This window comes from Staphylococcus pseudintermedius, assembly GCF_034042775.1.
Classification (GTDB): domain Bacteria; phylum Bacillota; class Bacilli; order Staphylococcales; family Staphylococcaceae; genus Staphylococcus; species Staphylococcus pseudintermedius.
The window spans coordinates 1092992-1208334 of sequence record NZ_CP120150.1; the positions used below are offsets into that span (position 1 = coordinate 1092992).

Annotated in this window: 109 protein-coding genes, 1 other RNA gene, 1 riboswitch and 3 other annotated features (2 of these 114 running past the window's edge); of the genes, 95 read left to right on the forward strand and 15 right to left on the reverse strand. The window is 37.3% G+C overall.

Translation table 11 applies throughout. The features are described 5' to 3' along the window. From serA to P3U61_RS05180, 3 genes are all read right to left on the reverse strand, one after another. On the reverse strand, nt 1-224 hold the 5' portion of the coding sequence (gene serA, locus P3U61_RS05170) for a phosphoglycerate dehydrogenase (RefSeq protein WP_014613642.1). Its footprint begins 1372 nt before the window's first position; only the first 224 of its 1596 coding nucleotides appear in the window; it begins with the start codon at nt 222-224; the stop codon falls past the left edge of the window. Continuing rightward, the gene (locus P3U61_RS05175; protein WP_096533591.1) at nt 214-1374 is read right to left on the reverse strand and encodes a pyridoxal-phosphate-dependent aminotransferase family protein; all 1161 of its coding nucleotides are present in this window, start codon (nt 1372-1374) and stop codon (nt 214-216) included. The genes serA and P3U61_RS05175 overlap by 11 nt, the downstream gene beginning before the upstream one ends. Before the next feature lie 160 nt (nt 1375-1534). Then, nucleotides 1535-1993 (reverse strand): SACOL1771 family peroxiredoxin, encoded by a 459-nt coding sequence (locus P3U61_RS05180; protein WP_015729320.1) that lies wholly within the window; start codon nt 1991-1993, stop codon nt 1535-1537. A 74-nt stretch (nt 1994-2067) separates the two neighbouring features. Between P3U61_RS05180 and P3U61_RS05185 the strand changes: the two genes are divergently transcribed. Next, nucleotides 2068-2814 carry a glycerophosphodiester phosphodiesterase gene (locus P3U61_RS05185; RefSeq protein ID WP_014613645.1) on the forward strand — a complete coding sequence of 249 codons (747 nt, stop codon included), beginning with the start codon at nt 2068-2070 and terminating at the stop codon, nt 2812-2814. A gap of 48 nt (nt 2815-2862) precedes the next feature. Here the strand turns inward: P3U61_RS05185 and P3U61_RS05190 are convergent, their stop codons facing one another. Together P3U61_RS05190 and P3U61_RS05195 are read right to left on the reverse strand one after the other, a co-directional pair. Next, complete coding sequence (locus P3U61_RS05190) at nt 2863-3816, reverse strand: ornithine cyclodeaminase family protein (RefSeq protein WP_063284428.1); 954 nt, start codon at nt 3814-3816, stop codon at nt 2863-2865. A gap of 507 nt (nt 3817-4323) precedes the next feature. Next, on the reverse strand, nt 4324-4398 hold the full coding sequence (locus tag P3U61_RS05195; protein ID WP_228064258.1) for a hypothetical protein: 75 nt from the start codon (nt 4396-4398) through the stop codon (nt 4324-4326). A gap of 251 nt (nt 4399-4649) precedes the next feature. Between P3U61_RS05195 and P3U61_RS05200 the strand changes: the two genes are divergently transcribed. From P3U61_RS05200 to P3U61_RS05230, 7 genes are all read left to right on the forward strand, one after another. Continuing rightward, on the forward strand, nt 4650-4853 hold the full coding sequence (locus P3U61_RS05200; RefSeq protein WP_063284427.1) for a hypothetical protein: 204 nt from the start codon (nt 4650-4652) through the stop codon (nt 4851-4853). Nucleotides 4854-5189: 336 nt separating this feature from the next. Beyond that, complete coding sequence (locus P3U61_RS05205) at nt 5190-5933, forward strand: MAP domain-containing protein (protein WP_015729316.1); 744 nt, start codon at nt 5190-5192, stop codon at nt 5931-5933. A gap of 345 nt (nt 5934-6278) precedes the next feature. Continuing rightward, nucleotides 6279-6866 carry a phage portal protein gene (locus tag P3U61_RS05210; RefSeq protein ID WP_199274411.1) on the forward strand — a complete coding sequence of 196 codons (588 nt, stop codon included), beginning with the start codon at nt 6279-6281 and terminating at the stop codon, nt 6864-6866. After that, nucleotides 6850-8205, forward strand: a complete 1356-nt coding sequence (locus tag P3U61_RS05215) for a polymorphic toxin type 50 domain-containing protein (RefSeq protein ID WP_063284425.1) — start codon at nt 6850-6852, stop codon at nt 8203-8205. Before P3U61_RS05210 ends, P3U61_RS05215 begins: the two co-directional genes overlap by 17 nt. Then, nucleotides 8202-8396 carry a hypothetical protein gene (locus P3U61_RS05220; RefSeq protein ID WP_063284424.1) on the forward strand — a complete coding sequence of 65 codons (195 nt, stop codon included), beginning with the start codon at nt 8202-8204 and terminating at the stop codon, nt 8394-8396. The genes P3U61_RS05215 and P3U61_RS05220 overlap by 4 nt, the downstream gene beginning before the upstream one ends. A 183-nt stretch (nt 8397-8579) precedes the next feature. Continuing rightward, the gene (locus P3U61_RS05225; RefSeq protein WP_063284423.1) at nt 8580-9164 is read left to right on the forward strand and encodes a DUF4355 domain-containing protein; all 585 of its coding nucleotides are present in this window, start codon (nt 8580-8582) and stop codon (nt 9162-9164) included. Nucleotides 9165-9181: 17 nt separating this feature from the next. Then, nucleotides 9182-9430 (forward strand): hypothetical protein, encoded by a 249-nt coding sequence (locus P3U61_RS05230; RefSeq protein WP_226957565.1) that lies wholly within the window; start codon nt 9182-9184, stop codon nt 9428-9430. Between the two features lie 52 nt (nt 9431-9482). Here P3U61_RS05230 and rpsD read toward each other — a convergent pair whose 3' ends face one another. Beyond that, nucleotides 9483-10085, reverse strand: coding sequence for a 30S ribosomal protein S4 (gene rpsD / locus P3U61_RS05235; RefSeq protein ID WP_014613654.1), 603 nt, complete (start codon nt 10083-10085; stop codon nt 9483-9485). Between the two features lie 234 nt (nt 10086-10319). Beyond that, entirely contained in the window at nt 10320-10775 is a 456-nt protein-coding gene (locus P3U61_RS05240) for a GAF domain-containing protein (RefSeq protein WP_063278930.1), read from the reverse strand. 182 nt (nt 10776-10957) lie between these two features. Here P3U61_RS05240 and ezrA point away from each other — a divergent pair, with 182 nt between their 5' ends. The 9 genes from ezrA to P3U61_RS05285 all read left to right on the forward strand — a co-directional run bounded on the left by ezrA (nt 10958) and on the right by P3U61_RS05285 (nt 20762). Further along, nucleotides 10958-12658, forward strand: coding sequence for a septation ring formation regulator EzrA (gene ezrA, locus P3U61_RS05245; RefSeq protein ID WP_014613656.1), 1701 nt, complete (start codon nt 10958-10960; stop codon nt 12656-12658). Between the two features lie 224 nt (nt 12659-12882). Further along, entirely contained in the window at nt 12883-14019 is a 1137-nt protein-coding gene (locus tag P3U61_RS05250; protein ID WP_014613657.1) for a cysteine desulfurase family protein, read from the forward strand. Further along, entirely contained in the window at nt 14016-15236 is a 1221-nt protein-coding gene (gene thiI / locus P3U61_RS05255) for a tRNA uracil 4-sulfurtransferase ThiI (RefSeq protein WP_065354172.1), read from the forward strand. Before P3U61_RS05250 ends, thiI begins: the two co-directional genes overlap by 4 nt. A 15-nt stretch (nt 15237-15251) precedes the next feature. After that, nucleotides 15252-16025: a TSUP family transporter gene (locus tag P3U61_RS05260; RefSeq protein WP_037542816.1), complete on the forward strand. Its 774-nt coding sequence runs from the start codon at nt 15252-15254 to the stop codon at nt 16023-16025. Between the two features lie 156 nt (nt 16026-16181). Further along, nucleotides 16182-17174 carry a signal peptide peptidase SppA gene (gene sppA, locus P3U61_RS05265; protein WP_100006547.1) on the forward strand — a complete coding sequence of 331 codons (993 nt, stop codon included), beginning with the start codon at nt 16182-16184 and terminating at the stop codon, nt 17172-17174. A gap of 9 nt (nt 17175-17183) precedes the next feature. Next, nucleotides 17184-17768: an RDD family protein gene (locus tag P3U61_RS05270; RefSeq protein WP_015729305.1), complete on the forward strand. Its 585-nt coding sequence runs from the start codon at nt 17184-17186 to the stop codon at nt 17766-17768. 63 nt (nt 17769-17831) lie between these two features. Next, nucleotides 17832-18326, forward strand: coding sequence for a thiol peroxidase (tpx, locus tag P3U61_RS05275; protein WP_014613662.1), 495 nt, complete (start codon nt 17832-17834; stop codon nt 18324-18326). Between the two features lie 207 nt (nt 18327-18533). Beyond that, entirely contained in the window at nt 18534-19481 is a 948-nt protein-coding gene (locus tag P3U61_RS05280; RefSeq protein WP_037542823.1) for a class I SAM-dependent methyltransferase, read from the forward strand. A 78-nt stretch (nt 19482-19559) separates the two neighbouring features. Further along, the gene (locus P3U61_RS05285; RefSeq protein ID WP_015729302.1) at nt 19560-20762 is read left to right on the forward strand and encodes an acetate kinase; all 1203 of its coding nucleotides are present in this window, start codon (nt 19560-19562) and stop codon (nt 20760-20762) included. A 259-nt stretch (nt 20763-21021) separates the two neighbouring features. Here the strand turns inward: P3U61_RS05285 and P3U61_RS05290 are convergent, their stop codons facing one another. Further along, nucleotides 21022-21525 (reverse strand): universal stress protein, encoded by a 504-nt coding sequence (locus tag P3U61_RS05290; protein WP_014613665.1) that lies wholly within the window; start codon nt 21523-21525, stop codon nt 21022-21024. Nucleotides 21526-21672: 147 nt separating this feature from the next. Between P3U61_RS05290 and ald the strand changes: the two genes are divergently transcribed. Next, the gene (gene ald / locus P3U61_RS05295; RefSeq protein ID WP_014613666.1) at nt 21673-22794 is read left to right on the forward strand and encodes an alanine dehydrogenase; all 1122 of its coding nucleotides are present in this window, start codon (nt 21673-21675) and stop codon (nt 22792-22794) included. Between the two features lie 92 nt (nt 22795-22886). Here ald and P3U61_RS05300 read toward each other — a convergent pair whose 3' ends face one another. Continuing rightward, entirely contained in the window at nt 22887-23522 is a 636-nt protein-coding gene (locus P3U61_RS05300) for a copper homeostasis protein CutC (RefSeq protein WP_015729300.1), read from the reverse strand. Continuing rightward, on the reverse strand, nt 23519-24574 hold the full coding sequence (locus tag P3U61_RS05305; RefSeq protein WP_323695721.1) for a M24 family metallopeptidase: 1056 nt from the start codon (nt 24572-24574) through the stop codon (nt 23519-23521). The genes P3U61_RS05300 and P3U61_RS05305 overlap by 4 nt, the downstream gene beginning before the upstream one ends. 256 nt (nt 24575-24830) lie before the next feature. Here P3U61_RS05305 and P3U61_RS05310 point away from each other — a divergent pair, with 256 nt between their 5' ends. Next, nucleotides 24831-25520, forward strand: a complete 690-nt coding sequence (locus P3U61_RS05310) for a metal-dependent hydrolase (RefSeq protein WP_014613669.1) — start codon at nt 24831-24833, stop codon at nt 25518-25520. 613 nt (nt 25521-26133) lie between these two features. Here the strand turns inward: P3U61_RS05310 and P3U61_RS05315 are convergent. Next, entirely contained in the window at nt 26134-26547 is a 414-nt protein-coding gene (locus tag P3U61_RS05315; protein WP_015729298.1) for a universal stress protein, read from the reverse strand. 320 nt (nt 26548-26867) lie between these two features. Between P3U61_RS05315 and P3U61_RS05320 the strand changes: the two genes are divergently transcribed. The 36 genes from P3U61_RS05320 to P3U61_RS05495 all read left to right on the forward strand — a co-directional run bounded on the left by P3U61_RS05320 (nt 26868) and on the right by P3U61_RS05495 (nt 72355). Continuing rightward, a complete protein-coding gene (locus P3U61_RS05320) occupies nt 26868-28163 on the forward strand; it encodes a DRTGG domain-containing protein (RefSeq protein WP_101457799.1) in 1296 nt (431 codons plus the stop codon). Nucleotides 28164-28175: 12 nt separating this feature from the next. Beyond that, the gene (locus tag P3U61_RS05325) at nt 28176-29108 is read left to right on the forward strand and encodes a DHH family phosphoesterase (RefSeq protein ID WP_015729297.1); all 933 of its coding nucleotides are present in this window, start codon (nt 28176-28178) and stop codon (nt 29106-29108) included. A 24-nt stretch (nt 29109-29132) separates the two neighbouring features. Beyond that, nucleotides 29133-32324 carry a DNA polymerase III subunit alpha gene (locus P3U61_RS05330; protein ID WP_015729296.1) on the forward strand — a complete coding sequence of 1064 codons (3192 nt, stop codon included), beginning with the start codon at nt 29133-29135 and terminating at the stop codon, nt 32322-32324. Between the two features lie 142 nt (nt 32325-32466). Beyond that, nucleotides 32467-33699 carry an NADP-dependent malic enzyme gene (locus tag P3U61_RS05335; RefSeq protein WP_014613674.1) on the forward strand — a complete coding sequence of 411 codons (1233 nt, stop codon included), beginning with the start codon at nt 32467-32469 and terminating at the stop codon, nt 33697-33699. Nucleotides 33700-33743: 44 nt separating this feature from the next. Further along, a complete protein-coding gene (gene accD, locus P3U61_RS05340) occupies nt 33744-34604 on the forward strand; it encodes an acetyl-CoA carboxylase, carboxyltransferase subunit beta (protein ID WP_014613675.1) in 861 nt (286 codons plus the stop codon). Then, nucleotides 34604-35548 (forward strand): acetyl-CoA carboxylase carboxyltransferase subunit alpha, encoded by a 945-nt coding sequence (locus tag P3U61_RS05345; RefSeq protein ID WP_015729295.1) that lies wholly within the window; start codon nt 34604-34606, stop codon nt 35546-35548. Before accD ends, P3U61_RS05345 begins: the two co-directional genes overlap by 1 nt. Nucleotides 35549-36111: 563 nt before the next feature. Then, nucleotides 36112-37080, forward strand: coding sequence for a 6-phosphofructokinase (pfkA, locus tag P3U61_RS05350; protein ID WP_014613677.1), 969 nt, complete (start codon nt 36112-36114; stop codon nt 37078-37080). An 18-nt stretch (nt 37081-37098) separates the two neighbouring features. Further along, entirely contained in the window at nt 37099-38859 is a 1761-nt protein-coding gene (gene pyk, locus P3U61_RS05355) for a pyruvate kinase (RefSeq protein WP_014613678.1), read from the forward strand. 423 nt (nt 38860-39282) lie between these two features. Further along, entirely contained in the window at nt 39283-40401 is a 1119-nt protein-coding gene (locus P3U61_RS05360; protein WP_014613679.1) for a citrate synthase, read from the forward strand. A gap of 45 nt (nt 40402-40446) precedes the next feature. Next, nucleotides 40447-41709 (forward strand): NADP-dependent isocitrate dehydrogenase, encoded by a 1263-nt coding sequence (gene icd, locus P3U61_RS05365; protein ID WP_014613680.1) that lies wholly within the window; start codon nt 40447-40449, stop codon nt 41707-41709. Between the two features lie 318 nt (nt 41710-42027). Further along, nucleotides 42028-42732 (forward strand): response regulator transcription factor, encoded by a 705-nt coding sequence (locus P3U61_RS05370; protein ID WP_070407811.1) that lies wholly within the window; start codon nt 42028-42030, stop codon nt 42730-42732. Next, entirely contained in the window at nt 42733-44433 is a 1701-nt protein-coding gene (gene pnpS, locus P3U61_RS05375) for a two-component system histidine kinase PnpS (RefSeq protein ID WP_100006546.1), read from the forward strand. Between the two features lie 732 nt (nt 44434-45165). After that, on the forward strand, nt 45166-47793 hold the full coding sequence (polA, locus tag P3U61_RS05380; RefSeq protein ID WP_096636515.1) for a DNA polymerase I: 2628 nt from the start codon (nt 45166-45168) through the stop codon (nt 47791-47793). Nucleotides 47794-47812: 19 nt separating this feature from the next. After that, nucleotides 47813-48685, forward strand: coding sequence for a bifunctional DNA-formamidopyrimidine glycosylase/DNA-(apurinic or apyrimidinic site) lyase (mutM, locus tag P3U61_RS05385; RefSeq protein ID WP_063284416.1), 873 nt, complete (start codon nt 47813-47815; stop codon nt 48683-48685). Between the two features lie 13 nt (nt 48686-48698). Continuing rightward, nucleotides 48699-49322, forward strand: coding sequence for a dephospho-CoA kinase (gene coaE, locus P3U61_RS05390; RefSeq protein ID WP_014613685.1), 624 nt, complete (start codon nt 48699-48701; stop codon nt 49320-49322). A 206-nt stretch (nt 49323-49528) separates the two neighbouring features. Further along, complete coding sequence (locus tag P3U61_RS05395; protein WP_037542830.1) at nt 49529-50545, forward strand: glyceraldehyde-3-phosphate dehydrogenase; 1017 nt, start codon at nt 49529-49531, stop codon at nt 50543-50545. Nucleotides 50546-50741: 196 nt separating this feature from the next. Then, the gene (nrdR, locus tag P3U61_RS05400; RefSeq protein ID WP_014613687.1) at nt 50742-51209 is read left to right on the forward strand and encodes a transcriptional regulator NrdR; all 468 of its coding nucleotides are present in this window, start codon (nt 50742-50744) and stop codon (nt 51207-51209) included. A gap of 3 nt (nt 51210-51212) precedes the next feature. Further along, a complete protein-coding gene (locus P3U61_RS05405) occupies nt 51213-52586 on the forward strand; it encodes a replicative helicase loading/DNA remodeling protein DnaB (RefSeq protein ID WP_015729291.1) in 1374 nt (457 codons plus the stop codon). Further along, nucleotides 52586-53509 carry a primosomal protein DnaI gene (gene dnaI / locus P3U61_RS05410; protein WP_014613689.1) on the forward strand — a complete coding sequence of 308 codons (924 nt, stop codon included), beginning with the start codon at nt 52586-52588 and terminating at the stop codon, nt 53507-53509. Before P3U61_RS05405 ends, dnaI begins: the two co-directional genes overlap by 1 nt. A 317-nt stretch (nt 53510-53826) precedes the next feature. Beyond that, on the forward strand, nt 53827-55764 hold the full coding sequence (gene thrS / locus P3U61_RS05415; RefSeq protein WP_014613690.1) for a threonine--tRNA ligase: 1938 nt from the start codon (nt 53827-53829) through the stop codon (nt 55762-55764). A 60-nt stretch (nt 55765-55824) separates the two neighbouring features. Next, nucleotides 55825-55996, forward strand: a riboswitch (Lysine riboswitch). Between the two features lie 135 nt (nt 55997-56131). After that, the gene (locus P3U61_RS05420; protein ID WP_014613691.1) at nt 56132-57640 is read left to right on the forward strand and encodes an amino acid permease; all 1509 of its coding nucleotides are present in this window, start codon (nt 56132-56134) and stop codon (nt 57638-57640) included. A gap of 41 nt (nt 57641-57681) precedes the next feature. Further along, nucleotides 57682-57818: a sequence feature (ribosomal protein L20 leader region), on the forward strand. A gap of 24 nt (nt 57819-57842) precedes the next feature. Beyond that, the gene (infC, locus tag P3U61_RS05425) at nt 57843-58370 is read left to right on the forward strand and encodes a translation initiation factor IF-3 (RefSeq protein WP_014613693.1); all 528 of its coding nucleotides are present in this window, start codon (nt 57843-57845) and stop codon (nt 58368-58370) included. A gap of 25 nt (nt 58371-58395) precedes the next feature. Beyond that, complete coding sequence (gene rpmI / locus P3U61_RS05430) at nt 58396-58596, forward strand: 50S ribosomal protein L35 (protein ID WP_014613694.1); 201 nt, start codon at nt 58396-58398, stop codon at nt 58594-58596. Between the two features lie 74 nt (nt 58597-58670). Beyond that, entirely contained in the window at nt 58671-59027 is a 357-nt protein-coding gene (gene rplT / locus P3U61_RS05435; protein WP_014613695.1) for a 50S ribosomal protein L20, read from the forward strand. Between the two features lie 109 nt (nt 59028-59136). After that, nucleotides 59137-59748 (forward strand): NUDIX domain-containing protein, encoded by a 612-nt coding sequence (locus tag P3U61_RS05440; RefSeq protein WP_014613696.1) that lies wholly within the window; start codon nt 59137-59139, stop codon nt 59746-59748. A gap of 9 nt (nt 59749-59757) precedes the next feature. After that, nucleotides 59758-60681 (forward strand): hypothetical protein, encoded by a 924-nt coding sequence (locus tag P3U61_RS05445; RefSeq protein ID WP_063284415.1) that lies wholly within the window; start codon nt 59758-59760, stop codon nt 60679-60681. A gap of 87 nt (nt 60682-60768) precedes the next feature. Beyond that, nucleotides 60769-62085 carry a trigger factor gene (gene tig / locus P3U61_RS05450; protein WP_014613698.1) on the forward strand — a complete coding sequence of 439 codons (1317 nt, stop codon included), beginning with the start codon at nt 60769-60771 and terminating at the stop codon, nt 62083-62085. A 572-nt stretch (nt 62086-62657) separates the two neighbouring features. After that, nucleotides 62658-63920, forward strand: a complete 1263-nt coding sequence (gene clpX / locus P3U61_RS05455) for an ATP-dependent protease ATP-binding subunit ClpX (protein ID WP_065520469.1) — start codon at nt 62658-62660, stop codon at nt 63918-63920. 236 nt (nt 63921-64156) lie between these two features. Continuing rightward, nucleotides 64157-64753: a ribosome biogenesis GTP-binding protein YihA/YsxC gene (gene yihA, locus P3U61_RS05460; RefSeq protein ID WP_014613700.1), complete on the forward strand. Its 597-nt coding sequence runs from the start codon at nt 64157-64159 to the stop codon at nt 64751-64753. Nucleotides 64754-64907: 154 nt separating this feature from the next. Continuing rightward, complete coding sequence (gene hemA, locus P3U61_RS05465) at nt 64908-66248, forward strand: glutamyl-tRNA reductase (RefSeq protein WP_065520470.1); 1341 nt, start codon at nt 64908-64910, stop codon at nt 66246-66248. Nucleotides 66249-66502: 254 nt separating this feature from the next. Further along, nucleotides 66503-67099: a cytochrome c biogenesis protein CcsA gene (gene ccsA, locus P3U61_RS05470; protein ID WP_230314538.1), complete on the forward strand. Its 597-nt coding sequence runs from the start codon at nt 66503-66505 to the stop codon at nt 67097-67099. A gap of 25 nt (nt 67100-67124) precedes the next feature. Beyond that, a complete protein-coding gene (gene hemC, locus P3U61_RS05475; protein ID WP_037542832.1) occupies nt 67125-68054 on the forward strand; it encodes a hydroxymethylbilane synthase in 930 nt (309 codons plus the stop codon). Between the two features lie 3 nt (nt 68055-68057). Next, entirely contained in the window at nt 68058-68735 is a 678-nt protein-coding gene (locus P3U61_RS05480; RefSeq protein ID WP_101457794.1) for a uroporphyrinogen-III synthase, read from the forward strand. Then, nucleotides 68735-69712, forward strand: a complete 978-nt coding sequence (gene hemB / locus P3U61_RS05485) for a porphobilinogen synthase (RefSeq protein ID WP_014613705.1) — start codon at nt 68735-68737, stop codon at nt 69710-69712. The genes P3U61_RS05480 and hemB overlap by 1 nt, the downstream gene beginning before the upstream one ends. 63 nt (nt 69713-69775) lie before the next feature. Next, nucleotides 69776-71014 carry a glutamate-1-semialdehyde 2,1-aminomutase gene (gene hemL, locus P3U61_RS05490; protein WP_404953330.1) on the forward strand — a complete coding sequence of 413 codons (1239 nt, stop codon included), beginning with the start codon at nt 69776-69778 and terminating at the stop codon, nt 71012-71014. 258 nt (nt 71015-71272) lie between these two features. Beyond that, on the forward strand, nt 71273-72355 hold the full coding sequence (locus tag P3U61_RS05495; protein ID WP_015729279.1) for an AbrB family transcriptional regulator: 1083 nt from the start codon (nt 71273-71275) through the stop codon (nt 72353-72355). A gap of 84 nt (nt 72356-72439) precedes the next feature. On the opposite strand, the gene P3U61_RS05500 is transcribed toward P3U61_RS05495, so the two are convergent. Further along, a complete protein-coding gene (locus P3U61_RS05500) occupies nt 72440-72988 on the reverse strand; it encodes a DNA-3-methyladenine glycosylase I (RefSeq protein ID WP_015729278.1) in 549 nt (182 codons plus the stop codon). A gap of 58 nt (nt 72989-73046) precedes the next feature. Beyond that, nucleotides 73047-73269, forward strand: a binding site (T-box leader). Between the two features lie 38 nt (nt 73270-73307). Here P3U61_RS05500 and P3U61_RS05505 point away from each other — a divergent pair. The 9 genes from P3U61_RS05505 to P3U61_RS05545 all read left to right on the forward strand — a co-directional run bounded on the left by P3U61_RS05505 (nt 73308) and on the right by P3U61_RS05545 (nt 83691). Then, nucleotides 73308-75938 (forward strand): valine--tRNA ligase, encoded by a 2631-nt coding sequence (locus P3U61_RS05505; protein ID WP_014613709.1) that lies wholly within the window; start codon nt 73308-73310, stop codon nt 75936-75938. Between the two features lie 11 nt (nt 75939-75949). Then, complete coding sequence (locus P3U61_RS05510) at nt 75950-77218, forward strand: bifunctional folylpolyglutamate synthase/dihydrofolate synthase (protein ID WP_101457793.1); 1269 nt, start codon at nt 75950-75952, stop codon at nt 77216-77218. Between the two features lie 274 nt (nt 77219-77492). Further along, nucleotides 77493-78131: a prepilin peptidase gene (locus P3U61_RS05515; RefSeq protein WP_230314539.1), complete on the forward strand. Its 639-nt coding sequence runs from the start codon at nt 77493-77495 to the stop codon at nt 78129-78131. Next, nucleotides 78128-78688 (forward strand): RadC family protein, encoded by a 561-nt coding sequence (gene radC, locus P3U61_RS05520; protein ID WP_242463085.1) that lies wholly within the window; start codon nt 78128-78130, stop codon nt 78686-78688. The genes P3U61_RS05515 and radC overlap by 4 nt, the downstream gene beginning before the upstream one ends. Nucleotides 78689-78806: 118 nt before the next feature. After that, on the forward strand, nt 78807-79892 hold the full coding sequence (locus P3U61_RS05525; protein ID WP_175286933.1) for a phage lytic cycle repressor MrpR family protein: 1086 nt from the start codon (nt 78807-78809) through the stop codon (nt 79890-79892). Continuing rightward, complete coding sequence (locus P3U61_RS05530) at nt 79889-81781, forward strand: site-specific integrase (protein WP_323695722.1); 1893 nt, start codon at nt 79889-79891, stop codon at nt 81779-81781. The genes P3U61_RS05525 and P3U61_RS05530 overlap by 4 nt, the downstream gene beginning before the upstream one ends. Before the next feature lie 6 nt (nt 81782-81787). Beyond that, nucleotides 81788-82165 carry a DUF6262 family protein gene (locus P3U61_RS05535; RefSeq protein ID WP_020977319.1) on the forward strand — a complete coding sequence of 126 codons (378 nt, stop codon included), beginning with the start codon at nt 81788-81790 and terminating at the stop codon, nt 82163-82165. A 386-nt stretch (nt 82166-82551) separates the two neighbouring features. Next, nucleotides 82552-83355 carry a lincosamide nucleotidyltransferase Lnu(G) gene (lnu(G), locus tag P3U61_RS05540; RefSeq protein ID WP_175286936.1) on the forward strand — a complete coding sequence of 268 codons (804 nt, stop codon included), beginning with the start codon at nt 82552-82554 and terminating at the stop codon, nt 83353-83355. A 234-nt stretch (nt 83356-83589) separates the two neighbouring features. Further along, nucleotides 83590-83691 carry a JAB domain-containing protein gene (locus P3U61_RS05545; RefSeq protein ID WP_341473545.1) on the forward strand — a complete coding sequence of 34 codons (102 nt, stop codon included), beginning with the start codon at nt 83590-83592 and terminating at the stop codon, nt 83689-83691. 238 nt (nt 83692-83929) lie between these two features. Here P3U61_RS05545 and P3U61_RS05550 read toward each other — a convergent pair whose 3' ends face one another. Beyond that, nucleotides 83930-84085 carry a hypothetical protein gene (locus tag P3U61_RS05550; protein WP_015729275.1) on the reverse strand — a complete coding sequence of 52 codons (156 nt, stop codon included), beginning with the start codon at nt 84083-84085 and terminating at the stop codon, nt 83930-83932. 169 nt (nt 84086-84254) lie between these two features. On the opposite strand from P3U61_RS05550, the gene P3U61_RS05555 reads away from it, so the two are divergent. The 24 genes from P3U61_RS05555 (at nt 84255) to P3U61_RS05670 (ending at nt 107311) form a co-directional block, all read left to right on the forward strand. After that, nucleotides 84255-84731: a DUF4930 family protein gene (locus tag P3U61_RS05555; RefSeq protein ID WP_020219739.1), complete on the forward strand. Its 477-nt coding sequence runs from the start codon at nt 84255-84257 to the stop codon at nt 84729-84731. Between the two features lie 85 nt (nt 84732-84816). Beyond that, complete coding sequence (locus tag P3U61_RS05560) at nt 84817-84957, forward strand: hypothetical protein (protein ID WP_015729273.1); 141 nt, start codon at nt 84817-84819, stop codon at nt 84955-84957. Between the two features lie 210 nt (nt 84958-85167). After that, nucleotides 85168-86004 (forward strand): rod shape-determining protein MreC, encoded by an 837-nt coding sequence (gene mreC, locus P3U61_RS05565; RefSeq protein WP_100006543.1) that lies wholly within the window; start codon nt 85168-85170, stop codon nt 86002-86004. Then, complete coding sequence (gene mreD / locus P3U61_RS05570) at nt 86004-86519, forward strand: rod shape-determining protein MreD (RefSeq protein WP_015729271.1); 516 nt, start codon at nt 86004-86006, stop codon at nt 86517-86519. The genes mreC and mreD overlap by 1 nt, the downstream gene beginning before the upstream one ends. A gap of 35 nt (nt 86520-86554) precedes the next feature. Further along, nucleotides 86555-86628, forward strand: a sequence feature (ribosomal protein L21 leader region). An 11-nt stretch (nt 86629-86639) separates the two neighbouring features. Next, nucleotides 86640-86948 carry a 50S ribosomal protein L21 gene (gene rplU, locus P3U61_RS05575; protein WP_014613714.1) on the forward strand — a complete coding sequence of 103 codons (309 nt, stop codon included), beginning with the start codon at nt 86640-86642 and terminating at the stop codon, nt 86946-86948. A gap of 2 nt (nt 86949-86950) precedes the next feature. Continuing rightward, on the forward strand, nt 86951-87271 hold the full coding sequence (locus P3U61_RS05580) for a ribosomal-processing cysteine protease Prp (protein ID WP_014613715.1): 321 nt from the start codon (nt 86951-86953) through the stop codon (nt 87269-87271). 10 nt (nt 87272-87281) lie between these two features. Then, nucleotides 87282-87566: a 50S ribosomal protein L27 gene (gene rpmA / locus P3U61_RS05585; protein ID WP_014613716.1), complete on the forward strand. Its 285-nt coding sequence runs from the start codon at nt 87282-87284 to the stop codon at nt 87564-87566. 128 nt (nt 87567-87694) lie between these two features. After that, nucleotides 87695-88987 (forward strand): GTPase ObgE, encoded by a 1293-nt coding sequence (obgE, locus tag P3U61_RS05590; protein ID WP_310464137.1) that lies wholly within the window; start codon nt 87695-87697, stop codon nt 88985-88987. 27 nt (nt 88988-89014) lie between these two features. Then, nucleotides 89015-89458, forward strand: coding sequence for an ACT domain-containing protein (locus P3U61_RS05595; RefSeq protein ID WP_014613718.1), 444 nt, complete (start codon nt 89015-89017; stop codon nt 89456-89458). Between the two features lie 13 nt (nt 89459-89471). After that, a complete protein-coding gene (ruvA, locus tag P3U61_RS05600) occupies nt 89472-90071 on the forward strand; it encodes a Holliday junction branch migration protein RuvA (protein WP_065354185.1) in 600 nt (199 codons plus the stop codon). A gap of 13 nt (nt 90072-90084) precedes the next feature. Continuing rightward, a complete protein-coding gene (ruvB, locus tag P3U61_RS05605; RefSeq protein WP_020219741.1) occupies nt 90085-91083 on the forward strand; it encodes a Holliday junction branch migration DNA helicase RuvB in 999 nt (332 codons plus the stop codon). A gap of 17 nt (nt 91084-91100) precedes the next feature. Next, nucleotides 91101-92126 (forward strand): tRNA preQ1(34) S-adenosylmethionine ribosyltransferase-isomerase QueA, encoded by a 1026-nt coding sequence (gene queA, locus P3U61_RS05610; RefSeq protein WP_037542836.1) that lies wholly within the window; start codon nt 91101-91103, stop codon nt 92124-92126. Nucleotides 92127-92143: 17 nt separating this feature from the next. Next, a complete protein-coding gene (tgt, locus tag P3U61_RS05615) occupies nt 92144-93283 on the forward strand; it encodes a tRNA guanosine(34) transglycosylase Tgt (protein WP_014613722.1) in 1140 nt (379 codons plus the stop codon). Nucleotides 93284-93299: 16 nt separating this feature from the next. Next, complete coding sequence (yajC, locus tag P3U61_RS05620) at nt 93300-93563, forward strand: preprotein translocase subunit YajC (RefSeq protein ID WP_014613723.1); 264 nt, start codon at nt 93300-93302, stop codon at nt 93561-93563. Nucleotides 93564-93704: 141 nt separating this feature from the next. Beyond that, complete coding sequence (gene secDF / locus P3U61_RS05625; protein ID WP_014613724.1) at nt 93705-95984, forward strand: protein translocase subunit SecDF; 2280 nt, start codon at nt 93705-93707, stop codon at nt 95982-95984. A 116-nt stretch (nt 95985-96100) separates the two neighbouring features. Further along, nucleotides 96101-98386, forward strand: coding sequence for a single-stranded-DNA-specific exonuclease RecJ (gene recJ, locus P3U61_RS05630; protein ID WP_037544195.1), 2286 nt, complete (start codon nt 96101-96103; stop codon nt 98384-98386). An 11-nt stretch (nt 98387-98397) separates the two neighbouring features. Continuing rightward, a complete protein-coding gene (locus tag P3U61_RS05635) occupies nt 98398-98916 on the forward strand; it encodes an adenine phosphoribosyltransferase (RefSeq protein ID WP_014613726.1) in 519 nt (172 codons plus the stop codon). Nucleotides 98917-99272: 356 nt separating this feature from the next. Then, on the forward strand, nt 99273-101462 hold the full coding sequence (locus tag P3U61_RS05640; protein WP_014613727.1) for a RelA/SpoT family protein: 2190 nt from the start codon (nt 99273-99275) through the stop codon (nt 101460-101462). Nucleotides 101463-101474: 12 nt separating this feature from the next. Beyond that, the gene (dtd, locus tag P3U61_RS05645; protein WP_014613728.1) at nt 101475-101927 is read left to right on the forward strand and encodes a D-aminoacyl-tRNA deacylase; all 453 of its coding nucleotides are present in this window, start codon (nt 101475-101477) and stop codon (nt 101925-101927) included. Then, complete coding sequence (locus P3U61_RS05650) at nt 101924-102799, forward strand: N-acetylmuramoyl-L-alanine amidase family protein (protein WP_014613729.1); 876 nt, start codon at nt 101924-101926, stop codon at nt 102797-102799. The genes dtd and P3U61_RS05650 overlap by 4 nt, the downstream gene beginning before the upstream one ends. Before the next feature lie 361 nt (nt 102800-103160). Continuing rightward, nucleotides 103161-104432, forward strand: a complete 1272-nt coding sequence (hisS, locus tag P3U61_RS05655; protein ID WP_014613730.1) for a histidine--tRNA ligase — start codon at nt 103161-103163, stop codon at nt 104430-104432. Next, nucleotides 104432-106198 carry an aspartate--tRNA ligase gene (gene aspS / locus P3U61_RS05660; protein WP_063284411.1) on the forward strand — a complete coding sequence of 589 codons (1767 nt, stop codon included), beginning with the start codon at nt 104432-104434 and terminating at the stop codon, nt 106196-106198. The genes hisS and aspS overlap by 1 nt, the downstream gene beginning before the upstream one ends. Before the next feature lie 70 nt (nt 106199-106268). Further along, nucleotides 106269-106461: non-coding RNA, 6S RNA (gene ssrS, locus P3U61_RS05665), on the forward strand. A gap of 82 nt (nt 106462-106543) precedes the next feature. Further along, nucleotides 106544-107311, forward strand: a complete 768-nt coding sequence (locus tag P3U61_RS05670) for a tRNA threonylcarbamoyladenosine dehydratase (protein ID WP_014613732.1) — start codon at nt 106544-106546, stop codon at nt 107309-107311. Nucleotides 107312-107378: 67 nt separating this feature from the next. Here the strand turns inward: P3U61_RS05670 and P3U61_RS05675 are convergent, their stop codons facing one another. Continuing rightward, a complete protein-coding gene (locus P3U61_RS05675) occupies nt 107379-108650 on the reverse strand; it encodes a replication-associated recombination protein A (RefSeq protein ID WP_014613733.1) in 1272 nt (423 codons plus the stop codon). Between the two features lie 109 nt (nt 108651-108759). On the opposite strand from P3U61_RS05675, the gene cymR reads away from it, so the two are divergent. The 3 genes from cymR to P3U61_RS05690 all read left to right on the forward strand — a co-directional run bounded on the left by cymR (nt 108760) and on the right by P3U61_RS05690 (nt 110303). Further along, nucleotides 108760-109179, forward strand: a complete 420-nt coding sequence (cymR, locus tag P3U61_RS05680) for a cysteine metabolism transcriptional regulator CymR (RefSeq protein ID WP_014613734.1) — start codon at nt 108760-108762, stop codon at nt 109177-109179. A gap of 40 nt (nt 109180-109219) precedes the next feature. Beyond that, a complete protein-coding gene (locus P3U61_RS05685) occupies nt 109220-110050 on the forward strand; it encodes an aldo/keto reductase (protein ID WP_020219746.1) in 831 nt (276 codons plus the stop codon). 67 nt (nt 110051-110117) lie between these two features. Beyond that, nucleotides 110118-110303 carry a CsbD family protein gene (locus tag P3U61_RS05690; RefSeq protein ID WP_014613736.1) on the forward strand — a complete coding sequence of 62 codons (186 nt, stop codon included), beginning with the start codon at nt 110118-110120 and terminating at the stop codon, nt 110301-110303. 464 nt (nt 110304-110767) lie between these two features. Here the strand turns inward: P3U61_RS05690 and P3U61_RS05695 are convergent, their stop codons facing one another. Then, the gene (locus tag P3U61_RS05695) at nt 110768-111784 is read right to left on the reverse strand and encodes an LLM class flavin-dependent oxidoreductase (RefSeq protein ID WP_310464138.1); all 1017 of its coding nucleotides are present in this window, start codon (nt 111782-111784) and stop codon (nt 110768-110770) included. A gap of 208 nt (nt 111785-111992) precedes the next feature. Here P3U61_RS05695 and P3U61_RS05700 point away from each other — a divergent pair, with 208 nt between their 5' ends. The 4 genes in view from P3U61_RS05700 to recD2 are tightly spaced (at most 32 nt apart) and all read left to right on the forward strand, a layout consistent with a single transcriptional unit that may run on beyond the window. Next, nucleotides 111993-113138 (forward strand): cysteine desulfurase family protein, encoded by a 1146-nt coding sequence (locus P3U61_RS05700; protein WP_014613738.1) that lies wholly within the window; start codon nt 111993-111995, stop codon nt 113136-113138. Between the two features lie 32 nt (nt 113139-113170). Then, the gene (gene mnmA / locus P3U61_RS05705) at nt 113171-114250 is read left to right on the forward strand and encodes a tRNA 2-thiouridine(34) synthase MnmA (protein WP_155259758.1); all 1080 of its coding nucleotides are present in this window, start codon (nt 113171-113173) and stop codon (nt 114248-114250) included. Nucleotides 114251-114265: 15 nt separating this feature from the next. Continuing rightward, complete coding sequence (locus P3U61_RS05710) at nt 114266-114940, forward strand: tetratricopeptide repeat protein (protein ID WP_020219749.1); 675 nt, start codon at nt 114266-114268, stop codon at nt 114938-114940. A gap of 2 nt (nt 114941-114942) precedes the next feature. After that, a protein-coding gene (gene recD2 / locus P3U61_RS05715) for an SF1B family DNA helicase RecD2 (RefSeq protein ID WP_100006541.1) crosses the window boundary here: on the forward strand, nt 114943-115343 show its start. Its footprint extends 1999 nt past the window's final position; only the first 401 of its 2400 coding nucleotides appear in the window; it begins with the start codon at nt 114943-114945; its stop codon lies off the right edge, out of view.

Consider the following 115343-nt stretch of genomic DNA (forward strand, 5'->3'; position numbering starts at 1 on the left):
ACACCCGCGCGAGCAACAACTTTTAATTTTTGGCCTGCTTTCAAAATGTCCGCAGTCACTGTCGTTTGGCTTCGAACAATTAGAGCATCATAGTCTTGAATAGTATCGATTAATTCTGCTTCAGATAAACCTGTTTGGTGGATGACTTCAAAATCGGCATCGTCATTTAAACTTTTTAACCCTTCTACTGAAATAGGGTCCGCGACTAAAACTTTATAACTCATGATGAATAACCTCCAAAAATACTTTTGTTGCAGTACCAATATACGAATGCTGGCGATACTGAGTTAAAATAACTTCGAGTGCTGAGATAAAAGATAATAAATCAAATGGCGAAATAAAGCCCATATGACCGACACGTAAAATGTGGCCTTTTAATTTACCTTGTCCCCCTGCAATCGTAATGTTGAATTGTGACTTTAATTCATTTTTAATCTGTTTTAATTCTGCTTCATCTTTCGGTATAAAGGCTGTGACAGTAGGGGATGCGTCATCATCAGCAACAAGTAAATCCAATTCCAATTGTCGCAATGCCGCGCGCACAGCATCTCTAATCAAATAGTGGCGTTGAATCACGTGTTCAAATCCTTCTTCTTCAACCATCTGTCCATATTCAACGACCCCTCTAAAAGTCGACACGTTAGGGGTAAATGGTGTCGAATGCGCCTCTAATGAAGCGTGATGTTTCGCTAAGTCTAAATAAAAACGTGGGGTCGTTACTGATTTGAAACGTGCCAATGCGCGATCATTATATGCTACAAAAGCGACACCGGGAGGCAACATTAACGCCTTTTGACTGCCAGAAACGAGCACATCGATTTGATCACGTTCAAGGTCAACATCTACTGCACCGATACAACTCACACCATCCACGACGAAATAAATGTGCTCATTGTGAGCTTTCAATGCATGTCCGAGTTCAGCTACAGGGTGAAGGACAGCTGTCGACGTTTCACAATACTGAGTGAATACTGCAGTAATGGGGACATCAAGATGTTGAATCGTTGTGATCACTTCGTTGACATCGAGCGCTTGACCCCATTCAACTTGAAGGACGTGGACGTGTTCGTAATACGTTTCTGCAATTTGTTTGAAACGATTACCGAATGCGCCTGACACAATGACGAGAATGTGATCATCAGGATTGACGATATTCAACATACTTGCTTCTAATGCACTCGTACCACTCGACGTTAAGATCATGACATCATGTTGACTGCCGAAAATCGGTTTTAATGAACGAAATGCAGTCTCAGCAATGTGTTCAAAGTCAGGTGAACGATGCCCCACCATGGGTAAATTCATTGCGGCTTGGATACGTTGGGGGATAGGGGTAGGACCAGGTGTTAAAAGTAATGAATGATGAGTATACATAGAAAACCTCCTCCAGTAATATTTTTACATTTTACCAAATTTTCTGACATATTAATAGATAGAAGATGTGAAAATTCTGTAAATCATCACGGCATTTGAAGAAAAAATTTTTAAAGAGACCATACCGAGCTTGCGAAAGATGACTCAGTATGGTTTAAAATTAATGTTCAGCGGCTACAATGACAGTAGGATGCGCTTCAATTTCGACATTACCTCTGATGCTATTGGAAATCATACAATTTTTATCCGCAATCGCAAGCAGCTTCAATAAACGCTTTTCTAGTTGTGCTTGTCGGGTGTCATCTTGTACATAAATTTTAGGTTCATGCACAATACGGTTCATTTTAAAGCGTTGCCCATCAAATTGTACTTCGCCGTAACTATTCATCTCAATTTTAGTAGCGGTGAGGTGTGCACGTTCTAACGTAGCTGCTAAAGAAATCGTCATACAACTTGCGGCAGCACCCACGAGAAGTTCGTCAGGATTTGTACCTGTTCCAATGCCACCGAGTGAAGCGGGAATTGAGACGCGATGTTGAATAACGTCACCTTGCATTTGGCCGACTTCATTGCGACCACCTTGCCATGTGACTTGTACTGGAAATTGATGTTCAATCAAAACACTTCACTCCTTTATCATTTATGTTAAGTTAAGTGTAGTAGAAAGAAGATAGAATTGAAAGGAAGACTCTTATGACCAAATTGTTTAAACCAACGAAAGACTTTCAAGTGATTGCGCATCGTGGTCTTTCAAACATTTATCCTGAAAATACGCGTTCAGCCTATCAAGCCGCGTTAGGGAAGCATATTGACATGTTAGAAATAGATTTACATATGACCAAAGATCAAGTCCTCGTAGCAATTCATGATGATACCATTGACCGCACTTCTACTCATTCAGGTGCGATTAAAGATTTAACGTTGGATGAATTGCGGACGTATGACTTTGGAAGTTGGAAAGAGGGCTGTCAACCTGAAGCAATCATGACATTTGATGAGGTGCTGACGTTAACGAAAAACTATTCTAAAACATTGCTCATCGAAATTAAAAAACCCAAGCAATATCCAGGTATTGAAGAAGCGGTTATTGCGACGATTAAACAACATCACTTTCCGTTTAATCGGGTTATTTTACAGTCATTCGACCAACAAAGTGTCCAAAAATTACATCAATTGGCTCCGTACATTCGATTAGGTGTGTTACTCAGTTTACGTCAATATCGTTTTAAACAACCGCCATTAGAGGAGATTGCGACATATGCTGAATATGCGAATCCTAACTTCAAATTGATTAATAAAAAATTGATGAAGCGGGCACATCAGCATGGATTAAAAGTAATGCCTTATACCGTGAATCGGGTGGAAAATGCGAAACGACTCATTACATTAGGGGTAGATGGACTGATTTCCGATGCCCCGCATATATTATTTAAGTTGTAATAGAACAAGGGCGTCACATCCAATTAAAAGATGCGTGCCCTTGAATCATTACTGTTGAATTAAACGTTCATATGCACCTAAAGCGACAGCAAGATCGAAATGTGCTGCACCGACGCATTTGAACACTGTGATACTCTCGTCATTTGTGCGTTGAAGTGTGCCATTCAGTGACAATGCTTTTAAATCACCGTCGACATCTTCAAATTTAAAAATACCTTTTTCATTCGCTTCAATGATTTCACCAGCTTCTTCTTTGACGCCTTCAATATCATCAAAAAAGACTTTATCTGCTCTCGGTAAGATACGATTATCAATTTCTTTCATATCAGGACGATACGAACCAATGCCATTAATGTGCGTTCCTAGTTGAATCGTATCCGCATCAAAAACGGGTTCAGCAGATTGGGTTTGGCAGTTAATAATGTCTGCTTGTTCGACAAGTTGCTTAACATCATCAACCACTTCAACAGTTAAATTTGGAAATGCCTCTAGCACTCGTGATTTAAAATTTTCTGCTTTAGAAATGGTACGGTTATAGAGAATAACGCGATCAATGTCTCGCACTTCAATATTTGCAAGTAGTTGCTCGAATGCCATACCACCTGTGCCAATCATACCTAATATTGTCGCGTTTTCACGGCTTAAATATTTCGTCGCAATACCACTGAGCGCGCCTGTACGTAAACGCGTTAAATAACTCCCATCCAAGCTTGCGACATGTTCACCCGTTTCAAGGTCAGTCACAATGATAGTACCTTGTGTTGTTGGTCGACCATTTTGCGGGTTTTCTGGCGTAATCGACGTGATTTTCACAATACCCAGTTGGCGTCCGGTATGAACACAAGGCATGTAAAGCATCGATTTTGCGCCATCACCTGTTGGAATCACAGTTCGTTGAGCGAGATGAATGCCATCCATATCTGTAAATAATTGTTCAATGTCTTGAATCGCATCAGACATTTTGTAAGTATTTTTCACTATTGCTTCATTAAAAACTTTCATCAGTTCTGCACGCCTCCTTTGTTAAGTTCATTATCAGTATAGTGGAAATACGACATGATGTAAAAAGAGCAAGTTTCGCTTGAAGGTTATCATTTGTGGGTTGAGATATGAGATATTTGTGTTTAAACAATTTGAGGTTTGAACATTAATGTCTCACATTTACAAGTCGCACTACAAAAGAGCGTCAATGAGACAACCTTTATTCATAAAGATAATATGATGTAATTATAAAAGAATATGATAAAACATCGTTAAATATATAGCAATATGATGGAGCTCCAAATAAAAAGTGTTTCTTTTATATGGTGACATTAATAGAAAAGATGATGTAAAGTCATTTGGACAATTAAAATTAGGCTATGTGAGATGATAATCAACCCTAAACAGAAGTCAAAACAGCGCTGCTAATATTGTAATTGAAATAAATTAGTTAAGAGCGCATGCTGTTGCGAATGCAGCACCACAAATCACTTCACACCCTGCGCCTGCTATTGGGCTTACAATTGCTCACATTCCGCAATAATGAGCACATGCATAAAACCTTCCCATACTACATGTATATGCTTTACCATTCCATCTCACCCCTACTGCTTGAGGTTCATTTTGTTTTTCTTTTCTAATTGAATAATGTCATTGTTTTTGATATTAATCTTTCAAGATCTTCTTTTTCAATCATTTTTGTTATTTCAACATTCTCATTTTTGAGCTTTTCTTTTTGAGTCTCTAGAAGTATTGGTTATCATTTTGCGTATAGGGTGTTTGAATTTAAGGCGATAAATAATAGTAGTAATCCAATAATGATATTATTTATATTTTTATAAAGGTGATATTTTATGAAGGATGCAAAAGAGAATGTAAACAAGTATGTTAGAAGTTTAACTGTATTAGGTTTAATTATTAGTATTATTTTGATTGTTTTATTTTTCTTCATTTGGAAAGTTGAAGGTAATTTTGTTGTAATTTTTATATATTGCTTATTACCTGTTATTGTGAATACATCTGTTTATGGAGCGTACTTAGTTGTTAGAAGTAAGTAGTTTTTTAATAATTAAAACTTTTTTCTTTAACAACTTTACTGACCACACCCTCAACGGTGTTGTATTCAATCCATTTATTATGGATACTAAGATAAGAAGTATTGATGTTGTACAATCATTGTTTAGCTTTACAGATGATATGCTTACTATTGAAATCAACTTACAAAGCACCTTGTATAGTGTTTATTTCATAGTTGTTTTAACTTAAAATAAATGATTATTAATTGTTTTTAAGCTTTATTTTCAAAAGAGTTAATAGCATTTTAATTGTATGTTTTAATAATTAGTGTATAGTTGGTATTGTAAGAAATGATTTAAAAAAAGGAGTTATTCATTATGAAAGCAAAAAAATTATTAGCTACAGGTTTAGCATTAGGAATTTTAACATCTACAGCATCTTTATACACTGATCATGAAGCACAGGCAGCGAGCAAACAACATCATCAAGTTAAGACAAGTAGTATTCCGTATTCAACAACAATTGACGGCGCAACACCTTTTGTCCAATCATATCTTAAATTATCAAATGAAAACGTTAGCAACTTTAAGCAATTAAATCAAAAAGTTAAATCAACTTTAAAGCAAGATTACAAAATTTCAGCTACTCAAATAGAAAAATCTAAAACAGCACAATATACTGTTACATGGAAAAACGGCAAAAAGCAGACAATAAGTTTGAAAAATGATGCAGCACTATCAGCGCAAAAGCTTAATGTCAAAGATATTCAGCAAATTGATATCGTAGTTAAAAACCAAACTGCAAAACAAGATGTAAAAAGTGTTCCGTATACTGTCACAATAGATGGTCAAACAGCATATGTTCAATCATTTTTAAATATCTCTAATAAGAACGTAACTAACTTTTATCAATTAAATCAAAAAGTTAAATCAGCGTTAAATAATGAATATCAATTGTCTAACAAAGATATTAATCGCGCTAAAACAGCAAAATATACAGTGACTTGGAATAATGGTAAGAAACAAACAATTAATTTAAAATCACATGCACAATTACCTGGTAATCAAATTAGTGGTAAAGACATTAAGAATATTGATATTGAAGTGGTAAGTGCGAAATAATTATAATTCAATTATAGTCCCATAATGCTATGAAAAAGCTAAAGGAATTTGACATTTAAATTGTCATTTTTCTTTAGCTTTTTGTTTATCCTGCTCCATTTCATAGTATATAGCTATAAATAAGAGCAAGTGTAGTTCACACCATGCAATGACATAAAACTTGCAAGAGTAGATTTAAATGAGGTGCGAAATATGAAAGAACAATGGTTAAAGTTAAGCTTACAATTTTTTAATGATGCAGGAACTGAGGAAAATACGGAAACAGATAACACTGGAGAAAATAATAATTAGACTGAAAAAATAAAGACAGGGCATTTGGACTTAGATGTTGAAGAAGTGAAAAAGATGCGTAAGTCCCGTATCATCCTCGCTAAGACAAAAGCGGATGCATCAGGGCGTATGGGTAATGCGAATGTGGATTTTATTTACAAGCAATATGATGTTGCGGGTGTTGAAGCGTATAAGAAGCGTATTCAAAAAGACATCCACAAGTTTACGAATACGCCTGATTTATCAGATGAGAACTTTGGCGGTGTGCAGTCAGGTGAGGCGATGAAATATAAGTTATTCGGGCTTGAACAGTTACGCTCAACAATTGAAAGGCAGTTGACGAAAGGTTTTAAACGTCGATTTGCGATTATTCAGAGTGTGAGAAATCAACTGAACGACCCGATTGATTTGACGCATATGCGTATCGAATATAAGCCGAACATCCCGCAATCGCTATCAGAATACGCGGACATCTTTATTAAACTTGGTGGCCGTGTCAGTCAAGAGACGTTGTTATCGTGGTTACCGAATATTGAGAACCCGAAAGAAGAACTTGAAAAAGTGAAAGCGGAGGAACAAGAGGCCTCAGAAAATCACGACTACCACGACGCCATGCCATTGCAGCAAGAGAAAGCGGATATGAACGATGTCGAACTTGAGTGATTACTGGTTAGAGCGTGCTCAACAAGCGATTCAATCTGAGACTTTGGAAGATGCTGCGAAAGTGGCTGAAATTGAGCGTATCGTTGCGATGATGATTGCGGACATCTACAAAAACTTGTTGGCCTATTATGGGAAATTGGCGACAGCTGAGGGGATTGATTGGCGAGAAGCAAAGCAAATCGCGGATAAGTTTGATGTTGAAGCGTTCCAAATGCAAGCTAAGGCCTATGTAGAGAATAAAGATTTTAGTGATGAGGCGAATAAAGAGCTTAAACGCTACAATACAGCGATGTATGTAAACCGTGATCAGTTATTAAAGCATGAGCTCGGTTTGATTGTCACAAAAGGCTATGCAGAACAAGAGAACGTGATTAACAAACATCTCCATGATAGTGTGACACGTACATTGAGACATCAAGCGGGCATATTAGGTGCTGATGTGCATGTAAAGCAGACAGATGTTGAAGCAATTGTGTATTCTAACTTTGGCAAGCTGAATTGGTCTGAGCGACTTTGGAACAATCAAGATGAACTCAGAAAAGATGTTGAGCGGATGGCAAGCCATGTGATGTTGCGGGGACGTCATCCATATGAGTTTGTGCCAGAGATACGCAAGAAGCAACAACAGACAGTGGCTAATACGAAACGATTATTGATTACCGAAGCTGCACGCGTTCAAACAGAAGCGCAGAAATTGCACTATTTAGAGACGATAGGAAAAGATGCTGAATATGAGTTTGTGGCCAAACGTGATGAAAAGACGTCTAAAATCTGTCGTCATTATGATAAAAAAGTGTTTAAAGTGAAAGACATGGTGCCTGGTGTCAATGCCCCGCCGATGCATCCCCATTGTCGAAGTACGACAGTGCCACATGTAGGTAACTGGCGTGACAAGTTCTTCAAAGACAGACAAGGGAAATATCGATTAAGGGGTGACGAGGAAACGAAGCAACTTTTAGCTAAAAAGGAAATGACGGATGCCATTGATAGTGGTAAAATAAAAGTTGAATTGAACGTTGAAAAGCAGAATCGACACCAATTAGGTCATCAATTGTATGAAGATTATAAGAAAAAAAATATACAAAAAGGGCTTCCAATACCGAGTTATACAATATTGGACAATAGTGAATTGAATTCACTTGTACTACAAAAAGCTAGTAAAGGTCATTTGACAACTGATACTAATGGGAATTGGGATAACAAAGAAATTATTAACTTCGATAAAATTATCGGTAAAGCATACATTGATGGTAAATTTATCGCAACGAGATGGGGAAAGGTGCACTACTCAAAAACCGGAACCCATATTGTACCAAGATTGAAGGAGGATAAACAATGAAACTATGGACATATGTGGGGAAAAATGTATTGATAGAATTGAAGAATGGTCAACAATTTGTTGGTAAAGCTGATGATTATGACGATGAAATAGCTAATAATAGGGGAGAAGAATCTATATATTTAGATGACGGAATACAAATATACGACATATATAAAAGTCAAATTAAATCGATTGAAGTTTTAGATTAAGCACCGGATGAAGTGGTAAATCATTCATCTCGGTGCTCTTTTTATACCCAATTTTAAGCTACTGTATTGCAGTGGCTTTTTTTATTGCCCAAACCGTGCTTATGGCGTTAAAAGATGCAAGTGTAGTCCAAACCATGCAATGACATAAAACTTGCAAGAGTAGATTTAAATGAGGTGCGAAATATGAAAGAACAATGGTTAAAGTTAAGCTTACAATTTTTTAATGATGCAGGTACTGAGGAAAATACGGAAACGGATAATACTGTAGAAAATAGTGATTCGACTGAGGAAACGAATGATACGGAACAGTTAACTGAAGCGCAACTTAAGTTAGTGAATGAGCGTGTGAATGAAGAAATGGCACGTCGTACGAAAGAGATGCGTCAACAGATTCAAGATGAATTGAATGAAAAGCAAAAAGAAGCTGATAAATTACGTAAGATGAATGCCGAACAAAAGCATCAATACGAGCTTGAAAAGGCTGAAAAAGAACGTGATGACTATAAACAACAACTGGAGTCATACAAGATGCGTCAAGAGGCAATGACGATGTTCAGTGAGGCAGGCATGCAAGCCCCTGAATCTTTATTAAATATGGTCGTTCAGGATACAGCAGAAGCAACAAAAGAAGCTGTAGATAGCTTTGTTTCGATGGTCAATCAGGAAGTGCAGCGTCAATTAGAAAGTAAAGCGACACAAAACCACGTTGCAGGGAATCATGTTGAAGCGCCTAAAACAGATGAAGCTTGGAAAACATTTTTAAATTAAGAAAGGTTGATTTGATGATGAAATTTAATTTGAAATTCAATTTACAATTTTTTGCTGATGACACGGCTAGTGGTGGCGGTACGTCCTCACCTACAGAAGCTGCAAAAACGAAAGTGGCACTGGGTGAAACGAAATTAAAGGACAAACACACTGGTATTGTTAAAACTGTGACAGATGCGAAGTCGTATGTGACGCCTGCATTGATTACTGATGATGCAATTTATATGGAAGGTCGTTTTGTTAGCCATCTTATGATACATTTTTAAACGCAAAAAACACCAAGCATACGTATATACTTGGTGTCCGAAAAATAACAGATTAACGTGAGTAGTACTCAACGATTAATTGTTCATTGATTTCAGCTGGCAACTCGCTACGTTCTGGAAGACGAACGAAAGTACCTGTTAAGTTATCAGCATCGAAGTCTAAGTAATCAGGAACGAAATTGTTGATTTCAACTGATTCTTCGATGATTGCTAATTTACGTGATTTTTCACGAACAGTAACAACTTGACCTGGTTTTAATGTGTATGATGGAATGTCAACACGTTTACCGTCAACTTCTACGTGACCGTGACCAACTAATTGACGTGCTTGACGACGTGTACGCGCTAAACCTAAAGCGTAAACAATAGCGTCTAAACGGCTAGCAAGTAAGATCATGAAGTTTTCACCATGAACACCGCCTTGTTTACCAGCAGTTTGGAATGTGTTACGGAATTGACGTTCAGTCATACCATATAAGTAACGTAATTTTTGTTTTTCACGTAATTGTAATCCATACTCAGATAATTTTTTACGTTGAGTTGGACCGTGTTGTCCTGGTGCGTAAGGACGTTTGTCTAATTCTTTACCAGTACCTGATAATGAGATACCTAAACGACGAGATTTTTTCCAGCTTGAACCTCTGAATCGAGCCATAATGTGACTCCTCCTTTTTCTTTTTTGTTGTTATGAAAAAACAAAAAAGAGTGTTGAATGCTCAATAGGATATAATGTTTTATGTATCCTCACCTCATAGCTCCGGTTACACGACACGTCCGCTTTGGGAACATCATAGCGCCTATTAATATTCAACTGCTATTTTCGTTTATTCACACAAAGGATATTGTATCATTTTATACGTAAAAGTCAAACATAATTTGAATAAATGGTTTAGAGGTGTGTTTCTAGTACTTTTACGACGTCTTCTAAACCTGCTTCGTCTGCTTCAGAAAAACGTGCAGGGATAGGGGCATCGATATCTAATACACCAATCACTTCGCCGCCTTTATGAATTGGAATAACGATTTCAGATTGGCTGTTCGCATCACAGGCAATATGGCCAGGGAAGGCATGCACATCAGCGACACGTTGCGTTTGATTTTTTGCAACAGCTGTACCACATACACCTTTGCCGACTTCGATATGAACACATGCCGGTTTACCTTGGAACGGTCCTAAAATTAATGCCTCATCTTTCATTAAGTAAAAACCGACCCAGTTAATTTGAGATAAATTTTCATTTAATAACGCAGAAGCATTACTTAAATTTGCGATTAAATCTGTTTCTCCATCTAACATCGCATCAAGTTGACGAGATAAGAGATGATAGTCTGTTGTTTCTGTCATTCAATTCACTCACTTTCTTATCAATTTATCCCATATTATAAGCTATCTCTTGAATACGACGCAATTTTCTGAGATATTTTGATAGAACTGCAAAAAACTGCAATTAATTTTAAGATTTTATTTTAATGCATCCTTAAATTACGTTATAATAGTTTTATGTATTTAGGAGGAGACGAGTGGACATGGCATTATATATTATACTAGCGATTATCATTGTTATTTTGATTGCAATCGGTGTTTTATTTTACATGCGATCAAACAAAAGGTCGATTATTCAATCTGCTGAAGAGAGAAGAGAAAAGTTAAATGCATTGTCGTATGATGAAAGTTTGGAGAAATTGAAAACGTTACACTTATCTGGTGAAACAAAAAATCAGTACGATACATTGAACCAATCATGGACGGACACAACAAATAACTATTTGGCACCTGTAGATGAAAAAATCCATGAAGCAGAAATGAATCTAGATAAATTCAAGTTTTCATTAGCTCAAACGGACATTGATGATGCACATGCTTTAATGGACCAGTACGAAGCGAAACATCAAGAGTTGATTAGTCAAGCGGATGAAGTATACGACATGCATCAACAGAGCGATGAAATTTATGAAAGAAGTAAAAATGAATACCGTAAATTGAAGCGCGATGTCCTTGCAAATCGTCATCAATATGGTGAATCAGCAAGTTTATTAGAAAAGGAAATTGAAGGTTTTGAACCAGAATTTGAAGTGTATGAGACGTTAAAAGCTGAAGGTAACTACCAAGAAGCACACACGCATATTCAAGGGTTAGATCAAGATATTGCTTATTTAAAAGAAGATATGAGTGAAATTCCTGATTTAATGCGTGAAGCACAAAAAGAACTGCCTGGTCAATTTCAAGATATTAAATATGGCGTACGTGATTTGAAAGTAGAAGGTTATGATTTAGATCATGTGAAAGTCGACAGTACATTACAAGACTTAAAGACAGAGCTTAGCTTTGTTGAACCGATGATCAGTCGTCTTGAGCTAGATGAAGCGAATGACAAATTGGCTCAAATTAATGACCGCCTTGATGATATGTATGACTTAATCGAGCATGAAGTTAAATCGAAAAATGCTGTAGAAGAATCTAAAGAACGTATTACAAATGATTTGTTCCATGCCAAAGATATGAATTACACGTTACAAACTGAAATTGAATACGTGCGTGAGAATTATTATATCAATGAAAGTGATGTACAAAGTGTGCGTCAATTTGAAAATGAGATTCAAAATTTAATTTCAGTGTATGACGAAATTTTATCTGAAATGGCGAAATCATCTGTACGTTATAGCGAAGTCCAAGATAACTTGAAATATATTGAAGACCATGTTGAAGTAATTAATACGAAACAAGAAAAGCTACAAAATCATCTCGTGTCACTAAGAGAAGATGAAGCAGAGGCAGAAGAACATATTTTACGTGTCCAAAGTAAAAAAGAAGAAATTTATCGTCGTTTACTTGCTTCAAACTTAACAAGCGTGCCAGAACGTTTCATTATTTTGAAAAATGAAATTGATTATGAAGTGCGTGACGTCAATAAACGTTTTAGTGAGCGACCAATTAATGTGCAACAATTGAAGGATAAAGTTAATAAAGTCGTGCTTCAAATGAACAAATTTGAAGATGAAGCGAACGATGTGCTCATTAATGCGGTGTACGCAGAACGTCTCATTCAATACGGCAACCGTTATCGTAAAGACAATCATGATTTAGATAAGAGCTTGAACGAGGCAGAACGTTTATTTAAAAACAACCGCTACAAGCGTTCAAGTGAAATTTCAGAACAAGCGCTCGAACAACTTGAGCCTGGTATCGCACAACATATTGAACGAGAAGTGTTAGAACAACAATCTTAATATATGAATGCAACAGCGAAGTAACACGTGCATCTATCGTAGTGTCATTAACTATGATAGGTGCACTTTTTTATGGGGTTCATTTGAAAATGGTATAGTGAAGCCATTCAATCCGAAAAGTTTACCGGAATGATAAAAATTTAGAAAATATCGAATGGATATGACATCAGACCCAAGACTTGTAGTACAATGTAAAATGAAATTTAAAGAGAGGAAGTCTGCACATGTTATATTTTGATAACGCAGCGACGACGAAACCCGATCCATCCGTGTTATCGAGTTTTATGAAAGTGAACGAGAAGTTTTTCTATAATCCGAATAGCCCACATCAAAAAGGGCAAGAAGTTGAGCGTTTATTACAAAATGCGAGAGACCAAATTAAATCGACGCTGAAGTTAAACGATGAAACACTTATATTTACAAGCGGGGCAACAGAGTCGAACAATATGGCTTTAAAAGGGGCAGCACATCAGAAAAAGCATTTTGGACGTACCATCATCACGTCGTTACTTGAACATCCATCTGTATTAGAAGTTATGCGAGAACTTGAGCGAGAAGGTTTTATATTAAAGTACGTCAATGTGACAACTGAGGGGCGCATTGACATTGATGATTTAAAGTCACTGTTAACCAATGATGTGATTTTAGTGACGTGCATGCAAGTGAATAATATTATGGGACAAATGCAACCTATTGAAGAGATTGTTGAAAGCTTAAAGCCTTATCCGAAAGTACATTTTCATGTTGATGCGGTACAAGCACTTGGTAAATGGCCGATTCAAATGACAGGGATTGACAGTTTATCGTTGAGTGGTCACAAGTTTAATGGTTTAAAAGGTCAAGGTTTACTCATTTTAAAAAACTTACATCAAATTTATCCAATTATTCAAGGTGGCGGTCAAGAATTTGGTTTGCGTAGTGGGACGGTCAATGTCGCAAGTGATGTGGCATTAGCGAAAGCCATTCGACTGGCGGAAGATCAACGTGAGTCCTTAATACAAACATTGTCGACATTTACCACTGCATTGCGTGAGATGATTCAAGATTATCCTGGTGTCGTCATTAATTCACCGGTTGATGCATCACCGCATATTTTAAATTTGGCATTTCCAGGTGTACGAGGAGAAGTATTAGTCAATGCCTTTTCGAAGCAAGGGATTATGATTTCGACGACAAGTGCATGTTCGTCCAAACATTCGAATGTCAATGAAGTATTAAAAGCGATGAACATTTCAGTGTCGCGTATTTTAGGAAGTATCCGTTTGTCATTTGATCGACATACGACAATGCAAGATATTGAAACGTTTAAAGTGGCGTTTCACCAAGTATATAGAGAAGTTGAGGAGTTGTTAGAAAAATGATTTATGACCATATATTAGTTCGTTATGGAGAATTAACATTAAAGGGGGGGAATCGTAAAACATTTGTCAGTCAGTTGCGTTCCAATGTAAAACGTGCACTCATGCCATTAAAAGGGTATGAAGTGAAAGCGAATCGTGATCGCATGTATATTCAATTAGAACCAGAAGCTGACATTGAAGAAATGATGACACGTATATCGAAAGTGTTCGGTGTACATTCAATCAGCCCAGTTTTAAAGTTGGAAAAGTCGATGGATGCGGTGTATGAACACGCACGATTATTCGCTCAAAATTATGAAGCGGGAGATAGTTTCAAAATTGAAGTGAAACGCTCTGACAAAAAATTTGAATATGAAACATTTGCAATCCAACGTATGGTCGGTGGTGAAGTGCTTAAAAGTAATACATCACTCCATGTGGATGTTCGCCAACCTGACCATGAAATCAAAGTGGAAGTCCGTCTAGATGCGATTTATATGTATGACCGCATTATTCCAGCGATTGGTGGTTTGCCAGTCGGAACAGGAGGAAAGACGCTGTTAATGTTATCAGGCGGTATTGATTCACCGGTTGCAGGGATGGAAGTGATGCGCCGTGGTGTGACGATTGAAGCGATTCATTTCCACAGTCCGCCATTTACAAGTGAAAAAGCGAAAGAAAAAGTGATTGAACTGACGCGAATTATGGCGGAGAGAGTCGGTTCAATTCGTTTACACATTGTGCCTTTTACAGAAGTCCAAAAACAAATTCATAAAGTCGTTCATGAACGTTACACGATGACATCAACACGCCGCATGATGTTAAGAATCGCCGATAAAGTCGTGTATCAAATTGGAGCTGACGCGATTGTAAATGGTGAAAACTTAGGACAAGTCGCTAGCCAAACATTGAAAAGTATGTATGCAATTAATGCGGTCACGAACACGCCAATTTTACGTCCGTTATTGTCATTAGATAAAGAAGAAATCGTGCTAAAGGCAAAGGATATTGGCACATTTGAAACGTCTATTCAACCTTATGAAGATTGTTGTACGATTTTCACACCGAAAAATCCAGTGACAGAGCCGCAATTTGAAAAAGTATTACAATATGAATCTGGTTTTGATTTTGAAGAAATGATTGATAGAGCGGTAGGTAATATTGAAACCATTGTGATCGATAAAAACTACCAAACCCATCAAGATGAGCAAAACACATGGGATGATGACTTGTTCTAAAAAGGGGGATAAACAATGATTTTAGAATGGGATGGGACACTGATTTTAATAATCATTAGTTTAGGCTTTTTAGCTGCATTTATCGATGCTGTAGTCGGTGGAGGCGGTTTAATATCGATCCCCGCATTACTTGCCATTGGTATGCCACCCGCTGTTGCATTAGGGACGAATAAATTAGCGAGTGCATTCGGATCATTGACGAGTGCGATTCGTTTTATTCGCTCGGGTAAAGTGGATCTCGCTATTGTTGCTAAACTGTTCCCTTTATCCTTTATCACCTCGATTTTAGGTGCAATCGTAGCAGTTTATTTACCTGCTGAACTTTTAAAGCCAATTGTGATTGCCATTTTGTCAATGGTTCTCGTTTATACGTTATTGAAAAAAGATTGGGGCAGTATCCGTACATATACTACGCTCCCTTTATATAAAATGATTTTGTTTACGTGCCTCATTGTGGTCATCGGCTTTTATGATGGCTTTCTTGGTGGCGGGACAGGATCATTTTTACTCTTCGTCTTTTTATTATTAGGCTTTGATTTTTTAAGTGCTGCGGGTAATGCGAAAGTGTTGAATTTTGCCTCAAACTTAGGTGCGTTACTGTTGTTTATTTATTTAGGCCGTGTCGATTATGTTTATGGGTTAAGCATGGGTGTCAGTATGATTGCGGGGTCTTATGTTGGCGCGATATTTGCACTGAAAAAAGGAGTCAGTTATGTCAGAATCTTATTTGTTATCGTCACTGTCGTCCTTATTTTAAAAAATGTCTGGGATTACATCTCAACGCATTAACAAGGAAGAGATTGTGCATGATTAAGATGCATGTCCTTCAAAAACTATTGATTTACGTTCAATTTTAAATTTCAAATGATTTCTTACAGTTATTTGACCTAAAGACTATATTTTTTGTTATGATAAATTTGAAAAACATTTGAAAGGAAGTTGATTATGTCAAAAAGGATCATAGCGATTATATTAGCAAGTGTCATCGTACTGGGCGGTATTTTAATGAGTGCCATGACAACAGTTGTATCCTCTCTTATGAGTGGGGATTTTAACATTAATAAGGAAGCGACAAGTACTGTACTTGAAGAAGGCGATAGTAATAAGAAAATTGCAGAAATTGTCGTTGAAGGTGAAATTATCGATACAGGTGCGAGCGGTGGGCTGTTCGGTGGTGGCACAGGTTATAATCATCAAGCGGCTTTAAAACAACTCGAAACGATTAAAAATGATGATTCTATCAAAGGTGTGTTACTCAGCGTTAATAGTCCGGGTGGCGGTACATATGAAAGTGATGAATTTTATCAAAAAATAAAAGAAGTGAAAGATTCAGGTAAAAAGATTTTTGTCCAAATGGAAAATTTAGCGGCATCTGGAGGCTACTACATTTCAGCACCAGCCGATAAAATTTATGCGGGTCCTCAATCTTTAACAGGTTCAATTGGTGTCATTTCTGAGTCAAAAGATTATTCAGAGCTTTTGGACAACTTAGGCATTAAAACAAACACAATCAAATCAGGTGCACATAAAGATATTTTAAGTAGTTCTCGTAAAATGACAGATGAAGAAAGAGAGATTTTACAGTCTATTAATAAAGATAGTTTTGATCAATTTGTCAATGTGGTTAAAGAGGGACGTCAAATGTCCGAATCAAAAGTGCGTGAATTGGCAGATGGACGTATTTATAGTGCACAACAAGCGAAAAGTAATGGTTTGATTGACGCTATCGGTTATAAAGATAAGACTTTAAAAGACTTGAAGAAAGCGATTAAAGTTGAGAACCCAGAAATTATTACGTTCGACCCTGAAGAAAGTAATTTAACGAGCTTTTTAGGCATGAAATCATTCATAAATGGATTGCGTGCAGAGTTGAAAGATGTGAAATCCATTATTAATAATGAATCACAAACACGACCAATGTACAAATATGAAGGGTAGGTGATTGAGATGCAACATTCAAATGAGTTTAACTATAATCCGTCTCAACCCCGCCCTGAGATGTCACGTCCAATGAATAGTCATCAAGCAGAGGGACTTGCGACAAAAACGATTGAAAAACATCGATATGAACTGGATGCATTTTTCTATGCAGGTTTTGGCAGACGGTTTTTAAGTTATATCATTGACCTTGCAATCCTATGGGGTGTGACACAAATTGTTTTAAACCCTATTTATGGACTGACAGGTATCGATAGTTGGAAATTGTGGATTGATAAATTCAGCTTAGGTCATATGCTTGATGTACTTATTTATTTTGGTTACTTTGTATTGATGACGAAATACTTTCAACAAACAGTTGGTAAAATGATTGTCGGCATTAAAGTGTATCACCGGAAATTAACGCGATTGAACTGGTCAGATGTCTTAATGAGAGAATGGATTGGCCGTATCATTTCAAATGTTTTTTTCGGCTTGCCATACTTAGCTGTACTGTTCACGCCTAAACATATCGGTGTGCATGATTACTTTGCGGATACAGTCGTCGTTAAAAATAAATACCTTCATTATATTAAAGAAACTGAAGGTATATGACGTGATAACGACTGATTAACACGATATAATAGGGAAGTAATCTAGTTAATGGAGGTACTATTGATGGCACAAATTACATTTAAACAAAACCCTGTTGAATTATTAGGTCAAGAGGTTAACATTGGGGACCAAGCTCCAGACTTCACAGTAGTAGACAATAATTTACAGCCTGTGACACTGGCAACATATGAAGGCAAGAAAAAATTAGTCAACGTTGTTCCTTCTCTTGACACAGGGGTATGTGATCAACAAACACGTAAGTTCAATGAAGAAGCAAGTACTGAAGATGGGTACGTATTAACGATTTCTATGGACTTACCATTTGCGCAACAAAGATGGTGTGCGTCAAGTGGATTAGACAACGTGATTACATTAAGTGATTATCAAAGTCGTTCATTTGGTCAAAACTACGGTGTGATGATGGACGGTTTACAATTATTAGCACGTTCAGTATTTGTATTAGACGAAAATAATAAAGTCGTATATAAAGAGATTGTAGCAGAGGGTACGGATTTCCCTAACTTTGAAGCAGCACTTGAAGCTTATCGCAACATTTAATTGAGGGTGAATGACCAAGTTGAGTGGAGATTCGCTGTATCAGCATCAACCTACTTTAAGTATGGTTTTTCTGACATACCCTATCTCTGTTGACATGTCGTTCAATCAATGAATGCTGATGAAATGAACAAAGGGAGATTCAGAAGCCACATTTTTTAGTGTGTGCTTCTGAAATGCTCCCTTATTTTTATGAAAGGATGATGAATGATGACAGAAAGCACCTCTATTATGGAGACATTGTTCCATCAACTCGATGAAAGAACACAAAATTTAAATGAAGAAAATGGTCAAAGCTTTATTGAAAACTTAGGCTTGGCAATGGAACAACTTTATACCTCTGAACGTGATATGTTAGAACAAGCTACACTTCAAGATAGAAGAAAAGCATTTCAATTTGCGTATTTGAATCAACTGCAAAAAGAGGAAGTTCAAGCTAATCATCAAATTACTCCCGATTCTATTGGACTTATTTTAGGGTTTTTAGTGTCGCAATTTAAAGAAGGCACCAAAGAACTGCATATTGCCGATTTAGGCAGCGGTACAGGCCATTTAAGCGCTACCGTTCATGAAGTGATGTCAGACTTCACTATCATGCACCATTTAGTTGAGGTTGACCCAGTCCTTTCTAGAGTGAGTGTACACCTTGCGAATTTTTTAGAAATTCCGTTTGATGTGTATCCTCAAGATGCTATTATGCCGTTACCCTTTGATGGTGCGGATGTTGTCATTGGTGATTTGCCGATTGGGTATTACCCGAATGACGCGCGTAGCGAACAACTACAGTTAGGTTTTGATGAGGGGCACAGTTTTGCACACCACTTATTTATCGAACAAGCAATTGAAGCGGTGAAGCCATCAGGGTACGCTTTCCTCGTTGTACCAAGTCAACTGTTCGAGGGCGACTATGTAAAACAGTTGGAAAATTTTATTGCTACAGAAACAGAAATGCAAGCTTTCCTAAACTTGCCGAAAACATTATTTAAAAGTGAACGTGCACAAAAATCGATTCTCATTTTGCAACGTAAAGAACATAATGTGACGAAGCCTGTAGAAGTTTTGCTCGCTAATATTCCAGATTTTAAAAACCCACAAAACTTCCAACAATTTTTATCTGAACTTAAAACTTGGTTGTCACAAAATCAACCTAAAAATTAGTCTGTTACACCCTTGAAATCAAACTGTATTAATGGTTAAATAGATGTGAATAAAATATATATATTGGAGGCCGTTGACATGTCAAAATTAATTTTGGCGATTAACGCTGGTAGTTCATCATTGAAATTTCAATTAATCGAAATGCCAGAAGAAAAATTAATCACTAAAGGGTTAGTTGAGCGTATTGGATTAAAGGATTCGATTTTCACAATTGAAGTGAATGGTGAAAAAATCAAAGAAGTACAAGATATTAAAGATCACGAACAAGCGGTAAACATGATGTTAGAAAGTTTACAAAAACACGGCGTGATTAATGACATTAACGAAATCGATGGTACGGGTCATCGTGTTGTACATGGTGGCGAATTATTCCCTGAGTCTGCTTTAGTGACAGATGATGTGATTAAAGACATTGAAAAATTAACAGACTTAGCACCACTTCACAACCCAGCAAACTTAATGGGAATTCAAGCATTTAGAAAATTGCTTCCTGAAATTCCTCATGTGGCTATATTTGATACATCATTCCACCAAACAATGCCTGAATCAGCATATTTATATAGCTTACCTTATGACTACTATAAAAAATATGGTATTCGTAAATATGGTTTCCACGGTACAAGCCATAAATATGTATCACAACGTGCAGCTGAAATGTTAGGTAAACCTATTGAGGAATTACGTATTATTTCATGTCATATTGGTAACGGTGCTTCAATTGCTGCAATCGATGGCGGTAAATCAATCGACACGTCAATGGGCTTTACACCATTAGCGGGTGTGACAATGGGTACACGTTCAGGTAATATTGACCCTGCATTAATTCCATTCTTGATGGAGAAAACAGGTAAAACGGCTGATGAAGTACTTAATATTTTAAACAAAGAATCAGGTTTATTAGGTATCACTGGAACGTCTTCAGATTTACGTGATATCGAAGACGATGCGAAAAATGGAGAAGAACGTGCAGAGTTAGCGTTAGAAGTATTTGCATCACGCATCCATAAATACATGGGTTCATATGCAACACGTATGCATGGCGTCGATGTGATCATCTTTACTGCCGGTGTAGGTGAAAACTCAGATGCAGTGCGTGCGCGTGTATTAGAAGGTTTAGAATTTATGGGCGTTTATTGGGATCCACGTAAAAATGAAGGATTACGTGGTAAAGAAGCTGAGCTCAACTACCCACATTCACCTGTAAAAGTATTAGTCATCCCTACAAATGAAGAAGTGATGATTGCACGCGACGTGATGACTTTCGGTGAGTTAGAAGGTTAATTTTGAAATAGCGTATGATAATAACAGTATGAGTTGTGATATTTTCACGGCTTGTACTGTTTTATTTTTTGTAAAGAAAGGGGAAAGGCATTAAAAAAGAGACGAGGAAAACGAATTTCCAAGCCTCTTTATTAGCCATGAAGTAAGATGTTACATGATATGTTTTAGCGTCTAACTACTTCATGCCTTGATGATTGTTGTGAATAGGAGACTAAAATTGATGTCCCATATCCATTCAAATGTTTGATATAGGGTTTAATTAAATGCTGAAATCTTTTAATAGTTCGTCTGTTGCTACTTTTGGTTCGAAGTTTTCTGGAATTTGCTCAGTACGTACAACTAATACATCACATGCTGAATGACGTACAATGGCTTCAGATACCGAACCTACGATGAAACGTTCTACCGCGTTAAGGCCTGAAGTACCACACATCACAAGGTCAACATCTGAATTTTCATCACTTGCTAATTTTGGAAGAACTGATTTAGGTGATCCAAATTCTAAGCGCGTTTCCACATTTTGAATGCCTTCATCTTGTGCCACTTGACGGTAGCCATCCAATAATTTTTCTGCAAATGATTTAGACTTTTCAGTGAAGTGTGAATCATAAACTTCAAAAGATGTGTAAGTTCTTGAATCGATGACATTCACGATAATCAGTTTGGCATTATTACGTTTTGCAACTGCAACCGCTTTGTTAAATGCCCATTCCGCTTCATGAGAACCATCAACAGCAATTAAAATATTTTTGTACATATACATGGCTAAAACCCCTTTCTTATTTCGCCTTTATTATAACATATCATTTCTAAATTTAAGTGAAATTTATATGAACTAAAAAATCAAAAATTGTTATGATTGCGCTTACATGTTGTATGCGTTATGATTGGTTTTGGAGGTGCAAGGAGTATGAGAATTGGAATTCCGAAAGAGATTAAAAATAATGAAAATCGTGTCGGTTTATCCCCAAGTGGTGTACATGCACTTGTAGAAGCTGGACATGAAGTGTTAGTTGAAACAGCAGCAGGTGAGGGCTCTTATTTCGAAGACATGGATTATGTTCAAGCGGGGGCAAACATCGTCAATAGCCAAGATGATGTTTGGAATGTCGACATGGTGATTAAAGTGAAAGAACCATTAAAAGAAGAATATGAATACTTTAGAGAGGGACTCATTTTATTCACATATCTTCACTTGGCAAATGAACCTGAATTAACAAAAGCGCTCATCGATAAAAAAGTTGTGGCTATCGCATATGAAACGGTACAACTTGGTGATCGTTCGTTACCTTTACTCACACCAATGAGCGAAGTGGCTGGACGTATGTCTACACAAATTGGGGCGCAATTTTTACAACGCTTCAATGGGGGCATGGGTATTTTACTTGGAGGAATTCCAGGTGTACCAAAAGGTAAAGTGACTATTATCGGTGGCGGTCAAGCAGGAACAAATGCAGCGCGTATTGCATTAGGACTTGGTGCAGATGTAACGATCCTTGACGTGAATCCGAAACGTTTGCAAGAACTTGAAGACCTTTTTGATGGTCGTGTGCACACAATTATGTCTAATCCTTTAAACATTGAATCGCATGTCGTAGAAAGTGACCTTGTCATTGGGGCAGTATTGATTCCGGGAGCAAAAGCACCGAAATTAGTTACTGAGGACATGATAAAGAAAATGAAATCTGGTTCTGTCGTCGTTGATATCGCGATTGACCAAGGTGGTATTTTTGAAACGACAGATAAAATTTCAACACATGATGACCCAACTTATATTAAACACGGTGTCGTTCATTATGCCGTTGCAAACATGCCAGGTGCAGTGCCACGTACTTCTACAATTGGCTTAAATAATGCAACGTTACCATATGCGTTACAAATTGCAAGTAAAGGCTATCAACGTGCATTAACAGAAAACGTACCACTTTCACATGGGTTAAACGTGTTTAATGGACACGTGACAAATAAAGCGGTTGCTGAAGCGTTCAATTATGATTATACGCCAGTGGCACAAGTATTAACGGAAGCATAATTAAATTGTTCTAAAATATAAAAAAGTCAGGGATATGTTGCATTTCCCTGACTCGTCTTTTTGAATGAATATGAGCAAGTTCAATATTGAATTTAAGTTTTTACAATATGTGTCCCATGCACTTCTTGAAAAGGAAATAATTCCAATAGCGCATCTAAATTCTCATAATTCAAACCACCACCTGGCATGATTTCAATTTGTCCTTTAGATTGACGAACCCATTTGGCGAGTTGGGGTAAGTTATCAAATAGGTTTGATTGAGTAGGGCCACCATGCGTCAGTAATCGTGTGACACCTAAATTGATCAATTGTTGTAATGCTTTTGATTGGCCGGCAGGGTAGATATGATCAAATGCCATATGACACACAACACGTATCGGTGCGGCAAGGTGAATCAATGTTTGCATTTGAAACTGATGTAACGTGCTCTCAGTCGTTAAACAACCGAACACGAAATAATCGATGGGCAACGTTTTGAGTTGTTGAATGTCAGCTTGCATCGATTCGAACTCGTACCAATTGTAAACAAACGCCCCACCTCGAGGACGAATCATCACAGCCAGTTCTGCATCATACATTTGGCACATATCACTGGCGATTTTAACCATGCCATAACTCGGTGTTGTGCCACTTTCATGCATATTTTCACAAAGTTCAATTCGATTGGCGCCCGCTTTTAATTTAGCTTCAACTTCTACTAATGAGGATGCAACAGCTTCTTTAATCATTTCTTATAACCTGATAGTGATTCATAGCCATCTTCTGTGACTAAAATATCATCTTCTATACGGACGCCCGCAACATTCGGTACATAAATACCAGGCTCAATTGTCAGTACCATACCGGCTTCAAGAGAATTTTGATTCGTACTTGAAATATCTTGGTATTCATGTGCTTCCAGACCTAAGCCATGTCCTAGACGGTGAGGGAAGTATTCGCCATATCCCGCTTCAGTAATGATACCTCGTGCAATATCATCAAGTTCACTAATCGTGACACCAGGTTTAATATGTTGGATTGCTGTTTGCTCTGCTTTTAATACGATGTCGTAAATGGCTTGTGCTTTATCATCAGGTTGGCCAAAAGCGACAGTACGTGTAATATCGCTGCAGTAATGATTGTAAATGACGCCTAAGTCAAACAGCACATATTCGTTATTTTTAAGCTGACGGTCTCCAGGTGTACCGTGTGGTGCCGCTGCATGATCGCCAAATAAGATCATTGTGTCAAAACTCATTTCATTGACTCCGTATTTTTTTATTTCATTTTCAATATGATTTACAACTTCTCGTTCTGTGACACCTTCTTTTAAAAATGCCACACCGATTTCCATACATTTATCCGCTAATTTTGCAGCTTGTCTTAAAGTGTCGATTTCGTCTGCTGTTTTAACGTTACGTAACGCGCGAATGATAGGGTCAGCAGCTTCAAAAGTATGCACAGAAAAGGCATTTTTAAGGGCGTGATAGCGTTGTACCGTTAAATGATTTTCTTCAATCAATAATGTTCCATACGTTTCACGATGCTTATCGAAAGGATTTTCAGTGTCTAAGTAGCCGATGATGTCACCAGTAAATGGAGAGGTTTTCACTTCCTCTACTTCGAGTTGAGGGCAGAATAAAATTTGTTGGCCATCTGCTCGAACAAGTAATGCGAATAATCGTTCATGTGGTTCAGATTTATAGCCAGTCAAATAGAAGATGTTAATCGGGTTGGACACCCACATCGCATCTGCTTGTTGCTCCTTTAATGTTTGAACGAGTTGTTCTATTTTTGACATAAAAACGCCTCCTTTATTTCTTCATATTCATTTTAAGTCAGTTGATTTGAGAATGCAAAGTGCGCACGCTTTGATGTTTAAATCATATTGGTGAAGTGAATAAAAATAGCAGAAGTTATTTTGTTTTTTAGAAATAAGTATTATAAAAAGCACTTTAAATATGGGGGTGCTAGTTGTAAATTTTAGATTTATGTTGAAGCCCCTGTTAATATAAAGTTAGGAATCTGCATTACACATGATGAAGGAGGATGCGAACATGAAATTATCTTTTCATGGTCAATCGACTGTATATTTTGAAGCAAATGGGAAATCAGGTATTATTGATCCGTTTATTACAGGAAATGGACAAACAGATTTAAATGTTGAGGATTTAAAAGTAGACTACGTGATTTTAACACACGGTCACGAAGATCATTTTGGAGATACGATTGAAATTGCTAAGCGTAATAACGCAACAGTCATTGGCTCAGCTGAAATGGCGAATTATTTATCTACAAACCAAGGCGTTGAAAATGTACACCCTATGAATATTGGAGGGAAATGGACATTTGATTTTGGTGTCGTTAAATTTGTTCAAGCGTTTCACAGTTCAAGTTTAACAGATGACAATGGTATTCCGATGTACTTAGGTATGCCGATGGGTGTCATTTTAGAATTAGAAGGTAAAACGATTTATCATACAGGTGATACAGGCTTATTCAGCGACATGAAATTAATTGCTGATCGTCATCCTGTTGATGTATGCTTTGTACCAATTGGTGATAATTTTACTATGGGTATTGAAGATGCAAGTTATGCGATTAATGAATTCATCCAACCTAAGTTGACTGTGCCGATTCATTATAATACCTTCCCATTGATTGAACAAGATCCAGAAGCGTTTAAAAAGCTTGTGAATGTCGGGGAAGTGCAAATTGTCAAACCTGGTGGCGTTGTTGAACTATAGAGGTTGTTTTTATACAGCTTATATAACAATTTGAGCTCATTACAAAGCGTGTTAAACGAAAGACTGTAGAACTATTCTTCATTAATGAAAGTTTTGACTGATGGTGTAGCTTATTTGGGCTATCTTTCCTAGGCGCTGGTCTGGCCCCCGCAAGGCTGACTAGACTTCTCAAAAGGGTATGCATTGAAAAGTCAGGTAGCTACTGCGTTAAACGGTAGTCACTTTTAAAGTTAAATGCTGTTAACTCATTTCTCAGGAGTGTCACCCAAGCGCCTAACCTTTAGTCAAACATCTGAGTGGAATTGAAGAATAGTGCTCACAATCTTTTTTATTTTTGGGTCATAAACTTTGCGTATTTTAGGAAATGTCGGTTACATAACAATTCATATATGCGTGATTCGAATCTGTTTTTGCAATTAAAGAACTTTAATGTAAATATTGTTTTTTGATGTTAAAACACATTTGCTACACTAGTTAATTGATACATAATAAAAAGGGGGCTGGACGTTGATTTGTCCGAACCCCTTGATTGATTGTGATTTAATAATGTGGCGCATAAGAATCATTCAGTTTTTATAGGTTGAATGGATTACGTTAGTTTGCTGTGTTGATTTTACTTTACGATTAACACTGGTATTTTGGCGCGTTTTGCGACTTTATGGCTCACGCTACCTAATACGAACTTCTTCGCTGCTTCTGCTTTACGATTACTGAGCACGACGATATCGTATTGACCGCTGTTCGCATAGTTTACGATTTTTTCTTTTGGATTGCCACGTTCGATAATTTCTTCATATTGCAAACCATTTTGTTCTAATGTGTCACGTGTCGGTTTCATTTGTTCGTGACGCATTTGTTTAAGTTCTTCATAATGTGTCCCCATTTTAACAGAAGCTTGGACGTCTTGTTCTCCGATGATATTGAGCAATGTCACAACGGAGTTGTCGCCTGAAATTTTAACAACTTCTTGGAGCGCTTTCGCATTTTTTAAATCTGTATCCACTGCAAGTAAAATATTTTGATGCATCTCTATCATCCTCCTTAAAACTAGTGTAACAAAAATATCGGTAAAAGTGATTCAATACATATGAAGCAATGCGCTTTAACATCGAACATCTTAAACCGTCACTATTTTAACCGGTTTAAAAAGGAGTTAAACATTTATTGGTTATCACTTCGCATTACGATTTGAAAAACGTTATAATAAAAGAAATAAAATTGATGACATGGGAATTTAGAAGTAGCTCACAAATCAATCAAGGGGTATCTACTTAAAGATGAATCACTATCTTTTATTCAGAGACATCACATCGTTTAGTGATATGACATAACAATAGAGGGAGATACATGACAAAGCACGAACAAATTATTAAACACATTGAATCATTATCTGTAGGCCAAAAAATTTCAGTCCGTAAAATAGCGAAAGATTTGGACGTTTCAGAAGGGACGGCATATCGTGCGATTAAAGATGCGGGGCAACGTGGGTTAGTGGCTTCGATTGATCGTGTTGGTACAGTCCGTATTGAAAAGAAAGCGCGTGCCAAAGTCGATCATCTAACATTTGGAGAAATAGCGAAAATTGTTGATGGCCATTTAATTGGTGGTAAAGGCGGTCAGTTCAATTCACTGACTAAATTTGCGATAGGAGCGATGGAGCTAGACAATGTCGTTAACTATGTCTCTAAAAATACGTTGCTGATTGTCGGAAATCGTCTTGATGTTCAAAAAGCTGCGTTAGAACGGGGCAGTGCCGTCTTGATTACAGGTGGTTTTGATACGACGGACGAAATTAAGAAAATGGCAGATGAACAAAATCTACCTATCATTTCTTCCAATTATGATACATTTATGGTTGCGAATATTATTAATAGAGCGATGTACAATCAGATGATTAAAAAAGAGATTTTAGTCGTTGAAGATATCGTGATTCCAATCGAACAGACTTCTTTTTTATACGATGAAATGACTGTTGGTGATGTAGGTAAAAAATCTCGAGAAACGTCACATTCTCGTTTTCCGATTGTGGACCGTCAGAACAAATTAGCGGGTTTAATTACTAGTAAAGACATTATCGGCAAAGATTTGGACGAAAAACTTTATCGTGTCATGACGAAACCCGCGATTAGTGTCCAGCTGAGTACGACGGTGGCGAGTTGTGCGCATTTGATGATCTGGGAGGGTATTGAATTACTGCCAGTTACAGGAAATCAAAAACAACTTGTCGGCGTTATTTCACGTGAAGATGTTCTGAAAGCGATGCAAATTGTCGGGCGACAGCCACAAGTAGGCGAAACGATTAATGATCAAGTGGCGAAACATATTGAGATTCGCAATCAACAAATCATTGTCGAAATTACACCGCAACTGACAAATCAATTCGGCACATTGAGTAAATCTGTATCGGTCGCTATCATTGAAGAAACGATTAAATCTGTAATGCGCAAACATAAAAAGTTAGAAGTGATGATTGAGAGTTTAAATATCTTTTATATTCGAACTGTACAAATTGAAAGTGAAGTAGAAGTGGATTATACCATTTTAGATATGGGACGTAATTTTGCGAAATTAGAAGTAACGATGTTCAGTGCGAACCAGCCTGTTGCAAAAGCATTAATTATGTGCCAATTATTAGATCATTAAGGAGCGTTGAGTATGAAATTTATTCCAGAAATTCAAGAACAAATTCAACAATATGACACGATTATTATTCACCGTCATGTCCGACCTGACCCAGATGCATTAGGGTCGCAGTTTGGATTGAAAGAATACCTCATAGCGAAATATCCAACTAAAAATGTCTATGCTGTTGGAACGGAAGAACCGACACTTGGATTTATGGGAACGTTTGATACGATTGATGATGCGCAATATGACGATGCACTTGTCATTGTATGTGACACAGCAAACGCCGCTCGTATTGACGATGCTCGTTACGATCGCGGCAACGCATTAATTAAAATCGACCATCATCCCCCTGTAGATTCATATGCGGAAATCAATGATGTTGATGTGAGTGCTTCATCTACTAGTGAGATGATTTTCGATTTGATACAAGGTTCAAATGATTTAGCTTTAATGAACGACAAAATTGCGAGTGCGTTATATTTAGGTATTGTTGGCGATACAGGTCGCTTTTTCTTCAACAATACATCGCCGAAAACGATGACCATCGCAAGTCAGTTGTTACAATATGATATTCAACACAACCGTCTATTAAATCAGTTGGGCGAAAAGGATCCACGGTTAATGCCGTTTCATGGCTATGTACTGCAAAATTTCCAACTTTTTGAAGATGGTTTTTGCCAGGTGAAAATTACGCATGACGTGTTAGAAAAATTTGATATCCAACCGAATGAAGCGTCGTTGTATGTGAATGCAATTGCCGATTTAAAAGGCTTGAAAATTTGGATATTTGCGGTAGACGAAGGTGAAGAAATCCGTTGTCGCATCCGTTCAAAAGAGATTACGATTAATGATGTTGCGGGTGACTTTGGTGGGGGTGGACATCCAAATGCTTCAGGTGTGTCTGTCCATACATGGGATGAATTTGAATCACTTACCGAAGCGCTCCGCCAAAAACTATAACAGGTTAAAGAAGGTGACTTAACGATGGTTGCACATTTAAATATTCATACGGCTTATGATCTTTTGAATTCGAGTATTACGATCGAAGGGGCCGTTCAGCGCACAATTGAATTAGGATATTCAGCCATCGCGATTACCGACTTGAATGTCATGTATGGTGTGCCGCAGTTTTATGACGCGTGTATTCAGCATGGCATTAAACCTTTATTAGGGATGACTGTTTACCTCACTGATCAATTGAATGTGCTAGAAGCGGTAGTCATTGCTAAAAATAATGAGGGGTTGCAAAACTTATTTAAATTGTCATCTGATATTAAAGTAAATCGAATTAAACATGTATCCATTTATGAAAAGAAAGATTTGTTTAATGATACGGTCGTTATTTTTAAGCAGATGACGAACCAAGAAAAGCATTGGCATGAAGAAATGCCTGACGGGGTAACATGTTTTACAGACCATCAATCGGCCGAGGATTGTGAGTTGCCCAAAGTTTTGATGCAGGCGGCGTATTATGAAAAGGCAGAAGATAAAAATGCGTTAAAAGTGTTACATGCGATTCGTGATAATACGAAAGTCAATTTGGTGGATTCACACGAAACACCAACAGAACATATATATGATGTCGATGCATTGTATGATTCGCAATTTGCGGAAGCATGGCTCGCACGTACAGATGAAATTGCGAATATGTGTGATGCTAAACTCGAGTATCATCAAGCTTTGTTGCCCGAATTTGTAACGCCAGACGGTAGTTCAGCAAATGCTTACTTATGGGCTGAGTTAGAACGTGCACTTGCGGATTTTGGACTGACAGAAGCGCGCTATCGTAAACGTTTAAAATATGAATATGACGTCATCACACAGATGGGGTACGCGGATTACTTTTTAATTGTGAGTGATTTAATTCGTTATGCCAAATCAAATGGTGTCATGGTCGGTCCAGGACGGGGCTCTTCAGCGGGTTCATTAGTGAGTTATTTATTAAATATCACGACAATTGACCCGCTTCAATATGATTTACTGTTTGAACGTTTTCTAAATCCTGAGCGTGTGACGATGCCAGATATCGATATTGACTTTGAGGATACGCAACGTGAAAAAGTGATTCATTATGTCCAACAAAAGTATGGTGATTACCGTGTTGCGGGTATTGTGACGTTTGGCCATCTACTTGCGAAAGCCGTCGCACGAGATGTGGGGCGCGTGATGGGCTTTGATGAAACGACGTTAAGTGAAGCTTCTAAATTAATTCCTAGTAAACTGGGAGTCACATTGGATGAGGCCTATAAAGAAGAACGTTTTAAAGCATTTGTCCATCGCAATCATCGTCATGAACGGTGGTTTGAGTATTGTAAAAAGTTAGAAGGGTTACCGCGAAATACGTCGACGCATGCGGCAGGTGTCATTGTGAACGACCAACCGCTATATCAATCTATCCCGTTAACAGAAGGCGAGACAGGTTTGCTGACACAATGGACGATGACGGAAGCAGAACGCATTGGTTTATTAAAAATCGACTTTTTAGGACTGCGAAACTTAACGATTATTCATCAAATCATCAAACAAGTGGCGCGTGATTTAAAAGTTGACATCGATGTTGAACAAATTCCTTTTGATGATGTACACGTCTTTGAACTATTGTCACGTGGCGATACGACAGGAATTTTCCAACTTGAGTCTGAAGGTGTGCGACGTGTTTTACAAAAATTACAGCCCGAACATTTTGAAGATATCGTTGCGGTGACGTCTCTTTATCGACCGGGGCCAATGGAAGAAATTCCGACCTACATTCGTCGTCGGCACGATCCAAGTCAAGTCACGTATTTGCATCCAGATTTGGCGCCGATTTTGAAACGTACATATGGAGTGATTATTTACCAAGAGCAGATCATGCAAATTGCGAGTCAGTTTGCAGGATTTTCTTATGGTGAAGCGGATATTTTACGGCGTGCCATGAGTAAAAAGAATAGAGAAGTCCTTGAAAATGAACGGCAACATTTTATTGATGGTGCAAAAGAAAAAGGCTATGCTGAGACGTTAAGTGGTCAAATTTTTGATTTAATCTTAAAATTTGCGGACTACGGTTTTCCACGTGCGCACGCGGTAAGTTATTCTAAGATTGCATACATCATGACCTATTTAAAAGTGCATTATCCTGCTTATTTTTATGCGAACATTTTAAGCAACGTGATTGGTAATGACACGAAAACAAACATGATGATTCAAGAGGCGAAACAGCAGCACATTACAATTCACGGTCCGCATATTAACAAAAGTCAATGGCGTTATGTTGCGACACAAGAGGGCGTCTATATTTCATTAGGTGCGATTAAAGGTGTCGGTTATCAAACGGTACAAACGATAATGAATGAAAGACGTGAACAGGGGCCTTACAAAGACTTCTTTGATTTCTGTAATCGAATTCCCGGTCGCTTAAGATCGCGACGTACATTAGAAGCATTGATTTTGACAGGTGCGATGGATTGTTTTGGCAAGAACCGTGCGACCTTATTACAATCAATTGATAAGGTGTCAGATACAGATGTCAGTATTGATACCGATCTTCTGGCCAGTGTTGCAACCATTAAACAAGAATATGCGGAAACTGAAGAAATGCCGAGTCAACAATTAAGTGATTTCGAAAAGCAGTATTTAGGCTTTTACGTGACTGCACATCCTGTTGAAAAGGCGTTTAAGCAAAAACAATATCTTGGTATTTTTCAACTTCAAGCACATGTCACGCACCAACCTATTTTAGTTACATTAGATGCTGTACGGGTCATTCGAACGAAACAAGGTCAACAGATGGCGTTTGTTGAGTTGAATGACGGCATAACGACAATGGACGGTGTCATCTTCCCAAAAACGTATCAGCAATTAACCGGAACTTTGGAGACATCAAAGTTTTATATCATTTGGGGCAAGTTCGAAAAGAGAAATGATAAACTTCAATTGATTATCAACCGATTGACGACTTTAGAAGCTTTTGAAATAGAAAAAAGACAGCAAACGCGCAAAATTGTCATTAGAGAAGGTATGACCGATACACTAGAGCAACAGTATTTAACCCAAAAACAATCGAACAACAATATCGCTGTGTACCAATATCAAGAAAGCAACAATCAATTTCTATTTAAAGGTTATTTATTGCAACCAAATCTCTATTTAGATGCACTTTTAGACTCGATTAAACCTGAACATATCCGTTTGTTATAATGCTATGGTATTTTGCACGGGTAAGTGATGATGTAAGCGTTAAACCTGACTTTGATATACGGATATAATGTGCTATAGTATAATGGCGATTAAAAGAGGACTTAAAAAATAGTTGGAATTTGAAAATGGGAGATGATTATGAATGTCCTTAAGAGATGATGCACTGCAAATGCATAAAGAAAATCATGGAAAATTAGCCGTTAGTCCAAAAGTTAAGGTAACGAATAAAGAGGAATTAAGCTTAGCCTATTCTCCAGGTGTAGCTGAACCTTGTAAAGATATACATGAAAGACCGAGTCGTGTTTATGATTATACAATGAAAAGTAACATGGTGGCCGTTATTTCAGATGGTACTGCTGTTCTCGGACTCGGAAATATCGGTGCTGAAGCGAGTATCCCGGTTATGGAGGGAAAAGCTGTACTGTTCAAAAGTTTCGCAGGCGTTGATGCCTTCCCATTGTCACTTGCAACGAATGACACAGAAGAAATTATCCGTACAGTGAAACTCGTGGAACCTAATTTTGGCGGTGTCAATTTAGAGGACATTTCTGCACCGCGTTGTTTTGAAATTGAAGAACGCCTGAAAAAAGAGACAAGAATTCCAGTTTTTCATGATGATCAGCATGGTACGGCTATCGTAACAGTAGCCGGTTTAGTCAATGCATTACGTATTGTTGATAAAGACTTAGCGGATATTAAAGTAGTACTTAACGGTGCGGGTGCTGCCGGTATTGCGATTGTTAAATTACTTTATTCATATGGTGTACGTCATATGATTATGTGTGATTCTAAAGGTGCCATTTATGAAGGGCGTCCATATGGGATGAATGAAACGAAAGATACTGTAGCGAAATGGACGAATAAAGATAAAATTGAAGGAAAATTGGTTGATGTCATCGAAGACGCAGATGTTTTCATCGGTGTCTCAGTTGCAGATGCACTCTCTGAAGAAATGGTACAGTCTATGAATGATGATGCTATTATTTTCGCAATGGCAAACCCAAACCCTGAAATTACGCCAGACAAAGCTAAGCATGCAGGTGCTAAAGTTATTGGTACAGGACGTTCAGATTTTCCAAACCAAATTAATAATGTATTGGCATTCCCAGGTATTTTCCGTGGTGCATTAGATGTACGTGCGACTCATATCAATGAAGAAATGAAACGTGCAGCTGTTGAAGCGATTGCTAACTTAATTACGGATGAAGAGCGCAACCCAGATTACGTTATTCCTGGTCCGTTCGATTATCGTGTTGCGCCGTCTGTAGCACGAGAAGTAGCACGTGCAGCGATGGAATCAGGAGTAGCCCGTATCGAAGTCGACCCAGACGATGTATATGAGAAGACGTTATCACTCACAGATTTAAAGAAATAATACAAGCTTGATTGATAGCCCATGGAAAAGTGGAGGTAATAAAGATGTTTAAAGACTTTTTTAACCGTAATTCTAAAAAGAAAAAATATGTTACGGTTCAAGATTCGAAACAAAATGAAGTTCCTGAAGGCATAATGACGAAATGTCCAAACTGTAAAAAAATAATGTACACAAAAGAGCTCACTGAAAATTTAAATGTATGTTTTAATTGTGATCATCATATTCAATTATCAGCTTATGGCCGTATTGAAGCAATTGCCGATAATGGAACTTTTGAAGAATTTGATAAAGGGATGACCTCTGCAAATCCGTTAAACTTTCCTGGCTATGAAGAAAAGGTTGAAAAAGACCAAGAGAAAACAGGATTAAATGAAGCGATTGTCACTGGAACTGCAGAACTCAATGGCATTAAGTTTGGTATTGGCGTCATGGACCCGAGATTTAGAATGGGGAGTATGGGTTCTGTAGTCGGTGAAAAAATTTGTCGTATTGTCGATCATTGTACAGAAGAGCGACTCCCATTCGTCTTATTTACGGCTTCTGGTGGGGCACGTATGCAAGAAGGAATTATTTCGCTCATGCAAATGGCTAAAACAAGTGTATCGTTAGAAAAACACTCTGATGCAGGTCTATTATTCATTTCCTATATGACACATCCGACAACAGGTGGTGTATCTGCAAGTTTTGCATCAGTAGGTGATATTAACTTGGCAGAACCGAAAGCCTTAATCGGGTTTGCAGGCCGACGTGTTATCGAGCAGACAATTAATGAAAAATTACCTGATGATTTCCAAACGGCTGAGTTTTTATTAGAACATGGTCAGCTTGATAAAGTTGTGCATCGTAGTGAAATGAAGAAAACGTTAGCGACGTTATTTGATATGCATCGTGAGGTGGAAAAGTAATGCTTGATTTTGAAAAACCGATCCAAGACATACAAACTAAAATTGAATCATTGAAAGAAACGCAAGCGAAAAATGATGTCGATTTATCAGATGAAATCGAAATTCTTGAAGCCGCATTGCAAACAGAAAAAGAAAAGATTTACACTTCCTTAAAACCGTGGGATCGTGTTCAAATAGCAAGATTACCTGAAAGACCGACTGTACTCGACTATATTCCATACATTTTTGATGATTTTATCGAATTACATGGCGATCGTAACTTTAGAGATGACCCAGCTATCGTAGGGGGATTAGCCTATTTCAATGGTCAACCTGTGACAGTGATTGGTCAACAGCGCGGTAAAGATACGAAAGATAATATTTACCGTAACTTTGGTATGGCGCACCCTGAAGGTTATCGAAAAGCGTTGAGATTGATGAAAGAAGCCGAGAAGTTTAATCGTCCTATTTTTACATTTATTGATACGAAAGGCGCATATCCAGGTAAAGCAGCCGAAGAACGTGGTCAAAGCGAGTCAATCGCACGTAACCTTGTTTCAATGGCAGGGTTAACAGTACCTGTCATTTCAATTGTGATTGGTGAAGGTGGAAGCGGTGGCGCATTAGGTCTTGGTGTGAGTAATCGTTTATTGATGTTAGAAAACAGTACATACTCTGTCATTTCACCAGAAGGCGCGGCTGGTATTTTATGGAAAGACAGTTCTCTGGCTAAAATTGCTGCAGAAACGATGAAAATAACAGCATACGATTTGCTAGAATTAAACATTATTGACGAAGTGGTGAAAGAGCCGTTAGGTGGCGCGCATCATGACGTTGAGATGTTAGCGAAACGCATTAAGCAAAAGTTTACCAAGCATTTAGCATCGTTTGAACATATGACACCTACTGATATTAAAGAAGATCGTTTTGAAAAATTCCGCAATATTGGTTCGTTTGTTGAATAAGTCTATGTAAAAAGCATAGTATGAAGTCTCTGAATTATGAGACTTCATACTATTTTTTGATATACTTGTTTTGCTTATAGAGGCTATTAATTTTGAATTGAACTGTTTGATGAAAGGGCAGTCAAGTCATCAAGTGAATTAATCAATGCACTTAATAGGCATATCCTGCACGATTCACCATTTTCAATATGGCAATGAATCGTTACGTTCTATATTGATATACAAAAATAATTGTGTCATCTATAATAGTATGTGAAGAAATAAGCAAAGTTGTGCGTTGAATATCACTATGGAATATTTTTTAATTTTTAGTAGAATTATAGCAAAAAATCTTAAAATGCGCATTTTTGGGTATATTATTGATACACCATAGATTCAACAGTGTGTGATTTAAATTGCTTTTACAATTGAATGAAAGTGCTATGAAAACATGAAATATGGCGGATTGATGAATTCATTTGAATAAACCGTTTTCATTTGTTTTTGTATTTATTTATGATGGAATGCGCAATGAAATTGTGGTATTTTTAACATAACAACTATGCAAGAAAGGGTATGTCTACATGAAAAAAATTGCAGTTTTAACAAGTGGCGGAGATTCTCCGGGGATGAATGCAGCAATTCGAGCAGTTGTAAGAAAAGCGCTTTATCACAATATTGAAGTCTATGGTGTGTATCAAGGTTATCAAGGTTTAATCAATGACGACATTCGCAAACTCGAGTTGGGTTCAGTTGGCGATATTATTCAACGTGGGGGTACTTTCTTATATTCAGCACGTTGCCCAGAATTTAAAGAAAAAGAAGTACGCCAAAAAGGGATTGAAAATCTTAGAAAGCGTGGGATTGAAGGTTTAGTCGTTATTGGTGGCGATGGAAGTTACCGTGGTGCACAACGTATTAGTGAAGAGTGTAAAGAAATTCAAACGATTGGTATTCCAGGTACAATTGATAACGATATTAATGGTACTGATTTTACAATCGGTTTTGATACAGCGTTAAATACAATTATTGAATCTGTGGACAAAATCCGAGATACTGCTTCAAGCCACGCACGCACTTTTATCATTGAAGTTATGGGCCGTGACTGTGGAGATTTAGCATTATGGTCAGGTTTAGCTGTAGGCGCTGAAACAATCATTTTACCCGAAACAGAGACAGACATTAAAGATATCGCAGAAAAAATTCAACATGGTATTGATAGAGGTAAAAAGCATTCTATTATCATTGTTGCAGAAGGTTGTATGACGGGTGATATGTGCGCATCAGAATTAACAAAATATATTAATGTTGATGCACGTGTATCTGTGCTCGGCCATATTCAACGTGGCGGTAGCCCAACAGGTGCAGACCGAGTACTTGCATCACGTTTAGGGGGCTATGCTGTTGAGCTTTTACTTAACGGCGAAACGGCGAAAGGTGTCGGCATTAAAGACAACCGATTAGTTGCGACTAATTTTGATGAAATTTTTAACACTTCAGAACGTCAAATTAACCAACGTATGTTAGGTTTAACTGAAGAATTATCTATATAATTATAGGAGGCATTTCCAATGAAAAAAACTAAAATCGTTTGTACGATTGGACCAGCATCAGAATCAGAAGATATGTTAGAAAAGTTAATGAAAGCAGGTATGAATGTTGCGCGATTAAACTTTTCACATGGCTCACATGATGAACATGCAGCACGTATTCGTTCAATTCGTAAAATAGCGAAAAAGTTAGAGAAAAATATTGGTATCTTACTTGATACTAAAGGACCTGAAATCCGTACGCATGACATGAAAGATGGCATCATTACGCTTGAGAAAGGCTCACATGTCATCGTGAGCATGCAGGAAGTTGAAGGTACAGCGGAAAAGTTCTCTGTCACATACGAAAACTTAATTAACGATGTTGAAGTCGGTTCATTTATTTTATTAGATGATGGCTTGATTGAATTAGAGGTAGAATCTATTGATCATGCAGCAGGTGAAGTTCACTGTAAAGTTTTAAATACGGGAGAACTTAAAAATAAAAAAGGTGTTAACTTACCAGGAGTACGTGTCAACTTACCAGGTATTACAGATAAAGATGCGGAAGATATTCGTTTTGGTATCGAACAAGACGTTGACTTTATTGCGGCAAGTTTCGTTCGTCGTGCAAGTGACGTTTTAGAAATCCGTAAAATTTTAGAAGAAGTGGGCAACCGTACAATTAGCATTATCCCTAAAATCGAAAATCAAGAAGGTATCGATAATATTGAAGAAATTCTTGAAGTTTCTGACGGCTTAATGGTAGCCAGAGGGGATATGGGTGTTGAAATTCCACCAGAAGCAGTGCCGATTGTACAAAAAGATTTAATCCGTAAATGTAATAAGCTAGGGAAACCAGTTATTACTGCAACACAAATGTTAGACTCAATGCAACGTAATCCTCGTGCGACACGTGCAGAAGCGTCTGACGTAGCGAACGCGATTTACGATGGTACAGATGCGGTAATGCTTTCAGGTGAAACTGCAGCAGGGGCTTATCCAGAAGAAGCTGTTAAAGCAATGCATGATATCGCAGTAGCTGCTGAACAAGCTCAAAACTACAAGCAACTGTTATCAGACCGTACGAAACTTGTTGAAACTTCGCTCGTAAACGCAATTGGTGTATCTGCTGCACATACAGCCTTAAACTTAAGTGTTAAAGCGATTGTGGCTGCAACAGAAAGTGGTAAAACTGCGCGTACGATTTCGAAGTATAGACCAAAATCTGACATTATCGCAGTAACACCATTCGAAACAACAGCGCGTCAATGTACACTTGTATGGGGTGTATATCCAGTTGTTCGTGAAGGTAACTTTACTACAGATGAATTATTGAACAATTCTGTAGCAACAGCTATCGAAAGCGAACGTGTTGAAAACGGTGATTTACTCATTATCATAGCAGGTGTACCAACAGGTGAATCTGGTACGACAAACTTGATGAAGTTACATCTTGTCGGTGAAGACTTAGCAAGTGGTCAAGGTATTGGTCGTAACTCAGCAGTAGGTCGTACAGTCGTTGTCAACAATGGTTCGGAATTAAAAGGTCGCGACTTAGACCAAGCTGTTATCGTGACACCATCAATTGACGAAAGCATTATCCCATATTTAGATCAGGCTGTAGCTTTAGTTACTGAAGAAGCTGGCTTAACTTCTTCAAGTGCTATCATTGGACTTGAAAAAGGTATTCCAACAGTTGTAGGTGTCAACAATGTCGTTGATACAATTCCTGATAACGCATTAGTTACAGTAGATGCGACGCAAGGTAGAGTTTATGAAGGTTATGCAAACGTACTATAATTTTTAAATAGATGATACGATATTAATTTTAAAAGGGTTGGTAAGGTGAATACGCCTTATCGCCCTTTTTTAAATGTAACGTTAAACAATTTTCTGGATAATAGTACGACTTTGGGTGTAAAAAGAGTTTAATTACACTCAAATTAATGTTTCTACAATTATACTCTGTCATCAAATCTTTTTATTATTAATGATAATGAATGCAAATGATGATGTGTTTTTTCTAAAATTAGCGATGAAAACATAAAAGAAAACGCTTTATATCAGTGTTTAAGAAATTAATGAAATCATTTTAACCCAATTATTATAAGATTATTCTGACATATGTCAGTTCTTAAAAAGTTCACAAAACGTATCATATTGGCTATAATAGTTATTGAAAGCCATTACAAAGAACGAATATAAAGTAAAGGGGAAATTCATATGGCAGAATTAATGAGAGGTCTAGAAGGGGTAATCGCAGCTGAAACAAAAATCAGTTCAATTATCGATAGCCAACTTACATATGCGGGCTACGATATAGATGATTTAACTGAAAATGCACAATTTGAAGAGATTGTTTTCTTATTGTGGAATTATCGATTACCCACGAAAAAAGAATTGTCAGAATTAAAAGAAAAATTATTTGAGTATATGACTTTAAATCCAAGAATGTATAGTCATTTTGAAGAATATACGACTGATAAAGTACATCCTATGACGGCTTTACGTACATCGGTTTCTTATTTAGCACACTTTGATGAAAATGCCGATGATAACGATGAAGAAGCATTACAAGAGCGTGCGATTCGTATCCAAGCCAAAATCGCATCACTCGTCGCTTCATTTGCAAGAGTAAGAGAAGGTAAAGAACCGGTTAAGCCTGATCCTGCTTTAAGTTATGCAGCAAATTTCTTATATATGCTTAGAGGCGAAAAACCGACTGATGTTGAGGTAGAAGGCTTTAATAAAGCATTGATTTTACATGCGGATCACGAATTGAATGCGTCTGCTTTTACAGCGCGTTGTGCGGTGTCATCATTATCAGATATGTATTCAGGTGTCACTGCTGCCGTATCATCATTAAAAGGACCGTTACATGGTGGTGCAAACGAACGCGTCATGCAAATGTTGACTGAAATCGGATCAGTGGACAACGTTGAAGGCTACTTACAAAAAGCATTTGCAAATAAAGATAAAGTAATGGGCTTCGGTCACCGCGTGTATAAAAATGGTGATCCACGTGCGAAATACTTGAAAGAAATGAGCCAAAAAATCACTAATGAAACTGGACAAAGTGAATTGTTCGATGTTTCTGTTAAAATTGCAGAAATCATGAAAGAAGAAAAAGGATTATTACCTAACGTTGACTTCTACAGTGCGACAGTATATCACAGTATGGGCATTGATCATGATCTCTTTACACCAATTTTTGCGGTAAGTCGTACATCTGGTTGGACTGCGCACATCTTAGAACAATTAAGAGATAATAGAATTATGCGTCCTCGTGCAACATATATCGGTGATGTTAACCGTAAATATGTACCGATTGAAGAACGCTAATGAAGTCTATATATTATAAAGTTTCAAAATTCGGAGGTATTAAACATGAGTGAAAAGATTGTAAAAACGGACAGCGGACTACAAGTTCCAAATCAACCTATCGTACCATTTATCATCGGCGACGGTATTGGGCCCGATATTTGGAAAGCAGCAAGTCGTGTCATCGATGCTGCCGTAGAAAAAGCTTATGCCGGTGAGAAAAAAATTGACTGGAAAGAAGTATTAGCCGGTCAAAAAGCATACGACCAAACGGGTGAATGGTTACCAGCAGAAACGTTAGACACAATTAAAGAATATTTAATTGCGATTAAAGGACCATTAACAACGCCAATCGGTGGCGGTATCCGTTCATTAAACGTAGCGCTACGTCAAGAATTAGACTTATTTAACTGTTTACGTCCAGTGCGTTGGTTTAAAGGTGTACCTTCACCAGTGAAACATCCAGAACAAACGGACATGGTCATCTTCCGTGAAAATACTGAAGACATTTACGCAGGTATCGAATTTAAAGAAGGTAGCGAAGAAGTTAAAAAAGTGATTGATTTCTTACAAAATGAAATGGGCGCTAAAAATATTCGCTTCCCTGAAACTTCTGGAATCGGTATTAAGCCAGTATCTAAAGAAGGGACAGAGCGTTTAGTACGTGCAGCCATTCAATATGCAATTGATAATAACCGTAAATCAGTAACACTTGTGCATAAAGGGAACATTATGAAGTTTACTGAAGGTGCGTTCAAACAATGGGGTTATGATTTAGCGGAAAATGAGTTCGGCGATCAAGTATTTACATGGCAACAATATGATCGTTTAGTTGAAGAAAAAGGAAAAGACGAAGCGAACAAAATTCAAGATCAAGCTGAGAAAGATGGCAAAATCATTATTAAAGATTCTATTGCAGACATCTTCTTACAACAAATTTTAACACGTCCAGCTGATCACGATGTTGTTGCGACAATGAACCTTAACGGTGACTATATTTCAGATGCATTAGCTGCGCAAGTCGGTGGCATTGGTATTGCACCAGGTGCGAACATTAACTCTGAAACAGGTCATGCAATTTTCGAAGCGACGCACGGGACAGCCCCGAAATATGCTGATTTAGACAAAGTGAATCCTTCATCGGTATTACTTTCAGGTGTGATGTTGTTAGAACACATAGGCTGGCAAGAAGCTGCGGATTTAATTACTAATTCTGTAGAAAAAACGATTGCTTCAAAAGTTGTGACATATGACTTTGCGCGTTTAATGGAAGGTGCAACTGAAGTAAAAACGTCAGAATTTGCAGATGAATTGATTAAAAATTTATAATAAGTTGATTAAAAGGCCGGGAATTTCCTGGCCCTTTATTTATGTTAAAAGCACGAATGAAATTCAAACATTGGATAAAGTCTATAGTCAAAAACACTTCCTTATCCATGCGCTGTTTTGAGATAATTTTCTCAGAAGGCTGACACTTCTGAGGGATAAAGTTGAAATCAAAATGGTGTCTTTTAAGTTTTGTAGAGGGGATGAGAATCTTTGATTTTTTACGCGAAAGTTAAGTTATTGTAAAGATGCTAAAAGATATATTATTTTTAAGACTATTTTAAGGTATAATGAAGTTAATCATAATAAGGAGGTACATATATGGCTCAAAGAGTGCTTGTCGTTGATGACGAACAATCCATTGTCACTTTGCTAAAATACAACCTCGAACAATCAGGTTATGTCGTTGAAGTGGCTCAAGATGGAGAGGAAGCGTTACAAAAAGAAAAAGAAACGAAACCCGACTTGATTGTATTGGATGTGATGTTACCGAAAAAGGATGGCATTGAAGTATGTAAAACGATTCGCTCAGATAAAAACCAAGTACCTATTTTAATGTTAACTGCAAAAGATGATGAATTTGATCGTGTGCTTGGTCTAGAGCTTGGCGCTGACGATTATATGACTAAGCCTTTTTCACCGAGAGAAGTAGTCGCACGTGTGAAAGCCATTCTTCGTCGTTCATCATTAGTGAATCATGTACAAAAAGAAGAAGAGGATGAAGATATTGTTATTGGTAGTATTAGAATTCGTCCTGACTTTTTTGAAGTATACCGCAATGATGAGTTGCTAGAGTTAACGCCGAAAGAATTTGAGTTGCTACTTTACTTAGTTGAACGTCAAGGTCGTGTCATAACGCGTGAACATATGTTAAATTCTGTGTGGAACTATGAATTTGCAGGTGATTCTCGAATTGTGGATGTACATATTAGTCATTTGCGAGATAAGTTAGAAGAAAATCCGAAGCAACCTCAGTTTATTAAAACAGTTCGCGGTTTAGGATATAAATTGGAGCGTCCTAAATAAATGATTAAATTTTACCATAAACTTTTAATCATACTTACAACAATCACTGTTGTAAGTTTTCTCATATTAGGCTTTATTGTACATAATAGTATTTATACGAAAACCGTTGAATACGAGAAGAAATCGCTTCTTAAAGATGCTGAACAAATTCTTGCATTTTATAAAGCGGGAAATAATCAACACATTCAAGAACTCACCAATCATTATCATAGTAATATTAAAATCATTGAAAATGATCAAACGACGGAGTTTAAAGGGGAGCGGAAACTTTCGATAGCAGAACGTCAAGATAGTCTTTTGCGGCAACTTAACACGAGAAATCCGATTTATCAACTCGATGGGAAGCAAGGCTATTATTGGTTTGGACATCAACAAGGTGAGACGACGATACTCATCACAGGTCATTTCGATATGGTTTATGAACTCCAACTTCAATTTTGGAAATACTTAATATTAGTAGGGATGATCATTTTAGCGTTGATTTACTTTACAGTGCGTTATATTAATCGAACTTATATTCAACCTATCAATGAAGTGTCCTACGCTGCGTCACTCCTTACTGAAGGGAATTTTCATGTCAGATTGCCTGAAAGCAGTGTGAAAGAGTTGCGCGAATTGTATGTGACAATTAATGTGTTGGCACGACGTTTAGAGCAGTTGAATAGCGAGCAAAAAATTCAACGGAATCGTCTTGTCACAACACTTGAAAATATTCCCAGTGCGATATTGATGATTGATAAAAATGGAAAAATTGTTATTGCGAATAAGACGTTTTATGAAGTTTTCAATGCATCGACCAATGTAGAAAATCAAGATTATGCGCGATATCTACATCCAACAATTAAGCAGCTCGTCGTTGAAGGGTTTCGAACTGAAAAAGCGATGTACAAACAAGTTGAAATTTCAATTAACCATATTCATCAAAAGTTCTTTGATACATCGTGTGTGCCTATCTTATCGCGTACGAAAAAGTCGTTACAAGGGATGGTCATCGTATTACATGATATTACACAATTGAAGAAACTGGAAAACTTACGTAGTGAATTTGTAGCGAATGTGTCACACGAATTGAAAACACCGATAACATCGATGAAAGGATTTACCGAAACACTTATTGATGGTGCGAAAAATGATGAAGCCTCTTTAGATTTGTTTTTAAACATCATCTTAAAAGAATCTAATCGCATTCAATCTCTAGTAGAAGATTTATTAGATTTATCGAAAATTGAACAGAACACGACGTTAGAAAAGCACTTAATTGATTTGTCGGATGTCGCTAAATCTTCATTTTCAGTCATTCAACCACTTGCGAATGAAAAGTCGATACAATTGATTGATCAAATAGAGCCAAATGTGACGGCGATGGCTGACGAAAATAAAATCTCTCAAGTTATCGTGAATTTAATGACGAATGCAGTCAACTATTCTCCTGAAAATCGAACGGTCACATTAGCGGTATATCGAGAAAATCAGCATCCAGTCATTGAAGTGATTGATCAAGGCATCGGTATAGGAGAAAAAGAAAAGTATCGTATTTTTGAAAGATTTTATCGTGTGGATAAAGCGAGAAGTCGTGATTCAGGTGGCACAGGGTTAGGCTTGTCCATTACGAAACATATTATCGAAGCTTATCAAGGGAATATCGAAGTGGCGTCTGAACTTGGAAAAGGGTCGAGATTTAAAGTTGTGTTACCAGAGTAATATGTTCACAAAACGGGAACAGTGATAACGTACACACAGTCGTTAAAACTGTTCTCGCTTTTCGTTATAATCGGTATAGAACATAAAAAACTTGATGCTATTGATGCCATATTTTTGTTAAACTTGCCTTCCCTACGAATTGTGTTTTTGATTGCCATTATGGCTTCACTTTACGAGGGAGTGGCCCTACCAGTCAATTCGGTTTGATTTAAAAGAATACTTAATCGATGTCGAATTGGATTTTGGGAGCAGTACAGTAATCCCATGCGGCACAAAGATTTCACCGTACTGCCTCTGCAAGGGTGACTCGACTTCTCAAAAGCTTATGCATTGAAAAGTCAGACAGTTACTGAGATAAACAGTAACCATGATTAAAGTAAAGAATTGATTGTTAGCAGTATGCACACATCTCCTCTGGCGTCTCAGCCTTCTGGACAATCTGGCATTAAATATAGTCACATAGGGTAAAGTTATGAATTGAAGAAAATCAATAGCATCCATTTTTATGTCCAATTACACCTTATTATTCGCCGGTATAATCATCATTCATGGATATGAGTCCATAAAAGATCTAGATTAGAAAACTTAATGTCCCGGTCTTATATCGTATCAACTATGGTACAATAGGCATTCCATTTTTGTTATAAAGTAGAAGTGTGTGTTACGCGCTTTATCGACATGATACATACGGATTATGATAAAATAGATACAAATCACGATGGAGGGAATAACGTGGACAAACTTATATTAATTGATGGTAATAGTTTAAGTTTTAGAGCTTTTTATGCATTGCCGTTGTTAAAAAATAAAGCAGGGATTCATACAAATGCTGTATATGGTTTTGCGCGTTTGTTAGAAAAGATTATCAAAGAAGAACAACCAACGCATTTTCTCGTGGCATTCGACGCTGGAAAAACGACCTTTAGACATGAGACGTATCAAGATTATAAAGGGGGCCGTCAAAAAACGCCACCTGAATTGAGTGAGCAGTTCCCATATATTCGCCAATTAATAGATGCCTATCAAATTCAACGTTATGAACTTGAAAACTATGAAGCAGATGACATTATTGGAACACTTAGTCGTGAAGCAGATCAAGCGGGCATGCAAACAATCATCATTACAGGGGACCGAGATTTAACGCAACTTGCTACAGATCAAGTGACGATCTATTATACGAAAAAAGGTGTGACGGACGTCGATCATTACACACCACAGTTTATTGCTGAAAAATATAATGGGCTTAAACCGTCTCAAATTATTGATTTAAAAGGCTTAATGGGTGACAGTTCTGACAATATTCCAGGTGTGGCAGGTGTCGGTGAAAAAACAGCGATGAAATTGTTAAATCAATTTGGAACAGTTGAAGGTGTTTATGATCATATTGAGGAAGTATCAGGTAAAAAGCTAAAAGAAAAGCTTGAAAATAGTCGTGATGATGCGTTAATGAGTAAAACTTTAGCGACGATTAATTGTGATAGTCCGATTACAGTATCACTCGAAGACACACGTTTACCTCAAAAAATGGATGAAAGTGCTAAAATCGAACTGTTCAAGTCGTTAGAATTCCGTCAGTTGCTTGATGGGATGGATGTCGAGGCAGACAACGCTACGGCGAGTCGAGATTTTGTCCCAACGACAAACATGTCAAAAGTAGATTTCACTCAATTGTCAGAAGCGGCCATTCACGTAGAAGTTGCGGGACCAAACTACCTAAAAGATGAGTTGTTAAAATTTGGTTTATACGATGGCGAACAATATGTAGTGATTCCATTTGACAAGGTCAATGAATATCCAGAGTTAGTGGCTTGGCTAGAAGATGAAACGACGCAAAAATGGGTACATGATGCGAAGAAAACGTACATTGCGATGAAACGTTCAGACATCGCCATTGAAAATGTCGTTTTTGATACAATGTTAGCGAGCTATATTATCGATCCGTCACGTACGATTGAAGATGTACATTCTGTCATGACGCATTTTGATCAAACGTTTGTACAAGATGATGTGTCGGTTTATGGTAAAGGCAAATCATTCCACATACCTGAAGATGGCATACTCGATAAACATATCGCTTCCATTTTAGACGCGATTCATGTTGTGCAACCGCAAATGATGACGATTCTTGAAGCGCATGAACAGACATCATTACTCTCAGAAATCGAGTTACCACTCGCGCTCATTTTAAGTGAAATGGAATATATCGGTATTCATACTGACATCGACACATTAAAAGAAATGGAAACAGTCATTCAAACAGAATTGGATCAGTTAATAGAACAAATTCATGAACAAGCTGGTGAAAAATTTAATATTAATTCACCTAAACAATTAGGCGTCATTTTATTTGAAAAACTTGAGTTGCCCGTCATTAAAAAAACGAAAACAGGTTATTCAACAGCGGTCGATGTGCTCGAAAAATTGCAAAATGCTCATCCAATTATCGACAACATTTTAACGTATCGTACGTTATCGAAATTGCAGTCGACTTATGTTGAAGGTTTACAAAAGGTGATTTGGGATGACGGTCGCATTCATACTCGTTTTAATCAAACACTTGCACAAACGGGACGTCTGTCTTCTGTTGATCCGAACTTGCAAAATATTCCAATTCGTTTAGAAGAGGGGCGTAAAATTCGTAAAGCGTTTAAGTCTACGCACGAAGATTATGTCATTCTTGCGGCGGATTACTCACAAATCGAATTACGTGTTTTAGCACATATAACAGGAGACCCAACGTTGCAACAAGCGTTTAATGATAATGAAGATGTTCATACCACAACAGCGATGAAAGTGTTTAATGTTGCAGCTGATGAAGTCACATCATTAATGCGTCGTCAAGCAAAAGCAGTAAACTTTGGTATCGTCTATGGCATTAGTGATTATGGACTCAGTCAAAGTTTAGGTATCACACGTAAAGAAGCACAGCGATTCATTGACGATTACTTGAACCATTTTCCAGGTGTGAAAGATTATATGGACAACATTGTGCAAGATGCCAAACAACAAGGTTATGTGGAGACATTATTAAAACGTCGTCGTTACATTCCTGACATTACGAGTCGTAACTTTAACTTACGTGGATTTGCTGAACGAACTGCGATGAACTCACCAATTCAAGGAAGTGCGGCAGATATTATCAAATTAGCGATGGTGCAATTCCACCGTGAAGTACAAAAGACATCATTTAAAGCTCAGTTATTATTACAAGTACATGATGAACTGATTTTTGAAGTGCCGAAAGATGAAGTAGATGAATTCGGCAAATTTGTTGAGGAAATTATGGCGCATGCATTACAATTAGATGTCCCATTAAGTGTAGAATCAGATTATGGGAAAACGTGGTATGATGCAAAATAGAAAGTAGGTATGACAATCAATGCCAGAATTACCAGAAGTCGAACATGTCAAACGTGGGATTACGCCGCATATTATGCACCAAAAGGTTATAGATGTGACGTTTTCTGAACCTGTCAAACGCGGCAAGTTAGAAGGGAAAGAAACGATAATTAAAGGGATTGACCTTGATGCTTTTGTGAAGTATACGGTCGGTTTTGAGATTGCTGATGTGCAACGCCGCAGTAAATATATTTTATTTCGTATCGAAAATGGGAATATTGAACGTATATTAATTTCTCATTTAGGGATGGCAGGTGCATTCTTTGTCGTGCAATCGCTCGATGACATTGCGATACCGAATTTTCGAAAGCATTGGCAAGTTGTTTTTCATTTAGAAAATGGTATTAAATTAGTCTATTCAGATATTCGCCGGTTTGGTGAGATTCGGAATGTCGAAAGTTTAGAGGCTTACCCATCAATTTTAGAGATTGCACCTGAACCTTTTGAACAAGAGGCGTTAGCCTATTATCTTGCTAAAAGTGATGAAAAGAAATATTTAAACAAAGCGATTAAACCCTTTATACTGGATCATCGTGTGATATCGGGTTGTGGCAATATTTATGCGTGTGAAGCGCTGTTTGATGCACAAATTCATCCGGAGAAAAAAGTAAAAGACTTGTCAATAGCGGAAAAGACAAAGTTATTTAATAGTGTAGTAAAAGTTTTAGAAATGGGTATTTTAAATGGTGGGACAAGTGTGGCAGATTATGTACATGCTGATGGTCAAAGAGGTACTATGCAAGATCATTTGAAAGTATATAAACAAAAGCGCTGTGCAACGTGTGAAACAGCGATTGAAACGGTTATTATTTCAGGACGAAATACACATTTTTGTCCAAATTGCCAAAGTTAGGATAGGTGAAATTATGCCCAAAGTCATTGGATTAACAGGTGGAATTGCTACTGGAAAATCGACAGTGGCAGAGTTACTCGCAATACATGGTTTTAAAATCGTCGACGCAGATGTTGCAGCAAGAAAAGCAGTTGCTAAAGGGACGGAAGGTTTAAAAAAAGTTCAAGCGCTATTTGGCGATGAAGCGATCAATGAAGATGGCGAAATGAATCGTACCTTTGTCGGACAACAAGTGTTTTATGACGATGAAAAAAGAAAACAACTTAATGCGATTGTGCATCCTATTGTCGGCAAAATGATGAATCAAGAGCGTGACCAATATTTAGCAGAGGGACATAATGTTATTATGGATATTCCACTGTTATTTGAAAATCATTTAGAAGCCACGGTAGATGAAGTTTGGCTCGTTTATGCGTCTGAACCGATACAACTCGATCGATTAATGGCGCGTAATGACTTGTCTATAGAAGATGCCAAAGCAAGAATCTATAGTCAAATTTCAATTGATAAAAAGAGTCGCATGGCGGATGTCGTCATTGATAATTTAGGTTCAAAGTTGGAATTAAAACAAAATTTAGAACAGATTTTAGTAGACAAAGGATTTTTAGAAGCTTATCATAGTGACTCAGAAGAATAGTGGATGATAACTGACGTAAATATCTATATAAATTCAGGAGCTTAGACATGCGTTTGTCTCAGCTCCTGAATTTTTTACGCTTTATGATTGTTTTGGCTGATGAAGTACAATAACAAAAAATAATAGTAGAAAACGGTTTCATTTTATCGCAATTATGATATACTGTTGATTATAAGTATAACACATTGATAAGGAGTGCTTTAAACATGACGACAAAGATTGCGATTAACGGTCTGGGGCGTATCGGCCGTATGGTTTTAAGAGTGGCATTAAATAGAGAAGATGTTGAGGTTGTAGCGATTAATGCAAGCTATCCACCTGAAACGATTGCGCATCTTATTAAGTATGACACAACACACGGACGCTTTAATCAGGCGGTTGAACCGATTGAAGATGGCATTCAAGTGAACGGTAAAAAAATTAAACTTGTGTCAGATCGTAATCCTGAAAATTTACCATGGGCAGCATTGGATATCGATATCGTAGTAGAAGCAACAGGTAAATTTAATCATGGCGATAAAGCAGATGCCCACATTCGTGCAGGTGCTAAAAAGGTGATTTTAACAGGGCCTTCAAAAGGAGGAGACGTGCAAACGATTGTTAAAGGTGTCAATGACCAAGATATCGATACAGAACGTTATGACATTTTTAGTAACGCATCTTGTACGACAAACTGTTTAGCACCGATTGCAAAATTATTAAATGATCGTTTTGGAATCGAAAATGGCTTAATGACGACAGTACATGCTGTGACAAATGACCAAAACAATTTAGATAATCCGCACAAAGATTTACGTCGAGCGCGTGCAGCTTTTGAAAGCATCATTCCAACATCAACAGGTGCAGCGAAAGCACTTGCACTTGTTTTACCAGAACTTGAAGGAAAAATGCATGGGATGGCGTTACGGGTGCCTACTAAAAATGTTTCACTCGTTGACCTAGTCGTCGATTTAAAACAATCTGTGACTAAAGAAGAAGTGAATCAATTATTTAAAGACAATGATTTGAATGGTGTTGTCGCTATTTCGGATGAACCACTAGTATCGGATGATTTTACGACTGATGCACATTCAGCAATTGTCGACACACCTTCAACAATCGTCATGGGAGATCGTAAAGTTAAGGTACTCGCATGGTATGACAATGAATGGGGTTATTCAACGAGAGTTGTCGATGTATTACAACAAATCGCTGCTCAAATTCCGAGCACAGTCGCACAATAAATCAAATACAAAAAAGTCGATGAGAATTGAATCATCGACTTTTTTGTATGTCTGGATATTAAAGTTTCAAATGGAACGCATCCATTTATTGTCAGTCAAGACACTATGATACTTGTCAGTTATCACCTAACTTTTGAAATCATGTCGTTTCATAGTATAATGAAACAAAAACTATGACTAAGAAGGTGACAAAGTCGTGAAATGTCCAAAATGCAATCATACCCAATCTCGAGTAGTGGATTCGAGACATGCAGATGATATGAATGCAATTAGAAGAAGACGTGAATGTGACAATTGTGGTACACGTTTCACTACTTTTGAACATATAGAAATGAGTCCGCTCATCGTCGTCAAAAAAGACGGTACACGTGAACAGTTCAATAGAGAAAAAATATTAAATGGCTTAGTGCGCTCGTGTGAAAAGCGACCAGTCCGTTTTCAACAATTGGAAGAAATTACGAATCAAGTTGAATGGAAATTGCGTGAAGAAGGTATTGCTGAAGTGTCTTCTAGAGACATAGGGGAGTATGTCATGAATTTATTAATGCATGTTGACCAAGTCTCTTATGTTCGATTTGCTTCTGTGTACCGGGAATTTAAAGATGTGGATCAATTATTACAATCTATGCAAGGGATATTGAAAGAAAACAAGCGGAGTGAATAACGAATGAATCATTTTATGTATCAAAATCAGTTGAGTCCGCACGACGGGTTTATCGTCATGCGTCCATTTCAATATCATGCAGTGCACTATGATATTTTAAATCGGTTATTCACACCGTTAATTGGCGCTGAAGCAATCGGTGTGTACCAATTTTTGAACCAATTTGAGTCTGCTACATTCGACCAAGGGTTTACACATTATACTATTATGTCCGAGTTAAAATTAAGCCTCGGTCGTTTTAGGGAGTTTTTAGATTTGTTGGAAGGCATTGGCCTGTTAAAAACGTTCGTCCGTCAATCTGAAAACACGACACAATTTGTGTATGAACTCATACCTCCGCCTACAGCAGAACGTTTTTTTAATGATCCGATGTTGTCGATTTATTTTTATGAAGCTGTCGGACAGGAACGGTATCATACATTGAAAAATCATTTTATGCCTACACAACTCGATTTGGCAGGATTTTCAAATGTGACGAAAAAGTTCACGGATGTTTTTAAAGTGCCTAAGAAACAAGCGGCCACTTCAGATGTAGCACTCAAAGCATCGCAATATCAAGGTGTTGATTTAACAGATGTGACGTTTGATTTTGAATTGTTGGCTGATATGTTGCAGACGCATTATGTGAGCCAAACGATTTTATCAGAACCGACAAAATCGCTTATTGTGCAATTGGCGACATTGTATCGTTTATCGCCTGATGTTATGAAAACGATTATTTTGAAATCGCTCAATGCAGACCAGTCTTTATCCGTTAAAGATTTACGTAAACAAGCACAAAGTTATTATTTAATGGAACATCAACAACAATTACCATCATTACAGCCGCAAGTGACAGTGACTGCTTCAGAACAAACGTCTGAAGCACAAGAAGAAACGGTCTCGAATTGGGATGAATGGTTTGCTTTAATGGATCAAACGAGTCCGATTGTCATGCTTACGGAATATGGAGGTTCTGAACCGCCGCGTTATCAAAAAGACATGGTGGAAGAATTAGTACAACGTGAAGGGTTTAATTTTGGAGTCATCAATATATTATTGCAATATGTGATGCAAAAAACGGATAATAACTTGCCGGAAAAATATGTCTATTCCGTTGCTTCAACGTGGAAAAAAAGTGGTGTGACGGACGCGCGTTCTGCATATGAAAAGGCGATGGAAATTCAAAAAAACCAGGAAAAATCAAAGCAAAAACGAATGGAAAGCTATTCTCAAAACACAAATGGTCCATTTTATAACAAAAAAGAAAAGCAACCGCGTTGGGTGACACATCCAGAAGAATACGAACAAAAAGAAGAAGATCAAGAAGCATTGGAAAAAGATCGTGCAGCGTTCTTGAAAAGATTAAAACAAAAGAGAAGGGCGGGTGAAGATTAATGAAAAGCTTTAATAGTATCATCGGTGGTAACAATGCTTTCGAACAAAAGATTCAACAAATTAAAAAGCAAGTATTAGCGGATCCAGATGTAAAAGCATTTTTAGCTGCACACCAATCTGAAGTAACGAATCGAATGATTGAGGAAGATTTGAACATCTTGCAAGAATATAAAGATCAGCAAAAGCGTTACGATGGGACACATACGTATGAAAATTGTCCTAATTTCGTGAAAGGTCACATTCCGGAATTGTATATTGATCAACAACACATCAAAATTCGTTACAAGCCTTGCCCATGTAAAATCAGGCACGACGAGGAACAAAATGCGAAAAGTATGATTACGTCATTTCATATGCATCCAGATACGTTAAACGCCAAAATTAAAGATATTTATATGACGCGACGCAATCGTTTAGATTTAGCAATGCAATTAGACGATTTAATCGATGCCATTATTGAAAAGCGTTCGGTCAAAGGTTTTTATTTATATGGTGAATTCGGTACAGGAAAGTCATTTATTTTAGGTGCGATTGCGAACGAGTTGAAAAATAATCGAGTCCCTTCGATGATTATTTATGTGCCAGAATTTATTCGAACATTAAAAAATGGTTTTAAAGATGGAACGACAGCAAAACGTATTGAACAAGTTCGTGAAGCGCGTGTATTATTTTTAGACGATTTAGGTGCTGAAGATATGACGCCTTGGGTACGTGATGAGGTGCTCGGTCCAATTTTGCATTACCGTATGATTCAAGAACTACCGACATTTTTCAGCTCAAATATGAATTTAGATGAATTAGAAACACATTTGGCTGATACGAAAAATGGTGTTGATCGAATGAAAGCGAAACGGATTATGGAACGTGTGAAAACTTTGAGCACGCCTTATTTGCTTGAAGGAGAAAATTATCGTAAGCATTGAAAATTTTAAAATTAGCGTTATAATATGTATATAAATCAATAATGTTGCTAAAGTTTGAGGATATGATATCGGTATCACTATGGTACAGGGAACTACTGTGATTGAGAATGTAGTGCATAGTCATCGATGTTACTCCCTCTATAGATAAATGGTGTTTGTAATGAATGCCCGGCTCAAGACCGTTATCTTATGTAGAGATGTCACAGGATAGGTATGTGACAAATTAGGGTGGTAACACGAAAACCTCGTCCCTTATGTTGGGATGGGGTTTTTTATTTTCTTCAATTTTAAGCAAAAATGTGAAATGGAGGATCATTATGGCAGAAATTAAAGTGCAGTTCCCAGATGGTAATGAAAAGGCGTTTGAAAAGGGTACGACAACAGAAGAAATTGCGCAATCCATTAGTCCAGGGTTACGAAAAAAAGCCGTTGCAGGTAAATTTAATCAACAATTGGTCGATTTAACACGTCCTTTAGAAGAAGATGGCGCAATTGAAATTATTACGCCGGGTAGTGACGAAGCGTTAGAAGTGTTACGACATTCCACAGCGCATTTAATGGCACAAGCATTAAAGCGATTGTACGGTGATGTACATTTCGGTGTCGGCCCAGTGATTGATGGTGGCTTCTACTATGATTTCGATATGGAAGAAAAGGTTTCAAGTGATGATTTCGAGAAAATTGAAAAGACTATGAAACAAATTATTGAAGAAAATCATAAAGTCGAGCGTCAAGTTGTTTCAAGAGATGAAGCGAAGGCATTTTTTGCAAACGATCCATATAAATTGGAATTAATTGAGGCGATTCCACAAGACGAACAAGTGACATTGTACAGTCAGGGTGAATTCACTGATTTATGTCGAGGCGTACACGTCCCAAGTACATCGAAAATTAAGGCGTTCAAATTGTTATCAACTGCTGGTGCGTATTGGCGTGGTGACAGTAATAATAAAATGTTGCAACGTATTTATGGTACAGCATTTTTCGACAAGAAAGACCTAAAAGCACATCTTCAATTGTTAGAAGAGCGTAAAGAGCGTGACCACCGCCGCATCGGTAAAGAAATGGAGCTCTTCACAAACAATCAACTTGTCGGCGCAGGTTTACCTTTATGGCTACCAAATGGTGCAACAATCCGCCGTGAAATCGAACGTTATATCGTAGACAAAGAAATTAGCCTCGGCTATGACCACGTCTATACACCTGTGATGGCTAATGTCGATTTGTACAAAACATCAGGGCACTGGGATCATTACCAAGAAGACATGTTCCCGCCAATGCAACTGGATGCGGATGAAGCGATGGTACTGAGACCGATGAACTGCCCACACCATATGATGATTTATGCTAACAAGCCCCATTCATATCGTGAGTTGCCAATTCGTATTGCGGAACTTGGTACAATGCACCGTTATGAAGCAAGTGGTGCTGTATCAGGATTACAGCGTGTGCGTGGGATGACTTTAAACGATGCGCATATCTTCGTGCGACCAGACCAAATTAAAGAAGAGTTCAAGCGTGTCGTTCAAATGATTTTGGATGTATATGAAGACTTTGGTTTTGAGGATTACAAATTCCGTTTAAGTTATCGTGATAAAGCGGATAAAGAAAAATATTATGACGATGATGACATGTGGAACACTGCTGAAGCGATGTTAAAAGAAGCAGTAGATGAAATGAACTTACCGTATGAAGAAGCGATTGGTGAAGCGGCGTTCTACGGTCCTAAATTAGATGTTCAAGTGAAAACGGCGATGGGTAAAGAAGAGACATTGTCGACAGCGCAACTTGACTTCTTATTACCGAAAAAGTTCGAACTTACTTACATTGGTAAAGATGGCGAACATCATCGACCAGTCGTCATTCACCGTGGTGTGGTTTCTACGATGGAACGTTTCGTAGCCTTTTTAACAGAAGAAACAAAAGGGGCGTTCCCAACTTGGTTAGCACCACAACAAGTTGAGATTATTCCAGTTAACAACGACTTGCATTACGATTACGCACGTCAAATTCACGACGAATTAAAATCTCAAGGTGTCCGTGTGCATATTGATGACCGTAATGAAAAAATGGGTTATAAAATCCGTGAAGCGCAAATGAAGAAGATCCCATATCAACTTGTTGTCGGGGATAAAGAACTTGAAAACAATGAAGTCAATGTCCGTCAATACGGTTCAAAAGACCAAAAAACTGTTGAAAAAGATACATTCATTTGGGACTTAGTCGATGAAATTCGTTTGAAAAAACAAAGATAATGTTGATAGGTGCACGACTATCATGTATAGTAATAAATGAAACAATTTATAATACGATTTGATTGAGTTAGAGGCGCAACTTTGATGAGTAGCGGTTGGGTTGTATGATGGTACAAAGCCCCAACATGTGAAAGGTAAAGTTGCCGAAACGGAAATGGACCATCGCCATTTCTCGTTGGGCTAGTGTTCGAAAGGCGCTAGACTGTCACAAATGTGATGTGCTACCGATTCATAAATAATGAGCAGCGGTGGCATCAACATAGATGTCATCACTGCTTTTATTTTTTACTAGGTTGAATGATTTGATATTTAACGAGCTTCACACAATTTGTCTTAACCTCTAAGCAATTAGGAAAGGATTAAGAAAATGAGTAATGAAAAAACAGAAAATCAACACGCAGTTCAACGCCATCTTAAAGACCGTCATATTTCGATGATCGCGATTGGTGGTGCGATTGGAACTGGACTGTTTATGACATCTGGAGGCGCTATTCATGATGCAGGGCCTTTAGGTGCACTTTTAGGCTATGCGATAATCGGTGTGATGGTGTTCTTTTTAATGACATCACTAGGGGAAATGGCGACGTATCTACCTGTTACGGGTTCGTTTAGCACATATGCCACGCGTTTTGTCGATCCGTCTTTAGGTTTTGCTTTAGGATGGAACTATTGGTTTAACTGGGTCATTACAGTAGCGGCCGACGTTACGATTGCTGCTCAAGTCATCCAATATTGGGCCCCCTTACAATTTTTACCTGCTTGGGCATGGAGTTGTATCTTCATGGTGATTATTTTTAGCCTTAATGCCTTGTCTGTCAAAGTATATGGTGAAAGTGAATATTGGTTCGCATTCATCAAAGTGGCGACGGTGATTGTCTTTATTATTGTAGGTTTATTGACAATTTTAGGAATTATGGGCGGTCAAGCAGTGGGCTTTGATACATTTACAACTGGTGACGCACCAATCTTAGGTGACGGTTTTGGTGGTAGTTTACTCGTTGTGTTCGGCGTGTTCTTAGTCGCTGGGTTCTCGTTCCAAGGTACTGAGTTAGTGGGGATTACTGCAGGTGAGTCTGAAAATCCTCAGCGTGCCGTACCGAAAGCAATTAAGCAAGTGTTCTGGAGAATTTTACTCTTTTATATTTTAGCAATCTTCATTATCGGGATGCTTATTCCTTACAATTCTTCTGCCTTAATGGGCGGTGGGGATGACATTGCAACTTCTCCATTTACACTCGTCTTTAAAAATGCAGGACTCGCGTTTGCTGCCTCATTTATGAATGCCGTAATTTTAACATCTGTATTATCGGCGGGTAACTCTGGGATGTATGCAAGCACACGTATGCTGTATTCGATGGGGAAAGACGGACTCGCATCTAAAGCATTTAGTCGTACAAATAAAAACGGCACACCAATCTTGTCGATGTTATCTACAGCGCTGATTGTTGTGTTGATTTTTGTATTACAACATGTCAGTGGCGATGCGTACGAATATATTGTTGCAGCGAGTGGTCTGACAGGCTTTATCGCATGGGTAGGTATTGCGGTCAGTCATTATCGTTTCCGAAAAGCGTTTGCGGCACAAAATTACGATGTTCAAAAATTAAAGTATCAAGCGAAGTGGTTCCCATTTGGTCCGATTCTCGCAGCTGTGCTTTGTATTATTGTTATCATCGGACAAGATGTTGATTTTATTCAAACGGGTGATTTTGATATCAATCGATTTTTAATTACTTATATGGGTATACCAGTATTTTTAGCGTTCTTCATCTATCATAAAGTCCGCTATAAAACGAAATTGATTCCATTAAAAGACGTCAACTTAGATCCGAATGTGGAAACAGTTGAAAAAAACTTTCAAAAAAACATTGACTAATATACACTGAGTTGGTATAATTGTATCTGTTGAATACGAAACGGACCAAGTAGAAGCATCCCGCTTCTCACCTGTAGCGACGCAACAAGCTGTTGGCAGGTTAACGATTAAACATGTAGTGTATGTTCATGTTGACGTGAGAAGCGGGGGTTAGATACCCTCGCTTTTTTTCGTACTTGGACCATTCGTAAACTTTTTGGAGGTGTCAACCATAGCTAAAGATCAAACGCAAGTTAACGAAAAGATTCGCGCAAAAGAATTACGTGTCATCGGACAAAATGGTGACCAAATCGGATTGAAGTCTAAAAATGAAGCATTGGAAATGGCAGATCGACTTGGTTTGGATGTAGTCGTTGTTGCGCCAAATGCTAAACCACCTGTTGCTCGTATTATGGATTACGGCAAATACAAATTCGAGCAACAGAAAAAAGAAAAAGAGATGAAGAAGAAACAAAAAATCATCAACGTTAAAGAAATCCGTTTAAGCCCTACGATTGAAGAACACGACTTCAATACGAAGCTTAAAAACGGACGCAAGTTTTTAACAAAAGGTGACAAAGTTAAAGTTTCAATTCGTTTCAGAGGGCGTGCGATTACGCATAAAGAAATTGGACAACGCGTGTTAGAGCGATATGCTGAAGCGTGCCAAGACCTTGCAACAATCGAGCAAAAGCCGAAAATGGAAGGTCGTCAAATGTTCCTTATGTTAGCCCCAATTAATGAAAAATAAAAAGTGATAATAGGAGGAAAACATCATGCCTAAAATGAAAACCCACCGCGGAGCTGCGAAACGTGTAAAAAGAACTGGATCTGGTCAACTTAAACGTTCTAGAGCATACACTTCACACTTATTCGCTAACAAATCTACAAAGCAAAAGCGTCAATTACGTAAAGCTTCATTAGTATCAAAAAGCGATGCAAAACGTGTAAAACAATTATTAACATACGTTAAATAATCATTCTAAAGTACGAAAATATATGAGAGGTATGGCAGAAGCGCATACCGTAGAGATAAAAGGAGGAGTTTATTATGCCACGTGTTAAAGGTGGAACAGTAACAAGAGCGCGTCGTAAAAAGACAATCAAATTAGCTAAAGGTTACTTCGGTGCGAAAAGCACATTATATAAAGTTGCAAAACAACAAGTTATGAAATCAGGTCAATATGCATTCCGTGACCGTCGTCAAAGAAAACGTGATTTCCGTAAATTATGGATTACACGTATCAATGCGGCTGCACGTCAACACGACATGAGTTACTCTCGTTTAATGAACGGTTTAAAACAAGCGGGTATCGACGTTAACCGTAAAATGTTATCAGAAATCGCAATCTCAGATGAGAAAGCATTTGCTGAATTAGTAAATCAAGCGAAAGCAGCTTTAAAATAGTAGAGAAAGAGTTGGGGTCTATTGTGACGCGCCAACTCTTTTTCATTATGACTTTACCATTATTCATTTCTTTTGTTACGATATAAAAAACGAATAAAAGGAGCTCACAATGTCAAAATTTGATGAACAAATTACTGTAGTCCCACGACGTTTGCTTTTTGAAGAAGAGGCGCTCGCATTCAATGGGTTTTTAGATCAATCTGAAGAGAAGGGTCAAAAAATTTATGAAAAGCTTTCTCAATATGAAGTGAAAAGACGTGGTGATATGGAAGAAGATCCTAGCTTCAAACAATTGATTAGTTATTGTTTAATTGAAAATGAGCATGATGAATTACTCGTCTATGAGCGATTATCAGGTGGTGGCGAGGCACGACTTCACGGCAATGCGTCTATCGGTGTAGGCGGACACATGAATGATGTTCCTGAAGCGCACCATATTGATGAAGTCATTAAAACAAATGCAAGTCGAGAACTTGAAGAGGAAATCGGTGTTAAAATTAACAATCAAACACCGCTTGAATTCATAGGCTTTATTAATGATGATCATAATGAAGTGGGTCAAGTTCATATCGGTGTCGTGTTTAAAGTGAAGGTTAAGCAACAAGATGTCGAAGTGCGTGAAACGGATACTTTAAAGATTCAGTGGCAACCATTAAGCCAAATTAGTGACACGAGCGCATTCGAATCGTGGAGCGCGTTAATATTAGAGCAGTTGAAATAGGTGAATGGCATGTCTGATATCATTCCATTTCCTAAGCTTAAAGAAAAGTTAATATATGATATTACAGAGGCATTCGACAAGGAACGTTATGAAGACGCTTATGATTATTTCATTGCGTATGAACGTCACTTTGAATTGACATCTGAACTTGCGCTTTTAAAATGTGATATATTGTGGCAACTTGGAGCTTACCTTGAATTAAAAGAAGAGGCGAACATTTTAATGATGCAAGGTTTTCCGCCATATGATACATTCATCGTGTATTACATTAAAAGTCTGTATGCATTAGAACAATATAAAGCGGCAGTTGAAATGGTGGACCAGGTTCTTGATGATGTCGTTGCACATGAAACGCGTATGACTTTATTACCTATTAAAAATCAAGCACAATCCAAACTGGACGAACGCCAAGATTATATGTTGCATCGATTACAACGGTTTACTGAGCTGAGTCATTATGATCAAACGCAATTAGTACTCACATTAATTGATGATCGTGTCTATCAGTACAGTGAAACGATTGCTTATTTGTTAGTTCATGAGTCAATCGTTTCAAGTGTTCAAAGTTTGATGTTAGAATATTTACGTTTTGCTGGATACAATCAAGGCATCACCATAGAGAAAGATTTTCGTCAAATTCAAGTGATACCCGCTGAACTTGTAGGAATTGAACAAACAGCCTTTAAAGATCGATTGTTGCCTGCAGTGATTGATGCTTTAGAAGTGGAGATACCTTCACTTGTTCAAGAAGCCTATATTTTACTTAATACAAATAATATTGCACTTTATCCTGTAAATATCCTAGACTATGGAACTGTAGAGATGTGGCGTGATGCTTATGTTGCATATTTCCATCAGTTAATGGGGGAGGAAGTCAATGTGGATTCATTATATGTAGAGATATTTAAACTCATAAAATCGTTAAATACATAGGTCTCATTATTTCAAAGAAGGTCAACCTATGTTATAATAAAGAAGTTGAAAAATTTTAAAAATGATAAATCATGGAGGTTTTTATACATGACAGCAACTTGGGAAAAAAAAGAAGGTAACGAAGGATTATTACAAGTATCCGTACCTGCAGAAGAAGTAGATAAAGCATTAGATCAAGCTTTCAAAAAAGTAGTCAAACAACTTAACGTACCTGGTTTCCGTAAAGGGAAAGTACCTCGTCAAATTTTCGAACAACGTTTTGGTGTAGAAGCTTTATATCAAGATGCAGTAGACATCTTATTACCAAAAGCATACAGTGAAGCTGTACAAGAAACAGGTATTAATCCAGTTGATCAACCTGAAATTGAAGTAACACAAATCGAAAAAGGCCAACCATTCACTTTTGATGCAACTGTAATCGTTGAACCTGAAGTACAATTAGGTGACTACAAAGGCTTAGAAATCGAAAAACAAAACACTGAAGTGACTGAAGACGAATTCAACAAAGCAGTAGAACAACGTCTTGACGCTATGACTGATATGGTCGTTAAAGAAGACGGTCAAGTTGAAGAAGGCGACACAGTTAACTTAGACTTCGATGGCTATGTTGATGGTGAGCAATTCGAAGGTGGTCAAGCTGAAGGATATGACTTGGAAATCGGTTCAGGTATGTTCATCCCAGGTTTTGAAGAGCAACTTGTAGGCTTAAAAGTTGGGGAAGAAAAAGAAGTTGAAGTGACATTCCCAGAAGAATACCATGCAGAAGAATTAGCTGGAAAACCTGCTGTATTTAAAACAAAAATTAACGAAATCAAAGCAAAAGAAGTACCAGAATTAGATGATGAGCTTGCGAGTGAATTAGATTCTAATGCAAACAATGTAGAGGAATTCAAAGCAAACTTACGTCAACAACTTGAAGAGCAAAAGAAAACTGACGCTGAAAATGCGCAAAAAGAAGAAGCGATTACTTTAGCAACTGACAATGCGACAATCGATATTCCAGAAGCTATGGTACGTACAGAACAAGATCGCATGATGAGCGAATTTGCACAACGTATTCAACAACAAGGTTTAGACTTAAACACTTACTTCCAGATTTCAGGTCAATCAGAAGATGATTTACGTGAACAAATGAAAGAAGATGCTGAGTTACGTGTGAAAACAAACTTAACATTAGCTGCCATTGCAGATGCAGAAAATATCGAAGTGACTGATGAAGATGTTGACAAAGAGCTTGAAACAATGAGCGAACAATTCAACATCTCTGTTGAAGATATTAAGAAAACACTTGGCAACACTGATCTTGTTAAAAATGATGTTCGTGTGAAAAAAGTTATTAACTTATTAGTAGACGAAGCGAAATTAGTTGAAAGCACTTCAGAAGATAACAAAGAAGAAGCATAAGCACGCATATCTTATTGATGCGTCGTATTGAAAACTTTCATTACAAATTTGAATGATAAAATTTAATGAAGGTTAATCAGTGGGACCGCACATCAACTTCAGGTGATGTGCGGTCCCACTAACACAACTCTCAATGAACCGTTTCAACAAATTTTAATATGATGTGAAATCAACCGGGGTGGGTTGTTGTACTCAAATGATGCCATTTGACAACAACCGCACTCCGCTTAGTATTTATGACAACATCTGTTCAAACAGTTGCGTTAATGAATTTTGCAAATGATTTGATTTTTATGTCGCTAGCACTTAGTATATTAACGGCAAGCTTGGGGAATTTCATTCAGCAACTTTGAGTGTATTTTGTTGGATGAAGCGTTGGTATGAAACTTTATGAAGACACTACGAATAAAAATAGATGAGAAACAGAAGTTGAGGATGACTTTTACTGGGGCCACAATATCACACATCTGTTGTGTTTTATTGTGCAAAATGCAAAAAACTTGAAATGGTCTATATTTGCGTAATAGAATGCTTTCTAGTATAGTCGTAAAAGAACAGGGGTGTAATAAAGTATGTTTAAATTCAATGATGATGAAGAAAACTTAAAATGTTCTTTCTGTGGTAAAGATCAAGACCAAGTTAAAAAATTGGTAGCAGGTAGTGGTGTTTATATTTGTAACGAATGTATTGAGCTATGTGCTGAAATCGTTGAAGAAGAATTAAATCAACAACAAGCAGAAGAACTCACTGAATTACCAACACCAAAAGAAATTATGGATCAATTAAACAGCTATGTTATCGGCCAAGAAAAAGCGAAGAAATCATTGGCAGTTGCTGTATACAATCACTACAAACGTGTTCAACAACTTGGGCCTAAAGATGACGGCGTTGAATTACAAAAAAGTAACGTCGCTTTAATTGGGCCGACAGGTAGTGGTAAAACATTACTCGCACAAACATTGGCACGTACGTTAAATGTGCCGTTTGCCATTGCCGATGCAACTAGCCTTACAGAAGCAGGTTATGTCGGCGAAGACGTTGAAAACATTTTATTACGTTTAATCCAAGCTGCTGATTTTGATATTGATAAAGCAGAAAAAGGGATTATTTATGTCGATGAGATTGACAAAATTGCACGTAAATCAGAAAACACATCCATCACACGTGATGTTTCAGGTGAAGGTGTGCAACAAGCATTGCTTAAAATTTTAGAAGGTACAACAGCTAGTGTGCCGCCTCAAGGTGGACGTAAACACCCTAACCAAGAATTTATTCAAATTGATACAACAAATATTTTATTTATTCTTGGCGGTGCGTTTGACGGTATAAATGAAGTGATTAAACGTCGTCTTGGTGAAAAAGTAATCGGTTTTGCGAGCAATGAAGCTTCTAATTTCGATGAAGCAAGTTTATTAGAGCAAATCCGTCCAGAAGACCTACAAACTTATGGCTTAATTCCTGAGTTTATCGGACGTGTACCAATCGTTGCAAACCTTGAAACATTAGATGTTGAAGCGTTGAAAAACATTTTAACACAACCTAAAAATGCGTTGGTTAAACAGTACACTAAAATGCTTGAATTAGATGATGTAGCTTTAGAATTTACTGATGAAGCATTAGCTGCAATTAGTGAAAAAGCAATCGAAAGAAAAACAGGAGCACGTGGTTTACGCTCGATTATTGAGGAAGCATTGATTGATATTATGTATGATATTCCTTCTACAGAAAACGTTGCTAAAGTTGTCATTACAAAAGAAACAATTGTAAATGAGACAGAGCCTGAACTGTACGATGCGGAAGGTAACCTTGTGAATACAACAAAAACATCTGCTTAAAATCATGTTTCAGTAATCGAATGGATAAGTATGCTTAATTTTAAAAAGGCTGGGTTTCATAATCAGGTCAGATTATGGCTCGGCTTTTTTATTTCGCTTTAGTATAAATATCCAACATGTAAAAATATAAATAATCATTATTTCGATAAAGAGAAACCGTACATTTGTTGAAAAGCTTTGAGCAATTAAGGTAATCTAAAAAGAGTATGATGATACATAAACGAGGTGTAAAACTGATGAATATCAACCCAAATGAAGTAGACATTCTAATTAGTGCTGTTAAACCAGAGCAATACCCAGAGTTAGATTTGCCTGAAGTTGCATTAAGTGGTCGCTCAAATGTTGGAAAATCAACATTTATTAACAGTATGATTGGGCGAAAAAATATGGCGAGAACGTCTCAACAGCCCGGCAAAACGCAAACTTTAAACTTTTTTAATATTGATAACCAATTGATTTTTGTCGATGTTCCAGGTTATGGTTATGCGAAGGTAAGTAAAAAGCAACGTGAAGCTTTTGGTAAAATGATCGAAACTTATATTACAACACGAGAAGCATTAAAACTCGTGATTCAATTAGTCGATTTACGCCATCCGCCAACTGAAGATGATGTGTTAATGTATGACTTTTTGAAGTATTACGACATTCCGACACTCATTATCGCAACGAAAGAAGATAAAATCCCTAAAGGTAAAGTGCAAAAGCATATTAAAATCATTAAAGAAAAATTGGAGTTAGAATCCGGCGATCAAATTATCAGTTACTCATCAATTGAGAAAAAGAAACAAGATCAAATCTGGGCAGCCATTAGTGCGTTCATTGCTGAAGAATAACCTATTATCAACAGATGAAAATCATGCACGACTACAATTATGACAAAAATTTGGAAGGATGATTAAAAATCTTAACATGATTATGCATTTTTAATTAGAATGACTCTAATCTGTGTTATAATGTAGTCATTGTAGAATATATGGGGGCATAAGCATGTACTTAATAGCAGTTAGTGTGAATCATCGAACAGCTGATGTAGCATGTCGTGAAAAACTTTCATTTCAAGAAGAAAATTTGACACACGTACATGAAGCGTTGTTCGAGACAAAATCTATTTTAGAAAACGTGATTTTATCAACGTGTAACCGTACTGAAGTGTATGCGGTAGTTGACCAAATTCATACGGGACGTTACTATATTCAAAGATTTTTGGCGCGACAATTTAATTTTGAATTAGATGATATCAAGGCGATGTCTGAAGTGAAAACCGAAGACGAAGCAATTGAACATCTATTCAGAGTTACAGCAGGCTTAGACTCAATCGTATTAGGTGAAACACAAATTTTAGGTCAAATGAGAGATGCGTTTTTCACAGCACAAGCAGCAGGAACAACAGGTACTATTTTTAATGAACTGTTCAAACAAGCAATCACATTTAGTAAAAAAGCACATCATGAAACAGATATTGCTAATAATACAATTAGTGTGTCTTACGGTGCGGTTGAACTTGCGAAAAAAATGTTCGGTAAAATGAATAAAAAACAAGCATTAGTCATTGGTGCGGGCGAAATGGCAGAATTAGCTGTTTTAAACTTAAAAGGTGCTGGCGTGCGTCACATTACAGTCATTAACCGTACATTATCACGCGCACAAGCATTAGCAGATCAACATGGTGTACAAGTTGGAGAGTGGGCATCACTAGGGGAAGCCATTGTTTCAGCGGATATCGTGATCAGTTCAACAAGTGCAGAACAATTTATCATTACAAAAGAGATGTTAGAAATGTGTCAAAGTGTTGCAAAATCATCTCAAAAAGTCATGATTGATATTGCTGTACCAAGAGATATTGAACCTGTCGACGTTTCACATTCAGAGTTGTTTATTTATGACGTAGATGATTTAAAAGGTCTCGTTGATGCCAACTTGCGTGAACGTCAACTTGCAGCAGAACAAATTGCATCACGTATTCCAACAGAAATTGATAAACATAATGAATGGGTGCGTATGCTTGGTGTCATTCCGGTCATTCGTGCGTTACGTGAAAAAGCAATGCAAATCCAACAAGATACGATGGATAGTATTACTCGAAAATTACCAAATATGTCAGAGCGCGAACGAAAAGTGATTTCTAAGCATACGAAGAGCATCATTAATCAAATGCTAAAAGATCCGATCAAACAAGCGAAAGAGATTAGTGATGATAAGCATGCGGATGCGAAGTTAGCACTATTCCAAGAAATTTTTGATTTAGAAGTTGAAGCAGATTATAAAACACAAGCGATTAAAAAGAAAAAATCTGTGTTGAAAGAAAGATTATTAAGTATAGAAACTTAAAGAACGGTGATGCTATGGAAGAAGCGTTTTTCATACGTTTTCATGAAGTCATTTTATTGATTTATTTAGTCAGTATGGTGTGTTTGATAATAGATGTATTTCAAAAGAATTATCGTCTACAAAATATAGGGTTCTATGCTTTAGGGATTGTTTGGTTTTGTCAAACAATCTCTTTAACTATGTTTATTATATGGCAAAAGCAACTCCCTTTAACCTCTTTAATCGAGAGTTTTTACGTATTAACGTGGTTGATTTTGACGATTACTTTTGTGATGTCCGTGTTGCGTCAGTCTGAGTTTATGATCGCCTTTTTGAATGTGATTGGGTTTGTCTTTATGACGATTCACACGTTCCACCCGCGACAATTTAAATTGGACGGTGCACGACTCACGGCTTTGAATGAATTACTGTTTTTCCACATTTCACTCGCATTGTTGAGTTATGTGGTTTTCGCAGTTGCGTTTGTAAATGCGATTATTTATTTAATACAATATCGAAATTTAAAAGAAAAGCGATTTACGCAAAATTTCTTTAGAATGAGCAGTATCGCAACACTTGAAAAGTTAGTGTTTTACAGTTCTTTGATTGGTGTCATATTTATGTTCATTAGTCTCGTGCTAGGAATTCAATGGGGTATGGTATCGATTGGCTATGATATCTTTTTAGACTTGAAAGTGATCTCGTCAATTATTATTTTTATTGCCTATTCTATTTTTATTACATTACGATTGACGCGTCGTTTTAAACAGTCATTTTTAATGAATTTAAATATCATGTTATTTTTATGCTGTATGATCAATTTAGTTGTGGTGACTCAATTATCAACATTTCACCAATGGACCGGAGTTTAAATTATTTTAATTGGAGGAAAGCACTATGCGTAAACTTATCGTCGGCTCAAGAAGAAGTCAGCTCGCATTGACTCAAAGCCAACAATTTATTGATCGTTTAAAAGAAGTTGATCCTACTTTAGATATCGAAATTAAAGAAATTGTAACAAAAGGGGATCAAATTGTGGATCGTCAATTATCTAAAGTCGGTGGTAAAGGGTTATTCGTGAAAGAAATACAAAACGAACTCTTTAGCCGAGACATCGATATGGCCATTCATTCATTAAAAGACGTTCCAAGCGAATTACCTGAAGGCCTCACTTTAGGGTGTATTCCAGACCGTGAAAATCCATTTGATGCTTTCATTTCAAAAAATCATATTCCGTTGGACGAACTTCCTGATGGTAGTATTATCGGAACAAGTTCATTAAGACGTGGTGCACAGATTTTAGCGAAGTATCCGAACCTAGAAATCAAATGGATAAGAGGGAATATTGACACACGTTTGAAAAAGCTAGAAACAGAAGATTACGATGCGATTATTTTAGCGGCAGCAGGTTTGAAACGCATGGGTTGGTCTGATGACATAGTGACAACATATTTAGATGAAGACTTACTCGTACCGGCTATTGGCCAAGGTGCACTTGGTATCGAATGTCGTGCAGATGATGATGAATTGTTAGCATTACTTGCAAAAGTACATAATGAAGACGTGGCGGCATGTGTCACTGCAGAGCGCACGTTTTTAAAAGAAATGAATGGGAGTTGTCAAGTCCCTATCGGGGGCTATGCAACCCGTAAAAATGATACAGAGATTCAATTTACGGGTTTGATTATGTCTCCAGATGGTAAACAAAGATTTGAGTACACATTTTCAGGTCAAGATCCAATACAAGTCGGTAGCGAAGTGAGTCGTGTTCTTAAATCTCAAGGTGCGGATAAGATTATTCAAGCTTTAAATGAGAAAGAGGTGTAAATGATGAAGCCTATTATAGTGATGACCCAAACCAAGCGTTATAATGATCAGCGCGCTGAAATCGTTCATCTTCCATTTGTGACGACTGAACCACTTCCTTTTGATCAATCAGTGCTAGGTCGTCACTATGATTGGCTTGTTTTTACATCTCAAAATGCCGTTACGCATTTTCAACCTTATTTAAAGTTGTTAAATTTTAATAGATTAGCGGTCATTGGCGAGAAAACGAAAGCATTTTGTGAATCACAAGGGTTGCGAGTGGATTTCTTCCCAGCAGATTACTCACAAGAAGGATTTCTCGATGCATTCCCCACACAACAAGGGCAGCATATTTTGATTCCATCCAGTCAACGCGCACGGCCATTACTGCAAGAAGTGTTGCAAGTACGTGGTTTCAATGTTGAAAAAATTGATTTGTATACTTCATGTTTTTTATTGGAAAATGTGAAAGAAGCCAAAGCACGTATCGAAACAGGTCAAGTGGATGCATTGACGTTTGCGAGTGCTTCTGCTGTCAAGGCGTTTTTTCACGATGATACGTCTTTAAATTTCGACTCGTATTATGCAATTGGTCAACAAACAGCACGACAGATTCAAGATTACGGCTATTCATGTTCTATTGCTGACATTCAAACTTTAGAATCAATGGTGACAAAAATTTTAGAAGAGAGGGTTCAATAATGCAATTCGATAGACATAGACGATTACGTTCATCAAAAGTGATGCGTGATATGGTAAGAGAAACACATGTGAGAAAAGAAGATTTGATTTATCCTATTTTTGTTGTAGAGAAAGATGATGTCAAAGCAGAAATCAAATCATTACCAGGCGTATATCAAATCAGCTTAAACCTACTACATGAAGAATTGAAAGCGGCATATGATTTAGGGATTCGTGCCATTATGTTCTTTGGAATTCCGAATGAAAAAGATGCATGTGGGACCGGCGCATTTATTGAAGATGGCATCATTCAAAAAGCAACACGTTTGGCAAAGTCCATGTATAATGATTTATTAATTCTTGCCGATACATGTTTATGTGAATATACGGATCATGGTCATTGTGGTGTGATTGACACACATACACATGATGTCGATAATGATAAAACATTGCCTTTACTTGTTCAAACAGCTGTTTCTCAAGTGAAGGCGGGCGCAGATATTATTGCTCCTAGTAATATGATGGATGGATTTGTGGCAGCAATTCGCCAAGGTTTAGATGAAGCAGGATACTACCATATTCCAATTATGAGTTACGGGATTAAATATGCGTCAAGCTTCTTCGGCCCATTCCGTGATGCAGCGGAATCCGCACCATCATTTGGTGATAGAAAAACGTATCAAATGGACCCAGCGAACCGTCTTGAAGCGTTACGAGAGTTAGAATCTGATCTTAACGAAGGGGCAGATATGATGATTGTCAAGCCAGCGTTAAGTTATCTTGATATTATTCGTGATGTACGTAACAATAGCAACGTACCGATTATTGCTTATAATGTGAGTGGTGAGTACAGCATGACAAAAGCAGCAGCATTAAATGGTTGGATAGATGAAGAAAAAGTTGTGATGGAGCAAATGATTTCTATGAAACGCGCAGGAGCAGATATGATCATCACTTACTTTGCGAAAGACATTTGTCAATATTTAGATCAACAATAATAGGAGGCGGCAATATTGCGTTATAACGAATCAATTAAAGCATTTGAAAAAGCAGAACAACTGATGCCTGGAGGTGTGAACAGCCCTGTACGTGCATTTAAATCAGTAGACACACCAGCGATTTTTATGTCACGTGGTGAAGGAAGCCGTATTTATGATATTGACGGAAATGAATATATCGACTATGTGCTCAGTTGGGGACCGCTTATTTTAGGTCATCGTGATTCTAAAGTAATTGAAGCGATTCATGATGTTGTCGAACGTGGTACAAGCTTTGGCGCATCAACATTAGAAGAAAACCGTTTGGCTGAATTAGTGATTGAACGTGTGCCTTCCATTGAAAAAGTGCGGATGGTGTCATCAGGAACAGAGGCAACATTAGATACATTACGATTAGCACGTGGTTATACTGGCAAAAATAAAATCATTAAATTTGAAGGTAACTATCACGGTCATAGTGATTCGTTATTAATTAAAGCCGGCTCAGGAGTTGCAACGTTAGGTTTGCCAGATTCACCTGGTGTTCCAGAAGGTACGGCGAAAAATACAATTACGGTGCCTTATAACGATCTTGAAGCGGTGAAATACGCATTTGAAGAGTTTGGTGATGATATCGCAGCGGTCATTGTAGAGCCAGTCTCAGGAAACATGGGTGTCGTACCACCGATTAACAACTTCTTACAAGGGTTACGCGACATTACGAAAGAAAATGACGCTTTACTTATTTTTGATGAAGTGATGACAGGTTTTCGCGTAGGTTACAATTGTGCACAAGGCTACTTTAACGTCATTCCTGATTTAACGTGTCTAGGCAAAGTGATTGGCGGCGGTCTACCTGTTGGTGCTTTCGGTGGGCGTAAAGAAATTATGGATCATATTGCACCAAGCGGCGATATTTATCAAGCAGGTACATTATCAGGTAATCCGCTTGCAATGACGAGTGGTTATATGACTTTAAGCCAATTAACACCAGAAAGCTATGATTACTTTAATGAACTTGGTGATATGTTAGAAGAAGGTTTAACTGAAATCTTCGCCAAACATCAAGTGCCGTTAACAGTAAATCGAGCAGGTTCGATGATTGGATTCTTCTTAAATGAAGGGCCAGTCACAAACTTTAAAGAGGCAAATCAATCTGATCTAGAATTATTTGGTCAATTGTATCGTGAACTTGCTGAACAAGGTATTTTCTTGCCACCATCACAATTTGAAGGTATGTTTTTATCGACAGCACATACAAAAGAAGACATTGAAAAAACATTGCATGCTTTCGATGTTGCGTTAGAACGTCTCGGAAAATAATTAAATACAACTTAGATGAGGTGGGGATTGATGTGGTCCCGACCTCTTTTTTTCTAATGGTGTAAATTTGAAGCCTACTATCATACGTTTTTTGTATGCTAGTGATCATCATTTATCGCAATTCTAGCGTATGAGTTTTACGAATTGCATGTTCAATAGAAAAGCGTATAATATATGGTTGCTATGAGTGGAGTGAGGTCATACCGCAACTGTGTTAACCGTACTCCTCATTGTGATGAAAAATTAGGAGGCGAGGCCATGGTACAAAATAAAATGTTCAATAATTTACTTGTACTCGTCATTGCGATTTTGTTTGGTTGGCTCTTGTTTGCATTGCATATCATGTTGCCATGGATGTTCGGGCCCATTTTGGCAAGTATTTTTGTCGTAAAAGTACTAAAACGCGATGTTCAATGGCCGCTTTGGTTGAGTGAACTGGGTTTAATTATGCTCGGAGTTCAAATAGGGACTTCATTTACAAGAAGCGTGACAAGTGATATTAAAGATGATTGGCTCGCAATTGTTTTAGTGAGTGTCCTCATATTATTGTTAGCACTTGTCGTCTCCATTGGTTTTAGAAAAATTGCACATGTCAATCGTGAAACGGCAATTTTAAGCGTCATCCCAGGGGCGTTGAGTCAGATGATTGTAATGGCTGAAGAAAATAAAAAAGCAGACATCCTTGTCGTGAGTCTGACACAAACGTCACGTGTCATTTTTGTCGTGTTATTAGTGCCATTAATATCATTTTTCTTTAAAACTGATCATTCGAATCGTGTCACTGAAGCAAATGTACAATATTTAACAGATGTTTTAACGATACAACATATTGTAATCATTGCTTTAGGGATTGCAGTCGTTTATATACTGATGAAGTGGATCCATTTCCCTACAAAAATGTTGATGGCACCTATTGTTGTGTTAGTCATATGGAATTTTGTAACGAACCTTACATTCACACTTGATGCACCTATTATTGCAGGTGCGCAAATTATTTATATGATTCGTGTCGGTATTCAAATTGCGCATTTAACCGATCAATTAAAAGGGAGAATTGCAGTAGCAATTGCTTATCAAAATGTCATGCTCATTTTTGGAGCGTTAGCAATGGTTTATCTTGTACAATTCATTAACCATGCTTCTATTGATGAATTATTCCTCGGCGCGGCACCAGGTGGGATGAGTCAAATCGTCTTAGTCGCATTGGATATCGGAGCGGACGTTGCGATGATTTCAAGTTATCATATTTTCCGTATATTCTTTATTTTATTTTTAATAGCACCATTAGTCAGTGTGTATTTAAAATGTTTAGAGCGTAACAATAAAAATGATTTCAATTAAGGGCTTGGATAATGTCACGTCCAAGTCCTTTTATATTGCGCAATGTTATTGATGGGTATGTGAAATAGATTGATCTAATATGGTTTAGCGGTTGGGACATGATACTAAATGGCTGTTATAAAGGCCGGCAGCTTCCATAAATGAAAATGTAGTAACAGGACCAATAAATTTAAAACCATATTTTTTTAATGCTTTTGATAATGTTATAGCTGTATCATTGACGGTGATGCGTTCTTCTACAGATTGATATTTAAAATCAATCGGTGCCCCATCGACAAATGACCATAAAAACGAACTGAAACTATCGTAATCTTGTTCAATTTGAATATAACCTTTCGCTTGTGCGACGATGGCTTCTAATTTTGGACGATGATGTACGATATTTGGAAATACCATTAATGCATCAATATCTTCATCACGCATTTGTGCAATTTGATGGGGATCAAAATGATGAAATGCTTGTTGATAGGCTTCTTTCTTTTTTAAAATCGTTAACCAAGAAAGTCCCGCATGTTGTGATTCTAAGGCTAACAACTCAAATAAAGCGCGTGAATCATAGAGTGGTTTGCCCCAGCAGTGATCGTGATAATCGAGATAAAGTGGATCTTTTGTACCAAATGCACATGGGTTCACGTTTTCATTCCTCCTTGTATTGACTTCATTGTCGTTTCAGTATACTATAAGAATGAAATTAAAAATAGTGTTAGGGAAGAGTATGTTATTCGCTTTTTATAGAGAGTGCATGGGAGCTGGAAATGCATAAAAGTTATAACTGAAGGTAGCCCGTTTTGAACTTTAATTGAACTAAGAGTAGGTTAAAGCGTGTCATGAGCGTTAATCATAAGAGAGCAGTAGTGTAGAGATTTGTTTGCACTATTGAATATAGGTGGTACCGCGGAACATCCGTCCTATTTTGGACAGGTGTTTTTTTATTTTAATGGAGGGATTTTTAATGGAAATGAAACCGAAGTATAACCCGCAAGAAGTTGAAGCGGGTCGATATCAAAAATGGCTAGACCAAGAACTTTTTAAACCAAGTGATCATTCAGATAAACCTACATATACTATTGTGATTCCACCACCGAATGTGACAGGAAAGTTGCATTTAGGTCACGCGTGGGATACGACATTACAAGACATTTTAACACGTATGAAACGTATGCAAGGCTATGAAACGCTTTACTTGCCAGGCATGGACCATGCAGGTATCGCAACTCAAGCGAAAGTAGAAGCGAAAATGAGAGAAGAAGGTATCTCTCGTCATGATATTGGTCGTGAAAAGTTCCTTGAAAAGGCATGGGAATGGAAAGAAGAATATGCGTCATTTATTCGCCAACAATGGGCAAAGTTAGGTCTAGGTTTAGACTATTCTAGAGAGCGCTTTACATTGGATTCAGGATTAAGTCAAGCTGTCCGTAAAGTCTTTGTTGATATGTATAACAAAGGATTGATTTATCGTGGCGAACGTATCATTAACTGGGATCCAGCTGCGAGAACCGCACTTTCTGATATTGAAGTTGTTCACGAAGACGTCAATGGCAAGTTTTATCATTTTAAATATCCGTTTGCTGACGGTGAAGGCTACATGGAAATTGCTACGACACGTCCTGAAACGATGTTAGGAGATACTGCGATTGTCGTGAATCCAGATGATGAACGTTACCAAGATGTTATCGGTAAGACTGTGATTTTACCTGTCGTTGGTCGTGAATTACCGATTATTGCAGATGACTATGTCGATAAAGAATTTGGTAGTGGTGCAATGAAAGTAACACCTGCACATGACCCGAATGACTTTGAAATAGGGAATCGTCATAATTTAGAACGTATTGTTGTCATGGATGAAGCAGGGCGCATGAATGCTGAAGCGGGCAAATATGAAGGCATGGATCGTTTTGAATGCCGTAAACAGCTCGTTAAAGACTTGTTAGAAGAAGGTTTAGTTATTAAAATCGATGACCATGTCCATTCGGTAGGCCACTCTGAACGTTCGGGCGCTGTTGTTGAGCCATACTTATCAACACAATGGTTCGTTAAAATGGCTCCACTAGCAGAACAAGCTTTAAATAATCAAAAAACAAATGGCCGCATCGAATTTGTACCACCGCGTTTTGAAAAGACATTTAATCGTTGGATGGAAGAAATCCGTGACTGGACAATTTCGAGACAGCTTTGGTGGGGGCATCAAATTCCAGCGTGGTACCATAATGAAACTGGAGAGCTTTATGTAGGCGAAGAAGCACCTGTAGATATTGAGAATTGGACACAAGATGAAGACGTGCTAGATACGTGGTTCTCTAGTGCATTATGGCCGTTTTCAACTCTTGGTTGGCCAAATGAAGACGCAGCAGACTATCAACGTTTTTATCCAACGAATGTGTTAGTAACAGGCTACGACATTATTTTCTTCTGGGTTGCGCGTATGATTTTCCAAGGTTTAGAATTCACAGGTCAAAAACCATTTAACGACGTATTATTACATGGTTTAGTCCGTGCTGAAGATGGTCGTAAAATGAGTAAATCATTAGGTAATGGTGTGGACCCAATGGACGTCATTGATCAATATGGTGCCGACAGCTTACGTTATTTCTTGGCAACAGGGTCTTCACCAGGTCACGATTTACGTTATTCAACAGAAAAAGTAGAGTCTGTTTGGAACTTTATTAATAAAATTTGGAATGCCGCGCGTTTTAGTTTGATGAATATTGGTGACTCATTCAAATTTGAAGATATTAATTTATCGAGCGATTTATCAGTTGCAGATCAATGGATATTAACACGTTTGAATGAAACGATTGACACTGTCACACAGCTGAGCGACAAGTATGAATTTGGCGAAGTGGGACGCGTATTGTATAATTTTATTTGGGATGAGTTCTGCGACTGGTACATTGAAATGAGTAAAATTCCAATGAACGGTGACGATGAGGTTCAGAAAAACGTTACACGCTCTGTACTTAGTTATGCTTTAGATCGTATTATGCGTCTATTACATCCATTTATGCCGTTTGTCACTGAACACATTTGGCAAAATTTACCGCATGAAGGTGAATCTATCGTGACAAGTGCATGGCCAACAGTGGATGCATCGCTCGTGTTTGAAGAAAGTAAAGATGTGATGGAACAATTAGTTGAAATCATTAAAGCAGTACGTCAATCGCGTTTAGAAGTGAATACACCACTATCTAAAGAAATTCCAATTAAAATTCAAGCTAAAAATGAAACGATCCAACAATTATTGAAGACGAATCAACATTATTTGGAACGTTTCTGTAATCCAAGTACGCTTGAAATAGAAACACAAATCGACATTCCTGATAAAGCGATGACAACAGTCGTTGCTGCTGGTGAAGTCATTTTACCTATTGAAGGTTTGATTGATATGGACAAGGAATTAGAACGTCTAGAGAAAGATTTACAAAAATGGCAAAAAGAGTTAGATCGTGTTAATAAGAAATTATCAAACGAGAATTTTGTGAATAAAGCACCTGAGCACGTCATTAATGAAGAAAAAGAAAAGCAAGTGAAATATCAAGAGAAATATGATGGTGTCAAGGCGAGAATTGAACAATTAAAAGCGTAGGAGTCTTAGTTATGAATTATCTAGACAGTTTATATTGGATACACGAAAGAACAAAATTCGGCATTAAACCAGGTGTAAAACGTATGGAATGGATGCTCGATAAACTTGGTAATCCACAACAGAATATCCAAGCTATTCATGTCGGTGGGACGAATGGTAAAGGTTCTACGGTTGTTTATTTACGTGAAGCTTTACTCAAAAATGATTATCAAGTGGGTACTTTTACGTCTCCATATATCGAAACATTTAATGAACGAATCAGTTTAAATGGTTTACCAATTACAAACGAAGATATAGTAGCGCTAGTGGCTCGTGTGAAACCTGTCAGTGAAATGATGGAAGAACAAACTGAGTTAGGAGTTGCGACCGAATTTGAGATCATTACAACAATGATGTATCTCTATTTCGGCGAGCTTCATCCAGTTGATATCGTTATCGTTGAGGCAGGTCTAGGTGTCAAAAATGATTCTACAAATGTGATACAGCCATTGATGAGTATTTTGACGAGTATCGGTTTAGATCATACGGACATTCTCGGTCAAACGTATCTAGACATTGCTAAAGATAAAGCGGCAATTATTAAACCGCATACGCCAATTGTTTACGCTGTTAAAAATGAAGAAGCATTGAAGTATTTTAGAGATATCGCTGAACGATTAGATGCGAAAGCTTTAGAATTCGATCGTGATATTTTTATCAAATCAGAAGACGATGAATTTACATATCGTTATAAAGATTACGAATTAGAGAACTTAGCATTACACATGGTCGGCGAACACCAAAAGGAAAATGCAGCACTTGCAATTACTGCGTTAATTGAGTTGTATGAGCAAGAAAAAATTCAATTAGACTTCAACAAAATGATTGAAGGGATTGAACATGCGTATTGGACAGGTCGTATTGAACGTGTCTCTAAAGAACCGCTTATCATAATTGACGGTGCACATAATAAAGAAAGTGTTGACGCATTAGTGGACACAATTGAGAAGTATTACGATGTAGCGAAAGTAGACGTCTTATTTGCAGCTATTGAGGGGAAGCCGATTCATCATATGTTAGATGCTTTCCAAAGTATCGCAAAGCATATTTATGTGACAGGATTTGATTTTCCAAAAGCACTTCCTAAGCAAACGTTATATGATGAAATTGAATTTGGACAAAAATCAATGGTCGATAATTACATCTCATTTATAAACAACTACGATGGTGATGCATTGCTCATTACAGGTAGTCTTTATTTCATCAGTGAAGTGAAATCTAAAGTTGACTTTAATTCATAAAAATCGAACCACTTTGTATGTATTCCGAAAAATCGAGATACATATAAGGTGGTTTTTTATCATATACGTTTTTTTCGACTTAAAAAGTGTTTTTTGGCGATTTGACTCTTCATATGGATGCGCATATAATAAGTGCATTCAATGAAATGTTGCTGTCGTGAATTAAAGTTTCGACGGTGTTGAGGAGGTGTCTAGAATAATCGTCGCCTTATTTTTTGTAGGCAGTATTTTAATGAGTTTTTTACTGCAATTCGCTGATCATCCTTCATTAAGCATGCGACATTGCTTACAAAGATCAAAGTGTCAAACATGTCAGCATGAGTTAAAGCTGCTCGATTTAGTACCTATCCTAAGTTACTGTGCGTTAAAGGGAAGGTGCCGTTTTTGTCGACAACGCATTCCAATATCCCTTTTTATAGGCGAAGTTTTAGGGGGGTGCATTATTATTTATCCGCTATTACTACCTGTATACATTCCGCTTGAGACGTTTTATGTCATGGCGTTACTATTACTCACAATTGCAATTGTTGATATACGTACACAGTTGATTCTTCACAGATTCCTTTGTTTAATATCCATTTTGTTAGTCGCACTTCATCCGTCTTTCTATATAGATGTGCCACACCTGTTACTTTGGGTTACTACTTTTTTGATAGGGTGCATTCAACAAAATTATGTGGGTATGGGCGATATTAAATTATTTCTTATCATCATTTTCTTTTTTCCTGTACCGTTTTTACTCTTCTTTTTAGAACTCATTTTTCCAATAGGCTGTATACTATTACCGATTTCATTTATGTTTAATTGGATACACCAACGCCGAGTACCACTTGCGCCTGCTATTTTCACCGCATTTGTTACCGTTTCTACGATATACCCACAGTTGATTTCATTTTATGGAGGATTTTTATGACACGCATTCAAGATTTATCATCCAATGAGAAACCAAAAGAGCGCCTAATTCAATTTGGTAGTCAGGCATTATCGAACACAGAATTACTTGCAATTATTATCAATACCGGGAGTAAAGGACGTTCTAGCATACAAGTTGCTTCACATATTTTAGCGCAATGTCAGTCATTAACAGCGCTTAGAAAAATGTCATTAGTTGAATTAGAAAAGTTTGTCGGAATAGGGCGTAATAAGGCGACAACGTTGCTCGCTGTATTCGAATTGTCACGACGTTTAGCAGAGGATAAAAAGCAATACCTATCTGATCCTATTCATTCTCCGAGCCAAATTGCAGAACGCTATTATGCAAAATTTAAGGATTATGATCAAGAACATTTTGTTTTACTCATCTTAAATACGAAAAATCAAATTGTTCATGAACAAACGCTTTTTATTGGAACGTTAAATAGTGCCATCATACATCCTAGAGAAGTGTTTAAAACAGCTTTGAAATGGTCTGCTAATGCGATTATTGTGATTCATAACCATCCTTCAGGGGACGCATTAACCATAGTATAATAAACAATAGTAGTTAAAGTAGTTTAGGAGGAGATGTTAAAGGGAGATTTTACTTTAAATAAAAATTAACAAGGTTTATAATTTGTAGTACTTAAAGTGTTTAAAGAGGGGGGAGCGTGTGAGGGTTCAAAGGATAGAAGTGGAGAATAAGCCGTATCCATTGTATTTATTACTAGATAAAGAATACCAGCTAATTGAACCAGTAATGAAATTTATTAAATACTTAGATAACACAGGTAAGTCTCCAAATACCATTAAAGCATACTGCTATCATTTAAAGTTGCTGTATGAGTTCATGGAACAGAGAGGCGTTATTCTTAATGATATTAACTTTGAGTTGTTAGCAGACTTCGTAGGTTGGTTGAGATATCCAACAGCAACAAATGTAATTGATCTTCAGTCAAAAAAAGCCATAAGAGAAGAAACGACAGTGAATACAATTTTAAATGCCGTTATGAGTTTTCTTGATTATTTAAGTAGATTAGGAGAATTTAAATCAATTGATGTATTTAAACAAGCAAAGGGAAGAAATTTCAAAGGATTTTTACATCATGTTAATAAGGGTAGATACCAAAAGAATGTCTTAAAGTTAAGGGTTAAAAAGAAACAGATAAGAACATTGACATCAGAGGAAGTTAAGCAAATTATTGATGCTTGTCATACGAAAAGAGATAAATTAATTTTAATGCTTATGTATGAGGGTGGTTTAAGAATCGGTGAAGTGTTATCGCTTAGGCTTGAAGATATTGCCACTTGGGACAATCAAATCCATTTAACACCTAGAGATGTTAATGTTAATGAAGCTTATATTAAATTAAGGAAGGAAAGAACAATACATGTGAGTAAAGAACTGATGTCACTTTATACAGATTACTTGGTATATGAGTATAGTGAGGAATTGGAGCATGATTATGTTTTTATTTCCTTAAAAGAAGGCTATTTTGGGAAACCACTAAAGTACCAAAGTGTTCTTGATCTAGTTAGAAGAATAGTTAAAAGGACTGGAATAGAATTTACATCGCATATGCTTCGCCACACTCACGCAACGCAGCTAATTAGGGAAGGATGGGATGTTGCGTTCGTTCAAAAGAGATTAGGTCACGCACATGTTCAGACAACGTTAAATACCTATGTTCATCTTTCAGATCAGGATATGAAAAATGAGTTTAATAAATACCTTGAGAGAAAGGAGCATAAGAAATGAATGCTTCTAGTAAAAGTAAAATTATCAGTCAGAGTGAGATCAGCAAAAAAATAGCTGTAATGAATGAAGAAATGCAAGGGTTTTGGGCTAATAATAGTTGGGATATAAGAAAATGTCCACATCCTTCTGCCATAGAATTAAGTAAGAATCCTGCTTTAAGAAATCGTTGGGTTCGTTTTGAACGTGTTAAAAATCTGTGGTTAAGAACAGAATTGAAATATTTTTATTTTTACCATTTAAACAATGGAATATGGAATGCAAAAACTGTCTGGATTAGAAAAGGAACAGTAATTAATAAAATGTTAGATTTTTTAGATTTAAAGTATCCCAGCATTACTTCAATTACTGAAGTTCCTATTGAAAAAGCAGTGACGGAGTATAGAACATATTTGACAAAACAGGGTGTTAGAATTACCACTACTAATTATAAGATTACTGCTAATCAAGAAAAAACGCCTGTAAAAGCTAATTCTTACTATGTTACTAATCTAAAACAATTTATGGAGTTTTATGAGGACTTTTATTTTGATGGAGAGGAGTGGGATAAAGACGTTTGGGATAGACGAAACTTACCTTTGCCAGATGATAAGGTTAACCCAACACAATATGAATATACAATTAACTTTAAAGGGTTTCGGAATACATATTTTAAACAGCTTGTAAAAAGATATTGTAAGTTAAGATTGAACATGGATAGCTTTTCCTATGTAAGTGATATTGCCCAAAAACTTAAAGAGTTCTTTAATTTTCTGGATAAGAAGTTTAAACACGTTCAGAGAGTACACCAATTAACAAGAGTGGAAATTGAAGCATATTTAAGTGAACTAAACATGATGGGGATAAAACCTAGTACAATAACTGGGAGGATCTCTATATTGGAAGGACTATTTAGTACCCTTCATAGGCTAGAATGGGATGATGTTCCTTCCAAAATATTGATTTATCCCGAGGACTATCCGAAAATACCAAGAGCAAAACCTCGATTTATAGACGAATTCGTTCTAGAGCAATTGAACAGTCATCTTGATAAATTACCCGAATATATAGCTACAATGACTATGATTGTTCAAGAATGTGGAATGAGGATAAGTGAATTGTGCACCTTGAAAAAAGGCTGTCTATTAGAGGACAAAGATGGAGATTACTTTTTAAAGTATTATCAATGGAAAATGAAAAAGGAGCATATAGTTCCAATATCTAAAGAGGTAGCTTTACTTATTAAAGTTCGGGAAGATAAAGTATCAGAGGAATTTCCAGATAGTGAATACCTCTTTCCAAGAAAAGATGGATCGCCATTAAAACAAGAAACATTTAGAGGCGAGTTAAATAAATTAGCTTATGAGCAAAATATAGTAGATAAATCAGGTGAGATTTATAGATTCCATGCCCATGCCTTTCGCCATACAGTAGGAACAAGAATGATTAACAACGGGGTGCCCCAGCATATTGTGCAGAAGTTTTTGGGGCATGAAAGCCCAGAAATGACAAGCAGATACGCTCATATCTTTGATGAAACTCTAAAAAATGAATTTACTAAATTTCAAGAAAAACTGGTTACCAATAATGGAGATGTGCTCGATCTAGATGATGATAGTGAAGTCGATGATGTAGAGCTTCAATGGTTCAAGAAAAATATAAATGCACAAGTGCTTCCAAATGGTTATTGTAGATTGCCAGTAATAGCAGGTGGTTGTCCACATGCGAATGCATGCTTAGATTGGACTCACTTCTGTACCAGTAAGCAATTCTTACCACAGCACGAAGAACAGTTAGAGCGTACAGAAGAGTTATTAACCATAGCAAAGGATAAACAATGGCAAAGACAAATAGAGACTAATAGCCGTGTTAAAGAGCGTTTAGAACAAATCATTGGAAGTTTGACGGGGTAATTATCAATGGATAAACAAGTTAGAAATACAACAGAAATTGTACGTTTGGCGAAGCAGAAATCACAAAAGACAAGGGAAAAAGTAGACAAGGCGATTTCTAAATTTTCGATTGAAGGTAAAGCTATTAATTTTAATTCAATAGCAAAGGAAGCTAATGTTTCTAAATCATGGCTTTATAAGGAACACGATATTAGGCAAAGAATCGAATCCCTTCGTGAGCGTCAAATAACATCAAATGTAGTCTCAAAACCCAAGAAAAGTTCTCGTTCGGAGGAAATCCTTATTAAAACCTTAAAAAGAAGAGTTATGGAATTAGAAAAAGAAAATAAAAAATTACAGAACCAAATTCAAAAATTATATGGAGATCTGTATAATAAAGAGTAGTTTTAATTATTAATCTGTAGACAGATTGTGAAAGGATGCACTTAAACTAACGGAGCAGGATAGTTTAAGTGTATTTCTTCACAACAACTTGTACTTTGAACTTTGAAGTGTTAAAGTTAATATACTATTAATTGAAAGGAGAGATGGGTGGACAATGAAGAACTAATCTAATTTTTAACAATTGAAATAGTATATTTCAGTTTAAAAACTTAGGATTAGTTTGCCCATTTTTCCATACACTAAATAAATGTAAGACTGAATAGCTAAAAAGGCTACTTAGTTTTATTTGAGTATCGTAAAAAGTGACATGACTAATCCTTCCAACATTACATGGGAGGATTTTTTATTATTCTCCCAGAATCAAAATAAAGAAAGAAGGAATCGAATTGTTAAAACAAAAAGAACTAATGGCAAGGGTTAAGGAACTTGTCCAGTCAGATGAACGAATATCTGCTTGTATGATGTATGGCTCTTTTACAAAAGGAGAGGGAGATCAATACTCTGATATAGAATATTATGTTTTTCTGAAAGATGATACAATTTCCACCTTTGATTCAGCAAAGTGGTTAAATGAAGTCGCTTCCTACCATTTACTCTATCAAAATGAGTACGGTACGGAAGTAGTAATTTTTGAAAATCTAATACGTGGTGAATTTCATTTCCTTTCCGAAAACGAAATGAAAATTATTCCCTCATTCAAAGAATCAGGCTACATTCCTGACACAAAAGCAATGTTTATTTATGATGAAACAGGACAACTAGAATTGTACTTATCAGAGTTAGAAGGTCCTGGTCCAAATAGACTTACAGAAGAAAACGTAAATTTTTTACTGAATAACTTTTCCAACCTATGGTTAATGGGGATTAATGTTCTTAAAAGAGGGGAAAATGCACGTTCATTGGAACTTTTATCTCAATTACAAAAAAATACACTACAACTCATTCGAATAGCGGAAGAAAATGCCGATAATTGGTTTAATATGACAAAGAATCTTGAAAAAGAAATTAGTCCTGAAAACTATGAAAAGTTTAAAAAGACTACTGCTCGCTTAAATGAATTAGAACTATATGAAGCCTATAAGAATTCTTTGCTTCTCGTTATGGAACTTCGAAATCTCGTTGAAAAACAGTATCAGTTAACCGTTAGCAATGACTTTTTTGAAAAATTGTTACATTATATGAATGACTAGAAAAAATTGTTGTGCTAACGGGTGCTTTAGTTAAATAACAATGAATAAAAATCAGCTGTATCTTATGTTACTATTAAGTAATTTAAGATACAGGTTTTACTATTTTTGAAATAATTACCTTTCACTTCAAATACATGTATTCAAAGTGAAAGTATTGATTTAAATGATTCTTTTGTAATTTACTCTTGATAAGACGCATCACCATCAGAAGCGGACATTGAAACGACAAAACGGTTGGTTGCATGTGGAGAGGCAATGGGGATTGAGTTACTTGATCATATTGTGATTGGGGAAGAATCGTATGTTTCGATTATGAGTGAAACAAATGAAGCGTAAAAATAGAAAGGGGCGGGGTATGAAAATTTTAGCATTGCTTCATCATTAAATAGTCGTTCTTAATGATTTCCGTTTTTTTTGATATTGAAGCGCTCAAAGTGTTGAAACGCCTGAGAGATTTTCTCCTAAAATGGGAGCCATCTAATGCCAATTATGAAATTCAAATCGCAAATCAATACGACTCATTTTTTAAATATTCATGCCCCAATCCCCTTTATGAAGCGTTATCTTCTCGTCATCAAATATAGCTCACAAACCATAAGAACAATTGATAGCCAAGATAGACAACTAGTATCATCAAGCCGAGTCTAATTAAAAAGCCAATGATTGAAACACTGATTCTAAAAAGAACTACGGCAAGTAAAATCATTATAAATAATGCGATAATGTTCATTCATGTCACTCCTTCATTGATATTGTAGTATTTTTATGAAACAAACACATCATTCTAAAGTTATATTTATCATGCTTCGGATGGATGTCTTTAAATATCTTATTTATTATAATATAACGTATAATGATGGGAGTAGTGTTGATGAGAGATAATTTTAAGGAGGGCATTCATGCGGATAATTAAAAGTCTTGTTAAATTATTTATGATGATTGTATTACTCATCGCCCTCGTTTTTGCTGTATTAAAGTTTGTACCGAATTTCAAAAATGAACCATGGAATCCTGTTGGAAATGAAGAAGTGTACCAAGTGACTGATGATGAAGGGTATCTCGTACCATTAAATGGACGGCGCTATATTCAAAGTGAAAACGACATTTTTAGAAATATACCTAAAAGTCAGATGAGGAATGTATTTAACTGGATTGATAAATATGAATTTATGCAAGTCAATGAAATGACACGTATGGGATATGATCAAGAATTTTTAATTGCAGAACGCGATACACAGTTTATTTTATATCGTTTTGGTGATGATGCGATGCGTGTCTATACAACAGAGCATGATCTTTATTATGACCTTAATCAACTTGGTGCATCCATTCAAATGAAGCCTCTAAGTGCGTACCAACAAGCTGACGATGATTAATCAGATATTGAGGTGTGCAGCTTGAGATAACGCTTTTGATAAGTTAGGCTATGGATGAGACAAATTTTTGAGAGGTGATTTTGCGATGTCTGACAACCATCAAGCGCAACAAAGCAATGAGCAGTTAAAAGCTCAAAACTTATTTGCGAAATGGCGTAAAGATGAAACGTTGTATAAAGAAGATGAAGAAAAATCTCATGCACAACAATCGGAAGAATCATCATAGGAGTTAGATTGAAGCGGGATAGAAGGCTTAAGGTGTAATAGCTATTTCTATCTCGTTTTAATTTTATTATCATCCGTGTCAATTGTTACGAGATAATCATGTTCATACAGATATTTATCAATATTGTACAGCATGGGACTTTATTTACTTTCCAGAGTAATATAAAATGATAACAGTACATACATTGAAATATAGTTTGAGGTGTTGAGGTTGTCCAATTTTTTTAAAAACAACAAACTCGTTGTGTTGTTTTGTGCATTAATACTATTTATCGCTTTAATTGGATTATCAATTCGTTCGCACGCACAATCAGTTCCTGAACAGTATGTTAGTGATACCACTTCTTTTGGACAGAGGGTCTTCTCCTATCCAATTCATTTTATTGCTGGGTCAATCTCGGATATTTTTCATAAGACTGAAAAGCCAACGAATAAAGAAAAACAATTAGAAGCTGAAAATGAACGTCTTAAATCAGAAAATAAAAATCTCAAAAAAGAATTAGATATGAGTGATATTTCTAAATATGAACCCTTTACTGCAGCTGTCATAGCGCGACAACCTGACCAATGGTTAAATACGATTGTCATTGATAAAGGGAAAAAATCTGGCATCAAAGAAAATATGGCAGTAATGACAGCAGATGGTTTAGTCGGCCGCGTCGCAAAAGTGAACCAATTTTCATCTCAAATTCATTTAATCACGACTAAAGGGCGCACAAATCGCTTATCTGTGAACGTACAACATGATGGGCATGAAGTTTTTGGTTTAATTGATCATTTCGATGAGAAAACGAATCATCTCATTATTAGTGATATTGATAATAATGAAAAGATTAAAGCTGGAGACAAAGTCGTGACGAGTGGCTTAGGTGATCAGTTACCTAAAGGGCTTTACATAGGAGAAGTGAAAAAAGTTCAAAATGATCAATACGGTTTGTCTAAACAAGTTGCGATTGAAACCGGTGCGAATATTAACCATTTTGACCATGTCTTTATTGCAAAGAGAGATCCTAAAACGATTGTTAATGATGAGGGTGACGGCTCATAATGAAATCTATTTACTATATTCTCGTTGCGATACTCATGTTCTATTTAGATACTGTTTTAACTTTCTTATCACCGATTATCATAGGGGGGCATCGCTTCATTTTAGTACCCCATCTCGTGTTTTTATTTTTAGTGTTGATTACGGTTTATAAAAATACCAGTATCGCTTTAATTCTTGGTGTATTATTAGGTACCGTCCACGACTTGTTTTTCGGACAAATTTATGGTGTCTACCTATTTGGTTATATCGTATCCATTCTATTTGCTGATAAGTTTTTAAAAGTATTTTTCCGTGATCATGTGATGGTCTATGTGATGACGTTGATTGGTATTGTTTTTTTAGAAGTTTTTGTTGTTATGCTTTATTTAGTTGTCGGCTTAGTTGATTTCAATCTCATTCAATTTATCGTATTTCGCATACTGCCGACATTATTGCTCAATGCGATTTTACTGATATTCCTTTACTTTGCTGCAAACTATTTTTTAAATCCTAAACGTTCTATTGACACGAAGTAAAACGAATGGTATGATGCAATAGTTGAGTAGTTCGTAGCTACATACAACCGCTCAAACATAGGTTTTAAGTACATTATGTCACCTATGTATGGCGTGACTTATAAATAGGAGGTGCAGAGTATGTTTGCTATTATTGAAACAGGTGGAAAACAAATCAAAGTAGAAGAAGGTCAAGAGATTTTCGTTGAGAAATTAGACGTAAATGAAGGTGACACTTTCACTTTTGATAAAGTTTTATTTGTTGGTGGAGACAACGTTAAAGTTGGCGCGCCTACAGTTGAAGGTGCTACAGTGACAGCAACTGTTAACAAACAAGGTCGTGGTAAGAAAATCACTGTTTTCACTTACCGTCGTCGTAAAGACTCTAAACGTAAAAAAGGCCATCGTCAACCTTACACTAAATTAACAATCGACAAGATTAATGCATAATTATGATTAATGTTGATATTAAGTTAAATGACGAAGGTCAAATCACAGATGTCATTATGGATGGTCATGCAGATTATGGTGAACACGGACAAGATATTGTTTGTGCAGGTGCATCGGCAGTTGTTTTTGGGAGTGTGAATGCCATTATTGGCTTAACTTCTGAACGTCCAGATATTGATTATTCTGAAGATGGTGGGTATTTTCATGTGAGGGCTGTGGATACGAATAACGAGCAGGCTCAGTTAATACTCCAATCATTACTTATTTCTTTACAAACAATTGAAGAAGAATATAATGAGTATATTAAATTAAATCTGAAGTGAGGTGTAACTCATGCTAAAATTAAACTTACAATTTTTCGCATCGAAAAAAGGGGTAAGTTCTACTAAAAACGGTCGTGACTCTGAATCTAAACGTTTAGGTGCTAAACGTGCTGACGGTCAATTCGTTACTGGTGGTTCTATCTTATTCCGTCAACGTGGAACTAAGATTTACCCAGGTGAAAACGTAGGTCGTGGTGGCGATGATACATTATTCGCTAAAATCGACGGCGTTGTTAAATTCGAACGTAAAGGTCGAGACAAAAAACAAGTTTCTGTTTATGCAGTTGCTGAATAATTTGTCAATCTTTGACACCAGAAGGTAACTTCTGGTGTTTATTTTTTATATTAAATGAACTTATCGTTATATAATATAACGTGATAGATAAGCATTATTAAAGAAATTAAAGTAAAAGAGGTGAAAACATGTTTGTCGATCAAGTAAAAATATCATTAAAAGCTGGTGATGGCGGTAATGGGATTACTGCATACCGTCGTGAAAAATATGTCCCATTTGGTGGTCCAGCTGGCGGTGATGGTGGACGTGGGGCTTCAGTCGTGTTTCAAGTGGATGAAGGCTTGCGGACATTAATGGATTTTAGATATCAACGTCACTTTAAAGCTAAAAAAGGTGACAATGGTCAAAGTAGTAACATGCATGGTAAAAATGCTGAGGATCTCGTGTTAAAAGTACCACCTGGAACGATTATTAAAGATGTTGAGACGGGTCAAACGCTAGCTGATCTCGTTGAACATGGTCAAAGTGCGGTTGTTGCTAAAGGTGGACGTGGCGGACGTGGTAATTCTCGTTTCGCGACACCTAAAAACCCTGCGCCTGATTTTAGTGAGAATGGTGAGCCAGGTGAAGAGATTGACGTAACATTAGAGCTTAAATTGTTGGCAGATGTCGGTTTAGTTGGTTTTCCAAGTGTGGGTAAATCTACATTATTATCGATTGTTTCTAAAGCGAGACCTAAAATTGGGGCGTATCATTTTACTACGATTCAACCGAACCTCGGTGTAGTAGAAACACGTGACCAACGTAGCTTCATTATGGCCGATTTACCAGGGTTAATTGAAGGTGCCTCTGAAGGTGTAGGCTTAGGTCATCAATTTTTAAGACATGTGGAACGTACGAAAGTCATTGTGCATGTGATTGATATGAGTGGCATGGAAGGGCGTGACCCGTATGAAGACTATCAAATTATCAACCAAGAACTTAAAGCGTATGCGCAACGTTTAGAAGATCGTCCACAAATTGTTGTTGCGAATAAAATGGACATGCCAGATGCTGAAGCACAACTCGAAATGTTTAAAGAACAACTTAATGATGAGACGGTAACCATTGTACCGATTTCGTCTTATACGCGAGAAAATATTGATCAATTGCTCTATGAAATTGCCAATACACTTGAAGAAGTTAAAGATATTGATTTCTCTGCGAAAGAAGAAGAGGTCGGCGTCAACCGTGTCCTTTATAAACATACACCGTCTCAAGATAAGTTTACAATCACACGTGATGATGGTGGTGCATATGTCGTAAGTGGTAATGCCATTGAACGTATGTTTAAAATGACTGACTTCAACAGTGAACCAGCGATTCGTCGTTTTGCGAGACAAATGCGTTCAATGGGTATTGATGATGCATTGAGAGAACGTGGCGCTGAAAATGGAGATATTGTACGTATTCTAGGTGGAGAATTTGAATTTGTCGAATAATATTGAGAGTGGAGGTTGCGATGGTAGATGAAACATCAATTTTATATTATTCGTGAAGATGTATTACCTTATGTTGTAAAACGTGTGCTCCAAGTGAAATCCTCTTTAAAAGCGGATCAATCACTTACGATTCAAGAAGCTGTAGATATGCATGACTGTTCGCGTAGTGCGTTTTACAAATATAGAGATACTATATTTCCGTTAGAAGATGTTCAGCAACAGACCGAAGTTTTTACGATTATTTTATTTGTGACAGATAAAGTGGGTATATTAGCTCAAATTCTCGAAAAACTTTCCGAATTAAACCTTTCTGTATTAACGATTCATCAAAGTGTCCCTACTGATCAAAAAGCATCAATTACGTTATCTTTAGACGGTCGAAATGCGAAGTGGGGACCATATCAAATCATTAATGAACTACGCCAAATGGAAAATGTATATAACGTAGACATTATTGGAATGAACATGTAAGGAGCGCTATTGAATGTATGCATATATTTCTGGAAAATTAACAGCTCTACATCCAACGCATATCATTGTTGAAACGACATCTGGTATCGGGTATGAAATTCAAACACCGAACTCTTATCGCTTTCAAAAAAACTTAGATCAAACGGTGAAAGTGTATACGTCACTCATTGTACGTGAAGATGCGCAATTGCTCTATGGTTTTATTGATCAAGAAGAAAAGGATATGTTTTTAAGTTTGATTAAAGTAACAGGGATAGGTCCTAAGTCAGCGTTAGCCATTTTAGCAGCAAGTTCGCCAAATGAAGTGAAACGTGCGATTGAAAATGAAAATGATGCCTATTTGACACAATTTCCAGGTATCGGTAAAAAGACTGCCCGTCAAATTGTGCTTGATTTAAAAGGTAAAGTCGTTGTTACGGAAGAAGTGAGCGAAGGCTTGTTAGATATAGCGACAGAACAGGAGGAGCTTGCTGTACAAGAAGCTTTACTTGCGTTAGAGGCGTTAGGATACTCTAAACGTGAACTGAAAAAAGTGGAAAAAGCGATGCAGCAACAAATATTTAGTGATGTCGATGAAGCTGTTAAGTATGGCTTAAAACAATTGATTTCATAAAGAGGTGATGGATATGGATCGAGACCGAATGATGGATGGACATGAACAAGTAGATGAACAGACATTTGAGTTGTCATTAAGACCCGAGCGTTTAAGACAATACATAGGTCAGTCTACAATTAAGTCAAACCTTGATGTGTTTATACAAGCCGCTAAAATTCGTGAGGAGCCATTAGATCACGTCTTACTTTTTGGCCCACCTGGTTTAGGTAAAACCACTTTGTCACACATTATCGCAAATGAAATGGATGTCAATTTGCGTACTGTTTCCGGTCCGTCGATTGAACGACCAGGTGATTTAGCTGCCATTTTAACAGCTCTGCAACCCGGTGATGTGCTCTTTATTGATGAAATTCATCGTTTAAGTAGCGTTGTTGAAGAAGTGCTTTACCCAGCAATGGAAGACTTTTTCTTAGATATCATCGTAGGTAAAGGCGACGAAGCAAGAAGTATTCGTATTGACTTACCTCCATTTACTTTAGTTGGTGCAACGACACGTGCCGGTAGTTTGACGAGTCCACTACGAGATCGTTTTGGCGTGCATTTAAGGCTTGAATATTATACTGAAGAAGAACTAACACAAATCATTATACGAACAGCAGAAGTATTAGGAACTGCCATTGATGAAGAAAGTGCTTTTGAAATTGCGAAAAGAAGCCGAGGGACGCCACGTATCGCCAATCGCTTGTTGAAACGGATTCGTGATTTTCAACAAGTGAAACAAGACGATATGATTTATATTGAAACAACAAAGCATGCGTTGAAATTACTTCAAGTGGACGATGAAGGATTGGATTATATCGACCATAAAATGATGGCTTGTATTATTGAACAATATCGAGGTGGTCCTGTTGGTTTGGACACGATTGCTGTCTCAATTGGTGAGGAAAGAGTGACGATTGAAGATGTTTATGAACCATTTCTCATTCAGAAAGGGTTTTTAGAGCGTACCCCTCGAGGCCGAAAAGCAACACCTTATGCGTACGAACATTTTAAATATACGAGCCCATAAGTGAAGGAGTCATTATTTTGAACATAGAAGAATTTGATTATGTATTACCTGAATCACTCATCGCTCAAACTCCGCTTAAACAGCGAGATCAAAGTCGTTTATTATATTTGAACCGCGACACAGGCGAGACTGAGGATTTACATTTCAAGGATATCACCCGTTTTTTCCAACCTGGAGATACGTTAGTGCTCAATGACACGCGCGTGATGCCAGCACGTTTGTTTGGGATAAAAGAAGAAACGAACGCCAAAGTAGAAATGTTAATGCTGACACAAATTGAAGGTGACGATTGGGAAGTCCTTTTAAAACCGGCGAAGCGAATTAAGCTTGGACAAACGTTAAGCTTTGGTGAAGGTAAGATTAAAGCAACTTGTATTAAAGAGTTGGATCAAGGCGGGCGTATCATGCGTTTGAGTTATGAAGGCATTTTGCAAGAAAGACTAGATGAACTCGGTGAAATGCCATTACCGCCATATATTAAAGAACGTTTAGATGAAAAAGAACGCTATCAGACGGTTTACGCTAAAGCAGCAGGTTCAGCAGCCGCACCGACAGCAGGACTACATTTTACAGATGCTTTATTGGACGACATCCGACGTCAAGGTGTTCAAATTGCATTTATTACACTGCATGTCGGTTTAGGCACATTTAGACCTGTCAGTGTTGACCATATTGATGACCACGAAATGCATAGTGAATATTATCAAATGTCACAAGAAACTGCCGATATTTTAAATCAAACGAAAGCGGCAGGACATCGAATTATTTCGGTAGGAACGACGTCCACACGTACACTTGAAACGATTCGCAGTCAGTTTGATACATTCCAAGCAACGAGTGGTTGGACCAATATTTTTATTTATCCTGGATTTGAATTTAAGGCAATTGACGGTTTAATTACAAACTTTCATTTACCGAAATCAACATTGGTGATGCTTGTGTCAGCATTTAGTTCACGTCAATTTGTGTTATCAGCGTATCACCATGCAGTTGCTGAAAAGTATCGATTTTTTAGTTTCGGTGACGCGATGATTATTATTTAGTTTGAGAGGAGAATATGATGCCTGCAGTAACATATGAGCATATAAAAACTTGTAAACAATCGGGTGCACGTTTAGGAATTGTGCACACGCCTCATGGTTCTTTTGAAACACCGATGTTTATGCCAGTAGGAACGAAAGCAACGGTGAAAACAATGAGCCCTGAAGAATTAAAACAAATGAACACTAAAATTTTGCTTGGTAATACGTATCATTTATGGTTGCAACCTGGCAATGATATCGTGAAACAAGCTGGAGGATTACACAAGTTCATGAACTGGGATGGACCGATTTTAACAGATTCAGGCGGCTTCCAAGTATTCAGTTTAAGTAACTTGCGGAAAATCACAGAAGAAGGTGTAGAATTTCGACATCATACAAATGGTTCGAAATTATTTCTCTCACCTGAAGATTCTATTAAAATCCAAAACGACTTAGGCTCTGATATTATTATGGCATTTGATGAATGTCCACCGATGCCTGCTGAATACGATTATGTGAAAAACTCATTAGAGCGTACAACACGATGGGCGGAGCGTTGTTTAGCAGCGCACCAACGTCCTGAAGATCAAGCGCTATTTGGCATTATTCAAGGTGGTGAATATAAAGATTTACGTCAACAGTCTGCCGAAGAACTTGTGAAACTTGATTTTCCTGGTTACGCGATTGGTGGATTGTCAGTTGGCGAACCGAAACCTGTCATGTACGAAATGGTAGAACATACGGAGCAGTTTATGCCGAAAGATAAACCACGTTATTTAATGGGTGTGGGTTCACCAGATGCCTTGATTGAATGTAGTATTCGTGGTATGGATATGTTTGACTGTGTGTTGCCTACACGTATCGCACGTAATGGGACTTGTATGACATCAACAGGGCGCCTCGTCGTAAAAAATGCACAATTTAAAGATGATTTCCGTCCTTTAGATGAGAATTGTGATTGTTATACGTGTCAAAACTATACGCGTGCATACTTACGACACTTGATTAAAGCAGATGAAACATTTGGTATTCGTCTTACTACTTACCATAATCTTCATTTTCTGTTAAAATTAATGGAGAACATTAGACAGGCTATTCGAGAAGACCGTCTTTTAGATTTTAAAGAGGAATTTTTCGAACAATACGGTCTGAATGTTGATAATCCGAAAAATTTCTAGATAGGAGTTATGATTTATGTCTTCACTTATTAGTTTATTGCCATTAGTCTTACTGTTTGTAGTGATGTGGTTATTTATGATTCGTCCACAACAAAAACGTGCGAAAGAGCATCGCCAAATGGTTGAACAATTACAAGCAGGTCAACGTGTGACTACAATCGGCGGCATCAAAGGTACAGTTCGTGCAGTAGATGAAACATCAGCGGTTATTACTGTAAACGGTAAAGGTACAGAATTGACTTTTGAAAAGCAAGCCATTAAGCAAGTTGACCCTTCATAAACATTGATTGTATCCGTAAGTTTGCATACAATAAAGGACATGGCTTAACACCATGTCTTTTTTATTGGTTGCTCAAAATGACTTGCACTAAACGGAATAATTCAAGTATGCTTGTGACATAAGATTAAATGAGGTGTTCATGTGAAAAAAGTAAGTAGACTGATTACCTTTATATTACTTGTAGTACTCTTGTTTGCGGGCATGAGTGCGACATATAAAAGTGTAATCAAAAATGTTAACTTAGGACTTGACCTTCAAGGTGGATTTGAAGTGTTGTACCAAGTTAATCCCCTTGGAGATGGTGAAAAAATTGATAACACTGCAGTACAATCGACAGCTAAAACGTTAGAACGTCGTGTCAATGTTCTCGGGGTATCAGAACCTAAAATTCAAGTTGAAGATCAAAACCGAATCCGCGTTCAGCTGGCAGGGGTACAAGACCAAAACCAAGCGCGTAAAATTTTGTCTTCACAAGCGAACTTAACGATTCGTGATGCAGATGACAAAGTTTTATTAACAGGTAAAGATCTTGTGCAAGGTTCAGCTAAGCAAGAGTTTAAACAAAATACGAATCAACCCGCTGTGACTTTCAAATTAAAAGACAGTGATAAGTTTAAAAAAGTGACAGAAGAAATTTCTAAAAAACAAGAAAATGTGATGGTCGTTTGGTTAGATTTCGAAAAAGGCGACAGTTATGAAAAAGAAAAAACGAAAGAAGATCCTAAATTTATTTCTGCCGCTTCTGTAAACCAACCGATCAATTCGACTAACGTTGAAATTTCTGGTGGGTTCCAAGGTGAAAAAGGTATTTCTGAAGCGAAACAAATTGCTGACTTATTAAATTCAGGTTCACTTCCTGTAGAATTAAAAGAAATTTACTCAACATCAGTAGGTGCGCAATTTGGACAAGATGCTTTAGATAAAACAATTAATGCATCTATGATTGGTATCGGCATTATTTTCTTATTTATGCTACTATTCTATCGCTTACCAGGTATTGTAGCTGTGATTACGTTAACGACGTACATTTACTTAACTATGGTTGCATTTAACTTTATTTCTGGTGTGCTGACATTACCAGGCTTAGCCGCACTCGTTCTTGGTGTCGGGATGGCCGTCGATGCAAACATCATTATGTACGAACGGATTAAAGACGAAATTCGTATCGGTCGCACATTAAAGCAAGCGTATAAGAAAGCGAATAAAAGTTCGTTTATTACAATTCTCGATGCCAACTTAACTACTGTATTAGCGGCAGCGGTACTTTTCTTCTTTGGTGAAAGTTCAGTCAAAGGTTTCGCGACGATGTTATTACTTGCGATTCTGATGAGTTTCGTAACAGCGGTATTTTTAACACGTGTTTTATTATCACTCGTGGTACATTCTAATGTCTTTAAGAAAAAATTATGGTGGTTTGGTGTTAAACAATCACAAATTCATGATATTAACAAAGGTTATGATGTGCATGAATTAAGCACGCCTTATGATAAAGTAGATTTCATGAAATGGGCAAAACCGTTATTTGCATTGAGTGGCGTCGTGATTGTAGCAGGTGTCATCATTCTTGCGATATTCAAGTTGAATTTAGGGATTGATTTTACATCAGGTACACGTGTTGACTTACAAAGTAACCAAAAATTGACACAAGCACAAGTTGAAAAAACGATGGAATCGATTGATCTTAAACCAAATCAACTATCTATCGGTGGTAGCAATAATGAAAATGCTTCAATGCAATTTAAACGTGACTTGAATAAAGATGAAGTCGCAAAAGTAACAGATACATTGAAATCGCAATATGGTAAAGAACCGTCAGTCAATACGGTTTCACCAGTCATTGGACAAGAATTAGCGAAAAATGCGATGTTAGCCGTAATTATTGCTTCAATCGGCATGATCATTTACATTTCGTTACGTTTCGAATGGCGTATGGGTATTGCCTCTATCATATCCTTGTTACATGATGCATTTATGATTATTGCGGTCTTCAGTTTGTTCAGACTAGAGGTTGACATTACGTTTATTGCAGCGGTACTGACGATTATCGGTTATTCGATCAATGATACGATTGTAACGTTTGACCGTGTACGTGAGATGTTATCGAAAATAAAAGTCATTACGAAAGAGGACCAAATTGACTACATTGTTAATAGTTCTATTCGCCAAACATTGACGCGTTCCATTAATACAGTGTTGACAGTAGTCATCGTGGTTATCGCCTTACTCGTGTTAGGTGCGTCAAGTATTTTCAACTTCTCACTCGCGCTATTAATCGGACTATTGTCTGGTGTATATTCTTCAATCATTATTGCCGTACCACTATGGGGCATGTTGAAGAAACGCGAATTACGTAAATCACCTCATCATAAACTTGTCGTGTATAAACGTAAACGTACGAATGAAGAAAAAGTATTAGTATAGATTTCACACATTTTACAAAGAGGGGTTAAGACTGATCAGATGTCTTAGCCTCTCGTTCTTTTTATTCTGATGAATTTTCGATATAATACTGTGTGGAGAAAGTGGCGGTGAATGATATGATAAAATCTAAATTTCAATGGCAAACCGATACAAATCGTCAATCGATGGACGACGTATTGGTTGAACAATATAAATTAACCCCTTTGATGCGCTATATTTTAGAAAGTAAAGGCTATACTGAGGCAACACAACTCGCACAAGTACTATCAGCTTCTAAAGACAATATGCATAATCCAAGTTTGATGAGTGACATGGATAAAGCCGTCAAACGTATACATACAGCGATTCAAAATCAAGAAAAAATTTTAGTGTACGGGGATTATGACGCAGATGGTGTGACGTCTACAACGATTATGGTCAAGACACTCCAGCAACTTGGAGCAATTGTTGGTTGGTATATTCCTAACCGTTTTACTGAAGGCTACGGCCCGAGTGAGCCTGCGTTCAAAAATGCGTATGATGAAGGGGTTTCTCTCATCATTACGGTAGATAATGGCATACAAGGTCATACAGAAATTGAAATGGTTCAAAATTTAGGTGTGGATGTCATTGTAACTGATCACCATGAAATAGGTGATACATTACCAGCGGCGTATGCGATTGTTCACCCGATGCATCCAGATTATGACTATCCATTTATTAGCTTGTGTGGTGCCGGTGTAGCATTGAAATTAGCTCAAAGTTTGCTCGGGGATGTTCCGAATATATTTTGGGTTTATGCCATGATAGGTACCATTGCGGATCTTGTTTCTTTAACAGATGAAAATCGCTTTATTGTTCAACATGGTTTGCAATTATTGAATGAAAGTCCACCCGTTTCAATTGCGGCTATCCTCAATCAAGCGCAATTTAATGATACAGTGACTGAAGAAACGATCGGCTTTATCATTGGACCGAGGTTAAATGCTGTAGGACGGTTAGACGATGCGGCACTTGCGGCAGAATTGCTCATGACAGATGATGCAGAAGAAGCACTCTTTTTAGCTGAGCAAGTCGAACATTTCAATGTTGAACGGAAAGATATTGTACAAACGATTGTTGATGAAGCTATGGTCATGGCTGAAGATGCAATCCAAGCAGGCGAACACTTTTTAGTTCTCGCAAAAGAAGACTGGCATGAAGGCGTCCTGGGAATTGTTGCCTCAAGAATTGTGGAAACCTTCCATTTACCAACAATGGTATTAAATATTGACCACGAACAACAACATGCAAAAGGTTCTTCTCGTAGTATTACGCAAGTGTCAATGTTTGAAGCATTATCATCACAACAAACATTAATTTCAAAATTTGGTGGACACCATATGGCGGCAGGTTTAACTTTACCTATCGACCAAGTTTCTGCATTGCGTGAAGGATTAAACGATTGGATGCGCACGCACATTGATACGACCGCGTTACAACCGATTCAAAAAGTGGACGTCACTATAGATGTTGGTCACATTACAGTGGAACAAATTCAATCCATTGAGCGTTTACGACCGTTTGGGACAGATTTTAAACGACCGATTATTCAAGTTAACGGTCTGACTGTGTTACAAAGTAAAGGTATTGGACAACAACAAGCGCACTTAAAGATGACCTTTGTCGAACAAAACTTACAAGCATTATTTTGGAATCAAGGTGCGTTATCAAGTGAGTTAATGCCTAACCAACATGTTGATGTCACAGGCGAACTTCAGATTAATGAATGGAATGGCAATCGTACGGCACAAATGGTTTTAACAGATATGAAAAGTAATGAACGTCAAATTTTAGATTATCGTAGTAAAAATAAACGTTTGCCAGTATTTGAGGATGATCAACATGTTTGTTATTTAATCCATCCGAATCAAGACAAAACATCAGCGCATGAATATTACTACGGTGAAAACATACCACAGCAGTATGACAAATGTGTGATGCGTGACTTACCTTTAACGATGGAGGATATTAAGTTATCTTGTCATTATTTAAATACATCTCAAGTGTATTTAGTGTTTCAACATGACCGTTCGATTTATTTTGAAGGATTACCACAGCCTGCAGATTTTAAAAATTGTTATAAAGCATTGTATCAAAAAGGACAAACCGATTTACAAAAAGACGGGGTGGCTTTAAGTCAATTTATTAACGTTAAACCGATGATGCTCAAATTTATTTTAAAAGTTTTCCTTGATCTTGGAATCATTTCTCAAAAAAATGGTATAATCGAGATTGTGCATTCAACAGATAAACAACCCATCACCTCTAGCCGTGTTTATCAAGCGCGTGTACAGCGGATTGAGGTAGAGAAGCAGTTACTTTATGAAGAATTTGGCGCCATTAAGTCTTGGATAGAAAATGAATTGGCACGGAATGAATGAGGAGGATTTTAATGGACTTAAAACAATATGTATCAGAAGTAAAAGATTGGCCAAAAGCAGGGGTTAATTTTAAAGATATTACGACAATTATGGATAACGGTGAAGCATACGGATATGCCACAGATCAAATCGTTAAGTTTGCGAAAGAAAAAAATGTAGATATCGTCGTTGGACCAGAAGCTCGTGGTTTTATTATCGGTTGTCCAGTGGCCTATGCGATGGGGATTGGATTCGCACCTGTACGTAAAGAAGGGAAATTACCACGTGAAGTCATTCGCTATGAATATGATTTAGAGTACGGTAGTAATGTATTAACGATGCATGCAGATGCGATTAAACCTGGTCAACGTGTCTTAATTACAGACGATTTATTGGCGACAGGTGGCACAATCGAAGCGGCGATCAATCTCGTTGAAAAACAAGGTGGTATCGTTGCGGGTATTGCATTTATTATTGAGCTTACGTATTTAAATGGTATGGAGAAAATTAAAGATTATGATGTAATGTGCTTAATTAAATATGACGAATAATTGTTAATATGTTCAAACAACTTCATGCAGTGATGTCTGGAGTTGTTTTTATTTATCAAGAAAAGGATAAGTATGTGAGGTATATACGAGTATCTTGACTTGAATGATATTGTGTTGTTCTTTATCACTTCTCATATCGAACTTTGGTGTCATTTTTCCTTTTATCGTTCGCAGACTCTTGGCACAAAACAGGGCTTTTTCGTTATAAATGATATATTTTGATGGCTTTCTGTACGGAAAATGAAAGATATTTTATAAATTACGGACTTTCTCTGAATAATGCGTTATGATTCGGTTCAATTATTTCAAATCATGTAGTATGATAGTATTATTATTGATAACGTGGGGGTGACCATATGAATAACGAATATCCATATAGTGTTGACGAAGTTTTACATAAAGCGAAACAATATTTAGATAAAGAGCAGTATGAATACGTGCTTAAAAGTTATCATATCGCTTATAAGGCACACGAAGGACAATTTCGTAAAAACGGTTTACCATATATTATGCACCCCATCCAAGTCGCAGGTATCCTAACAGAAATGCATCTTGATGGGCCTACGATTGTTGCTGGTTTTTTACATGATGTGATTGAAGACACGCCATATACTTTTGATGATGTCGCGGAAATGTTTAATGTAGAAATTGCAACGATTGTAGATGGCGTAACCAAATTGAAAAAGGTGAAGTACCGTTCTAAAGAAGAGCAACAAGCTGAAAATCATAGAAAATTATTTATTGCCATCGCTAAAGACGTGCGTGTCATTTTAGTGAAATTGGCAGACCGTTTACATAATATGCGAACATTGCGTGCGATGCCACGTGAGAAACAAATTCGCATTTCTAAAGAGACGTTAGAGATTTATGCGCCATTAGCACATCGTTTAGGGATTAATACAATTAAATGGGAACTTGAAGACATTGCTTTAAGGTATATTGACAATGTACAGTATTTCAGAATCGTTAATCTCATGAAGAAAAAGCGGAGTGAGCGTGAGGCGTATATTGAAAATGCGATTGAAAATATCCGCAAAGAAATGGATATTATGGATATTGCTGGTGATATTAATGGCCGTCCGAAACATATTTATAGTATTTATCGCAAAATGATGAAGCAAAAAAAGCAATTCGATCAAATTTTTGATTTACTTGCTGTCCGCGTCATCGTCCATTCGATTAAAGATTGTTATGCTGTTTTAGGCCTGGTACATACTCTATGGAAACCGATGCCAGGGCGTTTTAAAGATTATATTGCGATGCCAAAGCAAAATATGTATCAATCTCTGCATACGACTGTAGTAGGCCCTAATGGAGATCCCCTTGAAATTCAAATTCGTACTTTTGAGATGCACGAAATTGCAGAACATGGTGTTGCGGCACACTGGGCTTATAAAGAAGGCAAGCAAGTTGATAAAGACAACGAAAACTATAATAAAAAGTTAAACTGGTTAAAAGATATTGCAGAAACGGATCATACGTCCTCAGATGCCCAAGAATTTATCGAGTCGATGAAGTTCGATTTACAAAGTGATAAAGTGTATGCTTTTACGCCGGCAAGTGATGTCATCGAGTTACCTTATGGTGCAGTACCTATTGATTTTGCGTATGCCATTCATAGTGAAGTGGGAAATAAAATGATTGGTGCCAAAGTTAACGGAAAAATTGTACCGATTGATTATGTACTCCAAACTGGGGACATTGTTGAAATTCGTACGAGTAAACATTCGTATGGCCCAAGTCGAGATTGGTTAAAAATTGTCCGTTCTTCAAGTGCGAAAAGTAAGATAAAAAGTTTCTTCAAAAAGCAAGACCGCTCGTCCAATATTGAAAAAGGGAAGTTTATGGTCGAAGCAGAATTGAAAGAACAAGGATTTAGACCAGAAGAGTTATTAACTGAAAAAAATATTAAGATTGTGAATGATAAATACAATTTCGCTAATGAAGACGATTTATATGCTTCAGTTGGATTTGGTGGTGTGACAGCACTACAAATTGTAAATAAACTGTCTGAGCGCTTACGCATTGAACATAAACAAAAAGCATTGAATCAAGCGCAAGAAGTGACAAAAGCTGCACCGATTAAAGATTCGATTACGACAGATTCAGGCGTCTATGTAGAAGGACTAGATAATGTGCTTATTAAATTATCAAAATGCTGTAATCCGATTCCTGGTGACCGAATTGTCGGCTATATTACGAAAGGTCATGGCATTAAAGTTCATCGTACAGATTGCCCGAATATTAAAAACGAAAATGAACGTTTAATCGATGTAGAATGGGTGAAATCTAAAGATGCTTCACAAAAATATCAAGTTGATTTAGAAGTGACTGCATATGATCGCAATGGCTTACTCAATGAGGTACTTCAAGCAGTGAACAGTACTTCAAGTCAATTGATAAAAGTCGCAGGAAAATCGGACGTCGATAGAAATGCTGTTATTAATTTAAGTATTATGGTAAAAAATGTACATGAAGTTTATAAAGTTGCAGATAAAATTAAACAACTCGGGGATATTTACACAGTGACGCGAGTTTGGAATTAGGAGTGCATAAGGATGAAAATCGTTGTACAAAGAGTTCAATCTGCAAGTGTGAAAAATCATCAAATAGAGCGCACAATACAACAAGGATTTTGTCTACTCGTCGGTATTGGTGAAGGGGACACTCAAGCAGATGCGAAAGTTTTAGCGAAAAAAATTGCGAACTCTCGAATTTTTGAAGATGAGAACGAAAAACTTAATTTAAATATTCAACAAATCAATGGCGAGATTTTATCTATTTCGCAATTTACATTGTATGCGGATGTGAGAAAAGGAAATCGCCCAGGTTTTACACAAGCGATGGCACCTGATCAAGCAAATGAACTGTATGAGTATTTTAATGACCAGCTACGTGCATTTCAAATTCCAGTTGAGACAGGTGAATTTGGAACAGATATGCTTGTCAGTATACAAAATGATGGTCCTGTAACGATTATTTATGAGAGTGTAGATGGCAAAGTCGTATGAAAAAGGTTGATCAGTGGTTAAAACAAAAACGCATCCATCCGCAACGTTTTTATGGCGCGTGCTTCACGATTGCATTAGTGGGCATTCTTGTCGTGTCATATTTTGTGTTGAGGCATAGTGATGATGATCATATCAATTTAATCGAGGACGCGGAAATACGAACAGGTCCAAACGCAGCGTATCCAGTACTGTATCAAGTGCATAAAGGCGATGAATTTCTTCAAATTGGTAAGCAAGGTAAATGGATTGAAGTCCGTTCAGCTAATGGCAAGCAAAAGGGATGGATTGCGGGATGGCATACGAATCTCGACATACCCGCAGATGTCAATCCACATGCGAATCCATTGAGAGATAAAACGATTGTCCTTGATCCAGGTCATGGGGGTAGCGATCAAGGTGCTTCGAGTCGACAAGGTGACAAAACTTTAGAAAAAGATATCACATTGAAAACAGGGTTAGAACTGAAATCGTTGCTTGAAAAGAAGGGCGCAAAAGTGAAAATGACGCGTTCAACGGATGAATATGTTAAATTAAAAGACCGTAATCTTAAAGGTGATGTTTTTATTAGTATTCATAATGATGCTCTAGAAACACCGAATGCCAATGGTGCGACTGTCTATTGGTTTCATGAGCAACAAGAAGGTCTCGCGCAAACATTAAATGCAAGCATACAAAAGAAAGCAATGTTATCGAATAGAGGCACGAGACAAGAAAATTATCAAGTGTTACGACAAACAGAAATGCCTGCAGTGTTACTTGAACTGGGTTATATTAGTAACCCGACTGACACCGTGATGATGAAAGACAAAAATCATCGTCAAATCGTTGAACAAGCGATTGTCGACGGGTTAGAAAGTTATTTTTTAAGTTAATGTCTTGAAACTAATTGAAAAAACAGGTATGATTAACAATGAATTTTATATTTAACACCGTTTGTATTCTTGAATGAACTAAGCAACCAACGATGTCAGAAGAGAGTCTATCCAATGGCTGAAAGATAGACCGTCGTGCTTAGTGAGATGAACACAAGGAAAGGTACTTTATGAAAGTAAGGTCGTGTCGCTCGCGTTAAGAGCCTAGAGTGAAGAACAGTCTCTATTTGATTGTTCTTAATTAGGGTGGCAACACGGCATAATAAAGTACGTCCCTTGTATGTTTAGTGCATACAGGGGGCATTTTTTTATTCGCACAAATGGCTGAAGTTAAGAATAGAGATGAAAAGGAGCGATAAAGATGATTCACATTCCACGTGGGACACAAGATATTTTACCTGAAGAAACGACAAAGTGGCGCTATATCGAAAACCAATTGCACAAATTGATGGAAGTTTATAATTATCAAGAAATCAGAACGCCTATTTTTGAAAGTACCGATTTATTTGCGCGCGGTGTGGGGGACTCTACCGATGTTGTACAAAAGGAAATGTACACGTTCAAAGATAAAGGTGATCGTAGTATTACGTTACGTCCTGAGGGAACAGCTGCGGTCGTACGTAGCTATATTGAAAATAAAATGCAAGGCTTACCGAACCAGCCGGTGAAATTGTATTATAATGGTCCAATGTTTCGCTATGAAAGAAAACAAAAGGGGCGTTACCGTCAATTTAATCAATTTGGCGTAGAAGCGATTGGTGCTGAAAACCCAAGTATGGATGCAGAAGTGCTAGCTATGGTCATGCACATTTATCAATCATTCGGTTTGAAAAAATTAAAATTAGTGATCAATAGTGTAGGGGATGCAGAGTCACGCGTGGATTATCAAAATGCATTACGTGAACATTTCCAACCAGTGATTCACAATTATTGTAAGGACTGTCAACAACGTATCAAAACGAATCCTATGCGTATTTTAGATTGTAAAGTGGATCGTCATCAGCCTGAAATTCAAACAGCTCCGTCAATTACTGACTTTTTAAATGATTACTCCAAAGATTATTTCGAAGCGGTCAAATCACACTTAGATCGTCTAGGTGTGCCTTATGAAGTGGATCCCAAATTAGTAAGAGGTTTGGATTACTACACGCACACTGCATTTGAATTGATGATGGATAATGAAGCCTATGATGGTGCGATTACGACTTTATGTGGTGGTGGCCGTTACAATGGCTTGCTTGAATTGTTAGATGGACCAAGCGAAACGGGTATCGGTTTTGCGTTAAGTATTGAAAGATTATTATTAGCACTAGAAGAAGAAGGGATTGAATTCCCACAAATGCAGCACATTGATTTGTTTGTAGCAACGATGGGAGAAAAAGCAGATGATTTCGCAGTAACACTTCTTAATCGCCTCAGACACGCTGGCATTTCAGTAGATAAAGATTATTTATCTCGCAAGTTAAAAGGTCAAATGAAACAAGCAGATCGATTGAATGCAACGTATACGATTGTGATTGGAGATCAAGAACTTGAAGCCGGGGAAGTCGCTGTGAAACATATGGCGACAGGTGAATCACAAACGATGAAATTTGAAGAAATAGAAAGTTATATTCATGGAGGTAAAGAATAATGGCAAAGCGCACGACATACTGTGGTTCAGTGACAGAAGAATTATTAGGACAAGAAATTACGTTGAAAGGGTGGGTGCATAATCGTCGTGATTTAGGTGGCCTTATCTTTGTAGACGTAAGAGATAGAGAAGGTTATGTACAAGTCGTATTCAACCCAGACTTTTCAAAAGAAGCGCTTGAAGTCGCTGAACGAATCCGCTCTGAATATGTCGTTGAAATTACAGGGACAGTTACAAAAAGAGACGATGAAACAATCAATCCTAAAATTAAAACAGGACAAGTGGAAGTTCAAGCGAAATCTATTGAAATTATTAATCAATCTGAAACACCACCGTTTTCAATCAATGAAGAAAATTTAAATGTTGATGAAAATATCCGTTTAAAATATCGTTACCTCGATTTACGTCGTGAAAAATTAGCGCAAACTTTTAAGATGCGTCACCAAATCACACGTTCAATCCGTCAATTTTTAGACGGCGATGGTTTCTATGATGTTGAAACGCCTGTATTAACAAAATCTACGCCAGAGGGTGCGCGTGACTATCTCGTGCCTTCACGTGTACATGACGGTGAATTTTATGCGTTACCACAATCACCACAATTGTTTAAACAACTGTTAATGATCAGTGGTTTTGATAAATATTACCAAATCGTCAAATGTTTCCGTGATGAAGACTTACGTGCTGACCGCCAACCTGAATTTACGCAAATCGATATTGAGATGAGCTTTGTTGAGCAAGAAGACGTGATGCAATTAGGTGAGGCGATGGTGAAAAACGTGCTAGCGGATGTAAAAGGCATTGAGATGACTGATGCCTTCCCACGCATGACGTATACTGAAGCAATGTCACGCTATGGTACAGATAAACCTGATACACGTTTTGGTATGGAGTTGTTAGACGTCTCAGAATTAGGTCAAATTATGGACTTCAAAGTATTCAAAGGTGCAGTGGAAAGTGGTGGTCAAGTGAAAGCGCTCGTTGTTGAAAATGCTGCAGCTGACTATACACGTAAAGATATTGACGGTTTAACAGAATTTGTAAATATTTATGGTGCCAAAGGTTTAGCATGGGTGAAAGTAGTAGAAGATGGTTTAAACGGTCCAATCGCTCGTTTCTTTGAAGACGCTCATGTTACGAAATTACAAGCATTAACAGGCGCTAAAGCAGGAGACTTAGTCTTATTTGTTGCTGATTCTAAAGATGTCGTTGCCCAAAGTTTAGGTGCATTGCGTAATAAACTTGGAAAAGAACGTGGACTCATTGACCCAGAACAATATAATTTCTTATGGGTGACAGATTGGCCATTACTTGAATACGATGAAGAAGCACGTCGTTACGTTGCAGCACACCATCCATTCACATCACCTAAAGTAGAAGATATTGATTTATTAGAAACAGCACCTGAACAAGCGCAAGCCCAAGCTTATGACCTTGTATTAAATGGTTTCGAATTAGGTGGTGGATCGATTCGTATTCATGATGGTGAACTTCAACAACGTATGTTTAAAGCATTAGGATTCTCTGATGAAGCAGCGCAAGAACAATTCGGTTTCTTATTAGATGCGTTTAAATATGGTGCGCCTCCACATGGCGGTATCGCTCTAGGTTTAGACCGTTTCGTCATGATTTTAAGTGGCCGTACAAACCTACGTGATACGATTGCGTTCCCTAAAACAGCATCTGCGACAGATTTAATGACAGATGCACCGAGTCCGGTATCAGAAAGACAATTAGACGAATTATCATTACGTATCAAACATTAATTTAAATACACAGTGTGCAAACTTTTTTCTTGAATAATCATTAAATTGTGATATGATTAATTCATAAGATAGTCATCTGTAGTGTTCGTAAGTTCGCTTTATGTATTTTGACCTAACACTCTTTGATCAGGGAGCCCAATGGGTTTTCTTGCAGCGCACACGCCTCTTTAGGAGGACGTGCAAAACAAGAAACAGGGCACCCACCTGTATATAGCAGGCCAAAATGATCAAGCACTTTACAACTACGGCATAACGGATCTATCGGTACGCAAGGCTTCGTGTCTTGCGTATTTTTTATGTGCTTATTTAAAATGGTATGTGAATTTGTAATTAAAGGAGTTTAATATGAAACATCAATTTTCTCGTAACGAACTGGCAATCGGACAAGAAGGGCTCAACAAATTAAAACAAACAACAGTCGCTGTATTAGGTGTCGGTGGGGTAGGTTCTTTTGCTGCAGAAGCTTTAGCGCGTACGAACATAGGGCATATTATTTTAATAGATAAAGATGATGTAGATATTACAAATGTAAACCGTCAATTGCATGCGTTAACGACAACAGTAGGACAAAGTAAAGTGAGTTTGATGGAAGAACGTATTCGCTTAATTAACCCTGATTGTAAAGTGACCCCATTACATATGTTTTACACGGAAGAAACGTACGAACAACTTTTTGAAGATTATGATATCGATTATGTTGTTGATGCGAGTGATACTATTATTTATAAAGTGCACTTAATGGAACAATGTTTAGCGCGGGACATTCAAATCATTTCTAGTATGGGTGCAGCGAACAAAACAGATCCAACACAATTTGAAATTGCTGACATTTCAAAAACACATACGGATCCTATCGCGCGTATCATTCGAAATAAATTAAAGCAAAAAGGGATTAAAAAGGGGGTTCCAGTTGTATTTTCAGGTGAAAGCCCAATTGTGATTCGTGAGGATGTGAAAGCGGTAGTTGGGGATGCGCAAGGTAAAAACCGTAAAGCACAAATGCCGCCATCATCCAATGCTTATGTGCCAAGTGTCGTCGGTTTAATTTGTGCAAGTTATGTATGTAATAACATTTTGAAAGACATCAACGTACAACGTATTAAAGATAAATAAATTGGAAATATTAACAGGAGCTCAGATATCATTACGTCAGAGCTCCTGTTAATATTGAAATTCACTTTTACAATTCGTTTTGCTGCTGTCGAATATTGTCGTATATTTGTTTAAACTGTTGCTCTGACTTCGACGTCTCTTTAGGCGTGTAATACTGCCTGTTTTTTAATAATTCTGGCAAATATTGTTGTGCAACGAAGCCGTTTGGATGGTTGTGTGGATATTGATAGCCGACTGCACGCCCTAAAGCCTTAGCGCCTTGGTAATGGCCATCTTTTAAATAATCCGGCACTTGACCGATATGCCCTTTACGAATATCACTTAACGCGGCATCAATAGAACGAATTGCTGAATTAGATTTTGGTGATAAACATAGTTCAATAACTGCTTGGCTAAGCGGGATACGTGCTTCTGGAAACCCTAACCTTTCAGCGGATTCGATTGCAGCTAATGTCCGTTGACCGGCACCTGGAGAAGCTAAACCGATATCTTCATAACTGATCACAAGCAGCCTTCTCGCAATTGTAGGAAGGTCTCCTGCTTGTATGAGACGTCCTAAATAGTGAAGTGCCGCATCGACATCGCTCCCACGAATAGACTTTTGAAAGGCACTCATCACGTCATAATGCATATCCCCATCTTTATCACTTAAAAACGCCCCACGCTGTAAACAATCTTCCGCGTCTTGTAATGTGATGTGCGGGGGTTGATTGTTTGCACTTAATACAGCTAACTCCAAAGCATTCAAAGCACTCCGCACGTCACCTTGGCTTTGTGTTGCAAAATATTCAAACGCATCATCGTCAATGGAAGCATCGAATTGCTTTAGGCCTCTTTCTTCATCTTCCAATGCATGGTTTAAAGCGACTTTAATATCATCTTTATCGAGCGGAAATAATTCAAAAATTTGAGCTCTTGAACGAATCGCTGGGTTAATTGCATGATATGGATTGGAAGTTGTTGCACCGATAAGGACAATCTTCCCGTTTTCTAAATGAGGTAATAAAAAATCCTGTTTCGCTTTATCTAATCTATGAATTTCATCCAGTAATAAAATGACTTGTCCTGACATTTTCGCTTCATCGACAATCATTTGCATATCCTTTTTCGTGTTCGTTACAGCGTTCAATTGTCTAAACTTGAAAGCAGTACTGCCTGCAATTGCTTGAGCAATACTTGTTTTTCCGATGCCTGGAGGACCGTAAAATATCATAGATGACAACCTTTTCGCATTGACCATACGACGAATGATCCCTGTTTCTCCAACGAGATGTTGTTGTCCAATGACTTCATCAATATTCCGTGGACGCATTCTAGAAGCGAGTGGTTCAGTCAACATCGTTTTCCCTCCATTGTTATTAGTTTTGTACTCTTATATACAATGGTATTATATTAATATAAAAAATGCTAAAATAAAAATAAATCGGATGATGTAAGGTGAGGTAAAAATGAAAATATCCACTAAAGGAAGATATGGTTTAACATTAATGATCGCTCTAGCCAAACGACACGGAACTGGTTGTGTGTCATTGAAAACGATCGCAGAAGAAAATGGTTTAAGTGATCTCTATTTAGAACAACTCGTAGGCCCACTTAGAAATGCAGGTCTCATTAGAAGTGTGAGAGGTGCAAAAGGTGGGTATGAATTAAAGATGTCAGCGACTGAAATTACTGCGGGTGATATTATCCGCTTACTTGAAGGCCCATTGACTATCGTAGAACGTATGGAATCTGAACCGCCTGGACAACAACAATTATGGTTACGTATGCGCAATGCGGTGAGAGAGGTACTTGATCAAACGACATTACAATCACTCGCAGACTATCAGGATAAAGATGCTTTAGAAGGCTACATGTTTTATATTTAATCTCATTAGGTGCAATTTGCTAGAATTTAAGGAGGGTATTATGGAACAGTTTACTTTGAAAGATGGACAATTTATCGATCAATTAGGCTTCGGCACGTATAAATTAAATGGAACAAAAGGTGCGCATGCGATGACGGATGCCCTGAATTTGGGTTATCGTTTATTAGACACCGCATATAATTATGAAAATGAAGGTGCTGTTGGTAGAGCGATTCAACAGAGTCACGTGCAGCGAGACGACATTTGGGTCACTTCAAAATTACCTGGACGTTACCAAAGTGAAGCGCATGTTTATGAAACGATTCAAGAATCATTATATCGTCTCGGTTTAGATTATCTTGATTTATACTTAATTCATTGGCCTAATCCGAAACAAGGTAAATTTGTAGAAGCATGGAAAGCAATGATCGCAGCACAAAAATCTGGATTAGTCAGACATATCGGTGTTTGTAATTTCCTACCTGAACATATCGAGCAACTTGAAAAAGAAACAGGTGTGTTACCAGCAATTAACCAAATTGAGCTACATCCTTATTTTAACCAAAAAGAGATGATTGCCTATCATGAAGAGAAAGGCATTTTGACACAAGCGTGGAGCCCATTAGGTCGAGACAATGGTGTGATGGAAGAACCTGCATTAAAACAACTTTCATCTAAATATGACAAAACAGTCGCTCAAGTCATTTTAAGATGGCATATTCAAAATGGTGTCATGCCGATACCGAAAGCAACATCATCAAAACGCCAACTTGAGAACTTTGACATTTTCGACTTTCATATCACAGATGAAGATTTACAAGCGATTGACCAATTGACTCGTGCTGATGGTCGACGCAAGAACCAAGATCCTGCTGTTTACGAAGAATTTTAATAAGATGTTTAGGCCTATATAAAATGTGGAATAAGTATATTGAAATATTCATAAGGAGGCATTATAAATGGCAAATCAAGAGAATAAATTCGAACAAGCTAAAGGAAACTTCAAAGAAACAGTTGGTAATGTAACAGATAACCAATCATTAGAAAATGAAGGTAAGCAAGATAAAGCTTCTGGTAAAGCTAAAGAAGTCGTTGAAAATGTAAAAGACAAAGCACAAGACATGATTGATAAGTTTAAGAAATAATTTTTAGTTAAAAATCATGATGAAAGAATAAGTGTAATGGATAAAAAAACAAGGTAAAGAATATTTAAACAAAGCAAAAGACGCTTATGATAAGTATCAAAATAGTCAACAAAGTGACGCCAAAGATATTAAAGATGGCGGTAGTTTAGTTGATAAAGCGAAAGATGCTTTGGATAAATTTACTGGCGGTAATAAATAATCAGATTGATAATAGCGGTTGTAGGTATGTGCCTGCAGCCGTTTTTTATATTTTGGGGTGTTTATTGAAACACAAGATTGAACATGTGAAGTTCAAGGAATGTACCTTTTTTCACAACTGATTCGGCACTGAGATGAGGTATGACGCTCTATGATTTCGTTTATTAGGCAAAATAAACTTGCCAACGCTTCTCATCAAACATGAAACGTTGGCAACTTCAATGGCGTGTACTAAAATAGATGATTCCTGTGAATATCGTGACGCTTTATTGCTTTTGATTACGTTCGTCAATCAATGCTTTAAAGTAGCGATATGAGCGGTGTTGCAAGTCGGTGTCATAAATATAACTGATGGCCATAATCTCATCAATCCACCCGTGTTTTTGTAAAAAGGCGTCTAATTGTTGATTGACTGATGCTTTATTGCCAATCAGTGAATGCTGTAAACGTGCTTCAGCCATTGCGATTTCTCTCGGTGACAACAGTTGACTCAAATCTTCAGTAGGTGGCTGCATTTTATTCATTCTACCTCTTAATATACTTGCAAAGATTTGCGATTGGGTTGTAGCCAAATACTGCGCTTCTTCATCAGTGTCTGCCATAATGACATTTAAACAAACGATAATATACGGCGCTTGTAAATATTCGGATGGTTCAAAGAGATCTTTATAAATTGCAATGGCTTCTTGCATTTGCTGTGGTGCGAAATGACCTGCAAAAACATAAGGTAATCCTTTTCTAGCAGCTAAATGTGCAGAGTCCGTTGAAGAGCCGAGAATATAAATCGGTACGTTTTTGTCAACTGCAGGAATGGCTTTGACATAGCCTTGTATCGTATCAGGACCAAAATATTGCAGTAACTGTTGCACTTCATCAGGAAATTGATACACCCCTTGATGTTGATCACGACGGAGCGCACTTGCGGTTGCTATGTCTGTCCCAGGTGCACGTCCTAATCCTAGGTCTACACGATCTCCATATAACGTGTTTAACGTACCAAATTGTTCAGCTACGACAAGCGGGGCATGATTCGGTAACATAATACCTCCAGAGCCAATTCTCATTTCGTTCGTATGGTGTAATGCATGTTGAATAAGCAATGCAGTTGCTGAACTTACAAGGTTTGGTGCGTTGTGATGTTCTGCAATCCATAATCGCTCGTATTGATTTTGTTCTAAATGCTGAGCGAGTGCTACCATTTGTGAGATTGCTTCTTTTTCGTTATTTCCTTCTCTAATCGGAACAAGATTTAATGCTGAGTATTTCATTGATTTTGGCATCATAATACACTCCTTTTTATAGCGCTAGTATAACATTAGTTTCATCATCAACTCACAAAAACTGCCTTTTGGCATACATTGAATTCTGAAGGTGTAAAGATTACAATAGAAATGACTATAACCGTAAAAAACACGTAATCACTGTACTAGAATTTTTAGAAAGCAAGTGCTAAAATAGGAGCATTGATTATAAGAAAGGGCTGACGTAATGATGGGTGTTTATGCAGATTATGCGGCAACAACCCCGGTAAAACCTGAAGTTGCTGAAAAAATGATGGCTGTCTATCAAACACATTTTGGTAATCCTTCTTCAATACATTCTCAAGGACGAGATGCGAGAAGATTACTAGATGAATCAAGAAGAACGGTCGCACAATATTTGAATGCGAAACCGAATGAAGTAATTTTTACAAGTGGGGCAACCGAGTCTAACAACACTGTCATTAAAGGTATTGCTTATGCAAATGAGGCAAAAGGGAAGCATCTCATTACGACAAAGATTGAACATCACTCTGTACTGCACGTTTTCGAATACCTCGAGCAACAAGGATTTGAAGTGACCTATTTAGACGTTGATGCTGGAGGAATCATTGATTTAGAACAGTTAAAGCAAAGTATACGTGAAGATACGACGCTCGTGTCAATCATGTTCGTAAATAATGAAGTCGGTACAGTTCAGCATGTGTATGACATTCAAGATGTATTAGCAGACCATGACGTTTACTTTCATATGGATGCCGTTCAAGCAGTTGGTCATTTGCCTATCGATGTGGAGGATTTAGCTGTTGATGCTTTAAGTATGACGGCGCACAAATTCGGTGGTCCTAAAGGCATCGGCGTTCTTTATGTTAAAACGGGCACACGCATCACATATCCGCAATTAGGTGGCGAACAAGAAACGAAACGTCGTGCTGGAACTGAAAACGTACCTCAAATTGTAGGACTTGCGACTGCGTTAACTTTAGCTGAAGCTTCACGCGATGATAATAACGTGCATTTGACACGATTAAAAGAACAATTGATTGTCGGTTTACAACAACGTTCGATTCCTTTTGAATACAATGGTTCAATGATTGATACGACAAATCATATTATTAATTTGCATTTCCCATTTGTTGATGTAGAAACATTGTTAACGTTACTCGATTTAGCAGGCGTATATGTGTCATCAGGATCCGCTTGTACGGCTGGTTCAACGATTCCTTCCCATGTTTTGTTAGCGATGTATGGTGAACAATCATCACGTGTGGATCATTCGATTCGGATTAGTTTAAATGAACAAGTCACTGAAGCAGATATTAGAGAAATTGTCATTGAAATACAGAAAATATATTTAAAATTTAAGGAGGAACAATAGTGACCAATCAAAACACACGTGTCGTAGTTGGCATGTCAGGTGGTGTAGATAGTTCCGTAACTGCCCACTTATTGAAAGAACAAGGCTACGATGTGATCGGTATATTTATGAAAAACTGGGATGATACGGATGAGTTTGGCGTATGTACAGCGACAGAAGATTACAATGATGTGATTGCTGTATGTAACCAAATCGGTATTCCATATTATGCAGTCAATTTTGAGAAAGAGTATTGGGATAAAGTGTTTACGTACTTTTTAGATGAATACAAAAAAGGGCGTACACCGAACCCAGATGTCATGTGCAATAAAGAAATCAAATTCAAAGCCTTTTTAGACCATGCGTTAAAACTCGGCGCGGATTATGTGGCGACTGGCCATTATGCACGTGTACGTCATCATGAAGATGGTTCAGTAGAAATGTTACGTGGCGTCGATAATAATAAAGATCAAACGTATTTCTTAAATCAATTGACTGAAGCACAATTGAGTAAAGTGATGTTTCCTATTGGTGATATCGATAAGCAAAAAGTCCGTGAAATCGCATTGGAACAAGATTTAGCCACAGCGAAGAAAAAAGATTCAACAGGGATTTGTTTCATCGGTGAACGTAATTTTAAAACATTTTTATCACAATATTTACCTGCGCAACCAGGTGAAATGCGTACACTTAATGGTGAATTAAAAGGTCAACATGGCGGGCTTATGTATTATACGATTGGCCAAAGACATGGTCTCGGTATTGGTGGCGATGGGGATCCTTGGTTTGTTGTAGGTAAAAACTTAGAAGACAACATTTTATACGTTGAACAAGGTTTCCATCACGATGCATTATACAGTGACTATTTAATCGCTTCTGATGTATCATTTGTGAATGCAACAGACTTAACAGAGCCGTTGAAATGTACGGCTAAATTTAGATACCGTCAAAAAGATGTCGGTGTCACTGTGACTGCACATGGTGACGATGCAGTTAAAGTGACTTTTGACGAGCCAGTTCGCGCCATTACACCTGGCCAAGCTGTCGTGTTTTACGATGGTGATGTATGTTTAGGCGGTGCAACGATTGATGACGTCTATAAAAAAGACGGACAACTAGATTATGTCGTATAGGAAAAGGTGATTCAAATGGAACTTGAACAGATTCATCAACTCATTCAACAAGGACAATTCGAACGTGCATTACAAGAAAGTTTTAACAACATAGAAGCACATCCTGATGAAGTCGAAAATTATATCAATTCAGGTGTGTTATTAGCAGAAGCAGGTGAAATTGAAAAAGCTGAACGTTTTTTTCAACGTGCACTGACGATTAAACCAGATAATGGTGTGATTTATTATAATTTGGCGAATGTTTACTTTAATGAAGGTCGTTTTCAAGAAGCGGTCAAATTATATCAAGAAGCCTTGTCGCATCATGTCGATCACAAAGATACCTATTATATGTTAGGGCTGTCCTTGATCCAGCTCGACGCTAAGAAGCAAGCCCTACCTTATATAATGCGTGCAGCAGAGTTAGATGCTCAATTTGAAGATCTTGAAGTCCAATTTCAATTTGCGTTGCTTATGTGTGAGCTGGAAATGTTTGATCAAGCGATACCGGTTTTGAATCAAATATTAGAACGCGATCCACAACATGCAGACGCACAATACAACTTAACATTAGCGCTTTATATGCTCAATGAAAATATCGATGCGGCCATTCAAGGCTTTGAACGTGCAGTACAAATGGATTCGCAACATTTACTCAGTCAGCACGCACTGAAAACATTTCGATTAATAAAAGCCGAAGAGGAGGCGTAACCATGGAAAATCCAACACTGTTTGACCATACATTTATTAAAGGCACCGTAGAGATGATTTTGTTTCAGAATACGGACAATCATTACACAGTGCTTAAAGTTGAAATAGAAGAAACAAATGGTGACTTTGATGATATGGCAACAGTGGTTGGATATTTTCCGAATATGGTAGAAGATGAGTCGTACACTTTTAAAGGCCAAATCGTGCAACATGCAAGATATGGTCAGCAATTAAAAGCTGAGACGTTTCAAAAAGAAATTCCTCATACCAAAGATGCTGTTATTGCATATTTATCTAGTGAATTGTTTAAAGGGATTGGTAAAAAAACAGCAGAATCCATTGTCAATACATTAGGTGAAAATGCGATTCATGACATTTTGAAAGATGAATCTGTCATCGAACA

Coding starts and splice junctions, on each gene's coding strand:
- dtd (WP_014613728.1), top strand. CDS start 101,475: ATGAAAATCGTTGTACAAAGAGTTCAATCTGCAAGTGTGAAAAATCAT.
- hemA (WP_065520470.1), top strand. CDS start 64,908: ATGTACTTAATAGCAGTTAGTGTGAATCATCGAACAGCTGATGTAGCA.
- P3U61_RS05215 (WP_063284425.1), top strand. CDS start 6,850: ATGTCGAACTTGAGTGATTACTGGTTAGAGCGTGCTCAACAAGCGATT.
- hemL (WP_404953330.1), top strand. CDS start 69,776: ATGCCTGGAGGTGTGAACAGCCCTGTACGTGCATTTAAATCAGTAGAC.
- P3U61_RS05445 (WP_063284415.1), top strand. CDS start 59,758: ATGTCTGATATCATTCCATTTCCTAAGCTTAAAGAAAAGTTAATATAT.
- P3U61_RS05210 (WP_199274411.1), top strand. CDS start 6,279: ATGCGTAAGTCCCGTATCATCCTCGCTAAGACAAAAGCGGATGCATCA.
- P3U61_RS05335 (WP_014613674.1), top strand. CDS start 32,467: ATGTCCTTAAGAGATGATGCACTGCAAATGCATAAAGAAAATCATGGA.
- mutM (WP_063284416.1), top strand. CDS start 47,813: ATGCCAGAATTACCAGAAGTCGAACATGTCAAACGTGGGATTACGCCG.
- hisS (WP_014613730.1), top strand. CDS start 103,161: ATGATTCACATTCCACGTGGGACACAAGATATTTTACCTGAAGAAACG.
- P3U61_RS05405 (WP_015729291.1), top strand. CDS start 51,213: ATGAATCATTTTATGTATCAAAATCAGTTGAGTCCGCACGACGGGTTT.
- P3U61_RS05280 (WP_037542823.1), top strand. CDS start 18,534: ATGACAGAAAGCACCTCTATTATGGAGACATTGTTCCATCAACTCGAT.
- hemB (WP_014613705.1), top strand. CDS start 68,735: ATGCAATTCGATAGACATAGACGATTACGTTCATCAAAAGTGATGCGT.
- tig (WP_014613698.1), top strand. CDS start 60,769: ATGACAGCAACTTGGGAAAAAAAAGAAGGTAACGAAGGATTATTACAA.
- radC (WP_242463085.1), top strand. CDS start 78,128: ATGACACGCATTCAAGATTTATCATCCAATGAGAAACCAAAAGAGCGC.
- P3U61_RS05240 (WP_063278930.1), bottom strand. CDS start 10,775: ATGACAGAAACAACAGACTATCATCTCTTATCTCGTCAACTTGATGCG.
- P3U61_RS05640 (WP_014613727.1), top strand. CDS start 99,273: ATGAATAACGAATATCCATATAGTGTTGACGAAGTTTTACATAAAGCG.
- P3U61_RS05675 (WP_014613733.1), bottom strand. CDS start 108,650: ATGTTGACTGAACCACTCGCTTCTAGAATGCGTCCACGGAATATTGAT.
- mreD (WP_015729271.1), top strand. CDS start 86,004: ATGAAATCTATTTACTATATTCTCGTTGCGATACTCATGTTCTATTTA.
- thiI (WP_065354172.1), top strand. CDS start 14,016: ATGATTTATGACCATATATTAGTTCGTTATGGAGAATTAACATTAAAG.
- thrS (WP_014613690.1), top strand. CDS start 53,827: ATGGCAGAAATTAAAGTGCAGTTCCCAGATGGTAATGAAAAGGCGTTT.
- P3U61_RS05330 (WP_015729296.1), top strand. CDS start 29,133: ATGGTTGCACATTTAAATATTCATACGGCTTATGATCTTTTGAATTCG.
- P3U61_RS05315 (WP_015729298.1), bottom strand. CDS start 26,547: ATGCATCAAAATATTTTACTTGCAGTGGATACAGATTTAAAAAATGCG.
- yajC (WP_014613723.1), top strand. CDS start 93,300: ATGTCTTCACTTATTAGTTTATTGCCATTAGTCTTACTGTTTGTAGTG.
- yihA (WP_014613700.1), top strand. CDS start 64,157: ATGAATATCAACCCAAATGAAGTAGACATTCTAATTAGTGCTGTTAAA.
- P3U61_RS05310 (WP_014613669.1), top strand. CDS start 24,831: ATGAAATTATCTTTTCATGGTCAATCGACTGTATATTTTGAAGCAAAT.
- P3U61_RS05530 (WP_323695722.1), top strand. CDS start 79,889: ATGAATGCTTCTAGTAAAAGTAAAATTATCAGTCAGAGTGAGATCAGC.
- P3U61_RS05560 (WP_015729273.1), top strand. CDS start 84,817: ATGTCTGACAACCATCAAGCGCAACAAAGCAATGAGCAGTTAAAAGCT.
- clpX (WP_065520469.1), top strand. CDS start 62,658: ATGTTTAAATTCAATGATGATGAAGAAAACTTAAAATGTTCTTTCTGT.
- P3U61_RS05505 (WP_014613709.1), top strand. CDS start 73,308: ATGGAAATGAAACCGAAGTATAACCCGCAAGAAGTTGAAGCGGGTCGA.
- rplT (WP_014613695.1), top strand. CDS start 58,671: ATGCCACGTGTTAAAGGTGGAACAGTAACAAGAGCGCGTCGTAAAAAG.
- P3U61_RS05635 (WP_014613726.1), top strand. CDS start 98,398: ATGGACTTAAAACAATATGTATCAGAAGTAAAAGATTGGCCAAAAGCA.
- P3U61_RS05285 (WP_015729302.1), top strand. CDS start 19,560: ATGTCAAAATTAATTTTGGCGATTAACGCTGGTAGTTCATCATTGAAA.
- rpmI (WP_014613694.1), top strand. CDS start 58,396: ATGCCTAAAATGAAAACCCACCGCGGAGCTGCGAAACGTGTAAAAAGA.
- P3U61_RS05595 (WP_014613718.1), top strand. CDS start 89,015: ATGAAACATCAATTTTATATTATTCGTGAAGATGTATTACCTTATGTT.
- P3U61_RS05270 (WP_015729305.1), top strand. CDS start 17,184: ATGCAACATTCAAATGAGTTTAACTATAATCCGTCTCAACCCCGCCCT.
- P3U61_RS05305 (WP_323695721.1), bottom strand. CDS start 24,574: ATGTCAAAAATAGAACAACTCGTTCAAACATTAAAGGAGCAACAAGCA.
- obgE (WP_310464137.1), top strand. CDS start 87,695: ATGTTTGTCGATCAAGTAAAAATATCATTAAAAGCTGGTGATGGCGGT.
- sppA (WP_100006547.1), top strand. CDS start 16,182: ATGTCAAAAAGGATCATAGCGATTATATTAGCAAGTGTCATCGTACTG.
- P3U61_RS05710 (WP_020219749.1), top strand. CDS start 114,266: ATGGAACTTGAACAGATTCATCAACTCATTCAACAAGGACAATTCGAA.
- P3U61_RS05480 (WP_101457794.1), top strand. CDS start 68,058: ATGAAGCCTATTATAGTGATGACCCAAACCAAGCGTTATAATGATCAG.
- P3U61_RS05300 (WP_015729300.1), bottom strand. CDS start 23,522: ATGATTAAAGAAGCTGTTGCATCCTCATTAGTAGAAGTTGAAGCTAAA.
- P3U61_RS05260 (WP_037542816.1), top strand. CDS start 15,252: ATGATTTTAGAATGGGATGGGACACTGATTTTAATAATCATTAGTTTA.
- rpmA (WP_014613716.1), top strand. CDS start 87,282: ATGCTAAAATTAAACTTACAATTTTTCGCATCGAAAAAAGGGGTAAGT.
- hemC (WP_037542832.1), top strand. CDS start 67,125: ATGCGTAAACTTATCGTCGGCTCAAGAAGAAGTCAGCTCGCATTGACT.
- P3U61_RS05325 (WP_015729297.1), top strand. CDS start 28,176: ATGAAATTTATTCCAGAAATTCAAGAACAAATTCAACAATATGACACG.
- P3U61_RS05220 (WP_063284424.1), top strand. CDS start 8,202: ATGAAACTATGGACATATGTGGGGAAAAATGTATTGATAGAATTGAAG.
- cymR (WP_014613734.1), top strand. CDS start 108,760: ATGAAAATATCCACTAAAGGAAGATATGGTTTAACATTAATGATCGCT.
- P3U61_RS05495 (WP_015729279.1), top strand. CDS start 71,273: ATGGTACAAAATAAAATGTTCAATAATTTACTTGTACTCGTCATTGCG.
- P3U61_RS05345 (WP_015729295.1), top strand. CDS start 34,604: ATGCTTGATTTTGAAAAACCGATCCAAGACATACAAACTAAAATTGAA.
- P3U61_RS05695 (WP_310464138.1), bottom strand. CDS start 111,784: ATGATGCCAAAATCAATGAAATACTCAGCATTAAATCTTGTTCCGATT.
- aspS (WP_063284411.1), top strand. CDS start 104,432: ATGGCAAAGCGCACGACATACTGTGGTTCAGTGACAGAAGAATTATTA.
- P3U61_RS05185 (WP_014613645.1), top strand. CDS start 2,068: ATGACCAAATTGTTTAAACCAACGAAAGACTTTCAAGTGATTGCGCAT.
- P3U61_RS05650 (WP_014613729.1), top strand. CDS start 101,924: ATGAAAAAGGTTGATCAGTGGTTAAAACAAAAACGCATCCATCCGCAA.
- P3U61_RS05230 (WP_226957565.1), top strand. CDS start 9,182: ATGAAATTTAATTTGAAATTCAATTTACAATTTTTTGCTGATGACACG.
- ald (WP_014613666.1), top strand. CDS start 21,673: ATGAGAATTGGAATTCCGAAAGAGATTAAAAATAATGAAAATCGTGTC.
- recJ (WP_037544195.1), top strand. CDS start 96,101: ATGATAAAATCTAAATTTCAATGGCAAACCGATACAAATCGTCAATCG.
- P3U61_RS05555 (WP_020219739.1), top strand. CDS start 84,255: ATGCGGATAATTAAAAGTCTTGTTAAATTATTTATGATGATTGTATTA.
- P3U61_RS05250 (WP_014613657.1), top strand. CDS start 12,883: ATGTTATATTTTGATAACGCAGCGACGACGAAACCCGATCCATCCGTG.
- P3U61_RS05670 (WP_014613732.1), top strand. CDS start 106,544: ATGAAACATCAATTTTCTCGTAACGAACTGGCAATCGGACAAGAAGGG.
- pnpS (WP_100006546.1), top strand. CDS start 42,733: ATGATTAAATTTTACCATAAACTTTTAATCATACTTACAACAATCACT.
- P3U61_RS05175 (WP_096533591.1), bottom strand. CDS start 1,374: ATGTATACTCATCATTCATTACTTTTAACACCTGGTCCTACCCCTATC.
- rplU (WP_014613714.1), top strand. CDS start 86,640: ATGTTTGCTATTATTGAAACAGGTGGAAAACAAATCAAAGTAGAAGAA.
- ezrA (WP_014613656.1), top strand. CDS start 10,958: ATGGCATTATATATTATACTAGCGATTATCATTGTTATTTTGATTGCA.
- dnaI (WP_014613689.1), top strand. CDS start 52,586: ATGAAAAGCTTTAATAGTATCATCGGTGGTAACAATGCTTTCGAACAA.
- accD (WP_014613675.1), top strand. CDS start 33,744: ATGTTTAAAGACTTTTTTAACCGTAATTCTAAAAAGAAAAAATATGTT.
- P3U61_RS05395 (WP_037542830.1), top strand. CDS start 49,529: ATGACGACAAAGATTGCGATTAACGGTCTGGGGCGTATCGGCCGTATG.
- tgt (WP_014613722.1), top strand. CDS start 92,144: ATGCCTGCAGTAACATATGAGCATATAAAAACTTGTAAACAATCGGGT.
- coaE (WP_014613685.1), top strand. CDS start 48,699: ATGCCCAAAGTCATTGGATTAACAGGTGGAATTGCTACTGGAAAATCG.
- P3U61_RS05190 (WP_063284428.1), bottom strand. CDS start 3,816: ATGAAAGTTTTTAATGAAGCAATAGTGAAAAATACTTACAAAATGTCT.
- icd (WP_014613680.1), top strand. CDS start 40,447: ATGAGTGAAAAGATTGTAAAAACGGACAGCGGACTACAAGTTCCAAAT.
- P3U61_RS05515 (WP_230314539.1), top strand. CDS start 77,493: ATGCGACATTGCTTACAAAGATCAAAGTGTCAAACATGTCAGCATGAG.
- rpsD (WP_014613654.1), bottom strand. CDS start 10,085: ATGGCTCGATTCAGAGGTTCAAGCTGGAAAAAATCTCGTCGTTTAGGT.
- P3U61_RS05580 (WP_014613715.1), top strand. CDS start 86,951: ATGATTAATGTTGATATTAAGTTAAATGACGAAGGTCAAATCACAGAT.
- P3U61_RS05200 (WP_063284427.1), top strand. CDS start 4,650: ATGAAGGATGCAAAAGAGAATGTAAACAAGTATGTTAGAAGTTTAACT.
- P3U61_RS05360 (WP_014613679.1), top strand. CDS start 39,283: ATGGCAGAATTAATGAGAGGTCTAGAAGGGGTAATCGCAGCTGAAACA.
- P3U61_RS05440 (WP_014613696.1), top strand. CDS start 59,137: ATGTCAAAATTTGATGAACAAATTACTGTAGTCCCACGACGTTTGCTT.
- mnmA (WP_155259758.1), top strand. CDS start 113,171: ATGTCAGGTGGTGTAGATAGTTCCGTAACTGCCCACTTATTGAAAGAA.
- P3U61_RS05550 (WP_015729275.1), bottom strand. CDS start 84,085: ATGAACATTATCGCATTATTTATAATGATTTTACTTGCCGTAGTTCTT.
- ruvB (WP_020219741.1), top strand. CDS start 90,085: ATGGATCGAGACCGAATGATGGATGGACATGAACAAGTAGATGAACAG.
- P3U61_RS05420 (WP_014613691.1), top strand. CDS start 56,132: ATGAGTAATGAAAAAACAGAAAATCAACACGCAGTTCAACGCCATCTT.
- P3U61_RS05685 (WP_020219746.1), top strand. CDS start 109,220: ATGGAACAGTTTACTTTGAAAGATGGACAATTTATCGATCAATTAGGC.
- tpx (WP_014613662.1), top strand. CDS start 17,832: ATGGCACAAATTACATTTAAACAAAACCCTGTTGAATTATTAGGTCAA.
- P3U61_RS05225 (WP_063284423.1), top strand. CDS start 8,580: ATGAAAGAACAATGGTTAAAGTTAAGCTTACAATTTTTTAATGATGCA.
- pyk (WP_014613678.1), top strand. CDS start 37,099: ATGAAAAAAACTAAAATCGTTTGTACGATTGGACCAGCATCAGAATCA.
- P3U61_RS05510 (WP_101457793.1), top strand. CDS start 75,950: ATGAATTATCTAGACAGTTTATATTGGATACACGAAAGAACAAAATTC.
- P3U61_RS05290 (WP_014613665.1), bottom strand. CDS start 21,525: ATGTATATGTACAAAAATATTTTAATTGCTGTTGATGGTTCTCATGAA.
- P3U61_RS05690 (WP_014613736.1), top strand. CDS start 110,118: ATGGCAAATCAAGAGAATAAATTCGAACAAGCTAAAGGAAACTTCAAA.
- P3U61_RS05370 (WP_070407811.1), top strand. CDS start 42,028: ATGGCTCAAAGAGTGCTTGTCGTTGATGACGAACAATCCATTGTCACT.
- P3U61_RS05320 (WP_101457799.1), top strand. CDS start 26,868: ATGACAAAGCACGAACAAATTATTAAACACATTGAATCATTATCTGTA.
- P3U61_RS05700 (WP_014613738.1), top strand. CDS start 111,993: ATGGGTGTTTATGCAGATTATGCGGCAACAACCCCGGTAAAACCTGAA.
- P3U61_RS05535 (WP_020977319.1), top strand. CDS start 81,788: ATGGATAAACAAGTTAGAAATACAACAGAAATTGTACGTTTGGCGAAG.
- P3U61_RS05205 (WP_015729316.1), top strand. CDS start 5,190: ATGAAAGCAAAAAAATTATTAGCTACAGGTTTAGCATTAGGAATTTTA.
- ruvA (WP_065354185.1), top strand. CDS start 89,472: ATGTATGCATATATTTCTGGAAAATTAACAGCTCTACATCCAACGCAT.
- pfkA (WP_014613677.1), top strand. CDS start 36,112: ATGAAAAAAATTGCAGTTTTAACAAGTGGCGGAGATTCTCCGGGGATG.